A 115,343-nucleotide genomic window follows, 5' to 3' on the forward strand; every position below is an offset into this window, starting at 1 on the left:
ACAGAAACGGCAATATCCCCAAGGGGCACTACAAGTCGTTCTTCGAGGTAGTTTATTCTGACCAGATAGAGGACTCTGTACTACTTGATGTACTCTACGAAGATTGCCACTACCATCAGATAGAAGACAAGGAACTTGCACATCCATTCATCAAAACTGATGGTGGCGAGACCATTATACGCGTACCTTCAGTAGCCGACATCTTAGGTGATAAGTTGACAGCGTTTGCACCCAATACATGTGGTGTGCCATATTATAAAGGTACACATAACTCTACTATTAACGTTGCTAAACAGCTACATGACGTTGGCAGACTGTTTGATGCTGTCGAAGATATAACAACAACTGCAGAGACATTCAAGTCGATAGCGATCGTCGAGTTATCATCTTATCGCGATAAGGGGGATGACCTCAGTATTGTTTATGATGACATCAGGAATACCGCACTTGCTTTGGCAACGAGAGGGAAGATAGATCCCAACAATGATTTTGAGTTGTTGAAAGAAGGTGTAGACAAACTGAAAAGCCATATCTACGTAGGTAGGTATACCTTAGATATGGCTATATGTGATGCAGCAAAAGCTGCATATTTGGCTACTGTCATCCAATATGGTTTGGACAGAATTGATAAATATTCTGGCAACGTTGCCGACGTGAAAGATATGACCATAAACCCTGTGATTAGCAAGGAAGTGGCCAAAATTCGTCGTGGTAATCCTGAGGCGTTTTACTATTGGAGTAAAATCAGTCAGATCCTCGTCAGTGCATAAGATGTTTAGTTGATGATGATGGTCTGGGTGGTGTAGTCGGAGTAGACGATGATCTGTACTCCCTTGTCGGTGGGGTTGCAAGGGCGGCCTGAGAGGTTGTATCGGGCTATTTCGTATGCTTCGCCACTGGATGAAGTATCGGCTGAACGTACAGCCGAAGGCTCGCTATCGCCAAAGTAGATGCCTGTGAGCGAAGTACATCCAGCGAAGGCATTATCGCCGATGTAGCTGACAGTCTCGGGCATGTAGATCTCGCGGAGGTAGGCTGCTCCCTCAAAGGCACCACGGGCAATACGTCGGCAGTAGGGGTGGACGTTATAGGTGTCGTTGCGACTGCCTGCGGGGTAGCGGACGAGGATCCAGTCTTTAGTGCCCTCGTAGCCTACGGCGTAGAGTACGCCGTCGATGGTCTTGTATTTGGCCTCGCTCATATAGACGCCATTGATATAACCAGAAGGGAACTTGTCGACCTTCTCAATCTCTTGTGCCTGAACGGCTGCACCCATCATCAGGGCAAGGAGTAGGAATAATACTTTCTTTTGCATAGTCTTGAGAATTGATGTGATTCTGATAACAAAGATAGAAATCAGAATCAGAAAGGTTTGCTAAAATTATATGTATAACAGATAAATTCTGTATGATACTTGTTCTTATGACGATATTTGTGGTTAAATTATATAAAAAGGTTGTAGTGTTATAACCATTTTGAAAACTTTTTGTATCTTTGCAGCATAAAAACGTACCGAACTATAAAAATGAGTATATGAAGTATCTGAATAGTATTTGGCCTCGCTCATATAGACGCCATTGATATAACCAGAAGGGAACTTGTCGACCTTCTCAATCTCTTGTGCCTGAACGGCTGCACCCATCATCAGGGCAAGGAGTAGGAATAATACTTTCTTTTGCATAGTCTTGAGAATTGATGTGATTCTGATAACAAAGATAGAAATCAGAATCAGAAAGGTTTGCTAAAATTATATGTATAACAGATAAATTCTGTATGATACTTGTTCTTATGACGATATTTGTGGTTAAATTATATAAAAAGGTTGTAGTGTTATAACCATTTTGAAAACTTTTTGTATCTTTGCAGCATAAAAACGTACCGAACTATAAAAATGAGTATATGAAGTATCTGAATATTAAGAAAGCTTTGGCAGCATGGCAGGCTCTGCAGCCGCTGTCAGAAAAAGACAGGGGTAGGCTTAGCCGTCGCTTTACTGTAGACTTCAACTACAATAGCAACCACATCGAGGGAAATACACTGACCTATGGGCAGACGGAGATTCTGCTTTTGTTTGGCAAAGTGATAGGGGAGGCAGATGTGAGAGACGTGCAAGAAATGGCAGCCAGCAATGTGGGGCTCAAGATGATGACTGAGGAAGCATCTGTGAAGGATATGCCACTAACTCAGAACTTCATTCGTACACTACATAAGACGTTGCTAAGGGAAAACTATACTGTATATCGTAATCTCCCTGGCGGTCAGCAGACGAGTTATATGATCCATGCTGGTCAGTATAAGACGCGCCCAAATAGCGTAATAACACGATATGGTGACCGATTCGAATATGCCTCGCCTGAGGAGACTCCAGGACTGATGGCAGATCTGGTAGATTGGTACAATGCTGCAGAGCAAGAAGGTAAGCTTTCGCCTTTGGAGCTGGCCGCTTTGTTTCATTATAGATACATTCGTATCCACCCATTTGAGGATGGAAACGGGCGTATAGCCAGACTGATGGTAAACTTTATTCTGACTCGCCATGACTATCCAATGATTGTGGTACGCAGTCGTAAAAAGAGTGAATATCTTGAAGCCCTCCATCAGGCGGATATGGAAGTTGGACCAGTGCCAAGTGATGGTGCACATGCTGACATTAAGGACATCAGACCTTTTATGAAGTATTTTAATGAACTGGTAGCGACGGAGGTGTATAATGATGTACTATTTGTGAGTGAGAAAGACGAAAATGTATGGTGGTATGATGGTGAACGCATTGCGTTCAGAACACCTAACTATACAAGGATCCTGAATGCAATGCGTACAGAGCCAACACTGACTTTGGCAGATATGAAAGAACTGACTGGCATCAGCGTGACTGCGATACAGAAACTCCTTGACCAGTTGATTCAAAAGAGATATGTAGAACGTGGCGAGAAGGACGGCAGTTGGAGAGTGTTTGTAACGCAATGAGGCGTTAACTAAGCATACCATTTGTTGAATATCTCGCGGAGTTCCTGGGGGAGTTTGTTGTAGCAGGCCAGGGCGACGTCTTCGGGGACGGGCATGGTGGCGGCGGCGATGTTGCCGGCTATGCAGGCCATGGTGTCGGTGTCGCCACCCAGGGAGATGGCACGGATGACGGCGTCCATGAACGATTCTGCTTCGAGGAAGCAGATGATGGATTCGGGCACGCTCTTGTCGCAGGCGGTCTCGAAAGCATAGTCAGGACGTATCTCGTCGGTGGTTCGATGGAGATTGTAGCCGAAGGTTTGTTCGATGTAAGAACGGATATCGTCTTTTGACGAGCCTGTGCGATTGAGATAGATGGCTGCTGCTACGGCCTGGGCACCACGGATTCCCCCAGGAGAGTTGTGGGTTACTTCGGCAGTGGTCTTGGCCAGGGCCAGACACTCGTCGAGCGAGTGGGCATACCAGGCTACAGGAGCCACACGCATGGCGCTACCATTGCTACCGGCCCCATAAGGTGCACGATCGGAAGACTTAACCCACTCCTGGAATTTCCTACCGAAGGAGTATGTCTGATAACGGTTGGCAAAGTGACGGAAGAGGTCGATGAGCGAGTCTTTGGAGTGCTCTGGATCGTCCATGAGCCACTTGGCGATGGCGAGCGAGAGAATGGTGTCGTCGGTATAGGTCATGCTCTTCAGTACTTTCATGTCTTTCTTGCCGGCGAGCTTCTTTACTTTCTGCTTGTCTTTCTCGAGTTCGTATTTAGAGCCGAACACTTCGCCACAGATGCCACCGATGAGGCCGGTATGTGGGAGGTGTTCCGGGGCAGAACGTTCCACACGTTCGACGGTGATGCGACCATCGGCAGTCTGGGTGAAACGGAGGTATCCGCCCAGCCAGTTGATGTAGGCGCTATTGAGCAGACTGACATCGGCAGGCTCGCCATGCAGCCACTTGAGCCACTCGGCGTACCACTTGGCACCATCGCGGTCGAGCTCCTGTTTGCGATAATGAGGTGTGGCATAGCGATGTGTGAGGAAGTCGCTGATGATGTGGTTGGGATTGTTGAGGTAGCCGTTCTCGGGGGCGATAATCTTGGCTTGTTCTTTGGCGGCTTCAGGACTATCATCGAACTGGGCCATCAGTGCGGCAGCGTCGATACTACCAAAGCGTACACCAAGCACGTCGATGCCACTGCAGATGGTATTGAGGCTGAAACGATTGGTATAGGTGGGTGTTCCAGCACTGAGTGAGAGTGGACCATAAAGTGCGAAATCGTCCTGGAAACGTACGTGGTCACGGAAGACGCGTTTGTCGATTCCGCCCAGGTTGTTGGGATCGTTAGGATTGGAGTGACGGTATTTCTCGCCAAAGTCGCTGGTGAATATGCTCATTTTGTAGAGCAGGTCGATGCTACCTAGAGGTGTATCGATGTCGGTACGGATGATAACAACCGGCAGACGGCCTGGCAGGCGATTTAGCAGATTGCGACATACCGACTCCTCGCGTGGAGTAACCAACAGCACAAGAGCGCAGTCGGTCTGTGGATGATTGGGGCTGCTGATGAAATTGGAAAGTGCGAGGAATCGTCCGTGGCATTCGTCGCGGTAGTCGGAGATAACGCATGAGGCCAGTCCGGCTTCGGTCATGTTGCTCTCCATCTTGTGGGCTACAGGTTCGCCATACGAGCCGAACAGCACGGTGAATTGTGATATCTGGCTAAGATCGGGTGGGGCAATGGTTTCATCCGCGCAGCGGTAAACGTAATTATCGGCAGAATCGGTAGATAGTGCCAGCTTGTGCGAGAAATCGTCATCGCCAGTGAAGGCCTTGTATAATAAGGCGAAGTAGGCAAAGGTGCCGTTGACGCTGATGAATCCTTTGTCGCGTTCGAAGTGGTGGCGGATAACACTATTGGGATTGGATTGCAGCATGCGTTTTATGATGGCATTCTCATCGCGAGACATGGTGAGCGCGCAGCTATGTTCCGGGTTTACGCGGATCATGCGGTTGGCGATGTACACGGCATCCTGATTCTTCAGCGAGGTGCTGACGAGCAGGAGTTTTGAGTTACGCAAGGTCTGGTCGGAGAGTGAGTTGGCAAGGTACGGTGTTACAACACGTCCCAGACCGCAGTTAGCGCCGTAGAGAAGTGCGGCATACGAGGCTGATGAATGGGCACCACCATGCCCCATGGCGATAAGAGGGCGTTCTGGATTACTGAACAGGAACTGGCGCAGAGGTTCTGCATCGGCACGTTCGGCTTGTTCCAGATACGCGCGAGTGTTGGTGAGCAACGTACTCATGAGCGCTTTGCCGCCACGAGTCTTTGGTTGGAGTAGGTTTGTTTGTTTTGTTGTCATTCTGCTATGTGATTTGTGTTTCGCGGTTCAAATATCGGGAAAACAAATCACGATAGCCTAAAAAATATACGTATAAGAAAATTATTCAATTATTCATTTATTCACATGTACAGGAAGGTGCTGGAGGAACGCGAAGGCGTCGGCGGGGAGATGGTACTCCAACTTGCCGTTGTCGCGAAGTTCCATCAGGAGTCGGCCTAAGAGGTTGGGACCAACGTATTCGTTGCCTACAAGGTTGGTGCCCCAGGAGTCGGCATCAGCTTTCTTCTTTTCGTTGCGTTTGGTTTCGTCCTCGACAATGAACAGGCCTTTGCTTCGCTCCAGTTCTTTGCGGAATGCTTCACACTGCTCATATTTCGTCTGGAGACAGAACCGCATGGCATCGACTACCATTGCCCCCCAGTCGTTACGTAACCACTCGGGATGGGATTTGTAGATAGGCTTCATGTGCATTTTTATCGCCATACCTCGCTTTGCTGCATACTCGCTTTTGATTCCTTCTTCGCCGTTGGCATTGAACTTCATCAGATGAAAGAGACGTTCGGTACAGTCGATGGTCACGCCTTCAACGATGATTGGGGCATAAAAGAAATTGCCAAAGATTCCCCATTCTTCAGTAGTCTTGCGGATGCAGGCACACTTATCAGCAGGGTAGTGCTGAATATCACTGTATTGGGGATAGTATTGTTTGATTTGATTGTGCAGGCTCATATGCGTGATTATTTAATGCTGTCTAATGGAACCTCTTTCTCGGAGCCAGGAATCAGTTGGAAATGCTTGGGGTCAAGTTCAACCTTGTCGATACGGACGATACGGATCTTGTCGATGTTGAGAACGACACGGTTGGTGAGCCCGTCGGGCTTACTCTGGGCCTGGGGCCAGGCGAAATATTCTAAACCAATCTCGCTAAAGAATCGGGCTGCAGCTTTCTCGGCATCGATATCGGCCTTGTCGGTGAGCTGTTTTACGGTGCCAGTCTTGCCTGTAAGACGGTTGCCAACATATTTGCGGAAGAGTTTTCCTACTTTACGTGCTTCGTCGGGCACCTGTTCGCCAAGCGCCTTCTCGGTGCGTTCGATGATGGACGGGTGGACAGGACGGACAGAGAACAGGTGGTTATCATCTGTCATATCGGGTATCTCAAGGGTATACACGTAATAGTTCTTATTTTCAGGGCGCTTCTTGTTATAGGCATAGTGAGCTGCCGAGGTGTAAGCCTCGGTAACGTAGGTGCCAAAACCGAACTTAGCCTTGCCGTCGCCTTCGAGGGCGTGGGAGATGTCGAAATGATCGAAAAGCACTGATGTGCCATGGTAAAATGTCTGCATATGAAATCGTTATAGGTTATTATCTGATTGCAAAGATATACAATATTTGTTAACCAGCCAAACATTTATAGGTATAATTAGAGATAATAATGGCATGATTTTTGTATCTTTGTCGCTGTAATCTTATTAACTCTAAGTATGAATAATGACATTTTGACTTTGGTAAACTCTCTGAGAGAGGGTACTGCAGGGAAGACCTGCATGGGAACTGGTAACTACTCGTTCGACATTATCACGCGTCGTGAGTACCCTGAAGGATTTGTTCCTGGCAAGCGCAACAAGTTCGAGGAGAGAATCCTGACTATGGAGATTGGTAACACTTGTGGCAATGTGATGACCATGTTGCCTTACCTGGGTGTGAAGACCTACCCTGTGGCCAAACTGGATATGTCGCCTCAGGGCTACCGGATGAAACGCGACATGAAGGCCTATGGGGCTGATGTAAGATTCGTGAGCAACACACGCACGGGCGGTACTACTATCCTGAGATGTATGCACAAACTGGACGACCAGGGACAACCTGCGCTGAGTCATAAGGGTTCTACGGGTGGTAAGCCATGGACTGGCATGTCGGCACGCCCTTGCAGAAAGTACCTCTCGTCGAAGGGCGGTGAGGTAGAGGCACTCGTGGCATCGCTGGACTTCACCCCAGATGTGTTCTTCTTCGACATCGCGCAGGCTGGCCACAGAATACTGGCTGAGCAGTTGCGCGAGAAGGGTACTATGGTGTACTTTGAGGGTGACTCGGATGGTCACAAGCTGAAGGACGATAAGGCCAGAAAGGCAGCCAAGAGGGCTTTTCTGCGCTGTGTTGAGGCCAGCGATGTGGTGAAAATGTCGGCAGAGCTGGTTCAAGACCTGTCGTTCGCTGATGACTACCCCGACAAGCTCTTCATCCAGACTATGGGTGCTGAGGGCCTCCAGTTTAAGTTGGGTGGTGGTAAGTGGATCAAGCTGGATCCCATCATGAACCCTGACTATCAGGACTATGAGGGTGCAGGCGACTGGACCTCGTCGACCTTGATTGCTGCACTCTGCAGCAAGGGACTGCTGAAGGTGAAGGATATGACGGAGCAGACGGTGAAGGAGGTGCTGATGATGGCTCAGAAGATAGCTTCGTACAGTGTGGGATTCGTGGGCAGTAAAGGTATGATTCATGCGGATGAGACCTTCAAGCTGCTGGATGACACACTGGAGATGCCTCACTACACCAAGAAGCTGATGTATCTGCATGGTTCAGCCTCGGCTGGCTATAGTCGTACGTCGATGGGTATTCTGCAGTATCTGCCTAAGGATTGGCAGCTGCTGACACCCGACTGTCCGGTGGATGCGGAGGAGTGCCTGAAGATGCTGAAGGACCTGTGTGAGAAGGAGAAACCTGACCTGATTATAGGTAGTAGTCAGGGTGGCTACTATGCCCAGATGCTCAGAGGCTATAAGCGCATCTGTGTGAATCCTGCCCTCGACATGTCGAACGATGCCGATGTGAAGGTGGGTAGCCATCAGTTCGTGGTGAACCGCGAGGATGGGGTGCAGAAGTATGTGATTACGCCTGAGATTCAGGATGGCTATCGCCGTCTGGAGGCGCGCCAGTTCGAGGGCATCACCGATGCCGACCGCGAGTTGTGCTACGGTCTGTTTGGTGATAAGGATACCGACTACGGGCATTGCAAACCTGTGTTTGCTGAGCACTACAACCATATCTATACCTTCCCCGGAGGGCATAAGATGGAGTATGATGAGATAGAGAAGTACCTGATGCCGCTGGTTAAGAAACTAGTATAACAGCCTATGATAGAAGTAATTAAGAGTCCTACCCCTGTGGTAGAGAAGAAGCAATGGACCGCCTTTCTGGCTGGTCCGATGACTGGTGCACCATCTTGGCAGGCTCAGGCCCCCAAGGTGGCTGCCCAAGTGGGTATTGAGAACCTGACACTACTGAATCCCCGAAAGACAGATCGGTTTGTGACAGGTACTTATCAGGTGAACTGGGAGACGTTCGGACTGCGTATGTGCGACGTGATACTGTTCTGGATTCCGCCTCAGGCCAGAGCGATGAAGCCATGGCGATACTATGCCATCACCACGCGACTGGAGATGGCTGAGAACCTGGCGCGTGGGCATAAGGTGATTATCGGTATCGACCCAGAGTTCAAGAATGAGAATGGCGATGATATGGCTGGTATTCACCACTTGCGACGCATGGCTAAGTATTACGGTGTGAAAGAGATACACACGTCGCTGGAGGGATGTATGAAGGAGCTGAAGGCGTGGATGGAAAAGCCCCGTGTTGTTACGGAGCATCATATACCTGGACCGGCTTTCGGACCAATGGCAAAAATGAGCAGGATGGTGCAACCCGATACCTGCCGCAACGAAACGCTGATGGAACAATGGAACCAGCGGGTGATGCCTGACGATACGGTATATGTGGAAGGGGATTTCGGGGCGGAAGAATGGAAGCCATTCCTGAATGGTAACATAAAAATGAAGTAGGCCCGTAAGAGCCTACTTCATTTTTTTAGGTTTATCCTGCGTGGCGCAGGAGGATGTACGACATGTTACTCTTGCGGATCTTGTCGAGTCCGCGTTCACGTATCTGGCGTACTCGTTCGCGACTGAGTCCCATCGAACTGCCGATATCGTCGAGACCACGTTCGGGGCAGCCTATGCCGAAACTCTGTACAACAATCGCGCGCTCGCGTTCGCTCAGGACGGCACCCAATACCAGCATCACATCGCTACACATCGACTCGTAGTCGACTTTGCGGTCGGAGGCATATTCGGCAGTAGAGGCGATGGAATCTGCCATAGTTGTGGTATCGTCGTCGGAGATAGGCGCATCGATACTGGCAACATGAGCCTCGCTCTGAATGGCTTTCTCAATCTTTTCGATCTCGAGCGAGATAATCTCGCTGAGCTCCTCGGCCGACGGGTTGCGCTGATTCTTAAGCATGAATGCATTGGTGGCATTCTTGATCTTGTTGCTGATAGCAATCTGGCTTTGGGGACGGCGCACCATACCGCTATAATCGGCGATGGCTTGAAGGATACTCTGACGGATCCACCAGATGGCATAGGAGATGAACTTGAATCCGCGGGTCTCGTCGAACTTGTCGGCGGCAGTGATGAGGCCCACATTGCCTTCGCTGATAAGGTCGATAAGGGGAATGCCCTGATGCTGGTACTGTTTGGCTACGGATACAACGAAGCGTAGGTTGGCATTTACCAACTTCTCCTTGGCTTTGGCGCCCGTCCGGCCTCCCTTGCGGATGGTCTGGGCCAGTTCTACCTCTTGTTCGGGTGTGATCATGGGGATACGGCTGATGTCGGTGAGGTACTTGTTGAGTGATTCCTCGGTGCGTGTAGTAATACTCTTGCTAATCTTTATTTGTCTCATATGTATAAGTAATTTGGATGTTTGTGATAAATATAGTATATTTGCCACAGATATTTAATAAAAGTAATACGTATGAGTAAGTTGATATACAAAAACATCTATGATGAAGACGGCGCTATCATCTCGGATGATGGCAGAATACTGCTGAAGGCACCAGATGTGCCGCATTATCGCATCAGAGAAGGTGTGGAGGAAATAGATGAGAAAGCCTTTAAGGGTTGCAAACAGCTGAAAGAGGTGGACGTGCCATTTACGATTGAGACGTGGGAAGGTCGCCTGTCGAATGATGACTGTATGCGTTATGCCCCAAAGGGACTGAAACTGAAATGCTGGAGGTGGCCTTATCCAGAGAACTGCATCCGCAGCGAAGAACTGGAGAAGGAGATTGAAGAAGGCTGGGTAGACGACTTCGGTGCTGTATACAGCAAGGACAAAAAGCGCCTGCTGAAGAGTGCCAACATCAGGAACTATAAGGTAAGGGAGGGTACGGAGAGTATTGACCGTCTGGCTTTTCTGTATTGCGATAAGTTGCAGTGTATCTATTTCCCGGTATCGTGTAAAGAGGAAGAATTTGATGCCGTGCTGGGTGGTGACATCGGCGCTATCTGTTTCTGGGACAGACCTTATCTGCCTGACGACATGAACGACGATGAGTTTTGGTATGAGGAAGACGATGTGTATGTAGATGAATATAATGTGGTGTATACCAAAGACCGCAAACGACTGCTATATGCCAGGATGGGGTTCGACCAAAACGAATATGTGATTCCCGACGGAACGGTGACGATATGCTCGTGTGCCTTTGGTGTTTGTGAGCATTTTGTGCATGTCTCGGCACCCTCTAGTCTACGTGTGATAGGCGACGGCATCTTTGCTCGCGGTGGCGGAAGGATTGTTATCAGAAAATAAAAAAACACCCTGCTTCATGTTACTGAGGCAGGGTGTTTTGCTATTTAGAGGGCCGCGGCCTGATACTAGTACTGACGCAGGGCGGCAATCAACTCGCTGTTTTCGGTCTTGGTGCCGATGGTGATGCGCAGGCAGTTCTGACAGAGCTGCACGCGGTTGCGGTTGCGAACAATGATGCCCTGATCCACCAGATAGTTGTAGATACCGGTGGCATCGGTCATCTTGGCCAGGAAGAAGTTGGCATCCGTAGGATAAATTTTCTCGCAGATAGGGAGTATGCTGAAGGCCTGCATCACGCGGCCGCGCTCCTCCTTCAGAATCTTTACCCAACCATCTACTTCGAATGGGTCCTGCAATGCCTTGAGTGCCTGCTGCTGGGTGAGCAGGTTGACATTGTAGGGATACTTCACCTTATTAAAAATGTCGATGATGCCTTCTGATGCGAAAGCCATGCCCAGACGGATAGCGGCACAGCCCCATGCCTTCGACATGGTGTTGAGCACAATCAGGTTGGGGCGCGACCATTGACCATTAACCATTGCCCATTGACGGAACGACGTCTGCGATGAGAAATCGCTGTAAGCTTCATCGACAATCACCAGACCGTCGAAATTCTCAATCACCTTAACCACCTCTTCGGGTTTCAGACAGTTGCCTGTGGGGTTGTTAGGGGTGCACAGCCAGATAATCTTGGTATGGGCATCGGTGGCTGCCAACAGTGCGTCGGCAGTTACCTGGAAATGCTCGTCGAGCAATACGGTACGATACTCTACGTTGTTGATATCGGCGCACACCTTATACATACCATAGGTGGGCTCGATGGCCACCACATTATCCACGCCTGGCTCGCAGAAACAGCGATAGGGCAGGTCGATGGCCTCGTCGCTACCGTTGCCCAGAAAGATGCACTGGGCAGGCACGCCTTTTACCTTGGCGATGGCCTCCTTGAGCTCCAGCTGCAGTGGGTCGGGGTAGCGGTTGTAAGGCGCGTTGTATGGATTCTCGTTGGCATCGAGAAACACGCGTGCCTCGCGGCCAGCGTACTCATTCCTCGCAGAACTATATGGAGCTAAGTTCCATATATTTCTTCTCGTCAATCGTTCTAGATTAAACTTCTCTTTCATACAAATACTGAAATTTAATGTTTAATCTTTAATGTTTAATGTACGCATGCGTACGCGCATAGCGTTAGCGTGTGCCTCCAGCTGTTCGGCTTCGGCCATGAGTTCTACGGCGCGACCGATGCTGCGGATACCGTCCTCGGTAAGATGCTGGAAGGTAATCTTACGGCAGTAGCTGTCGAGGTTTACACCGCTGTAGGCAGTGGCATAACCGTGGGTGGGCAGGGTGTGATTGGTGCCGCTGGCATAGTCGCCTGCACTCTCACAGGCATACTCGCCCAGGAACACGCTACCTGCATTTACTACCTTATTGGCCACCTTGGCATAATCCTTTACCTGCAGAATGAGGTGCTCGGGAGCATAGGCATTCGAGAGGTCGATGGCCTCCTGAAGACTGCTTACCAGTACTAGACGGCTGTTGTCGAGTGCCTTGGCTGCCATCTCCTTACGGGGCAGCAAATCCAGCTGACGGTTAACCTCGGCCTGTACGTCGAGGATGACCTGCTCGGAGGTGGTGATGAGGAATACCTGCGAGTCGATACCATGCTCGGCCTGCGACAGCAAGTCGGCAGCTACAAACTCGATGTTGGCATGCTTATCGGCGATGACACATACCTCGGAAGGACCAGCGGGCATGTCGATAGCTACGTCGTGCAGACTAACCTGCTGCTTGGCGGCCATGACATACTGGTTGCCGGGACCGAAGATTTTATATACCTTGGGTACGCTCTGGGTACCATAGGCCATAGCGCCGATGGCCTGTACGCCACCTGCCTTGAATATCTTGCTTACACCTGCAATGCGGGCTGCCACCAGAATGGCGGGGTTTACCTTACCATCGCGACCTGGAGGGGTGCAGAGCACAATCTCCTCGCATCCTGCAATCTTAGCTGGTGTGGCCAGCATGAGTACGGTAGAGAAGAGTGGGGCGGTGCCGCCGGGAATGTAGAGTCCAACCTTCTGGATGGCTACACTCTTCTGCCAGCAAACCACGCCGGGCTGCGTCTCGATCTTCTTGCCCTTGAACTGCTGCGACTCGTGGAAGGTCTTGATATTGTAGTGGGCCACCTGGATGGCTGCTTTCAAATCGGCACTTACCAGCGCTTCGGCTTCGTTCATCTCCTCTTCGGATACAGCCAGTGTGGGCAGATCAACATGGTCGAACTTAAGCTCGTAGCCCTTTACGGCATCATCGCCGCGCTTCTTTACGTCGGCCAATACCGATGCTACGGTGTCGTTGAGCTGCGAAACATCCAAGTGCGGACGCTCTACAATCTTTGCCCACTCGCTTCTTTCGGGATTTCGAATTATTATCATAAAATCATCTTTTCAATGGGGGTAACCAGGATGCCCTGGGCGCCCATTTCCTTGAGTTTGCCAATAATCTCCCAGAACTGCTTCTGGTCGAGTACGGTGTGAACCGAGCACCACTCCTCATCGGCCAGAGGGATGATGGTGGGGCTCTTCAGGCCTGGCAGCACATTGATAATCTCCTGCAGGCGGGCCTTGGGGGCGTTCATACGTACATACTTCTTGTCCTCGGCATCCTTTACGGCCTTAAAGCGGAACAGCATCTGCTCGAGGATGGCTTTCTTTTCGTCGCTCATCTGCTTGTTGCCAATCAGCAGAGCCTCACTCTGCATTACAATCTCAACTTCGCGCAGATTATTGCTCACCAGGGTAGAGCCTGATGAAACGATATCAAAGATAGCATCGGCCAGACCAATGCCCGGGCTGATTTCTACGCTACCTGTGATGACATGGATTTCGGCATGGATATGATGCTGCTCAAGGAAATGTCGAAGGATTCCGGGGTAGCTGGTGGCAATCTTCTTGCCGTTGAACCACTCTACTCCCTTGTAGTCGATCTCTTTGGGAATGGCCAGCGAGAGGCGGCATTTTGAGAAGCCGAGACGTGAGATGATATCAGCATCTTCGCCACGCTCAACAAACTCGTTTTCGCCCACTACACCGATGTCAGCCACTCCACTGGCTACACTCTGTGGGATGTCATCATCGCGGAGGTAAAGAACCTCCAGCGGAAAGTTGGACGACTGCACCAGCAAGGTGCGTTTTGAGGCACTAACCTTGATGTCAGCCTCTGACAACAGGTTCATGGTGTCCTCAAACAGACGTCCTTTTGATTGTACTGCAATTCTTAACATATCGTTAAATCTAAAAAATATCGGGTGCAAAATTACAAATTTTTCGCGAAATAAGTGTCATTACTGACCAAAAAGTAGTACCTTTGCACCGTTTTTACTAACAAAATGGTGCAGATTGATGCGAAAATGGTATAAATATGTCGGTTTTGGGGCGGTTTTGCTATCGCTGGTGTCGTGTTTCGAAAAGAAGCACGAACCCATTGTGGCACCCTGGGGCGTGATAGATGATACCGTTTCGGTATCCGACGAGTTTGATCTGCATGATATCCAGACGAGTGGCGAGCTGATTATGGCCACGGTGAGCGGTCCGCATACCTACTACGAGTATCATGGTAAGAGTCTGGGCACGCAGTTCCTGATTTGTCAGCGTTTTGCCGATTCGCTGGGTGTGCGCCTGCGTGTAGAGGTGTGCCGCGACAGTATGGAGTTAGTAAAACGTTTTGCCGATGGCGAGGTGGACATTGTGGCCTGGCCTACACCGGGACATATCAGTGCCGATACGGCTAAGAACGACCTGGCTAAGGAGCTGCAGGGCTGGTATCGGCCGGAGCTGATAGCGGCTGTGCAGAAGGAGGAGAACGACCTGCTGACGGTGCGTAAGGTGCATCGCCGCATTTTCTCGCCCATGCTGGATGCCAAGGGCGGCATTATCTCGCATTACGACGGTTATTTTATGACGTATGCCCGCGACATACGCTGGGACTGGCGACTGCTGGCTGCCCAGTGTTATCAGGAGTCGACTTTCGACCCGCGTGCCGTATCTTTTGTGGGTGCTAAGGGACTGATGCAGATTATGCCTGGCACAGCCGACCATCTGGGTGTGCCACGCAGTCAGTTGTACGAGCCTGAGACGAACATACGTGCGGCGGTGAAATATATCGGACAGCTGCAGAACACGTTCTCGGATGTGCGCGATCAGTATGAGCGAACCAATTTTGTGCTGGCCAGTTATAATGGTGGTGCGCACCATATTCGTGATGCGATGAACCTGGCTAAGCGCGACGGCAGGAACCCACACCGCTGGAGCGAGGTGGCGCCTTATGTGCTGAAGCTGAGTCAGCCCCGCTATTATAACGACCCCATCGTAAAATATGGTTATATGCGTGGTTCGGAGACGGTGGATTACGTGCAGCGAATCCGTCAGCGCCATGCGGGCTATCAGGGTGTGAAATCGCCTCACATGGGATTCCACGGAGTAGGCAAGCCCCGCAAAGCCGAACAACGAAAAACAAAATATGATATTAAAAATTAGGCACGGATTACGCTGCTTAACACTGATTTTATTTTTGGCACGGATTAACACGGCTTTAATAAATTAAAGACACGGCTCTAGTTGCAATGCTAAAGCCGTGTCTTTTTTATAAAAAAAAGCCGTGTTAATCCGTGCCTAAAAAATATTATTTCTGTACGGGGATCTTATCTACGCGCTTCTGGTGGCGGCCACCTTCGAAGGTTGCGGTGAAGAACTCGTCCATAATCTTGCGAGCCATGTTATTGTCGATGAAACGGCCTGGCATTACCAGTACGTTGGCATCGTTGTGCTGACGGATGAGATGTGCAATCTCGGGAATCCAGCACAATCCGGCGCGCACCTGCTGGTGCTTGTTCAGGGTGATTGAGATACCCTCGCCACTGCCACAGATGGCAATACCGGGATAAACCTCGCCACTCTCGATACCCTCGGCCAGTGCGTGTCCAAAATCGGGATAGTCTACACTGGCATCGCTCCATGTACCATAGTCCTTAACGGGGTAACCCTTCTCCTCCAGGTACTGGAGCACAAACTGCTTTAAAGCGAAGCCTGCGTGATCGCAAGCAACTCCAACTGTCTTTACTTCCATAGTCTTAAAATTTAAGGCACGAATTACACGAATTTCACGAATTTTACTAGCAATGAGTAAAATAATTCGTGTTAATTCGCGAAATTCGTGCCAGATTATTAATTAAGCAAGCAATTTCTTAACCTGCTTGTAAACATTCTCGCCGGTGAAGCCGAGCTTCTCGTCGAGCACCTTGTAAGGAGCTGAGAAACCGAAGCTCTCCAGACCCCATACGGTACCGTCGGCACCTACCAGACCCTCGAGGTTAACGGGCAGACCAGCGGTGAGACCGAACTTCTTAACACCTGCGGGCAGTACGCTCTGCTGATACTCCTTGCTCTGGCTGCGGAACAATCCCTCAGAAGGAACGCTAACCACGCGAACCTTAACGCCATCCTCGCGGAGCAGCTTAGCACCAGCCTCGAGGGTAGAAACCTCGGAACCTGAAGCCAACAGGATTACATCGAACTTCTCATCGCTACCAGCTACAACGTAAGCACCCTTAGTGGCCTGGCTGTAGTCGTTGCCCTCAGGCAGCATGTCGATATTCTGACGAGAGAAGATAAGAGCTGTAGGAGTATCAACATTCTCCATAGCCATGCGCCAGCAAACGGTGGTCTCCTCGGCATCGGCAGGACGAACTACCAATACAGAGTTCTTACCGTGGTGGTTCTTCAGCTTCTCCATCAGACGGATCTGTGCCTCCTGCTCTACAGGCTCGTGGGTAGGACCATCCTCACCTACACGGAAGGCATCGTGAGTCCAGATGAACTTAACAGGCAGCTCCATCAGGGCAGCCATACGTACGGCGGGCTTCATGTAATCAGAGAATACAAAGAAGGTACCGCAAGCGGGGATAACACCACCGTGCAGAGCCATACCAATGCAGCAGCAAGCCATGGTGAGCTCGGCTACACCAGCCTCGAAGAAGGCACCGCTGAAGTCGCCACGAACCAGGTCGTGAGTCTTCTTCAAGAAACCGTCGGTCTTATCTGAGTTGCTCAGGTCGGCTGATGCACAAATCATGTTGGGAACCTGCTCAGCGAGAGCTGACAGTACAGTAGCGCTGGCACCACGTGTAGCAGCACCTGCCTTCTGCTCAACCTTGCTCCAGTCGATAACAGGAGCCTTGCCGCTGAACCACTCCTCGAGCTGCTTGGCCTGCTCGGGGTGACCCTTAGCCCACTCAGCCTTCTCGGCATAGCGCTCAGCTACAATCTTCTTCAGCTCCTCGGCACGCTTTGCGTACATCTCCTGAACCTCGGGGAAGATCTGGAATGGGTTCTCGGGATCGGCACCCAGGTTCTTCATGGTGTTGATGTAAGCATCGCCACCGAGAGGAGCACCGTGAGTAGCGCAGTTGCTCTCGTATGAGCTGTTGTCGGCCTTACGGGCACCCTTACCCATTACACAGTGACCGATGATGAGTGATGGGCGGTCCTTCTCGGCCTGAGCCTTCTTGATGGCCTCGCGAATCTGGTCAACATCGTTACCGTTAATCTTCTGTACAAACCAGCCCCATGCCTCGTACTTCTTGGCGGTATCCTCGCAGGTAACCACCTCGGTCTTGGTAGAGAGCTGAATATCGTTAGCGTCGTAGAACATGATGAGGTTGTCGAGTCCCAGGTTACCAGCGATACGACCAGCACCCTGTGAAATCTCCTCCTGTACACCACCGTCAGAGATGTAGGCGTAGATAGTCTGGTTCATGACGTTGCCCAGACGAGCCTTCAGGAACTTAGCGGCGATGGCAGCACCTACTGCGAAACAGTGACCCTGACCGAGAGGACCAGAGGTATTCTCGATGCCGCGCTCAATCTCGCGCTCGGGGTGACCTGGAGTTACTGAACCCCACTGGCGCAGGTTCTTCAGATCCTCGAGAGTGTACTTGCCGATCAAGGCGAGCTGGCTGTACAGCATTGGAGCCATGTGACCTGGATCGAGGAAGAAACGGTCGCGACCCTCCCATGCGGGATTCTCGGGATCGTAAACCAGGAACTCACTGTAAAGGGTGTTGATGAAATCAGCACCGCCCATAGCACCGCCGGGGTGACCCGACTTAGCCTTCTCAACCATCGAAGCAGCAAGGATACGGATATTATCCGCTGCCATGTTCATAACTTTGTTGTCGTTCATAATGAATAATTAATTGAAAAACGTTAAATTTGGGGGCAAAGATACAAAATTATTCCGAAACAAATCACGGTTTCGGAATAATTATTTGATTTGGAGCAAAAAATTATTGTAATTTTACACTTATTGCTTGAAAACTCCTATCTCAACCTTAGTTTTGTCAGTCAAGGATGGCATTCGGCAGGTAACGGTACGCGTTTCGCCTGGGGCCAGCGTCAGGTAGTTGTCGCTCCAGTAGGCGGGGCAAATCAGCTCGCCCTGGTTCTTGGCTGTTAAGCGAATCATAAATGCCACCTTGTCGGTAGGATTGCTTATTTGTACCTGGTAGCCATCGTTGGTGGGAGTGGTAGTCAGCTTCACGTCGGTGGTACACAGGCTGTCGAGCATGGCATACGAGGCGTACTTGGTGATAGGGGTGTGTACCCAGGTGGTCTTGTCCCAATCGTACGTATCCTTCTCGCTTACAATAAAATATTCGTTGGTGATGTCGTCGCCCAGCTTCAGCAGCAGGAAGGCGGCAGGGGCCTGGGCCATATCGATATCAAACACCTTGGTTACCATGCCGGGGGCTATCTCAATCTCCTGGCTGTCGTCGGTGCTCTTGTCGCCTCTCAGCAGTTGCATGCGGGCTGTGGCCTTGGCGGGGTGCAGCGTCTCGTTAACGGCATACACGGCCTTGGTGTAGTAGTCGTAAATCAGCTGCACAGGGGCGTTGGCTTTCTTTACACCGTAGTAGGCGGCATTGGGCTGTTTGTAGTAGTCGTACAACTGCCAGTAAATGCCTGGGCGTGAGCTGTTCAGCATCCACTGGATGATGCCTGTGGTGTGGGGCAATCTTACTCGGAAACTCTCGAACATTGCCTTGGTGCTCTCGTAGTTCAGCATGTCGGCACGGCGCAGGTACTCGTCGATATCCTTGGCCTCGCTAAAGCGGTTGCGAATCACCTCGTTCAGCTGTTTCAGCGAGTTCATGTCGCTGCCCGATGCAGTACACAGAATATTCCAGCGCTGGTCGATGGGGAAGAGGTTGGGGCCTAACATCTTCTGCAGCGACTCTTTCACAGGCAGTTGGGCGCCGATACCCGTCTCAGTATTGAATCCGAATGCGCCTCCAGGAGCATCTGGCAGATACCAGTAGCTGGGACCCACATACTCGTACGGACCGGCCATCTTGGTGCCTGAAGGACCAGATATCTCGCTCGTCTGGTCCTTGGCCGAAATCAGGTACTGGCGATCGTCCTCGGTGCTCAGGAACTGCTGATATTTTTTCTCCAGTTCGGGCTTGGGCAGCATGTCGCTACCTACAAACCAGCCGATGATGGATGGGTGATAGCGCAGCCACATCACCTGATCCTCGAACGAACGGGCTATCAGGTCGATATTCTCTGGGCTCAGTATGCCGCCGTACAGCTCGTCGCAGGGCGAGCCGATATAGTCCTCCCACTCCCAGTGGCAGCTCCAGCCCACCAGGATAAAGAGTCCCAGCTCGTCGCACAGGTCGTACAGGTTCTGCGAGGTACCCCAGAAACCCTCCAGGCGCACGGTATTCATATTCATGTCGCGCACATACTCCAGTTGCTGGCGATTACTCTCGGGTGTGTCGCGCAGGTAGATATCATCGGTCCAACCGGCACCACGCAGCAGCACGGGCTGTCCATTCAGCGAAAAGGCGCGATAACCCTCGTCGGTGAGGTAGCTTTTTATCTCGCGAATACCAAATCGCACATCTTCGAAATCCGAAATTTTGTGGTCCTCGGCAAACTCAATGTGCAAATCACACAGTTCGGGCTTGCCCATATTGTGGCACCACCACAATTTGGGCTTGTTGATATGTATTTCGGTAGGACTTACAAAGCGTTTCTTCTCGCCAGGAGCCAGACTTACGCGGTAGTTGAACTTCTGTCCGTCGGCAGTACCCTGCACGGTGCCTTCGACGGGCTTGTCCGACAGGTTGCGCAGTTCGGTGGCGATGGTGAGCCAGGCCTCGTTCAGCGTTTCGGTGTTTACACGCGAACGTACGGCTGAGTGCGACAGGGCCACATTGCCGCAGGTTTTTACACGCACCTCGCGGTAGATACCCATGTTCTCGTCGGCAGGGCGCGGATTCCAGTCGGCAAAACCGATGTTGGGTTCGCCGGGCTGTGCACGAAACACCTCAACCTCCAGCTTGTTCTGTTGGGCAATCTCGTTGGTTACATCATACTCAAACTGTCGGAACGCGCCGTACATCTCCTTGCTGTTGGCTATCTGCTTGCCGTTAAGCCATACGTTGGCGCGGTAGCTGATACCATCGAAGTTCAGCACCGCATGTTCGCCCTCGTTGAGTGGTTGCAGATCGAAAGTGGTGCGGTACTTCCAGCTTTTATCAAACTGTGTTTTGTTAATCCTGGCATAGTCGTCGGCAGTAAGTGCCTCGGGTTCTATGCCGTTGGCAGTGAGCGTACCCATCAGGGTGCCAGGCACTTGGGCTGGTATCCAACCATCGGGTGTTTCTACCTCCCAGTTCATATCCAATGTCTTATGCTCGGTACATGCAGCAGCCACAACCGCCAGCATCCCCGCCGCCAAAATAGTTTTAAGTTTCATATTTTAATGTTAATACTTCGTATTGAGCCTGCTCACGCTCGACAAAGCCCAAGCAAGCTTGGCTCTGTTCTCGCTTAATCGCAGCCTTTAATGTTAATGTTTAATGTTTAATGTTTAATGTAAAGCTGCGGCTCCCAGCATGGCAGCGTTTGGTAAGGTTGATGGCTGGATGCGGGTGGCAGCTACGTTCTCGGGGTAGGGGAAGGTGCTGAGCTGCTGGCGCATGGGCGCTTCGTAAAGTGCGAATGCGTTGGCTATGCCGCCACCGATGATGATGGCTTCGGGGGCATAGGTAAACAGCACCGCCTTCATCAGGTTGCCCACATGCGTGCCAAACTCCTGCCACACAGCCAGCGCCTCCTTGTCGCCAGCCAAAGCCAACTTGGCAAAGTTAGCACCTGTGTCGCCATGCAGCTTACTGAAGAATCGGCTACTGCAGTAAAACTCGTAGTCGGCATCCAGATAGGGCAGCGAACCTATCTCGCCAGCCCCCGTGTTCACGCCGTTATACAGTTTGCCATCGATGATGATACCTGCGCCAATGCCGGTACCTATCGTCAGGCCCACCATATTCTGCGTGCCCTTGCCCTCGCCATAGCGCCAGGCACCCAAGGCAAAGCAGTTGGCATCGTTGTTAACGGCTACGGGCACACTAAAGTCGTTTTCGAGAATCTCCTTCAGGTGTACCTCCTGCCACGAGGGGATATTGGCCACATTATATACGATGCCCTGCTGGCAATCTACCACCGAAGGCACACCCACACCAATGCCCGTTACCTCGGGGCGCATCAGCTGGGAAATCTGTCGCTTCAGTTGGGCAAGCACCACCTCCTCGGGCTCCTGTGCGGGGCAGGGCTCTATCACGGTATCAACCACCGTGGCGCCATCGGTCAGTCCAACACGCATGTTGGTACCGCCTAAATCAATCGCTATTTTCATCTTTATAGGTTACGTTTGCTTGTTTCAAAATGTTACGATAATAGGCCGAAACATCCTTCCAATGGTAGAAGGGGTAGCAGTCGGTCTGGATGGGGATGGATGTCTCGTTCTCGTTCATCAGGAATTTAACCAGGATATCATCCGAGCCCTGCTTGCGGAAGAAGATAAGCTGCACGTTACCTGCCATGGGGATGAGTCGGAACAGGGCAAATGTGTTATGCAGATTCTCCATATCCTGCGTGCCACCCAGAGCCTCTTTCATACCTAATATATATGAGAAAGGTAGCAGCACGCTGTCGTGACCGAAGCGCAGGCGCACCTGTTTCTTACCCGAAGCTATCATGAGGTCGGCCTCGTCGAGGAAGTTCTTCAGCAGCGGATAGATGGCGTAGTAGTTGGGGCGCGAACCAGGCATCAATCCCTCCCACAGGCACCAGCTGGCATTGTAAACATAAAAGCCGTCGATAAGTTCGTCGGTGGTAAACAGGTCGTTGAACGACAGATTCAACTCGGGCAGACAATGCATGTTCGAGGCGATGTTCCACAAGCCATCGGCCAGCTTGTAGCCATCCACAAATCCTTCCAGTTGTTTGGAATCCTTAAACAGCATCTGCATCTGGTAGCGTCCGTTCAGCTTTTCGTGGCGGAACTTGTCCAGCTTGTCGTACAGATGTCCGTCGATACCTTTCTTGGGGATGAAAATACTGTCGTTGGGTATCAGGTAGTACATATCGTGTTCGCTGGCATCCATTGTGATGCTGAGCTTTGGATTCATGCTCTTCAGTTCCTGACAGAAGTTGGCCATCGAGAGCATGCAGCGACGAACGGTTGATGAGTTGGCTTTTACCTCAACGGGCTGCATCAGTAGCTGTGGGTAGTTGGTAGCCAGTCGGTGGGCTATGCCCTGATGCTGTCGGGCACCCAGCTTAGTCAGGTCGCCATCGCGATGCCATGCATCGGCAGCAGCCAGTTTTATACGTTGCAGCACCTCTACGCCTTTGGGTGTAAGCCAGCCGCGCGCCTGGGCGGTATCCATCTTGCCAATCACGTATTTGTAGGCATTGTCGTCGGTCATATAACGGGCACCGTGACGGCCGTAATGACTCACGTAGAATGGTTCGTAACCTGCAGGTGCGGGTGTTACTGTTCCCTTGGGCAGAGGGTAATTACAATAGTTGCCGGTAGCCAACTCCATGTTAGCCAACAGTTCGGCCTTTGATGTCTGGGCCTGCATGGGCGCACAGAGCATCGTAGCTGTAAAAGCACAGATAAAGGTTTGTTTTAAATGATTCATAAACTGTTTTGAATAGTTGATTTGTGGCGCAAATATACATTATTTTTCTATAAGGTGGTGCATTTTTTTAGTTTTTTTTGTATCTTTGCCGCCACATTATATTAATAAGGTATAAAGATTATGAAGATAGCGATTGTACAACACGATATACCCAGTAGCAATTTTTTTAATAATATGGACCGTTTGGATCCGTTGTTAAATCAGCAGCCGGGTGCCGATATGTATGTGTTGCCAGAAACCTTTGCCACAGGTTTTATGGCCGAGGGCTATGTAGGTGGGGTGGGTGCTCCGGCTCACTTTATGTTGCAGTGGATGGCGTACCAGGCCATGCTGCATAATGCCGCCATAGTAGGTAGTGTGGCAAAAAAAGATACAGAGGGATTGCTGCGTAATCGCTTGATTTTTATGCATCCTGATGGCAAGTACGACTATTACGATAAGCGCCATTTGTTTACGTATGCTGGCGAAACAAAGGATTATGTGCCAGGCGATCGCCGTGTGGTAGTAGAGTGGGGTGGTGTGCGTTTCCTGCTGCAGGTGTGCTACGATTTGCGATTCCCGGTGTTTTCGCGTTCGCGTGGCGATTACGACGCCATCATCTATGTAGCCAACTGGCCCGAACAGCGTCAGGATGCCTGGCAAACGCTGCTGAAGGCACGTGCCATCGAGAATCAGTGCTATGTGATAGGCGTAAACCGTGTGGGTAGCGATGCTGCTTGTAAGTATATTGGTGGTTCGGTGGTGATTGATGCCTATGGCCGCACCATCGCCCAGTGTGCCGATGGTGAGGAGGGTATTGCTACCGTTGAACTCGACATGGAACAGCTGCAGCGTTTCCGTAAGAAGTTCCCTGTGCTGGACGATGCCGACGAGTTTAATGTTCTCTGATGCTTTTTGGTTCTACGTGTACCGATATGTGGGTTTCCTTGCCGTAGTGTTCGCGTAGGATATTCTCCACTTCTTCGCTTTTGTTGTGAGCCTCGCGCAAACTGATGTCGTCGTCCATCAGTATGTGCAGTTCTATGGCGTAATGATTGCCTATTCGGCGCGTGTGCAGATCGTGTGGCTCTGTAACGCCAGGTATCGATCCTGCCAGCTGCAGAATCTCGCTCTCAACCTCATCGGGCAGCGAATGCTCCATCAGGTCGCCAATGCCATTACGCAGCAGGTCTATCGCCACCTTAATAATAAATAGGCCCACGATGATACCTGCCATGGGATCGAGCACCGTCCATCGTTCACCTAAGAAGATGGCGCCACCAATGCCGATGGCTGTGCCTATACTCGACAGGGCATCGCTGCGGTGATGCCAGGCGTTGGCCTCTACTGCCTGCGAGTTCAGCTTGCGGGCCTGCACCATCGAGTAGTGGAACACCGCCTCCTTGAGTACAATCGAAAGAAGTGCAGCCCATAGCGCCAGCATGCCTGGTGCCTCTAAGGTGCCGCCCTGTGCCCAATGGATAATTTTGGTGAGTGCGCTGTACACAATACCTACGGCTACTATCAGTAGTGCCAACCCAATCAGTGTGGTGGCCAGCGTTTCGTATTTACCATGCCCGTACTCGTGCGATTTGTCGGTAGGTTTGCCGCTGATGCGCACAAACACCAGCACGATGATATCTGTGACAAAGTCGGACAGCGAGTGCACCGCATCGGCAATCATTGCCGCACTATGTCCCACAATGCCCGCCACAAACTTAAACAGCAGTAGCACCACATTTACCGCGCCACCCACCATTGTTACCTTATATATCTCTTTATTTCTTTTCATTGTAGTGCAAAAGTAGTAAATTGATAGCAAATAGCAAAAAAAACTGCGATTTATTTGTCAGATAGAAATAAAAACATTACTTTTGCAGCGCAAAATTAAATATTCGGGGTGCTGAGGCATGTGCCAAAGCTGAGAAAATACCCATAGAACCTGATACGGGTAATGCCGTCGGAGGAATGCAATATGAAAGTAAGGATTAACAACAAACAACACGAGACGCAAGCCAAAACTGTATCCGAGCTTGCCGCCCAATTGCAGTTGCCCGCCAAAGGTGTGGCAATAGCTATCGATAATGAGTTGAAACCGCGCACTACTTGGGATGACACCATCCTGCAAGAGGGCGCCACTATCACTATTATCAAAGCTGCATGCGGGGGGTAAGGGCTATGTTACAGTTTATATCTCACTACACTGATAAGTATAGCTATCTGGACAGCATCCGTCTTGCCTTGCAGGGTGGTTGCCGATGGATACAGCTGCGCATGAAGGACGCTACCGACGATGAGGTGCGCCCTGTTGCGATTGAGGCCCAGAAGCTATGTAAGCAGTATGGCGCTACGTTTATTATCGACGATCGCGTGGCATTAGTAAAGGAGTTGCAGGCCGATGGTGTGCATCTGGGTAAGAACGATATGCCCATTAGCGAGGCACGCCGCCAGTTAGGCCCCGATTATATCATAGGTGGAACAGCTAACACCATCTGGGATGTAAAAGCCCACTATGCGGCTGGTGCCGACTACATTGGCTGTGGCCCCTTCCGCTTTACTACCACCAAGCAGAAGTTGTCGCCGGTATTAGGACTGGATGGCTACCGACGGATTATTATCGAGATGCGTGCGGCGCATATCGACATACCCATTGTGGCTATCGGCGGTATTACCAAGGACGATATACCCGCCATACTGGCAACCGGCATCACCGGCATTGCCCTGAGTGGTACGGTGCTAAGGGCTGCGAACCCCATTGACGAAATGAAACACTTAACAAACATAGTTAATCATGAGTAAATTAGTAATTGCAGGACGGGAGTTTAACTCTCGTTTGTTTCTGGGCACAGGCAAGTTTAACAACAATGTGCTGATGGCCCAGGCTATCGAGGCTTCGGGATCGGAGATGGTTACCGTTGCCATGAAACGTGTGGAACTCGACGACAAGAACGACGATTTGCTGACACACATCACCCAGAACCCACGTATACAACTGCTACCCAATACCTCGGGTGTGCGTAATGCTGAAGAGGCGGTGTTTGCTGCCCAGATGGCCCGCGAGGCCTTTGGCACCAACTGGTTGAAGTTGGAGATACACCCCGACCCACGCTACTTGTTGCCCGACTCGGTTGAGACGCTGAAGGCCACCGAGCAGTTGGTAAAACTGGGCTTTGTGGTGCTGCCATACTGCCAGGCCGACCCTACGCTGTGTAAGCATCTGGAAGAGGCTGGTGCGGCTACGGTGATGCCACTGGCTGCCCCCATCGGTACCAACAAGGGTTTGAGAATGAAGGATTTTCTGCAGATTATCATCGACCAGGCCACGGTGCCTGTAGTGGTTGATGCCGGTATTGGTGCCCCCAGTCATGCTGCCGAGGCCATGGAGATGGGTGCCGACTGCGTGCTGGTGAATACCGCCATTGCCGTTGCAGGCGATCCCGTAAAAATGGCTGATGCCTTCCGTCAGGCTGTCATCGCCGGTCGCCAGGCCTTCGAGGCAGGCTTAGGAGCCATCGCCGATTGCGCCGAAGCTTCGAGCCCACTCACGGCGTTTTTAAATGTTTAATGTTTAATGTTTAATTTTTAATGATAAACGATCACAAGGCCTATGCTCAGAGAGAGAAGGCTTATATGCAAGGAAATTTGTATCCTGATGTAAAGGTGGGTATGACCAAGGTGAACCTGACACCAACGGTGACGAAGGATGCCGATGGCAAAACCCACGTAGAGAAGAACGAACCAGTGTATATCTACGATACCAGCGGTCCTTATACCGACCCCAACTATACGGTTGACCTGAAGAAGGGACTGCCACCCATGCGCCAGCAGTGGATTGCCGATCGTGCTCAGAAGGGGCAGGGCATCACCCAGATGGCGTGTGCCAAGGCAGGCATCATCACTCCCGAGATGGAGTATGTGGCCATTCGCGAAAACATGAACTGCCAGGCACTGGGTATCGAGAGTCATATCACTCCCGAATACGTACGCCAGGAGGTGGCACGCGGACGTGCCGTTATCCCCGCTAACATCCATCACCCCGAGAGCGAGCCGATGATTATCGGACGCAACTTTGCGGTGAAAATCAATACCAATATCGGTAATTCGGCCACGACATCGAGCATCGATGAAGAGGTGGATAAGGCCGTTTGGTCGTGTAAGTGGGGTGGCGACACGCTGATGGACCTCTCAACGGGTAACAACATTCACGAAACCCGCGAGTGGATTCTGCGTAACTGTCCTGTACCCGTAGGCACCGTGCCCATCTATCAGGCTTTGGAAAAGGTGGATGGCAAGGTGGAAGACCTCTCGTGGGAGGTGTATCGCGACACACTCATCGAACAGTGCGAGCAGGGTGTGGATTACTTTACCATCCATGCCGGCATCCGTCGCCACAACGTGCACCTGGCCGATAGCAGATTGTGCGGTATCGTGAGTCGTGGCGGTAGCATTATGAGCAAGTGGTGCCTGCTGCACGATAAGGAGAGCTTCCTGTATGAGCACTTTGATGATATCTGCGATATTGTGGCCAAATATGATGTGGCCCTGTCGCTGGGCGATGGTTTGCGCCCTGGCTGTACAGCCGATGCCAACGATGCCGCCCAGTTTGCCGAACTCGACACCATGGGCGAGCTGGTGGTACGTGCCTGGGAGAAGAATGTGCAGGCCTTTATCGAGGGTCCCGGTCATGTGCCCATGCATAAAATCAAGGAGAACATGGAGCGCCAGTTGGAGAAGTGCCACGAGGCACCATTCTACACCCTCGGACCTATTGTTACCGATATCGCTCCTGGCTACGATCATATTACCAGTGCCATCGGTGGTGCGCAGATAGCCTGGCTGGGAACTGCCATGCTCTGCTACGTAACCCCCAAGGAGCATCTGGCCCTGCCTAATAAGGATGATGTGCGCGCAGGTATCATTGCCTATAAGATAGCTGCCCATGCAGCCGACCTGGCAAAGGGACACCCCGGTGCCACCATCCGCGATAACGCCCTGTCGAAAGCCCGTTTCGAGTTCCGTTGGCGCGACCAGTTCCACCTGTCGTTGGATCCCGAACTGGCGCTGCAGTATTTCACCGAGGCAGGACATACCGATGGCGAGTACTGCACCATGTGCGGCCCTAACTTCTGCGCTGCCAAGCTCACGCACGATTTGAGGAAGATTAAACATTAAACATTAAACATTAAACATTAAACATTAAACTTTAATGGAACTAACGAGTGAACAATGTAGGCGTTATAACCGCCACTTGATACTGGAAGGTTTCGGACCTGAGGCACAAAGCAAACTGCTGCAGGCCAAGGTGCTGCTGGTGGGGGCAGGGGGCTTAGGCTCGCCTGTGGCCCTGTATCTGGCAGCAGCTGGTGTGGGCACCATCGGTGTGGTGGATGGCGATACCGTGAGTATAACCAACCTGCAGCGCCAGGTGCTGCACAGCACTCCCGATGTGGGGCGCCCCAAGGTGGATGTGGCCAAGGAGCGCATGCTGGCCATCAACCCCGATGTGCATGTGGAGACCTACGAATACTATCTGAGCGAGACCAATGCCATGGAGCTGATTAAGCCCTACGATTTTGTGATCGACGGTACCGACAACTTTGCCCCCAAGTATCTGGTAAACGATGCCTGCGTGATGCTTAACAAGGCCTTTACCATGGGTGGTATCAGCAAATATAGCGGACAGCTGATGACCCATGTGCCTGGTTCGGCCTGCTACCGTTGCCTGTTCCCCGAGCCCCCTGCCAAGCAGGATGTGGAGACCTGCGCCATGGTGGGCGTGTTAGGCTCGATAGCCGGCATGTTAGGTACCGTGCAGGCCACCGAGTGCTTGAAATACTTAGCTGGGGTGGGCCAGTTGCTCACCAACAGTATGCTTACCTTCGATGCCCTCAGCATGCAGTGGCAGCGCTTCGACTTTGGCAAGCGTGAAAGCTGCGAACTCTGTGGCACTCATCCTTCGATACACCAGTTGAAGGAGTATGCTTTCAAACCCTGTAAATCAAAATAAACGAAAAAATGTTTAGTGACGAACTTAAAAACATTAGTTGGCAGGAAACCACCGAGCGCATAGCCAGCATGACCGATGCCGATGTGCGCCGCGCCTTAGGCAAGAGTCGCTGCGATGTGAACGACTTTATGGCCCTGCTATCGCCTGCAGCCGAACCTTACTTAGAGCAGATGGCCCGACTCTCGCGTAAATACACCGAGGAGCGTTTCGGGCGCACCATGTCGATGTTTATCCCGCTGTATATCACCAACTCGTGTTCCAACTCGTGTGTGTACTGCGGCTTTCATCGCGAAAACCCTATGGCACGCACCATCCTGACACCCGAACAGATTGAGGACGAGTACCGTGCCATCAAGCAGTTGGCACCTTTCGAGAACATCCTGCTGGTAACCGGCGAGAATCCAGCCAAGGCGGGAGTGCCTTATCTGGCAAAAGCTATCGATATTGCCAAGCGCTACTTCTCGAACATCAAGATCGAGGTGATGCCGCTGAAGATGGAGGAATACCGCGAGCTGACCCACCACGGACTGAACGGTGTGATCTGCTTTCAGGAAACCTACAACCGCGAGCACTACCAGCTGTACCACCCACGCGGCATGAAGAGCCGTTTTGAATGGCGTTGCGACGGGTTCGACCGTATGGGGCAGGCTGGCGTACACTCTATCGGTATGGGTGTGCTTATCGGTCTGGAGAAAGAGTGGCGCACCGATGTGACGATGATGGCGCACCACCTGCGCTATCTGCAGAAGCACTACTGGCGCACCAAGTACAGCATTAACTTCCCCCGTATGCGCCCGGCCCAGAACGAGGGATTCCAGCCCAACTGTTTTATGACTGATCGCGAACTGGCACAAGCCACGTTTGCCATGCGTATCTTCGACCACGATGTCGACATCTCGTACAGCACCCGCGAACCCGCTTACATCCGCGACAACATGTGTACCTTAGGTGTAACCACCATGTCGGCCGAGAGCCATGTGAACCCTGGTGGCTACCACACCTATCCACAGGCTTTGGAGCAGTTTACGGTTAGCGATGAGCGTACGGCTAAGGTGATTAACACCCGATTGAAGGAACTGGGTCGCGAGCCCGTTTGGAAGGATTGGGATGCCTCGTTCGACATGTGTAAAAAGTGTGTATGATTATCGTAATTACACGCCCTGATTTCTTCGAGGGCGAAGCCGCTAAGATTGCCCAGCTGCTGCAAAGCGGCAGGGCCGATCTGGTACATATACGTAAACCTAGAGCCAGCCAGAGCGAGGTAGAGCAGCTATTATTTTCCATTCCCACAGAGCTCTACTCGCGTCTGGTATTACACGATCATCACTCGCTGGCCATCAAGTATGGCTTGCGAGGGGTGCATCTTAACAGTCGTAACCCCGAGCCGCCAGCAGGGTGGAGTGGGGCAGTAAGCATCTCGTGCCACACCCTGAGCGAGCTGTCGGAGTGCCGCCGAAAGCCTTATGCCTACATGAGTCTGAGTCCTATCTTCGACAGTATCTCAAAGCGCGGCTATCGTTCAGCATTTTCTGCCGACGATATTGCTGCAGCCCGCAGTCAGGGACTTATCGATGAACGGGTGATGGCACTGGGCGGCATTACATTCGATAAAATAACTGAAATTAAAGAAATGGGCTTTGGAGGAGCCATGATCCTCGGCGACGCATGGAGGTAGTATTATCAATAGCCGGTAGCGACCCATCGGCAGGTGCCGGCATTCAGCAGGACCTGAAAACCATTACAGCCCATGGTTGTTATGGGGCTACGGTGATTACATCTGTCACCGCACAAAACACGTTAGGTGTACAGGCAGCCATGCCTGTGCCACCCGAAGTGGTAGGCCAGCAGCTGCGGGCTGTACTTTCCGATCTGGAGCCTAAGGCCATCAAGATTGGTATGTTGCCTGATGCCGAGGTGGCTCAGGTGGTAGCCGACGAACTGCGCACCTATCTGGCTCAGCACCCCGTGCCGGTGGTTTACGATCCCGTGATGGTATCCACCAGCGGTTATCCGCTGATGGCATCCGAAGCCATACAGGTGGTGGTCAGCAAGCTGTTCCCGCTCTGCACACTCATCACGCCCAACCTGCCCGAAACTAACCGCCTGCTGCAACTCATCGAAAAGCCCGTCTCCTCGTCGTTTGTACAGGTGGCTGGCGAAACCCTGGCGCGGCATTTCGGTTGCGCTTTTCTGCTCAAGGGTGGGCATGCCGATAAGCCGCAGATGATAGATTTGCTGTTCGAACCCGATGGCAGCCTAAGCACGTTTGCCACCGAGCGTATTGCTACCAGCAATCTGCACGGTACAGGCTGCACGCTCTCGTCGGCCATTGCATCCAACTTAGCCTTAGGTCACCCGCTACCCGAGGCGGTGGGTAAAGCCAAGCAGTTTATTACCGAGGCTATCCGCAAGTCGGCAGCTATCCGTATCGGGCATGGTAACGGTCCGCTACAGATGCCGTAACTTTCAGAACATCAAAAAAGGACACCCTCCGTTACCGGATGGATGTCCTACTATCCCATGGATTAGAATTATATAAATCTCTCTTTTTACTTGTTCAGACCGCGGTTGTTGAGTGTGATGTTCAACAACATGAGGTACTTCTTCATCTGCTCGGCGTTCAGAACGCGTCTCATGCGCTTAACATCAGTGTTAATGGCGTCCTTAACCATAGCCTCGCGATCAGCATTACCATACTGTGCAGCATAAGTCATCTCAGTGCTGAACACGTGGTGAATGTTCTCAACGGCAGCCTTCTGCTCGTCGGCCAGCTTCAGAGCGTCAGAGAGCTTGTTGATATTGATATCCATCTTGTAAGCCTCTACGTTTGCTACAGCGTTAGTGTTCTCACCCTCGGCAAATGCGGTTGTCATACTCAGCATTGCAACTAATGTCAAAATCATCTTTTTCATCTTTTTACCCTTTCTTAATTTTACTCAGTCGGCCTTTCACGGTCGGCCTACTTTAAACATTTTTGTTATCCTTTGTTTCTTTTTGACGGTGCAAAGGTACGGCGACTTTTTGAATTAAACAAGCATTTATATTTAATTGTGTGCGAACACAGCGCTTTTATTGATACAAATCATGTTATTGATTCAGGTCAACGATAGATACAAAAAGTCCGCCTACGAATGCAGACGGACTCTCTGTTTGTTAATACTTAATACTTTATTTAGCAGTTGCAGATGGTCGTGCAGGCATAGGACCGAAGCTGAATGCGGGCAGCTTCGACTTCTCGGGCTGGCCTAAGAACGAAGCCTCGGCATCCTTCTCGTCCAACTTGAATACCATAAACTTGGTGCTCTTGGCGGTGCAAGGAGTCCAGGCACCACCCTTAGGACCGTTAGGATCGCTGTACTTTACAAAGTTGGTCCAGGCAGTAAGCATCTTCTCGCTCAGATCCCAGTCGCCCTTGGTCCAGGGGCGCCAGCAGTGCTTCAAGCTCTTGAATACAAACCACAGGTCGCTTGAGTGGAAAGCACCCTTCAGGCGCTGGGTTACTTCGGGATGACTGCCATCATCGGGCAATGGACGTGCAAACTGGTAGGCCCAAGCCTTACCGCCCTTCTGCTCGCGAACCTTACAGAACTCGGCAATGTTGGGTGCCATGTTACCCATATCATCCAGTGTAAAGCCAATCATATAAGGTACGTCGGCCAGTGTGCCCTGGCGGGTGGCATCGTCAAAGCTCTTCTCGCTTACGTAACCGTCGATCATAGGCATGAATGGCAGTCCGCGCATAAATGGGAAACCGCCAGCCTGCTGCTGTCCGTCGTTGTTCACCTGATAGTAGAGTGTAGGCAGTGCAAAGATGGTCTCGGTGCTGGCGGCGCGCATCTTCTTCAGGTCGGTCAGTCCTGCCCAGTCGAACACCTTCTTAGCGTTAGCCTCGGCCTCCTGTACGGTACCGCCACTGTAGCGGCCACCCATCATGTTACCGTTGGCATCGGGAATGCTCAGTCCCTGGGCACTCATAATCACAGCCTTGTGGAACAAGCCGCGGGCCAGGGGACTCTCGCACAGCGTACGTACGCTACCACCACCGGCGCTCTGTCCGAAGATAGTTACGTTATTGGGGTCGCCACCAAACTGGGCGATATTTTTCTTAATCCACTTCAGGGCCTCAATCTGGTCAAGGATGCCATAGTTGCCCGATACGTGGTTGGGGCTCTCGGCTGCCAGTGCAGGGTGGGTGAGGAATCCGAATACACCCAGACGGTAGTTGATGGATACCAGCACTACATCCTTGGCACCCCATTCCTGTCCGTCGAACTCAGGCTCCGAACCGAAACCTTCGCGATAGCCACCACCGTGAATCCACAGGGCTACGGGCAGCTTCTTGTTCACATCACCAGGGGCCTTGGTCCATACGTTCAGGTACAGGCAGTCCTCGCTAAAGGCAGCCTCCTTACCATAACCCCACTCGGTGTAGTAGCCACCGGTATACTGGATGGCCTGATAGCTGGGGCGACCGAAGGTATCACAAACCTTAACACCCTTCCAGGGAACGATGGGCTGTGGTGCTTTCCAACGGTTCTCCTTGATAGGAGGTGCAGCATAAGGAATGCCACGATACACAAAAACTTCGGGATGATCGTCGGCCAGGATGCCTTGCACCTTGCCACCTTCGATTGTTAGAACTGGGTTTTCTGCAGCACCTGCAGACGCTGCTACTAAGAGCAGGAGAGACATGAATAGTTTTCTCATAATTATTGGTTTTGTTGATAATAACTAATGGTTCCTATTTTATTCAGGTTTATTTATTGACGTAGCGTGCGACAAAAGGTTTAAATCGAAAGCAAAGTTTGGCGTGTTTTTTGTCGGCCTATGGCTATCAGCTTTTCCGATTTGTCGTAGTCGAACCCGCCGTAACGGGCCATCTGTATATCCACCAGCACATCGGGCTTAGTCAATTGGGCCATCAGCAGCGAGTTCTGACGTATCATCAGCGAGCTTACACGCGACAGCATGGTGTAATAGTTAAAGTCGAGGTGATCGGGTAGCAGGCGGTTCAGTATCTGTTGCGACAGCGAGTTGCTGCGTTTGCGCTTCTCGGTTATTTCCTGCTGTATCTCCCACTGCGCTTTGTAGTCGTGACCGCTCACGTCGATGCCTACCAGCAGGTCGCCCTCGTGGCGTTCCACACGGTTAAGGGGTATGGGGTTGGTAACACCACCATCTATTAGAATCATGCCGTCGCGGCGCACAGGCTCGTAAAAGGTAGGTAGCGAGATGGATGCGCGGATGGCTTCGAACAAACTGCCTTTGCGAAACACCACTTCCTTACCCGATATCCAGTCGGTAGCCACGGCGCAGTAGGGTATGGGCAACTCCTCAATCGGCACATCGGGCACAAACTCCATGATGGCCTCGATGATGCGGCTGCCTTTTACCAGGTGGTTCAGACTGAACGAGAAATCGGTCAGCTCGAGCATCTTTTTGCGGTCGATGGTTTTCATCCACTCTCTGAAGTCCTCCAGCTTGCCTGCCGCATACACACCGCCTATCAGCGCACCCATCGAGCAGCCTGCTATCGAGGTGATATGATAGCCCTCGTTAAGCAGTTCTTCGATGGCACCGATATGTGCCAGTCCGCGGGCACCACCACTCGATAGTACCAGAGCCACATCACGCTTTGTGCTTGTTGCTGTATCCTGTTTGTTCATTGCAATCATTCTAATTTCGCGACAAAAATACAAAAAATTAGGCACGAATTACACGAATTTGCGCGAATTTATTAATTTTTTCGTGTTAATTCGTGAAATTCGTGCCAAAACATTTATCTTTGCATCCTATATGACACAACAAAGTATCTTCCAGCGTCCTGTTTGGGCTGCCCTCATGGCCTTTACCGCTGCGTTTCTGTGGGGATGGGCTTACCCGTTTATCAAACTGGGCTTTGCCGAGTTCGAGATTACTGCCGACATGACGGGCAGTAAGATGCTGTTTGCCGGCATCCGCTTCTGTATCTCGGGACTCATCATCCTTTCGATAGCCCGTTTCACCCATCGCTCGTTCCAGTTCAACGAGGCCGCCAAACCAAACCTCATCGGTAGTGCTTTGTTTCTGTTGGGTTTCACCTTACTTAATACTACGCTGCATTACGCCGCCTTCTATATCGGCCTGTCGCATAGTCAGGGCAGTCGTGCCGCCATCCTCAATTCGCTCAGCGTGTTTACGCTGGTGCTGCTGGCCTGTATGTTCTTTAAGAGCGATAAACTTACCACCCGTAAAATCCTGGGTTGCACCATCGGCTTTGGTGGTATCCTGTCGCTCAACCTGGGGGGCGAGGGTAGTGGCCAGTTCACCCTGCTGGGCGATGGTATGATTATACTCAATGCCCTGTGCGGTGCCTTTGCGGGACTGATGACACGTGGCGTAAACAAGCGTGTAGATGTGTTTGTGGGAACCGGCTACAGTCTGGGCATCGGTGGTGCCCTGCTCATCATCCCCGGCTTGCTGCTGGGTGGCACGCTGCCCCATGTAACCCTGCTCGGACTGTTCTATCTGCTCATGCTCATCGGCATCTCAACCATCGGCTTTGCCCTCTACAACAAGCTGCTTACCTGCAATCCCGTTGGTAAGATAGCCATCTGGAATTCGCTCATCCCTGTGGTAGGTGCCGTTACCTCGTGCCTCTGTCTGGGCGAGCCCTTCCTGCCTAAGTACATCCTGGCCGCCACCCTCACCACGGCAGGTATATACATTATTAATAAAGGAAAAGTTTAAAATCGTACAATAACAAACAAAACTCATAACCTTATGCCTACAACTCAATATTTACTACTGTTTGCAGTCAACCTGGCGTTTATCCTCACCAACCTGTACGGATGGATTCTTAAGTGGTACTATCGCCCCAAAGCCTACAATGCGCATTTCCACGAGCTGTTTCCTGCCCAGCGGTCGGTAGGAGTGCTGTACCTGATGCAGATTATGGAGCTGCCCTACCTGTTGCAGGTGGGCGACGATGATGCACTGCTCTACGTGAATGCCTTTGCCGTGCTGTTTTTTTCGCTGCAGATGCTGGTGATGTGTCACGGCTATTTCTTTGCGGCACGAAATGCGGCCCGTGCCAGCGTGCTGGATCACAAATGGTACTGGCTGTTTATGCCGGCAGCCCTTGTGCTGGCCCCCCTGTTGCTACAGGCCCTGGGCATGGTGAAGCTGCCCGATGGTTATCGTCCTTTGGCGTTTGTGGCAGTCAGCGTGGTGTTTGCTGCCTATTTCGCCCTGTCGGTGCACATGGCACTCAAGATAGGACAGGCCGTGCGCCGTGCCAACGAGGACACCTATGCCGATAGCGATGATTTCCCCGTGCGTTTTGCCCAGTACGTCCAGTGGTTGCCCACATTTATCTGTGTGCTGATGGCTATCAACTTCTATGCTGATAATGCTATCGTGAAAGCCGTGCGCGACGTGTTTTTTACGGGTATGAACATCTGGTTCTGCATCTTTACGCTTAACCCTTGGCGACAGCCCTATGCCGACCGTACCGATGAAATCGTTAAGGCTGCAGCCGATGATATGGCTGAACCAGCACCTGTGGCAGGCACGTTCCGTTTAACCGACGAGCGCTTTATGCAGTTGAGCCGTAAGTTGGACGACCTGCTCACCAAGGAGCGTATCTTTACCGAGCAGCACATCACCAGCGACTTGCTGACGGCACGTCTGGGCACCAATGCCACCTATCTCTCCGAGGTGATACGCCGCAGCGGTTACCAGTCGTTCTACGATATGATTTGCCAGCATCGTGTGCGCCATGCCATCAGTTTGATTACTGCCAAGCCCGATGAGCGCCTGCTGGTGATAGCCGAAGAGTGTGGTTTCTCGTCGCCAGCATCGATGACCAAGGCCTTCAAGCAGTTAGGCAAGCAGTCGCCTTCGGCCTATCGCCAACAAGGGTAGGGGGCTTTCCTTTCGGCGTATTTCTTTCCTTTTAGCGTATTTCTGCTTTCCTCTCAGCATATTTTTGATGAGGGGAAAGGTGGTTTGCTGCCTGCGGGTGTATATTTGCAACCGCTAACAATAATGATATCTGTATGAGGGAATTAGAGATTCTGCTTTACGTACTTTTCGGTGTTACCGCCGTTATCGTATTTTACCTTTTATATAAGGTAAACAGTTTTTTCAATCCTAAAGATCGCCATGATTTAACCTCTAAAAAACGATAGATAATGAACAAGCAAAACATTCAGAAAACGCTGGTGCTGCTACCTACAAGTGCACTGCTGGCTGGTTGTTTGGATGCGACCGACAACCCTGCAAACAAAATCACGCCTACGCCTAATGCCGACGGCAAGTACAACATCATCTTTATCACTACCGACCAGGAAGCCTACATGGAGCAGTATCCTGCTGGTAGCGACTATGCCGCTCGCGAACGCCTGCGCCAGATGGGTACCACATTCGAGAAGCACTACGCCTGTGCCAATGTTTCCACATCAAGCCGCTCGGTTATCTACACCGGCCGCCACATCACCGAAACCTGTATGCTGGATAACACCAACTATGCCTTTGTAAACGATATGTCGCGCGACCTGCCTACCGTAGGCGATATGTTGCGCGATGCCGGCTACTATACCGCCTTTAAGGGTAAGTGGCACATTTCTGAAGATACCGAGTCGCTTGAGGAGTACGGCTTTAGCGACTGGACCGAAGGTGATATGTACGGTTCGGTTTGGGAGGGCTATAAAGAGGATGGCACCATTGCCGACCATGCCATCGACTGGCTGAAAAACAAAGGTAAGCAGCTGAACAACGACGGCCAGAGTTTCTTCCTGGCTGTAAACTTCCTGAACCCGCACGATATCATGTACTTTAACGAAACACCGGGCACGTACATCGCAGGCGAGGCTACACCTGCACCCGACGATCCTGTTTATAAAAAGAACTACAATGTGCCTGTTCCTGCATCGTGGAACGAGTCGTTCGACAAACCTGGTCGCCCTGCTGCACATAAGGAGTACAACAAGCAGTGGCAGGATTGGGTAGGTCCATCGCCAACCGACAGCACAGGGTGGCACACCTTCCGCGACTATTATTTTAACACTATCCAGGATGAAGACAACCACATGCTGGTGCTGCTCAAGTATCTCGAAAAAGCCGGACTGCTTAATAATTCCATCGTTATCTACACCAGCGATCATGGTGAGATGCAAGGCGAACACGGCTTGAAGGGTAAGGGTGGTAATATCTACGAGAACAACATCCATGTGCCCCTGATTATCTATCACCCCGAGATGAAGGGCGGTCGCCATTGTTACAACCTTACCTCGCATCTCGACCTGGCACCCACATTTGTTGATATTGCTACAGCTGGCAACGTGCAGCAGTTTAGTGCTATCACTCAGGAGCTCCACGGACACTCGCTTATGCCTGCTGTGAAGAATCCCGCTATCGACATCCGTAACAGCGAGGGTGCCCTGTTCTGTTTCGAGATGATATCCATGATTGATGGCGACTACGTGATGAATCCCAGCCTGAAGCCTGCCTATCGTGCCGATATGAACAAGCGCGGTTTTGTACGTGGCATCATCACCCCCGATTATAAGTTTGCCCGTTACTTTGCACCAGTTAAGTTCAACACACCAGCCGATTACGAAGCCTTGTGGGCCGACAACGATGTAGAGCTGCTGATGTGCGGTACCGACGAGACCGAGAACCTGGCATGGCCTAAGGATAATAACGCCAACCAGCAACTGGTAGAGCTGATGAACCAGAAACTGAACGCCCTGATACAGCGCGAGATTGGTACCGACGATGGTAGCGAAACCAAGAAAGGCTATAAGGGCGGTGTAGAAATGTACGATAAGAATAGGTATGACCAGTAGTGACGACTTGCGACACTATGCCATCGAGGTAAAGCCCATTGGTGCGGCTTGCAACCTGCGATGCCAGTACTGTTATTATTTAGCGAAGGGTGGTGGCCATGCCGCAGGCCCTTCGCTCATGACGGATGAGGTGCTCGAGAACTACATCCGTCAGGTGATTGATATCCACGGACGTTATGCCGAGATAGAGTTTGCCTGGCATGGTGGCGAGCCCACTATGTGCGGCATTCCCTTTTTTGAGCGGGCCATGGCGCTGCAACAGAAATACGGCGAGGGCCGCCAAATACTTAACACGCTGCAAACCAACGGTACGCTGCTTACCGACGAGTGGTGCCAGTTCTTCCGCAATCATCAGTTCCGTATCGGCATCAGCATCGATGGTCCCGAACATCTGCACAACATCTATCGCAAGGACGCACGGGGCGATGGTACCTTCAGTCGCACCATGCACGGTCTCGACCTGCTGCTGAAACACGGTGTCGACTTCAATACCCTTACCACCGTAAATGCCGCCAACGCCACACATGCTGCCGAGGTGTATCAGTTTTTACGAGGATTCAGCAACTACATGCAGTTTTTGCCAGTTGTCGAGAGCCTGCCGCTTAATGATAGCCATAAGAATGTGGCTTTGCCCCCAGGCATCTATAGACATCAGCCTCGCAACCTGGCCCCCTTCTCTGTGCAGCCCGAAGCCTACGGCAAGTTCCTATGTACCATTTTCGATGAGTGGAGCCGCCGTGATGTAGGTCGCAAGTATGTGCAGGTTATCGAGGCTGCCATTGGCAACCTTACCCACCGCCCAGCCGGTTTGTGTGTTCACGAATCCGTTTGCGGCCATTGTGGTGTGATTGAGAAGAATGGCGACCTGTACCGTTGCGACCGCTATGTGTTTCCCGAGTATCGCATTGGCAATATCCTGCAGGGTTCGCTCCACGATATGATGCAAACCAACCGCAAGTTTGGCGAGTATAAGCTCGACAGCCTGCCCTCCGCCTGTCTGCATTGCGATGTAGCCCATCTCTGTTTCGGTGGCTGCCCCAAGGATCGCCTGGTAGAGCGCATCACCCTTAACGGTCCCGAACGCCGCAACTACCTATGCCCCGGCTACAAAATGTTTTTCCGCTACATCTCGCAGAAAATCAAAACACTTTTTTTGCCCATTCATAAATCAATGTTTAAACGAGTTTAAAGAATTGGCAGCAAAGTTTATCATGGTTTAAAAACAATGCCATCCTGTCCACATATATACGACAAATTGGCACTGGGCACGTATATTGCAGTTTGGTATGTGAGCGCTGGAGCTAAAAAGCAAAGGTGCTCATAACATTGTTGAACTAAAAGTATAATTAGGAGGTATTGATTATGTTACCAGTAATGTTTAAAAACAGTTGGTTCCCAACAGTATTTGACGATTTCCTGAACACTGATTTTATGCCTCGTGCCAACAGTACAGCACCCGCAGTCAATGTCAAGGAGAGTGAGAAGGCCTACACCATGGAACTTGCAGCTCCAGGCATAAAGAAAGAATATTGCCGTGTAGCCATCAACGACGAGGGCAACCTCACCATCGCCATTGAAAACAAGGCTGAACACAAACATGAGGACAAGCATCATCACTATCTGCGCCGCGAGTTCAGCTACTCGAACTACGAGCAGAACTACATGCTGCCAGATGATGTGGTAAAGGAGAAGATTTCTGCTAAGGTTGAGGACGGCATCCTAACGATTACGATGCCAAAGACCGAACCTAAGGAGAAAGTTACGAAAGCTATCGAGGTTTCATAAAGTGATTACGTGGCATCTTAAACTATTGGGAGCAACATCCATCAGCGGTGTTGCTCTCTTTTTTTTCGTTGGCATCCACATGAGTTCCGCACACCGCTGAATATCCTTTCTGGCTTTGCGACACCACCTACACCGCAGGTGCCCGCTTTGTGTTTACACTCCCTTGGTGAACCACGAACTGGGGATGCTGGTGCGCTCAGTCATCCAGTTGGTTGACGGATCTACGGCAATCATCATTGGGGCCTCGCCGGTCTTGGGGAACGAGACGGTGTACATTCGGCCGTCTTTGCCGTTGGCTCGGAAGGTGATGTTGTTATTGTCGTAGTTATAACCGCTCACTTCGAACTCAGCCAGGGCTTTCGAGTAGTCGATGTTGCCCTGCGTGTTGTACATCGTAGCGGTGTCGTAATCCGACTCACTCTTTACCCACTTGGTGCTACCGATGGTTAACTCAAAGTCGATGGTGCCGCCCAGAGCACGGATGAATGCCTTGGTGGGAGCGGTGGTAGTGCTGATAACCTCGTCGCTGGTCTTAACACCATTCTCGGATGTTACCTTATGCGTATAGACGGTGTACTCCTCTACATCTACTACCACATCGTTAAAGTCGAAGTCGCCGATGGCACCCAGGTCTTCAATCATATAGCGCTTGGCGCGGCAGGTCTTCACTTCATACTGATTCTCGGTGATAACCTTTTCCTGAGGCACATCGGGATTACCCACAACAGCCAGCACCAGGTCGTTGTAATCATTATCGGTGCCAGCAATGGCATCCTCGATACCAATGTATTTAGCAATGTGATCGTCGGCCAGTTCGATATCGTCGAGCTCCAGTTCTACGTTTTCGGGCACATCAATATATACGGCGTGACCATTGGTGGTACCAACGGTTGGCAGTTGTTTGTTATTCTCGTTTCTCACATTATCCAGATAAATCTCGATTGGTGTGCCCACGGGAGCCTCAATCTTTACACCACGCATATTAACGGTCTTACCATCAGGTGTGGTCATGCCGTTAATGGTCTGGAAAAAGTTGTAGTCCTTACTGAAAATAATAACAGGATCTTCGTTGCCCACTTTTACCTTCAGGTCGTAGCGATTAAGACCACCACTGAGCAAGGGGAAGATATAGAACGAGCTGGATGGTGAAACTAATGCAACTTCGTTGCCCACCCAAATTTTCTTCTCGGGTAGCTCACTATTGATAGCGTAGAATAAGTCTGCATTCTTTTGGATGCCACTTTGAATAATATCATAGTTCCATACCGCATTGCCAAACGTAAAGTGCTTGAGCTTCAGTTTCGACACATCCCCCCAGTCGACTCCTTTTTCCAAAACTTCTACGTTGATAGTAGATACACCACGGGTTTTAGCGAGGTTTGGCTCGCCTGTAGTGAAATCCCACGACTGGCTGGGACTAATCTGGCCATACTTGGCTACAAAACTGTTGGTGTATGCCTCTTTTTGTGCTTCTTCGTAAGTGGGGATTGTATCCTTTGTGCATGAGGATAGAATAGATGCTAAACACAGACCTGCAGATAATACTAAAACGTTGGTTTTCATATTTACAATTTTTAAATTTTTCAGCAAAAGTACGAATAATATGTCTGTATAAACGAATTTATTAAGGAATTTTACCGAATTTGTTATATTTTAACCCGATGGTTCTTATGAAAAACAAAGTAGCCAGCGCATTGCGCTGGCTAGATTCGTAAGGAGGCTTGCTGAATAAAATCTGAATGTAAATACTACAAACTGCGTTCTTATAGTTAATAAGTACTAAATTAATGCGGTTGGAAGAGCAATGAACGGGAAAATTGCCTATATTTGTACCAACTAAAAATCACCAAAAAGGAATGCTTATGACAACTAAGAACGAAACAAAAAACGAAGAATTACAGATCGACGATAAGTTAGTCGAGACCAGTACACCGAAACAAATGCCATCTATATGGTACACTTAAAGAATAAGCGCGGCACCTGCAAAAAGGTGTCGCGCTTCTCTTTTTATTGTATGGTAAGTACGGCTTTCTTCAGATGTTTCAGACTGCTGTCGGGACCAATCATAATCTCAAAGTCGCCTGGTTCCAGCACATATTCCAACTGGCTGTTGTAGAATTTCAGCAGGTCGTCGGTAATCTCGAACTTCACTACCTTGCTTTCGCCCTTCTTCAGGTGAATGCGCTCAAAGCCCTTCAGCTCTTTTACGGGGCGGGTGATGCTGGCCACCACATCGTGGATGTACAGCTGCACAATCTCGTCGGCATCGTAGTTGCCGGTATTGGTAACCGTTACCTGTGCTGTGCGGCCGTTAAGCGTTACATCGCTATAAGCAAAGGTGGTATAGCTCAGACCGTAGCCGAAGGGGTAGAGTGGGTCGTTACGTACATCGAAGTAGTTGCTGCCGAACTTCTGGAACTCCTTGCGATCCTCGCCTACAGGGCGACCGGTGGGTAGATAGTTGTAGTAGAGTGGCTCCTGACCTGTGACCTGAGGCATAGAGGTGGTGAGCTTGCCGCTGGGCACCTTATCACCAAACAGTACGTCGCAGATAGCATCGCCTGCCTCGCTGCCACCAAACCATACCTGCAGGATGGCGGGCACATGGGCCTGCTCCCAGCTGAGCACGGTGGGGCGGCCTGCAAAGTTGAGTACCACTACGGGCTTGTCCAGTTGCAGCAGGGCCTGGAGCAGTTCGCGCTGCACATCAAACATCTCGAGTGTGGCGCGGCTGCTGCTCTCGCCACTCATCTCGGCACTCTCGCCCATAGCGCACACAATCACGTCGGCATCCTTGGCTATGGCCAGTGCCTCGCGCTTCAACAGTTCGCTATCCTTGAACGGGGTGGCGCGATAAAAACCACCATCCTTCTGCAGCGTAGAGTCGCTGGTAAAGTTGCAGCCCTGGGCATAGCTCACGGTGGCCTTACCTGCCAGCGCCTGCTCCATAGCCTCTTTCAGGGTGATGTACTTGCTGTTGTCGGCTGTAGGTGCCCAGGTGCCAGCCATGTTGGCACGGTTGTGGGCCATCGGACCGATAAGGGCTATCTTGCCTTGTTTCTTGAGTGGTAGCAGCTGGTCCTGGTTCTTAAGCAGCACAAAACTCTCGGCTGCCAGATTGCGGGCTGCCTGCTTGTGTTCGGTGGTATAGATGTCGGTGGCGCGGCGTTTCTTATCAAGGAAACGGTAGGGATTCTGGAACAGTCCTAACTTGTATTTCGCCTCCAGCACACGACGGCAGGCCTGGTCGATCTCGGCCATAGTGACCTTACCCTCCTTGAGCGACTGCTCTAAGGTACCGATGAATCCCTCGGCACACATATCCATATCGGTGCCTGCCTTCAGGGCCAGTGCCGATACCTGTGGGAGATTGCCCAGACCGTGTTTCATCATCTCGGCGATGGCGCCGTAGTCGGTAACTACAAAGCCATCCCACTGCCACTGCTTGCGCAGCACATCGTCGATAAGCCAGCGGTTGGCTGTGGCAGGGGTGTAATCTACGATATTAAACGATGTCATGAACGAGCCAGCCCCTGCCTTGGCGGCTGCCTGGTAGGGTGGGAAGAACTGGTTGTACATGCGTATGTGACTCATATCTACGGTGTTGTAGTCGCGACCGGCTTCGGCACCGCCGTACAGGGCGTAGTGCTTTACGCAGGCCATCATGTTCTCAGGACCATAGTTGCCCTGATAGCCGCGTACCAATGCCTCGGCAATGCGTGAGCCTAAGAACGGGTCCTCGCCATTACCCTCGGCAATACGGCCCCAGCGGGCATCGAGGGCGATATCCACCATGGGGCTGTAGGTCCAGCAGATGCCATCGGCTGTGGCTTCCTTGGCTGCGATGCGTGCAGCCTGCTCGATGGCAGCCAGGTCCCAACTGCACGACATGCCCAGGGGAATAGGAAAAATGGTTTCGTAGCCATGAATCACGTCCATACCCACCAGCAGGGGAATACCCAGACGGCTCTTCTTGACGGCGGCATCCTGTAGCTGACGGATGCCATCCACACCTTTCTGATTCAGGATGGTGCCCAGCTTGCCCTGGGCTATCAGTTGCATCAGCGGACTGTTCTTCAGTTCGCCTGTGGTTGCCGATGTGCCTGGCAGCAGGTTCATCTGTCCTAACTTCTCCTCGACGGTCATCCTGGCCATCAGCTGGCTGATAAAATCATTCATTTTGGTGTCCTGAGCCGTAACGTGCAGCCCAGAGAGGAGCAGCAGGGCTCCTACAAGTAGTCTTTTTAGTTTCATAAATGGGTTTTAATTAAAGATTTTGGGGCAAAGGTACAAAAAAGTTGGCAAAATGTATTACCTTTGCGGCGAATAATAAAAACAAATTAATAACGATGTACAACAAAATTAATCTAAAACTACGATTGATGGTGGTGCTGCTGTGTGCTGCTTTTGCCATCCAGGCTTTGTCGCAAACCGTTTTTACACATCCTTGGCAGGGTAAGCGTGTGGCTTACTTTGGCGACTCGATTACCGACCCGCGTAACAATGGTTCGAAAATAAAGTATTGGGGCTATCTGGCCGATTGGCTGGATATCAAGCCTTACGTATATGGGGTGAGCGGACGCCAGTGGAACGATATTCCACGACAGGCGGATAAGTGCTACGAGGAGCATGGCGACAGCATTGATGCCATTATGATTTTTATTGGTACCAACGATTATAATGCGGGTGTGCCCATAGGCGAGTGGTTTACACAGAAACCCGAGAAGGTGGTGGCTGGCATACACGAGCAGAAGCACCCCGTGGACCGTTTGCACCGCTATCCGGTGATGACCGACAGTACGTATCGCGGACGTATCAACATCGCATTAAATAAGGTAAAGCGCATGTATCCCACCAAGCAGATCATACTGCTGACACCTATCCACCGTGCGGGCTTTTATGCCAACGACAAGAACTGGCAGCCTACCGAGGATTATACCAACCAGTGTGGCGAGTATGTGGATGCCTACGTGCAGTCGGTAAAACAGGCTGGCGAGATTTGGGCGCTGCCTGTGATTGACTGGGGCGCTATGAGTGGTCTGTACCCGCTGATGGACGAGCACGCGCAGTACTTTAAGAGTGCCGAGAACGACCGCCTGCACCCCAATGATAAAGGGCACGAGCGCTTGGCCCGTACCCTTTACTATCAGTTGCTTACATTGCCTTGCACATTTTAAGTGCGAGGCAATTTTTTATTTCAGCGTTACCACAACAATCGACTTAGCTGGCACCTTCATGGTAAGAACGCCCTTCTTAATCTTAGCGTCCTTGTACTCCTTTGGAGCAACCACATTAGGATGATTAAAGTCGTTGTAGTCGGCTACATTCTTTGAGGTGAGGATGCGGCCGCTAACCTGCTTGGCGTTGAAACCAGCGAAGTTGAAATCTACGGTCTGATCCTTATCCAGACTTACGTTTGTGATGGCCAGAACGATGCTGCCATCCTTGGTCTTAGCTGCCGATGCAGAGAGCAGTGGGCAAGGACGTGTGGTGTTGTCGCTGGTCTTCTGCTTCTCCTTCCAGTACTCGGTGCTGCACTGCACAGTCTCGCTCTGCAGATCTACAGGCAGATAAGTAGCCTCCTGGAATGGGGTGTACATCTGGAATACGTGATAGGTTGGGGTGAGAACCATGTGGCCTGTGCCCTCCTGATCGGTCAGAATCATCGACTGCAGTACGTTAACCACCTGAGCGATGTTAGCCATCTTTACACGGTCGGTGTACTTATGGAACACATTCAGACTCAGAGCAGCTACGAAGGCATCGCGCAGGGCGTTCTGCTGGTACAGGTGGCCAGGGATAGTACCAGGCTCCTCGTCCCACCAGGTTCCCCACTCATCAACCAGCAGGCCGATGTTGTTCTGAGGATCCTTCTCGTCCATGATAGCCTTGTGCTTCTTAATCACCTCTTCGATCTCCAAGCACTTACCCAGTGCCCAGTAGTACTGATCGTTATCGAAGTTGATGGCCGAACCCTTAGGACCGTTCCAACCGGTGCAGGTGTAGTAGTGCAGAGAGATACCCTGCATGCGGGCACCAATCTTATCCATACAAACCTTGGTCCAGTTGTAATCATAGTCGCTGGCACCCGATGCAATACGATACAAACGGTTGCCACCCTGATCGCGCAGGTAGGTGTTGAACTTACGGAACTCGTCGCTGTAGTACTCAGGACTCATGTTTCCACCGCAGCCCCAAGCCTCGTTACCAATTCCGAAGTACTTTACCTTCCAAGCTTTTTCACGTCCGTTAGCACGGCGCAGACGGGCCATTGGGGTATCGCCATCGCTGGTCATATACTCAACCCACTGTGCCATCTCCTTAACGGTACCAGAACCTACGTTACCTGAGATGTAAGGCTCGCAACCCAGCATCTCGCACAGGTTCAGGAACTCGTGGGTACCAAACGAGTTGTCCTCGATGGTGCCACCCCAGTTGTTGTTACGCAAAGAGGGGCGCTCTGACTTTGGCCCGATACCGTCCATCCAGTGATAGTCGTCGGCAAAGCAACCGCCTGGCCAGCGCAGTACAGGAATCTGCAGAGCCTTCAGAGCCTCGAACACATCCTTACGATAACCGTTGATGTTAGGAATCTGAGAGTTCTCGCCAACCCAGAGGCCACCGTAGATACAGCTACCCAGGTGCTCGGAGAACTGACCGTAGATCTCCTTGTTGATCTTGGCTCCAGCCTGATCGGCATGAACCGTAGCTTTCACATTTTCAGCGGCTGATGCCGATGTGGCAAAAGCCAGTGCGATAGTCGCGGTAAAAATAAACTTTTTCATGTGGTTGATAAAAATTACTTGTTATCTACAGCGGCCTGTTCGATAGGCAGACAGCGCTTGTAGTTCTCGATATACTTCTCGAAACCAGCTACATCCTCGGCGGTAGGAGCTACAGAGGTACCGGTGTTACCGGCAAATACTACATCCTCGAGGTAGTCGGCCAGGTTCTTACCGTTCTTCTTAATCAGGTAAGCAGCCAGCAGGGCGATACCCCATGCACCACCTTCGCCAGCGGTCTCCATCACCGAGATAGGTGAGTTGAGGGCTGCAGCCAGCATGCGCTGACCTACAACGGGAGTCTTGAAGTAACCACCATGACCGGTGATACGATCTACCTTAATCTTCTCTTCCTTCAGCAGGATGTCGTTACCAATCTTCAGCACGCCGATAGCGCCATACAGGTGGGCACGCATAAAGTTAGCCAGGTTGAACTTGTCGCCAGCAGAGCGAACGAACATCGGACGACCCTCGGCCAGACCTGTTACAGGCTCGCCTGATACGTAGTTGTAAGCCATCAGACCACCGCAGTCGGTCTCGCCCTCAAGGGCCTTGTTAAACAGCTTGCCGTAAAGCTCGTTCATATCAACCTCAATACCCAACAGCTGCTGATACTCCTTGAACAAACCTACCCATGCGTTGATGTCGCTGGTGCAGTTGTTACAGTGTACCATTGCTACGAGGCTACCATCAGGTGTGGTTACCATATCAATCATCTCGTAAGGCTTAGAGAGTGGCTTCTCGAGCACAATCATTGAGAATGATGAGGTACCGGCTGAAACGTTACCTGTGCGCTGCTTAACGGCGTTGGTGGCAACCATACCTGTGCCTGCATCGCCCTCAGGAGGACATACGGGGCAGCCTGGCTTCAGGTGGCCTGACACGTCGAGCTTCATGGCACCCTCGGGGGTGAGGAAACCGGCATTCTCGCCTGCGTTCAATGACTTAGGCAGAATGTCGAGTAGCTTCCAAGAGTAGCCCTTTGGTGCGATGAGCTCGTCGAACTTGCGAACCATCTCGGCATCGTAGGTCTTGGTAGCGGGATCAACAGGAATCATACCCGAAGCATCGCCTACGCCCAGTACAAACTCGCCTGTTACCTGCCAGTGAACATAACCTGCCAGGGTGGTGAGGTACTTGATGTCGGCTACGTGCTCCTCGTTGTCGAGAATGCACTGATACAGGTGCGAGATGCTCCAACGCAGGGGGATGTTGTAGTTGAAGAGCTGTGAGAGCTCGGCAGCTGCCTTGCCTGTGTTAGTGTTACGCCAAGTGCGGAAAGGAACCAGAATCTGCTGGTCCTTGTTGAAGGCCATATAGCCGTGCATCATGGCGCTGAAGCCGATGGCGGCCAGGGCCTCGATCTCGCAGTCGTACTGCTTCTGTACGTCCTTGCGCAGTTCGGCATAGCAGTCCTGCAGACCGTACCATACAGCCTCGGTAGAGTAGGTCCACAGACCATCTACCAACTGGTTTTCCCACTCGTGTGAACCCTGCGCGATGGGCTCGTTGTCCTCGTCGATGAGGACGGCCTTTATGCGGGTTGAGCCAAACTCGATACCGAGAATGGCCTTACCTGCCTGAATAGTTTCTTTTGCTGTCATATTGATCATTTTTTGGCTAATTATTATTATCTCAGCGCTTTGTTCAGCATGAAGTATACCTCGTTGTTGCGGAGAGTCTGCTTGAAGTCGGCGATGTTGGTCTGCTTGTTGATGCGAACATACTCGATGCCCAGCATCTCGGCGAAATCCTCCCAGTACTCCTCGGTGATGTCGTAAGAGAAAGCGCTGTGGTGAGTACCACCTGCCAGAATCCAGGCTGCAGCACCAATCTCGAAGGTGGGCTGTGGAACCCAGAGAGCCGAAGCTACGGGCAGCTTTGGCATGGGCTGTGGCTCGATGCACTCTACCTCCTGAGAAATCAGGCGGAAACGGTTACCCAGGTCAACAACTGTAGCCTTGATACCAGCACCTGTCTTTGAGGTGAATACCAGACGGGCTGTCTGCTGCTTGCGGATACCGATGCCCAGGAAGTGAACCTCGAGTTTGGGCTTGTCGGTAGCAATCAGAGGACAAACCTCAAGCATGTGGCTCTGCAGACAAGAGCTCTTGTCGCCAGCGAAGTTCAGAGTGTAGTCCTCGAGGAATGAGCAACCTGTAGGCATGCCCTGCTGGATAACCCACAGTGTGCGATACAGGCAGGCTGTCTTCCAGTCGCCCTCGGCACCGAAACCGTAACCCTCCTGCATCAGGCGCTGTGAAGCCAGACCAGGAATCTGGTCGAATCCGCAGAAGTTTGGATCGTCGATGTTGGCATCGCCCAGGTCGTCGAAGTTGGTAGTGAAGGCTGTAGCGCCCTCGTCCTTCAGAACGCGGCGCAGGGCAATCTCGGCCTTGGCTGCATTCTTCACCTTTTCCCAGTAAACCTCCTCGCCACTCTCATCAATCTTGATGGTGTAGAGTTTCTTGTACTCCTCAACCAGTTCGTCGGCTTCCTTATCGGTTACCTTCTTGAAATACTCCATCAGCGAGCTTACGGGGTAGTAATCTACGTGGTAGCCCAGGCGCTGCTCGAACTCTACGCGGTCGCCATCGGTTACGGCTACGTTGTTCATGTTCATACCGAACATCAGGCAGCGCACGTTGTGAGCATCAGCCACACCTGCTGCCACGCGAGCCCAAACGGCAATCTGCTTCTGAGCCTTCTCGTCCTTCCAGTAGCCGCAAACCACCTTACGGGCTACACGCATGCGAGTGCAGATATGTCCGAACTCGATGTCGCCGTGAGCACTCTGGTTCAGGTTCATGAAGTCCATGTCGATCTCGTTCCAGGGGATTTCGGCATTATACTGTGTGTGGAAGTGGCAGAGGGGCTTCTGCAGCTGCTGCAGACCCTTGATCCACATCTTGGCTGGTGAGAAGGTGTGCATCCATGTGATGATACCCACGCACTTCTCGTCGTTGTTGGCAGCCAGCATCACCTGCTCTACTTCCTTTGAGCTGTTGGCTGTGCCTTTATATACAATCTTTACGGGGATGTTGCCTGAAGCGTTCAAACCCTCAACCATCTCCTTTGAGTGACTGTCAACTGCAACTACAGCGTCGCCTCCGTACAGAAGCTGTGCGCCAGTTACCCACCAAATTTCAAAATTCTCAAAACCTTTCATATTCTTAAGTTGTTATTAGTTAATAATGTATGATTCTTTTTAATGTTTCTGTCCCTTTTGGCCATAGTACGCGTTGGGGCCGTGTTTGCGCATGTAATGCTTCTCAACCAGCAGCGGATTCATGGTGAGGTTGGGATTAACCGAGAAGGCTACGAAAGCCATCTTGGCACACTGCTCCATCACCTTGGCATTGTAAACGGCATTGTCGGGTGAGGTTCCCCATGAGAATGGACCGTGGTTCTTAACCAGCACAGCGGGCGTGTGATCAGGGTTTATCTTACGGATGTTCAGAATCTCATCTACAATCACGTTACCAGTCTCCAACTCGTAGTTGCCCTTAACCTCTGCCTCGGTCATATCGCGGGTACAAGGGATATCCTTGTAGAAATAGTCGGCGTGAGTGGTGCCGATGTTAGGAATATCGCGACCTGCCTGAGCAAAAGCTGTGGCATAGGTAGAGTGGGTGTGAACCACGCCCTGGATGTTAGGGAATGCCTTATATAATACAAGGTGTGTAGGGGTATCCGACGAAGGGTTGAGATCACCCTCGACTACCTTACCACTCTCGAGATCAACAACAACCATGTCGCTGGCTTTCATTACATCGTAGTCAACACCAGAGGGCTTGATAACAACAAGTCCTTTTTCACGGTCGATACCTGAGACATTACCCCAGGTAAAGATTACCAGGTTCTGCTTTACAAGGTCGAGATTTGCCTTGAATACTTTTTCTTTCAGTTCTTCTAACATTGTTCTTACAGTTTGAAATTTGAATCTTCGTTATAAGCGCGCTTATTAAAACGATAGAGATAAGCGCCGCGTTTTGAACTTTTCTTGTCAATCAGTTCGGTCTTCTCAATGAAGTCCATCTCCTTGACACGCTTGCGGAAGTTGCGCTTGTCGAGCTCGGTGCCATAAACGGCCTCGTAGAGCGTCTGCAACTGGGTGAGCGTAAACAGATCGGGTAGCAGATTGAAGCCTACGGGTTCGTGCGACATTTTCTGCTGAACCAGCTTGCGAGCCTTGCTTACCATCTCGTTGTGGTCGGAATAAAGCTGTGGAATCTCCTCAACGTCGATCCACTCGGCTCCATGCTCCTGGCGCAGCTTGTCGTCGTAATCCATCACATTAATCAGGGCGTAGTACGAAATTGATACTACGCGCTCGCCTGGGTCGCGGTCCACCTTACCAAAGGCACCAATCTGGCGCATGTAGATGTTACGCAAGCCTGTCAGCTCAAAAAGTGTACGCGAAGCAGCTTCGTCCACACTTTCGGTGGCGCCAACGAAGCCTCCGTAGAGGCTCCATTCGCCACGTCCCGGGTCCATCTTGCGGCGACCGATCAATACCTTCAGCTTCTTTTCATCGAAACCGAAGATGATACAGTCGACCGACAACCAGACTTTTGAATGTTCGTTATAAAATGTCATTTGCTTATTACTATTTTACCAGAAATAGAAGTAGAACGATGCACACAGGCCGATAACAACGAGAGTTCCGATGATATCGAATGCACCCCAGCTCTCCTTGATTGACTGTTTGAAGTCGGAAGAGAAGGTGATGGCATCAATCTGCTCTTTCGAAGGTGCAGGTGTGAAGAAGCTTACAGCTACCATCAGCACGATGATGAACAGCAGCAGCCAGCACTCGAAAATGAGCCAGTTGGTCTGCCAGAACCATGTGGTGGCATCCCAGAAAGCACCATCCATGGCTGCCTTACCCGATTCGGTAACAACGTTGGTAACCAAACGAACCATACCAATCAGGAAACCGCCAATCAGTCCCCACTCACCAGCCTTTGGTGTAATCTTCTTCGAGAAGATACCCAGGGTGAATACTGCTACCATCGCAGGAGCAATGAGCGACTGGATATCCTGCAGATAAGAGTAGAGGTTACCCATGTTCATCATGATAGGCATCCAAGCCAGACCCAACAGCACTACAACAACGGTAGCGCAGCGACCTACAAATACGTAGTGAGCCTCGCTCATACCCTTCTTCATGGGCTTGTAGAAATCCTCGGTAAACAAGGTGGCGCAGCTGTTGAAGAATGCGGCCAGCGAAGCTACCAGTGCACATACGAAACCGATAGTTACGATACCCTTGATACCGGCAGGCAGAATGTTCTTAACCATCATGGCGAAAGCACCGTCAGTAGATTCGTGGTTCATGATATCCATCTCGATACCGCTACCACTCTTCAGCGAGAGGGCATAGGCAATCATACCAGGAATCAGGAACATAAAGCAAGGCAGAATCTTGAAGAAACCGGCTGCGATAGTTCCGCGGCGGGCACGCTTCATCACCTCCTTATTGTCCTCGCCAGGAACCTGACCAAGTACACGCTGAACGATGTGCTGGTCGGTACACCAGTACCAGAAACCAATGATCGAGGCACCCAGGAATACCACGTAGCCAGGGAACTGAGGATACATAGGATCGGCTGGGTCGGGGTGGAACATGTGAGTGGTTCCGAAACCATCGTGGGCTGCGTTACATACGCGCATCATCTCGCTCCATCCTGCGGTGATGCTGCCATCGCCCAGCATGTTCAGTCCGAGGAACAGAACCAGGAACGAACCAACAATCAGGATAGGAGTCTGGATGGTTGAAAGGGTCATCACACCCTTCATACCACCGAATACGGTGAACACGGCGGTGATGGCAATCAGACCAATGGCACCATACCAGAAAGGTATGCCCAGCAAGAACTTGAAGAAGATACCACCGGTGAAAGCGGTTACCGACACCTTAGTGAGCACGTAGGCCACCAGGGTGATGATACTGAGCCAAGAACCTGTGCGCTGAGTGTAGCGGAACTTCAGGAAGTCGGGCATCGTGATAATCTTACCCATCTTGTTGATGAGCAGCTGATAGAAAGGTACGAACAGCCAACCCAGAATCAGGATCATCCAACCCTGCATCTCCCAGTGAGCCATACCCACACCATCCTTTGCTCCTGTACCGGCCAGACCTACCAGGTGCTCTGAACCGATGTTGGCGGCAAAGATGGCCATACCAATTACATACCATGGCTCACCCTTACCAAAAAGGTAAGCCGAAGAATCCTCGCCCTGCTGGGCTTTCTTGTCTTTCCAGATGGCATACCATACGGCTGCCACCACTCCACATAGGCCGACGATGAGTACAACCCAGTCGAGCCAGATAAATTCATGTGAACTCCAATTCATGGAAATAAAATTTGATATTAGTTAATAATTAATAGAATTGTCAATTATCAATTGTCAATTGCCAACAGCTACAAGTTCTCACTTAATTGAGAACTTGTAAGCTGCATGACTGTAATACTTCTCGCCTGGGTTCAGGGTTGGCTGTACCCACTCAGGATGGTTAGGTGAGTCGGGATACTTCTGGCTCTCCAAGCAAACACTCACGTGCTTTGGATAGGTGATGCCATGCTTGCGGGCGATGTCCTTATCGGCACCTACACCCTGGAAGTTACCGCTGTAAACCTGTACACCTGGCTCGTTGGTAAACATCTCCATCAGGATACCTGTCTTGGGGCTGTAGAGGCTGGCGCAAACCTGTGTGTCGTCGCCCTTACCGTCCTTGAAGGTGTTCAGACAGTAGTTGTGGTCGTAACCTGTAGCGTTCTGAATCTGGTCGAACTGCGAGTTGATGCTGTCGCCCAGAGCGTGTGGCTGACGGAAGTCCATTGGAGTGCCCTCAACCGACTTGATCTCGCCTGTGGGGATATAAAGCTTGTCGCTGGGAGTAAAGTTATCAGCGTTTACATACAGTACCATGTCGTAAGCGGGCTGTGTAAAGTCGCCGCTCAGGTTGTAGTAGTTGTGGTTGGTCTGGTTAATGATAGTTGGCTTGTCGGTCTCAGCCTCCCAAGTCATATCCAGCACATTGTCGGCTGTAAGCTTGTAGGTGGTAACAGCCATTACCTTGCCGGGGAATCCGTTTTCGCCATCAGCAGCTACGATGGTGAGCTTCAGGATTGAGTCGCCAATCTGCTCTGCCTCGTAAACCTGGTGCATCCAACCGGTGTTGCCACCGCCGTGCAGCGAGTTAGGACCATCGTTGGTGCGCAGCTGTACGGTGTCGCCCTTCAGCAGGAACTGTCCGTTCTTGATGCGGTTAGCATAACGACCTACGCTTGAGCCGTAATCAGATGGGGTGTTGATGGTATCGGCATACTGAGCGATGTTGTCGAATCCGAGAACAACGTCGGTTGGCTTACCATCCTTGTCGGGAACTACCAGCGATACGATACGGGCACCGTAGTTAGTGATGCAAACCTCCATACCATTCTCGTTCTTCAGTGTGTAAAGCTTAACTGGCTTTGACTGAATAGTAGTGTCGAACTTGGCTGGGTTCAAACCCGATACCGTGAGCTGTGGAGCCTGCTGGCTTCCTGCACATGAGAGCATCAGTGCAGCTGCACCAACTCCCATCAATGTTGCTTTCAATGCTTTCATTGTTTTACTTGTTTTTAATTATTACGTTATTGTTAATGCTAATTTGGGTGTAAAATTACAATTATAATTTGAACTAACAAACAAAAATGCAAAAAAAATAAGGAGTAAGGTGTAAAAAACACACCTTACCCCCAATATTTAACCTTTATAAACACAAAAATGTGTTTTTTGTTGGTTTGGAGTTAGCAAATTCTGCGTGAACCGTCGCCGATTACTACATCGTAAACCTTTGGCTCGTGTCCGTACTTAGCGTTGAACTTTGCCTTAGCGTCGTCGATGAACTTCTTGTAGAGATCGTTGCGAACCAGGTTGATGGTGCAGCCACCAAAGCCGCCACCCATGATACGTGAACCGGTTACACCGTTCTCCTTAGCGATATCGTTCAAGAAGTCGAGCTCCTCGCAAGATACCTCATAATCCTTCGACAGACCAGCGTGAGTCTGATACATCAGCTCACCAACCTTCTCGTAGTCGCCCTCGTTCAGTGCGTCGCAAACTGCCAGTACGCGGTCCTTCTCACCGAGAACGAACTTAGCGCGCTTGTAGTCCTCTTCGCCTACCTCGGCACGAACCTCATCCAGCTGCTCCCATGTGCAGTCGCGCAGGGTCTCGAACTTACCCTCTGGGTGCTTAGCCTGAATGTGCTTTACTACGTTTTCGCAGCTGTTGCGGCGATCGTTGTAAGGCGAACCTGCCAGCTGGTGCTTAACTACTGAGTCGAGCAGTACCAGACGGTAGCCATCGGGCTTGAATGGGAAGTACTCAAACTCGCGGCTGCGGCAGTCGAGGCGCATCAGGCAACCAGCCTTACCGAATACTGAGGCAAACTGGTCCATGATACCACAGTTAACACCGCAGTAGTTGTGCTCGGTAGCCTGACCGGCCAGTACCATATCCCACTGCGAAACCTTGTTGTCGCCGAAGATATCGTTCAAACCACAGGCAAAGCAGCTCTCCATAGCGGCTGATGATGACATACCAGCACCAAGGGGAACGTCGCCGGCAAAAGCGATGTTGAAGCCCTTAACGGGAACACCCAGCTTCTTCATCTCCAGAGCGATACCATAGATGTAACGAGCCCAAGAGGCCTTAGGACCTGCAGGGTCAGAGAGCTTGAAGTCAACGCGGTCCTTCAGGTCGATAGCGTATGCCATCACAGTGTCGTCGGTACCATTAGCACGCATTTCGGCTACAATACCTTTATCGACAGCACCTGGGAACACGAAACCACCATTGTAGTCGGTGTGCTCACCAATCAGGTTAATACGTCCGGGAGATGCATATACGTTACCAGTCTTTCCATCAAAGTGCTTGATGAAGCGGCTTCTTACAAATTCAATGTCCATAAGCTTTAAAATTTAAAGGGTTAATATTAATCGACTTTGATGTCCTGATTCACGTTCTTGCAACCTACGAGTGCGTAGAACAGAATATAGGCCAACATAGCGATGACGAGCCAGTAGCTGAAGATAGGACCGGCTGACTTGGCGATAGCCTCCTGAAGGAGAGGCATCACACCACCACCAACAACCATTGTCATGAATATACCCGAGGCAGCCTCAGTGTACTTGCCTAGTCCCTCAACCGAGAGGTTGAAGATACCACCCCACATGATTGAGGTGCAGAGACCGCAAGCAGGAATCAGGAAGGCCTTGGCAGGTACGTCGTGACCGTTGAACGAGATAGTCACATCCTCGGGCATAAAGATGGCAATAACCAGCAGCAGGATAGCAACTGCGCTAACTGTTGACAGCTGCAGCTTGGTAGAAACCTTACCAGAGATAGCACTCGAGCAAGCACGACCAATCATCATGAGCAACCAGTAGGCAGCAGCCAGTGTACCACCGATGGCGGCTGCACCTTCGAAACCAAGATCGGTTACGTAGAAGTTCAGCTCCATAGGAATTCCAATCTCGATACCTACATAGAAGAAGATAGCGATAACACCCAGCACGCAGTGGCGGAAAGCCAGAGGGCTACGCTCGTACTTAGGAGCAACCTTGCCGAGGGTGGGCTCTGGAATTGTAACACGGCTGATGATCACAAAAGAGATGGCGAATACGGCAATACCGATAAACAGCAGAGGAGCCACGTCGCTCATGCTGGTGTCGGCTGTAACAGTACCTACCAGCCATCCTGCCAGCAGCGGGGTGAGTGTACCGGTCAGCGAGTTCAGTGTACCTCCCACCTGAATGAGCTGGTTACCCTTGTTGCCTCCACCTCCGAGAAGGTTCAGCATGGGGTTTACCACCGTGTTGAGCATACATACGCAGAAACCGCAGATGAATGCACCAAGCAGGTAGATAACCAGGTTGAGGGCTACAGGAATGCTATCGTATGTGAATACGTAAGTACCTGCGCCTACCAGGCTTGAGAGATACTGGAAACACAAACCAACGATACCCACGATCAGAGCAATCAGGGCTGTCTTTTTGTATCCGTATTTCGTAAGCATTTTACCTGCAGGTATTCCCATAAACAGGTAAGCCGCAAAGTTCATCAGGTTACCCCAAGCTTTGGCAAAAGGATACTCGAAACCCCAGATGTTGCCAAAGGGAGCGCCCATGTTAGTTACAAAGCTGATCATCGCGAAGATGAAGCACATAGTGACAATGGCAATCACCTTGCCATTCTTGTTTGTTTCAGTCATATTTGTCGTCTATTTATTTTAAATGTTGGATAATTTCTACTCTACCACTCCAAAGCGGTATACGGTCTTCTGCTTGTAGCGCTGTCCTGGATTCAGAACCACACTTGGGAAGTATGGACGGTTAGGTGAATCGGGGAAGTGCTGGGCCTCGAAGCAGACAGCTGAACGATGTGGGAAGGTGCAACCATTAGCGCCCTTATAGCCGCTCAGGAAGTTACCTGTGTAAAGCTGCAGGCCTGGCTCGGTGGTGTAAACCTCCATAGTACGGCCGCTCTTTGGGTCGGTAACCTTGGCAGCGAATGAGAGCTCGCCCTCTTCCTGCTTGTTCAGTACGTAGTTGTGGTCGAAACCGTGTCCGAACTTAATCTGCTCGTGATCGGCGTTGATGTCCTGTCCGAATGCCTTTGGCTTGCGGAAGTCGAATGGAGTGCCCTCAACCTTCAGGATCTCACCTGTTGGGATAGCAGTAGCGTCGGTAGGCAGATAGAAGTCGGCATTGATCTCGCAAATCTGATCGTCGATACTTGGTGTTGGATCGGCAGTACCAGCCAGTGAGAAGAAGGCGTGGTGTGTCAGATTAACGATTGTCTTCTTGTTGGTAGTAGCCAGGTACTCGATTACCAGTTCGTTGTTGTCGGTAAAGGTAAATTCTACTGTTACATCCAGCTCGCCTGTGAAACCTTCCTCACCATAAGAAGAGATACGGTGCAGAGCCAAAGAGCGAGGACCCATCTGACGGGCGTCCCAAACCTTAGCGTTGAAACCTACTGAACCGCCGTGCAGGTGGTTAGGTCCATCGTTAAGAGCCAGCTGGTACTCCTTGCCGTTCAGAATGAACTGGCCTTTGCAGATACGGTTACCCCAACGGCCGATCAGAGTCGACAGATAAGGCTCGTTTCCGCTGGTCAGCTGCTCGATGCTGTCGTGACCCTGGATAACGTTAGCTACTTTACCATCCTTGCCGGGAACCATAATAGCACAAATGGCACCGCCATAGTTTGAGATGGCAACTTCGAATCCTTTACGGTTTCTAAGAATATACAAGTCGGTTTTTTTACCGTTAATAGTGGCCTGGAAGTTCTCACGCTTCAAGCCGCACAGATTCACTGTCTCTGTAGTGTTCGCCATATGAATATGTTTATTAGTTAAAAATTAATTTTCTGCAAAGTAACAGAAAAAAAATCAAACTAACGAACGTTTCAGCGAAAAAAAAGTTTTTGCAGTCTTAAAAAAATCTAAATACAGTTCTTTAGCAGGTCAGCTACCACATAACTGCTACCTCCAACGAACACAAAGTCGTTATTCTCGGCTGCAGCTTTAGCTGCCTCGTAAGCCGATTTTACATCGGGATAGGCCTCGCCTTGCAGCTCCATAGTCTGGGCATAGAGCTTCAGAACGTTCTCCGAAACGGCACGTTTATTGTTCGCTTTTGTAAAATAATAGGTAGCATTCTTGGGCAGTAATGCCAACACACCCTGTATGTCTTTATCGTCAACCATACCGAATACAATGTGCATATGATTGCACTTTACCGACTTGAGCTGCTCGCTCAGATAAGTCCAACCTGGCACATTATGACCGGTATCGCAGATGGTGAGTGGGGCCTCGCTGATCTTCTGCCAACGTCCCTTCAGGCCTGTCAGGTTGCAAACATGCAGGAATCCCTGTCGCACCTCGCGGTTCATGCAGGGCTTATTAGTCTCGCATGGGCATGCGTGCATATAACCCAGAGCCTCCAGCTGCTGTACGGCGCAAAGAATGGTATTGGTGTTCTTTTCCTGATAGCTGCCACCCAGCTCGCCCTTGATAATGCCAAAGTCCTTGGTGTTGTACTCAAAGCCTGCAGCACTGTTCGAGGCCGAGATAATCTGGTTGTGCTCCTCGGCAAATACGATAGGGGCGTGGTTCTCAACGGCAACAGTCTCGAATACCATACGTGTTTCGGGTGTGGTCTCGCCAATAACTACGGGCACATCCTTCTTGATGATACCTGCTTTCTCCATGGCAATCTGTTCGAGCGAATTGCCCAGGAACTGCGTGTGGTCCATACCGATATTGGTAATTACGGATAGGGCAGGGGTGATGATGTTGGTGCAGTCTAATCGGCCGCCCAATCCAACCTCGATCACGGCGATATCCACCTTCATCTCAGCAAAATACTTAAAAGCCAGTGCAGTGGTAAGCTCGAAGAACGAGGGTTTGATGGGCTCGAAGAAACTCTTCTCCTTCTCCACAAAGTCGATCACGTATTCCTCGCTGATGGGTTGACCGTTTACGCGGATGCGCTCGCTGAAGTCAACCAGATGTGGCGATGTGTACAAACCTACGCGATAGCCACACATCTGTAAAATAGCAGAAAGCGTGTGAGCACACGACCCCTTTCCGTTAGTACCAGCCACATGAATAGTAACATACTTTTGATGTGGATGACCGAAATGTTTGTCGAGTGCATGACTGTTTTCCAGTCCTTCCTTATATCCGCCTGCTCCCTGACGCTCGAACATGGGTAGCTGACTGTAAAGGTATTCACACGTTTCCTGATAAGTCATAGCTTTATACCTTATTATATATTAATTAAAGTAATTCTTGAATTTCTGGAAGATCGAGTCGCGTGTCTGCTTGTCGCCCTTGAAATTGTCGCTGTCCTTGAACTGCTCAATGGCATGCTTCTCCTCCTTACTCAAGGTCTTAGGCACGTAAACGCTGATGTTAACCACCAGGTCGCCACGACCGCTACCATAGCCCTGAACCACGGGCAATCCCTTACCGCGCAGACGCAAGGTCTTACCAGGCTGGGTTCCATTCTCGAGTTTTACCTTGAGCTTGGTTCCCTCGATGGTAGGAATCTCAATCTCGCCTCCAAGTGCAGCTGTTGGGAAATCGAGCAACAGGTTGTAAATCAAATCGTTACCATCACGTATAAATGTCTCGTGTGGCTCCTCGGCGATAAACACCTGTATGTCGCCCGATGTACCGTTGTGCTTGCCGGCATTACCCTTGCCAGGCACGTTTACAACCATACCCTCGGCTACGCCAGCTGGGATGTTAATCTCTACAACCTCTTCGCCCTTCTCAACGCCTGTGCCGCCGCAGTGCTTACACTTGTTCTTAATTACCATGCCTTCGCCACCGCAAGTGGGGCAAACGCTCTGCTGCTGCATCATACCGAAGATGCTCTGGGTGGTATGAGTGATGTAACCCTGACCGTGACAGGTGGGGCACTGCTCCTTCTGACTGCCAGCCTCGGCACCAGTACCGCTACAATGTGGACAAGGGATATCCTTGCGAACCTTGAACTTCTTGGTAACACCAGTATTAATCTCCTCGAGTGTAAGTTTCACCTTCAGGCGCAGGTCGCTGCCGCGATGCTGCTGTGGGCGACGCTGTCCACCGCCAAAGCCACCAAAGCCGTGACCGCCGAAGATATCGCCGAACATCGAGAAGATATCGTCCATGTTCATATTGGTCTCGAAGCCACTGAAACCGCCGAATCCGCCGCCCATGTTAGGTCCGTCGAATCCGAACTGGTCGTACTGCTGACGTGTCTTTGGGTCGTGCAGCACATTGTATGCCTCGGCCGCCTCCTTAAATTTCTCCTCGGCTTCCTTGTCGCCAGGATTACGGTCGGGGTGGTACTTAATGGCTATCTTACGATACGCTTTCTTAATTTCGTCTTCTGTGGCGTCTTTTTGCACGCCCAGCACCTCGTAATAATCTCGTTTCTGTGCCATTTAATTGTCAATTATCAATTATCAATTGTCAATTTTCACTGTCCAACTGCCACTTTGGCGTGGCGGATTACTTTGTCGTTCAGTTTATATCCCTCCTGCAGGCAGTCGATAACCTTACCTTTCTTGTCGTCGCCCATACCAGGAACCATCGCTACGGCCTCGTGCAGGTCGGTGTCAAAGTCGGCATCCTTGGTCTCAATCTTGCTTACGCCCTGACCTTCGAGAGTCTTTACGAACTTGTTGTAAATCAGTTCCACACCCTCGCGCAGTACCTGTGGGTCGTCGGTCTTGGCGCCATTGGCAATGGCACGCTCCATATCATCGAGTACAGGCAGAATGGCCGAGATAACCTTCTCGCCACCGTTCAGAATCAGCTCGGCACGCTCTTTCAGTGTGCGCTTGCGGTAATTCTCAAATTCGGCAGCCTTGTAGAGCAACTGAGTCTTCAGCTCCTCTATTTCCTGCTGGGCTTTTGTCAGAGGGTCAACCTCTTCTTCTTCCTTAGCAGCCTCGTCGGCAGCAGCCTCCTGATTCTCGGTTGCCTCTGCTGTCTCTTTTTCAGTGTCTTCAACGGGAGCCTCGTTCAGGTTCTCCTCGTTTTCGATGTTGATATCTTTTTCTGTCATAATAGCGTTGTTTAAAGTTTCTGCTTGTCGTATTGCAAAAACCGTGCCTAATTATCAATTATCAATTATCAACTGTCAATTTTTACACGTACATCTTCTCCTTCTGAGCCTTGATGGTCTCGTCGTAGATGTATTCGTCGTAAGTTGTCAGCTTATCGATGGTGCCCTTTGGAGTGAGCTCGATAATGCGGTCGGCCACAGTGTTGATAAACTCATGGTCGTGCGATGCAAACAGAATGTTACCCTTAAAGTTAATCAGGTTGTTGTTAAAGGCCTGAATACTTTCCAGATCCAAGTGGTTGGTTGGGGTATCCAGAATCAGACAGTTGGCATTCTTCAGCTGCATACGAGCAATCATACAACGCATCTTCTCACCTCCTGACAGTACGTTTACATGCTTCAGTACGTCCTCTTCCTTAAACAGCATTCGTCCCAGGAACGACTTCATGGTTACCTCGTTACCTGGTCCCCACTGGCTCAGCCAGTCAACCAGATTCATTTCGCTCTGGAAGAACTCGGTGTTATCCAATGGCAGATAGGCGGTGGTGATGGTAACACCCCACTTGTAGGTACCTGCATCGGCCTGACGGTTACCGTTGATAATCTCGAACAAGGCGGTCATAGCCTTTGGATTGTGCGAGAGGAATACGGTCTTCTGCCCCTTCTCGATGGTGAAGTTCACGTTGTCGAACAGTACGGTACCGTCGCTGTCAACAGCCTTCAGTCCCTCTACCTCCAGAATCTGTGTTCCAGGCTCACGCTCCATCTGGAAGATGATACCTGGGTATTTACGTGTTGATGGTGTAATCTCTTCTACATTCAGCTTCTCCAGCATCTTCTTACGCGATGTGGTCTGCTTTGATTTTGCTACGTTGGCGCTGAATCGACGGATAAACTCCTCCAGTTGCTTCTTCTTCTCCTCAGCCTTCATCTTCTGGTTCTGAGCCTGGCGCAGAGCTAGCTGCGAACTCTCGTACCAGAACGAGTAGTTACCTGAGAACAGGGTTACCTTACCAAAGTCGATATCTACGGTCTGTGTAGAAACGGCATCCAGGAAGTGACGGTCGTGCGATACAACCAGCACGCACTGCTCCAGGTTGCTCAGGTATTCCTCCAGCCACTGAACGGTATCCAGGTCGAGGTCGTTGGTAGGCTCGTCGAGCAACAGGTTGTCGGGGTGTCCGAACAGAGCCTTTGCCAGCATCACACGTACCTTCTCGTTGTTCGAGATCTCGCTCATCTGCTTGTAGTGCTGACTCTCGGCAACGCCCAGGTTCTGCAGCAGCTGTGCAGCCTCGCTTTCGGCCTCCCAGCCATTCATCTCGGCAAAAGCCATCTCAAGGTCGGCGGCACGTACACCGTCTTCCTCGCTCATTTCGGGTTTTGCATACAGAGCCTCACGCTCTTTCATGTTTTCCCAAAGTGGCTGATGTCCCATCAGCACAGTGTTCATCACTGAAAACTCATCATACTTAAAGTGGTCCTGCTCCAGCACGCTCAGGCGCTCGCCTGGCTGCATCTCGATGGTACCCTTGTTGGCCTCGAGCTCGCCGCTGATGGCACGCAGAAGGGTTGACTTACCAGCACCGTTTGCGCCGATAATACCGTAAATGTTACCACTTGTAAACTTCAGGTTCACATCCTTGTAGAGAACCTTCTTTCCAAACTGGATTGCCAGATTTGTAACTGTAATCATCTTCTACTAATCTTCCTATTATATTATTTGGGCGGCAAAGTTATAAAAAAAATCTCGAAATACCAAGAAACAATAAAAAAATCGGTATTATTTGCGTTTTTATTTGGCTCTTTCAAAAATTCATAGTACTTTTGTGCCCAAGTTCGCGCCGCAGACGTCCCTGAGAGGACGGTTAGGTGTGGGCAACGATTTATTGGAACAGCGTCATACAACGCCTTGTTTTTGGTGACTCGAACGTAGGAAATTCGAATACCCATAATCAGAAACATCGCAGAGTTGATGCTACGGGTGTGGTATAACTATCCCCGTTAGTGTGCAGAGGTCTTATCAGCCTCGAGCACACTTTACGAGTGCATTATATACCTCGGCGTGAGCGTCATTCTGTCTGTCTATTATGGAGGTTTCCTACGACCTGAGTTACAGATGGGCAGAAAGAGTTCACGCTTTTTTTGTGTTTTGCTGATTCCTGATGCTTCTGGTTTTGTGCCAGATTTTATGAGTATGAAAAAAGACTCGTCAGTAATTGAAAACCGTGTCGAGACCCTAATTGCAAAAGAGGGGTCTTGCGGCGGAGCCATAAAGAAAAATACGGGTGTAATTCGTCGCCTTCGCAGCACTAAAGATGGTCGAGTTCGCCTCACGGTTACGGCAGCCAACGCTGAAAAACCTTTCGATCCTACCGCTTGGTATGTGGCTGAGGTGAAACGTTACTCAGAGCTGAAGTGCCGTGATATGCTCAATGCGCCAGGCAAGTTCGCCTTTCCAGTCGAGGCTTATGCTGCCACACAGGCCTTGTTGCTTCGAAGAATAGCTGCTACCGAAGAACTTAAAGCTGTAAAAGAAAAGTTGATTATACACGGCAAGGTTTTTATTCGTGTTGCCGACAAATCCCATCGTGTCGATTTGTTAAAGGGCTGTCCTTATCTCAAGTGTTTTGTTAAAGATGCCTCACTTAATCGTACGGTTAACGATTTTACCGATTTTGCCCGTGTACCCGATTTGCAGATTCAGCAGCTTCGTCAGCTATTATCATTGGCCGATGGACCTGTAGAGTATTGTGACGTGGTGCCTCAGCTACACGATAAGGTGAAAATTATCGGCGGACAACTGTCTAAGGGTAAGCTATTCAAGGATGTAAAAGGCGAGGTGACCATGACCTCAGGTCGTAAATACGCCACCGTCATTCTCGATGGCATCGGCTGTTTCAAGCTCCGCCTCCCCGCCAGCCATCTCGCCAAATATAAATAGTCATTTTTCTAAGTATGACTTACGACTACATAAAGCCTTTTCCCAAGTGTCATGCTGGCGATGCAATTACTGTCAGTTATAATGCCCCTTGCGACATTGCTCTTATTACCGAGCGCGACTATCAGTTGACTGTGAATCGTGATGACGACAGTTTCTTGTTGCGAGTCAGTGCTGATGAGATAGACGAGTGCCATGCGTCGCTTGTGGTTCCCTTCGATGGCGATTGGCGTATGGTGGTTTTCTTGTATGATGAGATGGGTGAGTGTCGCTTTGAGATAACCTATAAGTATCAGCCAGTAGATATTCTGCAGTACAATGCCACTCATACCGACAGTAAGATTGTTTGTAAACAAGTTGGCACCCCAGCTCCTTGCAGTCTTCAGGAGTGGAAACGTCAGACGGGTAATACCTTTAGTGGTAATTTGTCCTGTTGCTGTAGTTGCTTTCGAATGGTTCCACTAACAGAATTCGAGTGTGTCAAGGTTTCTGTTACCTCAGAAATGGGGGCTACAGCCTATTGTGCAACTCCCATCTGCCATCACTGCGCCACCAGTTCGGATTCCATCCATTTTCAGGTTCCAACTTCCAGCCTTTCTCCATGCAAATAAATAACCCCTAAAATACCGTCAATTAATTCAAAACCCTTAATGAATTAATTCATTTCCCCTTTTGAATTAATTCACCGCATTTCGAGGCCTAAAGATTTACGATGAAAAATCAAATTGATTTTGAGGCAAAACTAACTTGGTTATGATTGCTAATCAACTTGTTTTTCGATGAAAACCAATAAGGAAAATATCCCTATCCCTTACACCCCTCTTACTATAGCCCCACCTCTCTTTAGAGAGAGGGTGGGGACTATATAGAGAGGGGGTTAAGAAGGGATGAGGATATTGCTTCTGAAAGCCCGATGCTGAGAAAGATTCGCAGGTATGAAGTGATGTTGTCTTGTTGAATTTTGAATTTGTCATATCTTTTGGTTTCTAATTTTGTAATTTCGTTACTGTTTATATCAACCTCGCAAAGGTACAAATAAGTAATGAGCCAACAAAATATCTGTCCCCACGGGGACAGATTAAATATTATTTAACGAATACGTCAATAAAAAATAATTATACAATATGGCAAATCACATAGTGATAATGGCGGGCGGCGTTGGTAGTCGCTTTTGGCCTTTGAGTACACCAGAGCTGCCCAAGCAGTTTATTGATATACTTGGTTGTGGTCGCACCCTTATTCAATTAACGGTTGACCGATTCCAAGGCATCTGCCCTATGCAGAACTTCTGGGTGGTAACAAATGCCAAATACGTTGATATCGTTAAACAGCAACTGCCCGATATTCCTGCTGATCATATTTTGGCAGAGCCGGCAGCTCGTAATACCGCCCCTTGCATTGCGTGGGCTTGTTGGAGCATTAAACAGGTAGATCCTACTGCTAATGTGGTTGTAACCCCAGCCGATGCAGTGGTAATGAATCCTGAAGAGTTCCGACGTGTAATAACAAATGCTTTGACATTCACAGCCAAGAAGAATGCCATCGTAACTATCGGCATCAAGCCCTCACGTCCCGAAACAGGCTATGGCTATGTTGAAACTTCTGCGGCCGTTGACAACGAAATCTGTGTTGTGAATGCTTTTAAAGAAAAGCCAGACCATGATACAGCCGAGAAATATTTGCAGGCAGGCAATTATCTTTGGAATGCAGGAATTTTTGTATGGAATATCGAAACCATTACCAATTGTATTACCAAATATAAGCCTAACATTGCTGCCGACATGGAAGAAATTGCAACTACAGGCGATGTAGCAAACATATTTCCACAGTGCGAAAAGATCTCTATCGACTTTGCAGTAATGGAACCTGCTGCTGCCGATGGCTTGGTTTATACCCATCCTGCAGATTTCGGCTGGAGCGATTTGGGTAACTGGGCATCATTACACGACAAGTTACAGAAGGATGAGAATAACAACGCAGCCGTTGGCAATGTAAAACTCTACGAATGTAATAACTGTGTAGTACATGCCGAAGATGCCAAGAAAGTGGTGCTCCAAGGACTTGATGGCTATATCTTCAGCGAGAAGAATGGACAGATACTCCTTTGCAAACGTAGTGAGGAACAAAGAATCAGAGAGTTTTCTGCAGAATAAAATCGAATCCGGTAAAATATATAAGTTATGTCAAATGAGTGGAGCAAATAATTAATAAAATAAGTAGCAGAATGAAAGTAGTATTATTAGCTGGTGGCTTTGGCTCGCGTATTAGCGAGGAATCGGTATTTAAGCCCAAACCAATGATAGAGATTGGTGGTATGCCTATCTTATGGCATATCATGAAAGAGTATGCTTGGTATGGGCATAATGAGTTTATCATATGTGCTGGATATAAACAGGAATATATAAAGGAGTGGTTCGCTAACTATTTCTTGCATAACTCTGATGTGAGTTTTGACTTTCGAGAGGGTAAAAATGAGATGACCGTGCATCACAGTCATCTTGAGCCTTGGAAAGTGACTGTTGTTGATACAGGTTACAACACTATGACAGGTGGTCGTATCAAACGTGTGCAGGAATACGTTGGTAATGAAACCTTTATGATGACTTACGGTGATGGCGTTTGTGATGTGGATATCAATAAGCTCGTAGAGTTCCACAAGAGCCATCGCAAAAAAGCGACACTCACTGCCGTTAAAATGAAGCAGGACAAGGGAGTACTTGATATTACCAAGGACATGAACGTGCGTGCTTTCCGTGAGAAGAATTCTATGGATGGCGCACCTATCAACGCTGGTTATATGGTGTTGGAACCTTCTGTGTTTGATTACATTGACGGCGATTCACAGCCATTTGAGCGTGAACCGCTGGAGCGTCTTGCCAAGGAAGGCGAGTTGATGTCCTATATCCACGAAGGGTTCTGGCAGTGTATGGATAATATTCGGGAGAAGAACCTGCTTGAAGGCCTGCTTGCAAATGGTACAGCACCTTGGAAAAAGTGGGAAAGAGAAGTTCCTATTGATAAAGTAAATAAGTAAAAACGACATGGCAACATTACTGGAAGATTTCTATCGTGGAAAGCGAGTCTTTGTAACTGGCCACACGGGATTCAAGGGAAGTTGGTTGTGCAAGATGCTGGCAAATGCTGGTGCTATTGTAACTGGCTATTCCCTAGCGCCAAATACAAAACCTTCATTGTTTGAGATTGCAGAACTGGAGAAGGACATCCATTCTGTGATAGGTGATATCCGTGATTATGCGGTTCTGAAGAAGGCCTTTGATAAAGCACAGCCTGAGATAGTGCTGCATTTGGCTGCACAACCAATTGTACGTGAAAGCTACAAAGATCCTGCATACACCTACGAGACCAACGTGATGGGTACGGTAAACATCTTAGAGTGTGTTCGCAACAGCAATTGCGTAAAATCCTTCCTGAATGTTACTACTGATAAGGTATATCTGAACAAAGAATGGGAATGGGGTTATCGTGAGAATGAGGAACTGGATGGCTATGACCCATATAGCAATTCTAAGTCTTGTTCAGAATTGGTAACTCATAGCTACAAGCGAAGCTTCTTTACGGATAAGGATGGTAAAGCTATTATCCCCATCTCAACAGCCCGTGCTGGTAATGTGATTGGTGGCGGTGATTTCGCTAACGACCGTATCATACCTGACAGTGTGCGTGCTGCTCAGAAGGGTGAAGATATTTTGGTTCGTAATCCTTATTCTACACGTCCTTATCAGCATGTACTGGAACCATTGTATGCTTACCTGATGATTGCTGCCAAACAGTATGAAGACTGCAAGTATGCAGACTATTATAATGTGGGCCCTGATGATGTGGATTGCTTCCAGACAGGTGCTTTGGTTGAACTCTTTGTGTCTAAATGGGGTGAAGGCTTAAAGTGGACCAATAAGTATGATGGTGGCCCTCATGAGGCCAATTTCTTGAAACTTGATTGTTCCAAACTGAAATCCACCTTTGGTTGGACTCCTCGTTGGAACCTTGGTGAAGCAATGGATAAGATTGTGGAGTGGAGTAAATGTTGGCTGGCAGGTAGCGATGTTCGCGCCTGCATGGATAAGCAGATTGATGAATTCTTAAGTGGAATGAAATGATGAAGAACGTAATAGTAACTGGTGCCAATGGCTTTATTGGTAGCACGCTGGTCAACAACCTCCTGAAGAATGGAGTGAAGGTGGTAGCTATTGATATCTCATTTGCGGCACCCAGAATCCCTGATTGCGATAAGGTTGTGAAACTGGAAGTAGGTTTGGATGAAATAGAAAAACTGAAGAGTCTGATTCCTACTGGTGAGTATGATGCTATGTACCATCTTGCCTGGGCTGGTGTAAATGGCCCCAGTAAGGCAGACCCTACAGTACAGTTGAACAATATACAGTTGGGTATCAATTGTGCTCAACTATGTAAAGCCATTGGCGTTAAGAAATTGCTTTGTGCCGGTACTGTAGCTGAACAGGCTGTTCATAGCCTCCCCAATCTTTCTCAGACTAGTGGTGGTATGATGTATGGTGTTGCCAAGCATTGTGCACACCTGATGCTTGAAGACTATTGCAAGAATATTGGCTTGCAGTTTGTCTGGATGCAATTCTCTAATATCTATGGAGTTGGGAACAAGACCGGCAACTTAGTAAGCTATACCTTAGGAGAACTCCTAAAAGGTAACGAAGCCACTTTTGGCCCAGCAGCACAGCCATATGACTTCATCTATGTGGATGATTTACTAGAGGCTGTCTATCGCTTAGGAGCTTCCGAAACCAAACAGGCCTGCTATTATATTGGTTCTGGTTCTCCACGCATTCTGAAAGAGTATCTCTTGAAGATTGGTGAACTGGCAGTTATGCAGGACAAGGTTGGTATTGGTATCCGTCCTGATGATGGCATCAAGTATGATTTCACTATGTTTGACATCACGCCATTGAAGGAGGCTATAGGTGACTATGTGAGCACTCCATTTGAGGAAGGCATAAAGAAAACGATTAACTGGTTAAAAGAGCAATAATGATAACAAAATTCAATTTTGAAGAGTTAGACCTCAAAGGAGCATATAAGATTCAGCCGTTCTATGCAACGGATGAACGTGGTGGTTTTGTAAAGGACTATAATATTGATATGTTCAAAGCTAATGGCATTGAGCATGAGTTGAAAGAGGTGTTCTATACCATCTCTAAACGTGGAGTCATTCGTGCCATGCACTTCCAGTTGGTAAAGCAACAGGCAAAATTGGTGCGATGCGTCAGTGGTCATGTATACGATGTGATTGCAGACTTGCGCCCAGATTCGCCAACCTTTGGACAGTGGAGAGGTTTTCATTTGACTGGTGATAACCAGGTAGAACTGTACATACCTCAGTACTTTGGGCACGGTTATTTGGTAATTGAAGATTCTGTGGTTTCATATAAATGTGGTGAGGTATTCTATGGCGAAGGTGATAGTGGAATTATGTATAATGACCCTGACCTTGCCATTGAGTGGCCCATGGATTTAATTGGTGGTGAAGAGAAGCTGATTATTTCTGAAAAAGATAAAAATCTGATGAGCTTTAAAGATTACAATAATATAGTTAAATAGATTATTATGGTTAAACATCCAGTTTTATTCGAAACGTTCGCTCGTCCAGAATATGCCCGGCCAGTTTTTGAATCTATTAAACGTGCAAAACCACGAAAATTGTATTTTTATTCAAACAAAGCACGTTCAGATAGAGAAGATGAACTTAAAAAGAATGAGGAAATTAGATCATGGGTTTATGAGATAGATTGGGATTGTGAAGTACATACATGGTTTAGGGATGAGTATGTTGATGTTTATACTTCATTGATGGGATCTAAGAGATGGTTATTCTCTCATGAAGACACGATGATAACACTTGAAGAAGATTGTTTGCCATCTCAAGCTTTTTTTAAATATTGCGATTATTTTTTAGATTATTATAAAGACGAAAAGCGTATTGGCTTCATAACTGGCGACAATTACACAAAGGGATTTAATACCAAAGGGGTTGACCATTTTATAACTCGTTCGATACACCATTTTGGATGGGCAACGTGGAAAGATCGATGGGAATCTTATGATTTCGATTTGATCCCTGAAGACATAATATTCAATGAATATATAGAAAAATACTTTAGCAATGATCTAGTTTTAAGATTGTATTATAAGTATCTTTATATTGGTCTCATCCCTTTTATTAATAGGACAAAATGTTGGGATTACATGAAGGTTCTTAATCAATTTCGTGATGGTTCATTTGCAGTATCACCCATATATAATCTTGTTCAAAATGTAGGCTTAAACGGTATGCATACCCACAATGGTAAAGGACCTGAATTTGAATTTGGAAATAATGATGATAAAGGGAACTATCCATTTACATATAAGCCAATTCCTGTTTTGCCGAATGAAATGTATGATTATGCAGAATCGTTGTCAGAAGGTTTACGTAAAAAAGCACCTTTAGTAAAGAAAATCTTACGATTAGAAATAAAATATAGATATCCTATTATTTACAACCTACTGAAAAAGATACGAAACTTTTATAGATAATTTCATGGACTATTCTACCGGAAATAAAAAAATCGCTATAAATACGTTTGTCATATATGCGAGAATGATAATCGGCATCCTGATAGGATTACTGACCACTCGATATGTGCTTAAAGCCTTAGGCGTAAGTGATTATGGCTTATATAATGTCTTGGGAGGCATTGTGACTATGCTTAATATTGTTGGAATAGCAATGCATACTACAACGCGGCGTTATATAAACGTTGAAATGGGAAAACAAAAGGATGGTAATCTGAATAAAGTTTTTAATATTAGTATTGCAATTCATATATTACTTGCAGGTTTGTTGCTTCTTGTCGCTATGACAGTTGGCATTTGGTATATCTTTTCATATTTGCAAATAAATCCCAACAAACTATATGATGCGTTATTTGTTTTTATACTTTCTACCATTGTGGCAAGCATAAATCTAATTATGATTCCATTCCAGGGATTAATGACCGCATTAGAGAAATTTTTCCAAATGTCCATTTTCCAAATTGTTTCTGCACTACTTAAAATACCTTTAGTTGTGCTGTTATTAATGTATCAAGGTAATGTCCTTCGGTTCTACGCTATTGGGATGTGTGTCGTTACTACTATGTCTTTTCTTTTAATGGGTATATATTGTTTTGTTTATCATTATCCAATTGTTAGACCGCGAATATATAAAGATAAGATTTTGTTTAAAGAAATGCTTTCTTATAATAATTATACAACAATTGGTGCTGCGGCCTATCTTTCAAGAAGTCAAGGTAGTACGATTATTATAAATTATTTCTTTGGGACTATGGTTAATGGAGCTTTTGCTATTGCCAATCAAATAGAGAATTTTGTTATTCAATTTGTTAACAACCTTAATACTGCTGCAACACCTCAGATTACCCAATATTATTCTTCAAATGATAAAAATCGTGCTTTTGCCCTTGTTGAAAAAGTTTCAAAGTATAGCATTTATGTGATGTTACTTATTGTCTTTCCTGTCTGGATAGAATTGGAATTTTTATTAAAATTATGGTTGGGAACTATACCAGACCAAACACTTGTATTATGTCAGTGGACACTATTGAGTATATTTATAAGATCGATTGCAGCAGGTATAGATCCAATAATTCAAGCGACAGGTCAAATCAAGTGGTATCAATTATCTGCTAGCTCATTGTTACTGATAGGATTACCAATATCTTTCTGCCTCTTTGCAATAGGCTTCAGACCCTATGCTATAATTCTTGCATTTATTCTGACAGATGTTGTTTATAAAGCAGTTCAATTCTATTTCCTGGCTAAACTTACAACATATAGAATAAGTTCTTTTGTAAAAAATGTCTACAACCCATCACTAAGAATCGTTTTAGTTTTATCTCTTTATTGTTGTGTGTATAATATGTTGCTTACTAAAGCTGATTTCGTTATTCATGTCGTCGGGCTTATTTTGACAGTTCTGTTTACTATTGCTACTTTATATGTTTTGGGGTTGACGAGAAATGAGCAGTTTGCATTATGTTCGAGATTAAAAAAGAAATTTTAAATGAGAATTCTGTATGACCATCAGGCTTTCCAGTATCAGAAATATGGAGGTGTTTCAAATTGTTTTGTTAAGTTAATAGAAAACCTTCCACCAGATATAGATTACGAGATAGCAATTTGTGAGACTGATAATGAACATTTGAGAAATTCTAATTTAGTTGATGTACCAAAAGAGAGGCTTTCCTTTAGAAACTTTATCTCTCATAATAGCTTTAAGGGGAAGTCTCGTTTGTATAATACGATTACATCTATTCTCCCGTTTTTTACAACTTCAGGAAGAAATTTGAAGAAAAGCATTGAGTTGCTAAACAAACAGGATTTCGATGTATTTCATCCAACATATTTTGATGGGTATTTTTTACCTTACCTTAAGAATAAGCCGTTTGTTTTGACAGTACATGATATGATTCCTGAACTCATGTTCAAGAAAGTGGATTTACAAGCTAGAATGAAACCTATATTATGTGATAAAGCGGCTCATATTATTGCTGTTTCAGAGAAAACCAAGAAGGACCTAGTCGACATTCTAAATGTACCACAACAGAAGATTTCTGTTATATATCATGGCGCTCCTGATAAGGAAAACAGTCTTCTTTCCACGCCTATTATGGAAGGAAAATACATTTTATATGTAGGCATGAGGCATTTATATAAGAATTTTATTCCTATGGTAAAGTCTTTGGTTCCTATTTTACATCGCCGACCAGATATTAGTATAGTCTGTACAGGGCCAGATTTTACAGATGAGGAGAATAGATTATTTAAAACTCTTCGTGTTGAAAGAAATATGATACACATGAGAGCATCTGACGAAGAACTTGTCAATTTATATAGATTCGCCCTTTGTTTCATATATCCATCTGAGTATGAAGGATTTGGAATTCCAATATTAGAAGCATATAAGGCCAAATGTCCAGTATTGCTAAATCATGCAAGTTGTTTCCCTGAAATCGCTGGTGATGCTGCTGTTTATTTCCATTTGGATAATATACAATCTGACTTGAATCAGGTAATGGAACAATTTCTTAATTTTTCAGTAAGAGAACGGTTAGATTTACTGGCTAGGCAAAACGAAAGGTTAAAAAGGTATTCTTGGGAGAAATCAGCCAGGAAGTTGGCAGAGATATACCGTAATTTATAAAAATCACAAGCTTTTATTTACGCTATGAATATAGGTGTAGTTTTTATATATTTGGTTACCTTTTCACTAATGTTCTATTTTACGCCAGTTCTATATCACGTAAATGCCAGTGTGCTTAATGCTTTTATGGAATTGTCAACAATAGGATTATGCATCTTTAGGACAAAAGAAATATTTAATAATAAAATATTGCTACCTGTCTTTATTTATATGTTTGCATTGTTCTTAGGAGCTTTTGTCCTTTTCCCTAAAAGTGTAAGTTATTATTTCGGCTTTGCGTCCCCTATGCTGTTATGCCTTTCTATAAAAAATGAAGATTACCGGTATTTAAAACCATTGTTTGTACTAATTGTTGCTTTATTAATATCAAATGTATTAATTGCGTATTATGAAAGATTTTCAATGACTCATTTATTCGAGGTTAATGCCAAGGTAAATAAAATGGACCTTTTGTCTGAGATCTATGATGATGTGAATGATGAAAATCATTATAGGGCTATGGCTCTTTTTGGGCACCCTCTAACGAATTCTAATATTTTAATGTTCTTATCTTTTGCAGTTTACTTCTCTAAAATAATGCCATCAATCCTGAATAAAATTTTTCTATTTGTGTCTCTCTTGTCAATATTTTATGCTTTTCAATCAAGAGGTGCTGCAATTATATCTGTGTTATTATTAATTATAGTGTTTTGGCGGGACTTGATGAAACAGAATAATATACTGAAAGTTTTGGAATTGTTTATCATCGGTCTAATTATATTTTATATTTTTGAAAATATTGAAGAAATTGCTCCAAGATTTATTGCAAATGGTGCTGACGATGAGTCATCGATGTATCGAATATGGACGTTAAATTTCTACCTATCTTTGCCGTTTACAGATAAACTATTGGGAGGGGTAGAGAATCCTTTCGGTGAGAATGGCATAATAATGATACTTGGTGAGTATGGAATGATTGTTGGTGGCATATTTGTTCTGTCTGCACTAATTATCTGGTGGAAAGTTCTTAAGGGACTTCCAGTAATAGAAAAATTAGTTTTATATGTTGGTTTTGTCTTACTCGCAAGTATGAACAATAATTTGTATTATATGATGGTTCCTGCTATGTATATGATAACAGTTTTGTTTATTAGTAGAGCCAGCCTGTATAGAAACTTAAGTAAAAAATGAATAAAACAATTTCAATTATTACGGTTGTCTTTAATGATAAAGATGGTTTAGAAAGAACCATTAATTCTGTTCTTACTCAATCTTATTCTTCATTAGAATATATCATTATTGATGGGGGAAGTACGGATGGTACATTAAATGTCATAAAAGAAAAACAAGATAAAATCAGTAAGTGGATTAGCGAACCTGATAAAGGTATTTATGATGCTATGAATAAAGGAATAAAGATGGCATCAAGTGAGTGGCTTTGTTTTATGAATGCAGGTGATATATTCACTAATGAATGTGTAATAGAAAAAGTTTTTAGTGGAGACATCCCCAAAAGCATAGATTTCCTGTATTCAGATATATATGTCCTTAACAAGAAAAAGGAAAGGATTGTTAGAAAAATGGACTTCCATACAGGAAGCCTCATTCATCAATGTATTATCTATAAAAGGAAGCTTCATGATGTACATGGATTATATGTTGTGACTCCAAAGATTATCATTTCTGATTTTATTTTCTTTGCTCAGATCCCGGAAGAAAGTGTTATGAAAATCACTCCAATTATTGCAGTTTTTGAAGGCGGTGGAATTTCTCAACAAGGTAACTGGGCCCAGCAGCAAGCATATTGTTTGGATGTCGTTTTCAGAAGGAGGACTTTCTGGGGTATGGTTACTGCTTACACATGGAAACGACTAAAGGCCTTAATGCCGAGCGAAAAAAAAGATTTTATAAAGAGACATCTGGGTTTGGATTATAAAGGAAATGACATCAACAGTTCTAATCATTGACATCTGTGGTACATTGTATCAATCTAATACGACGTTCGACTTTATTAAATATCACTTTGGTACAAAACGTCGATATAAGATTATTGGTTTGCTTAGAAAAAATCGCGTTATATGCAAACTTAATCATATTTTCTTTAAGCTGACTGGCTGTGATATAATGCGCATGGAGCTGATACAACTTCTATGTGGATATTCCAAGAATGAATTATCAAAGAAGGTATCCGAGTTTTATGAGAAATTTTTATTGCCAAGAAAAAACTTGGATTGCTTTGGGGTTATTGATCGTTATCGTAATAAAGGTGCACAATTGATATTAGTTTCGGCAACATTAGACATTATTGCTGAGGAAGTGTCGAGAATGGAGAATGTCCCGATTTGGGCTGCATCTGAACTTCTTTTTAAAGAAGGATGTTGTAGCGGAAAATTAGGCTGTGACTTATTAAAGGGGAAATTAGAAAAAACGTTAGAGCTAACAGGCGGAATTTCATTTGATGTTATTACAGATAATTATGGTGATGCTGACATTATTAGAGCTTCGAAACATGCCTATTTGGTACAATACGACAATAAACGAGACAAATGGGCTCGATATTTAAATCAAAACACATTAATGAAATGCGAATATATCCGTATCTGACATTCTTTATTCCTGGTTACTATACTTTAAGGACACGACATTCTTCGACAAAAGGTGTCGTTAGGTTTATATTGACTTATTTCTTGCCCATATTCCTATTCTTAGTATGGAGAGAATACTCAATAGTAAATTTGTTGTTAGGTTTTCTGTTGGTTTATGTTTTATATGAGGTTGGATATATTGAGAACGATTGCGAGACGATAAAGAAGGAATCGAATCCTACGCTCCGTTTAAAATCCACAGAATATCAATTATATGAGAAGCATCGTATCAGTATTTATACAGGAAAGATTGTCGCTGCAGTATTAATTGCAGCCCTTTTGTATGTGCGTAGAGTGAATTTGCTGATATGTTTATTTTCATTCATATTAATTCCTTCTTATCTCGTTTACAACAGAATTAGATGCAAATGGAATTTAGTACTCCATGCCTGGTTGATGTTTGTAAGGTATTATGCACCAATTCTGATCTCGTTGGGTGTTTTTTTTAGCAAGGATGCCATTGCTATTCTATTCGTATATCCAGTCAGAGTTATGATAGAGTTAAGTGTAAAGGGTAAGTTTGGGGGATATGAAAATATAATCGTTAAGCGTTTCCTACTTCACGAATACTCGAATTTTCAGCAATACAGATTCAGATATTATAGCTTTACAACACTTTTTATGCTATTGTTGTTATGGATGAAAATAATTGATATGCCAATATTCTTTATATACTTTTATTATCTTATGTTTACCATCTTTTCAATGAGACTCCCGAATTGAGATGACGCAACATAGAGGAAATAGTCCCTTATACAACAAATATTAATTTAGATAGTTACGCATAATGGAACCAATTATTATTGCAGGACCTTGTGTTATAGAATCCAGTGATTGTCTTGACGAGGTCGCAAAGGAAATAGTCCGTATCAACAGAAAGTACGGTATAAACATAATTTTCAAGTCTTCTTTTGATAAGGCAAATAGAACTAGTATTAGTTCTTATCGTGGGCCTGGTATGGAAAAAGGTCTTATTATGTTGAATGATATTCGCGAGAAGTATGGCCTGAAGCTCCTCACAGATATTCATGAGTCATATCAAGCTGCTCCAGCTGGAGAAGTTGTAGATGTGTTGCAGATACCAGCCTTCTTATGTCGACAAACAGATTTGCTAGTTGCTGCAGCCAACACAGGAAAAGTGGTAAATATTAAGAAAGCCCAGTTCTTGAGTGGTATGGATATGGAATATCCCGTACAGAAAGTACGCGAGAGTGGTAACGATAGAGTTTGGCTCACTGAGCGTGGTAATATGTATGGATACAATAACCTCGCGGTGGATTTCCGTAATATTGCCGATATGAAGAAGTTTACTGATACTGTTATCATGGATTGCACTCACTCTGTGCAACGACCAGGTGCTGCTGGCGGAAAAACTGGAGGCAATAGAGAGTTTGTGCCAGCTATGGCTCTGGCAGCAAAAGCTTTTGGTGCTACAGGTTTCTTTTTCGAAATTCATCCTGACCCAGATAACGCATTGAGCGATGGTCCCAACATGGTGGCATTAAAGGATTTTGAATCTATTGTAAAATCGTTGATAGATTAAATATTTTATGATTGACGCAAATAAATATGCCATCAAGTGTTTTCAGGATGAGGCACAGGCGATATTAGATTTAATACCGCTCTTGACGGATGATTTCTCCAAAGCGGTTAACCTTATATATAATTGTAAAGGACGCTTTGTTATTACGGGAGTTGGAAAGTCTGGCCATATCGGCGCCAAAATCGCCGCTACGTTGGCAAGTACAGGTACACCTTCGTTTTTCGTAAATCCATTGGACGCATTCCACGGTGATTTGGGTATGTTTACGTCCGATGATGTAGTATTGGCAATCAGTAATTCTGGCAACACAGATGAACTACTAAGATTCATTCCGCTACTGTTAGAAAGAAACATTCCAATTATCGGAATGTCTGGAAATCCGGAATCATTGTTAGCACAATACTCAACTTGTCATTTGAATATTAAAGTAAAACGTGAAGCAGATCCATTGAACCTCGCTCCGACTTCTTCAACAACAGCTACGTTGGCAATGGGCGATGCTTTGGCATGTGCATTGATTGAAATACGTCATTTTCGCCCTGAGGATTTTGCACAGTTTCATCCTGGTGGAAGTCTCGGCAAACGGTTGTTGACAAAAGTGAAGAATGCTATGGTTTCAACAAATCTGCCTATAGTAACTCTTGATCAGAAGATTTCGGAGACCATTATTGAAATCAGTAAGACCAAACAAGGAATTGCTGTTGCCGTTGACAATGGTAAGATCGCCGGTGTTGTGACTGATGGTGATGTTCGTCGTGCTATGCAGAGCAAACAGGATATATTTTTTGAGCTGACTGTTAAAGAAGTTATGTCATGTAATCCCAAGGTGGTCAGTGAGAATGCGAAATTATCTGATGCAGAGAAGATGATGCGTCAGTATAATATTCATTCATTAGTGGTTGTCAATGATACCCAAGAATTTGTTGGCATTATCGACGCATTTAGTTGTATGTAAAAGTCAATACAAATATGAAAACTGTAGCATTTGTTCCCATTCGTTTGAATAGTAAACGTGTGGTAGGTAAGAATTTGAAAATGTTGGGTGATAAACCCTTGATGTGTTATGTACTTGAAACTCTTGCAAAGGCAAAAGGAGTAGATGAAGTATACTGCTATTGCAGTAATGAGGATGTTATCAAATACCTCCCTGAAGGTGTTAAATTCTTAAAACGCCCAGAGTTCTTAGATAGGGATGAAACTTTGGGCAAGGAAATATACGAGGAGTTTACTAAGACTGTGGATGCTGATGTCTATATCCTTGCCCATACCACGTCTCCCTTCATGAAGGTTGAAACCTTTGAGAATGCCCTCGACAAAATAGAAAAAGATGATTATGATTCAGCCTTTTCTGCAGAGAAGATTCAAACTTTTGCTTGGTACAAGGGTAAAACATTGAACTATGATTTGAAGGAAATCCCACGTACCCAGACCATAGAACCTGTATATGTTGAGACTAGCGCGTTCTTTATGTTCAAACGTGATGTATGGAAAGTACACAAGCAACGCATAGGTTTTAAGCCATATATGGCCCTTGTTGATAAGATTGAAGGAGTTGATATAGACTGGCCTGAGGATTTTGAATTCGCTGAAAAGATTCTGGAAACATATAAGGCAAAGTGATGAAACATCTCTTTTTCATACATTCTCATACGCTTTTCCTTACATCTATTGGTGTAGTTGATTATTTAAATCTTCCTCATAAAGATGTTTTGTTTGTATATTCACGAAATTACAAGACCACTATCCCGACAGATATTGAAAGTGTTGACATTAGCAACCAAATGGAAGATACTTTTTACATAATGCTTAGCTGGTCGAGACGTAATTTTTTTTACAACAAAAAAATAAGAGATGATTTAGTTTCTTTTTTTGATGATTTTGTACAAGAACACACTTCTGGCAGAGCATATAGGCTTTATATTCCACATTTGCAGCACCATGCTTTCCAAATAATGGCGACTAATCCGCGTTGTGATGAGATTTTTTTTATACAAGAGGGAGGGAGGGCTATGATACCTTTACAAACGGGCAAGATATCCTTCCTGAATGCAGTGTATAACAAATTGATACTGCATAATGACTCGAGGGTATGGAAGTGTTCTAATTGGTTTCCTAACGAGCACACCCCCTATTCACGACCGGTAAAGGCTTTTGCCTTTGATAAAGACTACTTCTGCGATGCGCCAGAGCAGACAATCTTGGTAAAATGGCCTCATATTCCTATCAGTGTTAGCATAGACGAACAGCGTCCGTTTTTTCTTCTTGAAGGCGCTGTTGAATTGGGACAAGTTGAGGGAAATCTATACAATAATGCCGTAAAGGTCTTAATAAATGAATTTGCAGAATCAAAAAATTATATAAAATTTCATCCTGCTCAAAAGGCCGAAGCGAGACATTTGATTCTTAATATGTTTAAAGAAAAAAAATGTGAGGTAGAAGAACTTCCTATGGATATTCCTTTCGAATTGATTGTTGTCAACTTTCACAACCTTAAACTATATGGATTTGGTACGTCTTTGTTATTTTATGGAAAGTCTTTTGGGCATCATGTTGTGTCTCGCGAAAACTTATTAATGAAATCTAAAAGATACAGGATATATAGTAAAGGATTGGCAAAATTATAAGGATATGAAAAGAATCGTGTTGATATGTTGTGTTTGGGGGTTCCTAAATTCGTGTATGGCAAAGAAAGAAAAAACACAAACTTTATTTGATAGTATCGAAAAACTATCCAATTCTTACGGCATATGTAGTCATATAACTAGAGATGGCGTGTTATTTGACTTTGACACGAGAAACAATGAAAAGAAATTGATGGTTGACCTTGGCATAGATTATGTTCGTACGGATCTTGATTGGTATGTATGTCAACCTAAAGAAAATGATGCTTTTAACTATACACAGCATAAAGAGGCTTTGGATGTCATAGGAGATGATTTGAAAATATTGGGAATTTTAACACCATTTACTCCTCGACGCACTTTAAATCAATGGGAGATATACGTAAAAGCAACTACTCGTAAGTTTAAAGATAGGGTTAATTGTTGGGAAATTGTAAATGAAGCAGATTTGGTTAAATATAGAATAAAAGATTTTACTCCAGAGGAATATGTAAAAATGCTGAAAAGTGCCTATTCTATTGTTAAGAACAATTATCCCCAAAAAGATGTTGTATACAGTGGGCTTTGTGATGTAAATTGCGGATTCTTTGAACGGACTATAGAATTAGGGGCTTCTCGTTATTTTGACATAATGAATATTCATAATTACGCTAATAAAGACAGAGAGCCAGAAAGGTTGATTCCCTATTTTAAGAAATTAAATGATTATTTTATAAGGTATAAGATAAATAAAAAGGTTTGGCTAACAGAAACTGGCTGTACAACAATGAAAGGTTGGGCATCCGAGATGACTCAAAGTATTAGATTACCTCGTATATTTATTATCTCTTTTGCATGTGGAATTGAAAAAGTATTTTGGTATAAAACACGTTCAAATGAAATTAACAAAAATGATAAGGAATGTTTTTTTGGTTTAGTGCATAAAGATTATACTCCCAAACCTGCGTATTATTCATACAAAACACTTATTAAAATATGCCCAAACAGATCTACAAGGCCGAAGTTGGAAAAAAATGGGAATGTTTATTCTGCAACATGGAAAAGGCCTGATGGAAAAAATGTGTGGGCTTTGTGGACTTCGAAATCGGAGGAGGTAGTAAAACTTAATATAAAAGGTAAGTACAAAATATATAACTTAAATGGGGATGAGCAATCTTATAACAGCTGTGATTATACGATTACTCCATCCATAATATATATTGTCGGTGCCAAGAATGTTGACATCGTGAACTAATCGTGATTATTTATGAAAATTTTACAAATAGCAAAGAGTTTAAAATGAAGAAAATACTCTTTATTGGTGGTGCCGGTTTTATTGGCTCGAACCTGATTAAAGGTTTGCCGAATGACAAATATGAAATTCATGTCTGTGAGCCAGCGGTTGAATATACAAAGCGGCTTAACGGTCTGCCTGTGAGATTACATATTACTTCAATAAACGACATTAAAGATTTGGCTAGGATCATTGAGGAATATGAGATTGACGTCGTGGTTCATTTGGTATCAACCTTAATTCCTGGCAGTACATACGAGAGTTATAAGGAAGAGTATAAGAACATGATTTTTCCTTCGATTGAATTGATGGAGATTTGTGCCGAAAGAGAGGTTAAATTTGTATATTTTTCGTCTGGTGGAACAATATATGGCAATCGTAACGATGTACTTCCCTTTGTAGAGCAGGATCCAATGGCTCCAATTTCATATTATGGATGGTCGAAACAGATGATGGAGAACAGCATTCTCTTTATGCATCGTACAAAGGGTTTAGATTATTTGATAGTTAGACCGTCAAATCCATACGGCCATGGTCAAAACTTATTTGGGAAGCAAGGATTGGTGGCTGTGGCAATAGGAAAAATCCTAAAAGGTGAGCCTGTTGAGGTTTGGGGAGATGGTTCTGCTGTAAGAGACTATATATATATAGATGACCTTGCCAAAGTGTTTTTACAGTTAATTGAGAAGGATGTAAAGAATACCACTTTAAATATTGGGGCTGGTCGCGGCTATTCGGTCAACGATGTCTTGGCTTTCCTAAAAATAGTGTCAGGAAAGGACTTTAAAATTGAATACAAAAACCCACGTCCAGTTGATGTCTCTAATATGGTACTTGATATAACAAATTTAAGAAAATATGTAGACATATCTTATACGCCTTTTATGGAAGGAATAAAGGTGTTTTACAACGAATCAAAAGACAAAACGATATGAAACCAATAAAAATAGCGATTAGTGTAAATAAATGTGATTCTGGCGGTCAAAAGAGTCTAGTTATGGCTTATTTGAGGAACTTTGACCCCGAAAGGATAAAGTTTGATCTTATTGTAGATGCAGACTCTAACAGTATTCCTTACAAGGAGGTGGAAGAGCTGGGTGGTGGATTGTATGTGATACCACCTTATCAGAAGATATTAGCCCACATGAAAGTACTCAGAAAGTTGTTTAAAGAGAACAAATATGACGTGCTTTATGCTGCAAATAATACGATGAATTTATTTCCATTAGCAGTAGCATATTATAGTGGTATAAAGGTAAGAGTGAGTGAGAGTTTGACAATGGCTTCACCATTGGAAAAGAAGAAAACTGCCATGAAAACTGTTTTGAAGAAGTTCTCTCATCTTTTCTGTAACTACTTTATGGCAAATGGTAAGGATTGTGGAATATATCAATTTGGAAAGAAAGCCTATGATGAAGGAAAAATATCTATCTTCTTAACCCCTGTGGATGCAACAGCCAACACTTTTGATGCGGAGTTGAGAAATGTGACTCGTATGAAGTTCGGATGGGAAGATAAAGTAGTATTTGGCTTTATAGGTAGGTTCGCAGCACAGAAGAATCCATTGTTCTTAATTGAAATATTTCGTGAGATTTGTGAACTTCAGGAGAATTCTCATTTTGTCATTATTGGAGCTGGGGCTTTAGAGCAAAGAATGCTCGAAAAGATTGAAAAATACGGTTTCAAAGAAAAAGTTAGCTGGTTAGGAAGACGTGAAGACATCAAACAGTTCTATAATGCGTTTGATGCATTCTTGCTTCCTAGTATATACGAAGGCCTGCCTGTAGTTGGTATAGAATCACAAGCATCTGGCTTACCTGTTTTTTTCTCGGATGCAGTTACTCGTGAAGCATGTGTTGCAGAATTAGGCCATTTTATTAGCCTTAAGAAGACTGCAAGAGAATGGGCAGAGATTGTCGTTGGAGAGACAAAAAAGGCAATGTCAATACGTCATGGACGTGAGCAAGATTTGAAAGATGCGGGTTTTGATGCCGTATCTGAAACCGCGCGACTTACTGAATATTTTGAAAATGCTGTAGAAGAACAAAAAAGATAACGATATGAATTACATTATAACTGGTGGTACCGGATTTATCGGTACCCATCTAACTAATCTTTTAAACGAAGTACATCCTGAGGCAAAAGTGTGGAATCTGGATATAGTAAAACCGGGAACTCCAAACCCTGTGGTGAAAAATTATAAGCCTGCGGTTAGGGATGGCGAGCAGCTGGGATCAACTTATATAGAGTGTGATATCAGAAAACCAATAGGCGAACTGCCTTTTACACCGACTGCAGAGGATGTGATATTTAACTTTGCAGCTGTGCATCGTACACCTGGGCACGAGGATATTGAGTATTTTGAAACTAATATCCGTGGAGCAGAGAACATGTGTGCTTTTGCAGAGAAGTATGGTATTAAGAATATGGTGTTTACATCGAGCATTGCACCCTATGGCGCCTCGGAACAGCTGAAGACAGAGAATACACTGCCTACACCTAATACACCTTATGGTATATCGAAACTGGTAGCAGAGAAGATTCACATGGCATGGCAGAAAGGTGGTGAAGGTAGAAAACTAACCATCGTTCGTCCTGGTGTAGTATTCGGTCGTGGTGAAAACGGAAACTTCTCTCGACTGTATTGGGGCATCCGTAAGCATACATTTGCTTATCCTGGTCGTAAGGATACCATCAAGGCTTGTGTATATGTAAAAGAGTTGGTGCGTTTTATTCTATGGAATGTAGAGGAGCGTAAGACTGCGTTTGACATCTATAACTGCACCTTTGAGCCTGCATATACCATCGAGCAGATAGTAAAGGCGATGAAGAAGGTGACAGGCCTGTCGCAATCAGTGCCATATATTCCCAATAGTATCATCATGCCGATGGCGGCATGTGCAAAGATGGTAGGTAGCCCGATGGGCATCTGCCCCGCAAGAGTAAAGAAACTGCAGATATCAACCAACATCTGTGGCAAGAAGATGGTATCATCCGGCTACAAATTCAAATGGACTTTTGAAGAGGCGTTAGCTGATTGGTATGCAGATAACATGCAGCGGTGTCTAGAATAAGTGGCATTTGGAATGGTTAGAGTGTAACGAGTGTAGTGAGTTTTTGCAACTTTCTCTATATAAATATATTCACCTCGAACCAAATGTATTTCCTTAGTGAAAGTTTCATTTTCTCATTACACTCGTTACACTAATGGGAGGGCGAAGATGGCTCAAATCAATTAATTAATTGAAATTAAAGCAATTTTTGATAATAAAACTACTTTCGTATCAGAAAAATGATTATCTTTGCGGCGGAATCTTGAAATGAAGTTTTGTAATGGGTAATAACAAGAATACAAAAGAGACGTTGATAACTACGAACGAGGGTATTAGACTTGTTCGTAGAGAGCGTGTTGTGAGGATGCCTAATGGCAAACTTCGCCATCCTGTGGATTACTATGATGCAACTCCAGGTGCGGTGGAGGTTACCCCAGAAGAGCGCGAGCGAATTAGGATTCCAGTCTATCAGATCTTGATATAGTAGGCTATGGCAATGACTGATGGATATCCGTTTATCTTCCAGATGAACGATAAAACTGAGCATGATGATTTATTGGAATATACGCTTCAGTATAGATTTAAATCTACAAGGTCAAATCATACATATATAGTTCGCGTTGAGCGATACAGAGATCATTCTTATTGCCTAAAGTTCTTTGATAAGGCTAATATGCTGAGCGAGAATAAATTCAGCTTGCGAACAGGTACATTTGAACCTCGAACCATTTTCTATACGTTGTTTAACATCATGTTAGATGTGTTGAAAAAGGATCCTAATGCTTCGTTCTTTTTCATAGGAGCAGAAGATGAGAAAGATGAACCAGGGGTTGCGACGAGGCGTTTTAAGGTATATGTGAAGTTTGTTCTGTCGACAATTGGTGATAATGTATTTAAGCATTATCGTGTGAATGATCTTTCGCTTTATATATTGGCAAATAAGGCATATGTAAAAAATATGGAGGCTTATGTTAACATGGTTATTGAGAATGTTGCAGAAGCCATGAGACATTAGTAATGAGAAACTAAACCCGGATTGGGGCGTAAAAATTGTGGAGTGCGAGGCTTTGGGGCTTGGCACTCCTAATAGTTTTTGAGGATTTTTTTATGGCTAGGAAACCGAGAGTGAGGGCACGTTCGGGGGTGTATCATGTGCTGATGCAGGGTGTTAGGCACCGTGACATCTACATAGATGATGAGGACTACCGGACGTTTGTGGAGATACTGGAGAGGTTGCAAACGGCAAAGGATGGCGAGGAACGGTACTTTACGGTGTATGCGTACTGCCTGCTACCTGACCACTTTCACCTGATGCTGAAAGAGGAGACCGACACGGTGAGTGTGACGATGGGACGCATAGCGGCGGCCTATGCACACTACTTTAATGATAAATACGACCGCGACGGTGCCATATACAGGGCCAGGTTTGCAAGCGAACCTGTGGAGAACGAGGAGCGATGGAACACGGTGCTGAGACATATCAGTCAGGCACCAGAACGTATGAAGGTGTGGGATGCCGAACACTATCCGTATAGCAGTTGGCATGAGTATGCCGGGGAGGAGAGTGAACTGCCGCGCATTTGCGAGATTCCTGCCAACTATCAGCAAATGAGCCGAGAGGATATGGTGCGGATGCTATCGACGCCAGTACCCAGACAAGCGGCATGTATAGGTCCGCTGACAGATGAGATGCGACGACCTAAGGACGACCAGGTGTTGGCGATACTCTACGACATGACTAAAACCACCAGTATGATAGAGTTTTTAGGGCTTACAAGGGCGGAACAACTGAAGACATTAGCGGATTTAAGAAAGAAAGGGGCATCGATACGACAACTTGAGAAACTAACGGGTATAGGTAGGGGAGTGATACAGAATCTATAAAAGGAAAATCCCAGTCCAGAAAATTTGGACTGGGATTTTTTTTGTTTCTACAACATTCCCTTCGTTGAAGGGAGTTCGTAGTGATAAATGTCGCGGCGTATAGCCATTTTCAGAGCTCTTGCCAATGCTTTAAAGATACCTTCAATCTTGTGGTGCTCGTTCTGGCCTTCGGCCTTGATGTTCAGATTCATCTTCGATGCGTCGCTCAGACTCTTGAAGAAGTGCAGGAACATCTCGGTAGGCATCTCGCCAATCTTTTCACGATGGAATTCGGCATCCCAAACCAGCCAGGGGCGACCGCCGAAATCCAGACAGGCTGAGCACAGGCAGTCGTCCATCGGCAAGCAGTAACCATAGCGCTCAATACCACGCTTATCGCCCAGAGCCTGCAGGATACATTCGCCTAAGGCGATGGCAGTATCCTCGATGGTGTGGTGCTCGTCAACCTCCAAGTCACCCTTGGTGTGGATGGTCAGGTCTATCATGCCATGCTTGCCAATCTGCTCCAGCATGTGGTCGAAGAATCCCAGACCAGTGCTGATGTCGCACTTACCCGATCCGTCGAGGTTCACTTTCACCCAGATATCGGTTTCTTTGGTAGTGCGTTTCACCTCGGCTATGCGTTCGCCGGCAAACAGTAGTTCAGCTATCTTGTTCCATGTGATACCCTCGTCGCTCAGAATCAGCGATTTGCAGCCGATGTTCTGGGCAAATTGTCGGTCGGTTTCGCGATCGCCAATCACGTACGAGTTGGAGATGTCGTAGTCTGGATTGTTAATATATTTTTCTACCAATCCGATATTGGGCTTGCGGGTTGGTGCGTTGTCTTCAGGGAAGTGAGGGTCAATCAGAATCTCGTCGAAGGTAATGCCTTCGCCCTCGAGTGTTTGCAGAATAAAGTTGTGTACGGGCCAGAATGTGTCTTCGGGGAAACTCTCTGTTCCTAAGCCATCCTGGTTACTAACCATTACAAACTCAAAGTCCAGTTTCTCGCGGATAAAGGCCAGGTTGCGTATCATTCCTTTTACAAATTTCAGCTTTTCAAAGCTGTCGATCTGCTCATCGGCAGGCTCCTCAATCAGCGTTCCGTCGCGGTCGATAAATAAAATCTTTTTCATATTGTTTTTTTGTTGAATTCTTCTTTCTCTTTGTCCTGCATGTACATCGAAATCTTAACCAGATACATGGGCAGCACCATCGTCAGCCATACGTAAGCTTGGATAAAGCCTGCTATGGCGAATACCGCGATGCTCAGCCATTTCACGTTCTCGGGCATACCCGATGGGTCGCCGTAAAGCATGCCTACCTGCGACTGCCAGTTGGCAGTAATCAGTATCACCGTAGGCAGGGTGGTTAATAGTGCCAGAGCGGCTACGATAACCAGACATACTATGCTTACTAACAGCAGCTTGCCTACGTGTGCCAGCCACGAGCCGTAGCGCAGGGTTACCGGGGGTAGCATCTGCAACTTCTTCAGGCGCCATTTGGCTGCAGCCAGCCAGAGGCCTACGGCTACTATAGCCAGTATCGAGGCGGGTAAGAGTAGGGTAGGTGAAATCAGTACAGGCAAAGCCTGAGCCACAGCCGCCAGGAGTGCAAAGCCGATGGCCAGCCACCAGGTGGCACGGAATATCTTTCTAAAGTTAGCACTGTACAACTGGTAGCCGTCGCGAATGCAAGCCTGACTGCTACGCACCTTCATTTCTATCTCTTTTTTCTCTGTATCCATTGCAAATATCATTTTTTCGCGTGCAAAGATAACGTTTTTTGGCACGAATTACACGAATTAACACGAAAAAATAAATAAATTCGCGAAAATTCGTGTAATTCGTGCCTATTTTTTAGTATCTTTGCAGCAAATTTTTTAATAATGAAGTTATTAAGATGGGGTTTTATAGGCTGTGGCGAAGTGACCGAGAAGAAGAGCGGTCCCGCTTTCAGCGAGGTTGAAGGCTCGAGCGTGGTAGCTGTGATGAGTCGCACCGAGAAGCATGCTCGTACTTATGCTGTTCAGCATGGTATTGCCAAATGGTATACCGATGCGCAGGAGATGATTGATGATCCTGATGTGAATGCCATTTATGTGGCCACACCGCCCTCCAGTCATGCCACTTATGCCATTATGGCCATGAAGGCCGGCAAGCCTGTTTATGTTGAGAAACCGCTGGCTGCCAGTTATGAGGATTGTGCCCGTATCAACCGCATCAGCGAGCAGACCGGCGTGCCCTGTTTTGTAGCTTACTACCGCAGATATCTGCCTTATTTCCAGAAGGTAAAAGAGATTGTCGAAGGTGGAAGAATTGGTAAGATACTGAATGTGCAGATACGCTATACAGAACCCCCACGTCAGGCCGATTTGGAGGCGATTGCCAATCACGAGCCGTTGCCTTGGCGCTTGCAACCGGATATTGCAGGTGGTGGCTATTTTTACGATATGGCGCCCCATCAGCTTGATATCCTGCAGGATTTGTTTGGCGTGATTCTCGAAGCGCGAGGCATCTGCAGTAATCGTGGCGGACTGTACAAGGCCGAGGATTCGGTGAGTGCTTGTTTCCAGTTCGAGAATGGTTTGCCGGGTAGCGGTTCGTGGTGTTATGTGGCCCACGAGTCGGCTCGCGAGGATTGTATCGAGATTATCGGAACCGAGGGTCAGGTAAGCTTCTCGGTATTCGATTATACCCCCATCCGTTTGCAAACCAATCAGGGCGAAGAGCGCATCACGGTGCCCAATCCGCCTTACGTGCAATATCCGCTTATTAAGAATATGATTGAGCATTTGCAAGGGCTTGGCGTTTGCGAGTGTACCAGCGTGTCGGCCACGCCTGTTAACTGGGTGATGGACCGTATTCTGGGCAAATTCTGATTGTTTTTTTGTGATATGAAGAAGGGACTGATGGTGTTGTTATGGATGATGGTGGGGCTGAGCGCTTTGGCTGCTGGGCCCGACACGCTATCTGTAGATACTGTTGGTACAAAGAATGAATTAGGCTTGATACGTCGAACTGTACGCGAGTTCGACCGCCTGAACGATGAATATATCGAGCCCCAGCACTACGAGTTTACGGTGATGGGACAGATTACCCGCACTTACGAGAGCTTTATTTTGAGTAGTAACGGTCAGCAGATTAAGCTGTCGCCCGACGGACTTACCAAAATCGGTCCTTACTTTGGCTGGCGTTGGTTCTTCCTGGGCTACACGTTCGATATCAAGAATATCGGCTTTAGTCAGAGTGGCTTGCGTAAGGAGTTCGACCTGAGTATCTACTCGTCGCAGGTGGGTGTCGATATCTTCTATCGCCGTACTGGCAACGATTATAAAATCCGTGATGTGCGTCTGGGCTATGGCTTCAATGGCGACTTGTTCGAGGGACTGCCTTTCGATGGTGTGAATGTGGGTATTACAGGTGCCAGTGCCTATTACATCTTTAATCACGGACGCTTCTCTTATCCGGCAGCCTTCAGTCAGAGTACCTGTCAGAAGATTAGCTGCGGTTCGTGGATGGCGGGTATCGGCTTTACCAGGAACACGCTCGATATGGACTACGATAAACTGCAGACCACACTCAAGTCGCGCATGGATCGTAGTCAGGAACTGAAACTGGATTCAGGCTTGATGTTCAAGGATATCAAGTACAGCGACTTCATGATATCGGGTGGCTACGCCTATAACTGGGTGTTTGCCAAAAACTGGCTGTTCTGTGCCAGCGCCCAGCTTGCCCTCTGCTATAAGTCGAGCTATGGTGAGATAGCCGACGAGAAGAAGGGCTTCAGCTTTGATAAGGTGAATATGGATGGTATCGGCCGATTTGGTATGGTTTACAATAATACCCGCTGGTATGCCGGTTGGAGTGCTATCCTGCGCACCAACAACTATCGCACCTCGCGATTCACAGCCAATAATATCTTTGGCTCGTTCAATGCCTATATAGGCTATAATTTTTTGTTGAAAAAGAAATATCGTAAAGCATGAAACGTATCATATATATCATCATAGGTATTACCGCCTGCCTCACATCTTATGCCGCAGGTTTTGGCAGCGTAAAGGCACTGCCTCAGGATAGCGCCACTATCTGCCGCTTGCTGGCCGAGGCCAAGAAGCAGCCCGCATCTACCTGTATGCCGCTGTTTTTTGCCCAGAAGTTTGTGGGCATTCCCTATGTGGCTCATACCCTCGAAGGCGATAAGCAGGAGCGCTTGGTGGTAAACACCCGTCAGCTGGATTGCACCACACTGGTAGAAACCGTTACAGCCCTTACCCTCTGTGCCCAGCGCAAGGATTACTCGTGGCTGGCCTATCAGCAGGCGTTGGTGGGTTTGCGCTATCGTGGTGGCGTGATTAATGGCTATCCCAGCAGGTTGCATTACTTTACCGAGTGGATTACCGATAATACCAAGGCGGGTGTGGTAAGCGAGGTGCAGGCCCCCAATCCGCCCTTTACTGCTGTACAAACCGTTAAGGTGAACTACATGAGCACCCATCCCAAGAGCTATCAGGCCCTGAAGGAGCATCCTGAGTATGTAAGCGCTATTGCCAAGCAGGAGCGCCAGGTGTCGGGTGCCAAGTACCGCTATATCCCCAAAAAGCTGGTGGGGAAGAGTCAGATGCTGCGTAAGGCTATCAAGGATGGCGATATTATTGCCATCACCTGTAATAAGGCCGGACTTGATATCGCCCACTTGGGTTTTGCCGTATGGCGTGCCGACGGACTGCATCTGCTAAATGCCTCGCAGTTGCATCACAAGGTGGTGTTAGAGCCCATGACGCTCTATCAGTATCTTAAGAAACATTCCTCGCATACTGGAATCAGAATTATCAGAATAACAAAATAAAATAGTAACTTAACCAAAGGAGAGTAAAAGATGGAATTACCCGATTTTATGAGTTATGCGAACAAGTTTTCGCAGACAGAATTTGCCGAGAAGATTGCGCGTATTGCTAAGCGCGCTGGTGCCAAACTGGTTTATGCGGCACTGATACTTTATTACACCCTGCAGAGCGACAAGGTGAGCAAGGCCGACAAGGCTATCATCATTGGTGCTCTGGGTTACATGATCAGTCCGCTCGACGTGATTCCCGATGCCATCCCCATTGCCGGACTTACCGACGACTTGGCCGTGCTGCTGTACGTGCTGAAGAAGGTTTGGACAGGTATCGACCCCGAGATTGTTGAGCAGGCCAAGAGTAAGCTTAGCCGCTGGTTCGACGAGGAAGAAATCGAAGAGATTGGCGATATTCTCGCACCTGAAGATTAAGCATCAGGGCACAAAAAAATCCTCAGCGTTTGCTGAGGATTTTTCAGAGGTGCCTGGCGGATTCGAACCGCCGTAGACGGTTTTGCAGACCGTTGACTAAGCCACTCATCCAAGGCACCAGGTAAAAAGAATGACTGACATTTTCTCAAATGCGGGTGCAAAGGTACTGAGATTTTCTGAGACTACCAAATTTTTTAGCTACTTTTTCGTGCAGCAACTGCTTTTTTTCTGTTTCTTGCACTGTTTTGCGTGTTCTTTCAGCTCTTTTAGCTGGCATCCGTCGCAACCTTCGCACGGATCATTGGCTTTTTGCAGCCGCTGGTAAACCCACCACGCGGCATAGGCAATCGCGCAAGCTAAGATGAAATAAACAACAATCTGCTGCATAATGTTCAATGATCAAAGTTTTGTAAGTTTACGTAGCAAAACTTTGTTGATTACCTGAATGCGGTGCCCTTGTCGCTCAATGTCCTCGCGTACATTATTTATATTATTAAAGAAGTCGCTAAAGGCATTCAGTACAGCATTAGGCTGTCCGGCATCCTCTTCAGCCTCAGGATTAATCAGTATCTTAATACCCTGTGGTTCAATGTGCACATCTATCTCGGCATCCGTCATAATCGGGTCGCCATCGTAGTGTATGGCACCTGGCTGCTTACGGGAGATATGCAGCGTTTTGGTGCGGAAAGTCTTAATCTTCGAGTTGTTATGCATGGTTTTCATAAACAGGTCGGCGGCAATCTGTGGTGCGTCGAGTGCTGTAAATGGCTCCATGATAATCACGTCCATCTCGCCATCCTTCATGGTGGCGCCTGGGGCAATGTAAGCATTATTACCATACTGCGAGGCGTTGGCGCAGGCAATCAGGAATGCCTTGTACTTCTTGGCGCCCGTATCGTCGCTCACCTCGTAGGTCTCGGGTTTGTATTTCAGTCCCTCTTTCAGCACGTTCTCTACGTAGGTGATGGGACCGCGCTTGCCTGCTTCGGCAAACTTCAGTGATATAAAGGCGTCGAAACCCATGCCGCAAGTGCAGAAGAAGGGCATGCCGTTAATTACACCATAATCAAACGAATCAATCTTACAACTGTTAATCATGCCGATGGCTTTCTTGATGTCCATGGGCACACATAGATGACGGGCCAGGCCGTTGCCGCTGCCGCAGGGCACAATGCCCAGTGCGGTATTGGTGTGTACCAGCGATCGTGCCACCTCATTTACGGTGCCGTCGCCACCCACAGCCACTACTATGTCAACGCCTTCTTCGGCCTTCTGTTTTGCTATCTCAGCAGCGTGTCCTCGGTATTCAGTAAAGCATATTTCGGTGTCGAACAGATCCTTGTCGATAATCTGTCCTATCAAGGCAGGAACCTCGGCCTTCGAAGTGGTTCCCGATTTAGGGTTCAAAATAAATGTAATTTTTCTCTTTTTCGTCATAATTATGGTGCAAATTTACGAAATTTGGGCGAAAAAATACCCCTAAAGACAAGAAAAATAGCAAAAACTAACTATTTCTTAGTAAAAACTTGCACGTTTTACCGAAAAATGTGTATCTTTGCACCCTGAAATTTAGAAAATAATAGACTATACCTATATCGGAATGGGACAGTTACAAGAAAGATTCAAGCATTATCGTGAGCCACAGAAGTTTATGGAGGCTGACGTATATCCCTATTTCCGCGAGATTGAAGGAAAGCAGGGAACGGAAGTTGAGATGGGTGGCCACAAGGTGCTGATGTTCGGCTCTAATGCCTATACAGGCTTGACTGGCGACCAGCGTATTATTGATGCAGCTAAGGCAGCACTCGACAAGTATGGCTCTGGTTGTGCCGGAAGCCGATTCCTTAATGGTACACTTGATCTGCATGTTAAGCTCGAAAAGGAAATCTCAAAGTTTATTGGTAAGGACGATTGTCTGTGCCTGTCAACAGGTTTCTCAGTAAACCAGGGTGTTATCCCTGCTCTGCTGGGTAAGGACGATTACGTTATCTGCGATGATCGCGACCACGCATCTATCGTTGATGGACGTCGTTTGGCTTTCGCCCGTCAGTTGCACTACAAGCACAACGATATGGCCGACTTGGAGCGCGTGCTTCAGAAGCTGCCTCAGGAGGCTGTTAAGCTGATTGTGGTTGATGGCGTGTTCTCTATGGAGGGCGACCTGGCTAACCTGCCTGCTATCGTTGAGCTCAAGCACAAGTACAACTGCTCTATCATGGTTGACGAGGCTCATGGTATCGGCGTTTTCGGTAAGCAGGGACGTGGTGTTTGCGACCACTTCGGACTTACTGACGAGGTTGACCTGATCATGGGTACATTCTCTAAGAGTTTGGCTTCTATCGGTGGTTTCATCGCTTCTGATTGGGATACCATCAACTATCTGCGTCACACTTGCCGCACTTATATCTTCTCGGCATCTAACACACCTGCTGCTACAGCTGCAGCTCTCGAGGCTCTGCACATCATCCAGCAGGAACCCGAGCGCATCCAGGCTCTGTGGGATGTTACAAACTATGCCCTGAAGCGTTTCCGCGAGGAAGGATTCGAGATTGGTGAGACCGAGAGTCCTATTATTCCTCTTTACGTGCGCGATGTTAATAAGACATTCCTGGTAACCGCTCTGGCTTTCAAGGCTGGTGTGTTTATCAACCCCGTAATTCCTCCTGCATGTGCACCTCAGGATACACTGGTGCGCTACGCTCTGATGGCAACTCACACTAAGGAACAGGTCGACCGTTCGGTAGTTGCTCTGAAGAAGATTTTCGTAGAGCAGGGCATTATCAAATAATTGAGAATTGAAAATTGAAATTCGATAATTAGCCTCCCAAATTGGGAGGCTTTTTTGTGTTTTGGGGGATGAAAACGGCTTATTTGTTAAAATACGTAAATAAATACCACTTTTTGGCTTTGATATTTTTGTATTCCAAATTTTCTTCGTACCTTTGCACCCGCAAAACAAAAAATGACCGAGGTGTAGCGCAGTTGGTAGCGTTCCTGGTTTGGGACCAGGCTGTCGCAGGTTCGAGTCCTGTCACCTCGACCAAAACAAAAAAATGTGTTTGTCCGCTAGCTATTTGTAGCTAGCGGATTTTTTTTGTTTATGTCCCGACCAATTCTCGAATAACTATAAAAAAATGAGTATGAAGAAGATCTTTTTGTTGGCATTCATGGCTGTTGGATTAACTGTCAGTGCCCAGAGTGAGTATCAGATCACCGTTCAGAGCAAAAAGCCGTCGGGCATCATCGATGAGATGCTTTACGGACAGCTTTTTGAGCACATCTACTTCAGTGCCAACAATGGCGTGTGGCAGGAGTTGATACAGGAGCGTTCGTTCGAACCTGAGCAGTATCCCGGCATCCATCCGCGCGATGGCTACTTTGATGGTTGGTTTATGGACGATCATCAGGTGCTGCACTCGCCAACCCGCTACGAGCAGCCGCTTAGGATTGACAGCATCAACACCAACGATTTTGATCTTACGATGGATGTTAACTGGAGAGCCTATAAGCTGGCCCGTCGCAGTTGGAGTGGCGGACTGATGGATATCCGCTTTGCCTTCCGCAACAAGGCCGATGGTACACCTTATTATCTACGCATACACGATCCTTATTACGAGAGCAGGATGTTCACTCCCGCCCAAACACAGGCTCAGATCCAGGCTGCCAAAGAGGCCGAAGCCCGTGCAGCCCTCCAGCAGCAGGCCGCTACAGCCGATTTCTCTATCTGCCGCATGGAAGAACGCGAGGTGCCAGGCTGGGGCGGTCGTACCCGTCGTATCAACACGCTCGTACCATTGGTGTCGGTCCCTGCCACCAAGGAGCAGGTTAACGAGAGTCAGCAGTGGCACAAGCTGCGTATCGAGAGTCGTGGTAGCCGGGTTAGCGTGTTTTGGGACGACCAACAGGTGCTGACCTACGATGGCTTAGAGGTAGCCGATAGACACTTTGTTACCTTCTGGGTTAACTATACCGAGGCCACCTATCGTAACATCCAGCTTACCGCTACCGATGGCAAGGTGTTGTTCCAAGGCATCCCTGGCGATGTGCAGATACCCGCCGTTGCCCAGCAATGGACCGCCTTTGGCGATGGTGGACAGTACCGATTGGTGAAGGACGATGCCATCAACATGCGCTATTCGCAGCTGATTACTTCCACCAAAGGCCAGGCAGGTATCTTCCAGGGCCCTCAGAATATTGTTAAGGGCGAGAAATACGTAGGCTCTATCTATGCTAAGGGCAAGGGCGAGCTCATCGTAGGCCTGCGCGATACCAATGGCAGGTTTGTGGCCCGCCAATCGCTGGGTAAGGTAGGTAAAAGCTGGCAGAAGTACGCCTTTACCTTAGAGCCCGAATCCAACTGCGACGGCGATTTCGCCATCGTGGTTAACAATGGTAGCGTACAGGTTGATATGGCCACCATGACCACCCAGAGTGGTATCAACCTGGGTGGATTCCGTCCCGACATCCTGCAGGCCGTTAAGGAGCTTCATCCCACCTGTCTGCGCTGGCCTGGTGGCGGTTATGTGGCCCAGTACGACTGGCAGTGGGGTATCGGTCCGCAGGAGAACCGTCAGCGTTGGGACCACTGGATGTGGATGGATTACGATCAGAACTGCTTTGGTACCGACGAGTTTATCCGTTTCTGTCGCGAGGTTAACTCCGAGCCGGTTATCGTGGTAAGCGTTAAGTTCGAGCGCCCCGCCAGCGAGTACAATCAGATACTGCAGGATGCCGTTAACTGGTTGCGTTACTGCAATGCCCCTGCTACTGATGAGTGGGGTGCCAAGCGTGCTGCCAACGGTCACCCCGAGCCTTACAACGTGAAGTACTGGGAGATTGATAATGAGATGTGGGAGATGGGTATCGAGCGCTACGAGCAGTGTGTACGCGATTTCAGCACCGCCATGCGTAAGGTCGATCCCAGCATCAAGATTATCGCCTGTGGTGGTTTCCGCGAGGACGAGCAGTTCATCCAGCGTAGCGGTCAGTATTTCGATTACCTCAGTCTGCATCATTACGAGCAGCAGGGTGGCTATGCCAGCGGTCCCGTTCGTCTCGGTCAGCAGTACGACAACTACGCCAAGATGATTGCCAACGGTCCTAACCCCAACATCAAACTCTTTATCTCCGAGTGGAACCTCAACAGTATCGACTGGCGTACAGGCCTCTTTGCAGGCGGTTTCCTCAATATGTGCGAGGCGCGCGATGTAGTGGCCATGGGTGCTGCAGCCCTGTTTATCCGCCGTACTGATGCCCCCGACTGGAACAACGCCTTTATCAATTTCGACTATAAGGATCTGTTCAAGGCTCCCAACTGTCAGGTTACCGAGCTTTGGTACAACCACTTCTCAAAGTACCGCTTGGCCTATAGCGGCGAAACGGGCGATGTAAGTGTAAGCACCACGCTCTCCGAGAATGGCGCCGATGTCATCGTCAAGGTGGTTAATCCTACCGATTCTGCCGCCACCCTGCGTATCAAGGGCGATTGGGATGGGGTAGAGCGTGCACCGTTCGAGTATTATGCCCCCGGCTCGCTTACTGTAGCCAACAGTATGCAGAACAAGCATGCCGTAGCCCTCAAGCAGGCCCAGGCTCAGGTTGAAGGCACCGATGTAGTGCTGGCCGTACCCGCTTTGTCGGCTGGTGTGCTCGTCATCCACAAAAAATAAGTAGGTAACTTTCGCTGGTTTTTCAGAAATAAGTAGTATCTTTGCACCCGGATTTAACAAAAGCATAATAAAAATGGAAAAAGAGATTTACCTGGCTGGAGGTTGCTTCTGGGGTACAGAGCACTTCTTTAAGCAGATAGAAGGTGTGATCGAAACCGAAGTGGGCTTTGCCAACGGTCACACCGAGAACCCAACCTATAAGGAGGTTTATACCGATACCACAGGCCACGCCGAAACCGTTCGTATCAAGTACAACGATGCGGTAGTTGGTCTCGAGTTCCTGTTGCAGATGTTCTTCAAGGCCATCGATCCTACCAGTCTGAACAAGCAGGGCCACGACGAGGGCACCCGCTATCGTACAGGCATCTACTATCAGGATGCCAATGATCTGCCTGTCATCGAGAAGGTTTATGCCGAGCAGCAGGCCCAGTACGCTGAGCCATTGGCTGTAGAAAAACTGCCTTTGCAGAAGTTCTATTCGGCCGAGGAGTATCATCAGGACTACCTGGATAAGAATCCCGATGGCTACTGCCACCTGCCCCTCGAGCTCTTTAAGTTTGCCAAGCAGGCCAAGGATAAGAGCAAGCAGCAGTAATACATGCAAGTAAAGCTTACATATAGGTTTACAAGCCGATTATCCATGCGCATCGCCAAAAATGGCGATGTGCATGTTTCTGCACCTATCGGACTGCCCAAAAAGACCGTCGAGAAGTTCATTGCCGAGCATCTCGACTGGATTGAGCAGGCCCGTAAGCGCACCCTTCAGCGTCAGCAGCAGCGCGCCGCCTTCTACGGTCAGCTGCCACTTAAAACCCGCAAGGATAGGGTAGAGGCTGTTGCTCGTCTGAAAACTATCATCGAGCCCATGGTAGAGCGCTATTCCCGGCAGATGGGTGTCACCCCATCCGCCATCACCTACAAGGCCATGATATCCCGTTGGGGCATGTGTAACATCAAGACCCATGCCATCTGTTTCTCTATCTACACCCTGTTGCTCCCCGAGTGGTGTATCGAGCATGTGGTCGCTCACGAGCTCTGCCATTTGTTAGAGCCCACCCACAACGCCCGTTTCCACGTCCTCATGGATCAGTATTTCCCCCGTTGGCGCGCCGCCCGCAAGCAAACCCGCCTTATACAATCTTGATACAATGACAGGCACAACTGCTGATGGCCGAGTCTGTAAATTCTTGATTATCAGATATGTTTGAATTTGATGTTGTTTGATAATGGAAATAATCCATTATACAAACAGCTATATGACTAGGGTATATTCCCAGTTTGATATACCTTTGCACCAGCAAAAGCTTAAAATACTGAATATTATCTATAATTTTACAACAATAATGGTTAAACTAAAAAGTTTTTTAGTCTTATTCGCCTGCGTTCTAGGAATGCAAGCGTTAGCAAAATCAGGAACTCTCAGGTTTGAGGATTTCCTGCTGAGAGATACCTCCCATGTTATTCATGGAACGCTCGACAATGGTTTTCAGTATTACATCGTTAAAGAGGTACATCAGCCTTTTCAGATGAGTCTGCTGCAGAAGACTGGGTTTCATGATGATGGCGAAACCCCAGAGATATCACATCTCCTGGAGCATATGTTGGCCACCGCTAATCGACCGATTGCTACAGGAGATACCTTAATACAATATCTGAAAAAGCTTGGCAAGGAATACGGCTCAGGGTTCAACGCTTTCACAGGGGCCAATTTTATGAAATTCGACTTATATCAACTAAAGAGTGAACTGGCCTATGCCGATTCGTGTATGGAGATATTATCTGAGATTGCCGAGGGTTCTAAGATCTGTTCCGAGGATCTGGAAAGGCAGAGGACAAGGATGATCAACGAGGTAGCTAACCGAAAATACGTTTTGAATGCACGACAGACAGATGCTAACTTGGGTGTTTTCAGATTTGGATATGATCCTGCCGAATGGCGTGAAGTTCAATTAAACAGTGCCAAGAAGATTACACTGTCGCAACTTGAGGCATTCTATCGTAAATGGTACCATCCTCAGAATCAGTGCCTGCTGGTTACTGGTAATGTTCCCGACGGTATTGAGAAGATCATAAAGCGTAAATTCGGCAGCCACCCACGTGTGCCTGCCCCATCGCCCACCATCTTAGATTTCACTGATAAGAATATGCTTATCGAGAGATGGGGAAGTACAGCATGTTCGTTGACGCTGAATTTTGCGCTGCCTATTCTGACACAGGCAGAAAAGACGAGTCCTAACTTCTTCAGAGATTACTTTGCTTTGAAACAAATCAATCACGCCCTCAATGAAAAGATAAGGGAGCGAAAATTTGCAAGCAACTTCGTTACTCGTTATCAAGTTGCAGAGCGCTTGATGTTGACTGCAACCTTTACGTGCGACCTCAATGAAGAACTACCTGGCGGTGGCTTGCAGGCTTTTGTGGATAGTGTGGCAGCTTTGGTAAACGATGTCAGAAGTAATGGCGTTAAGATAAAAATGCCAAAGGATACGCTCAAGAAAGGCGAGGTGGCACTGCGCTGCGCTCAGATTATGAAAAGACTGCAGGAGGGCAATGGCGAAGGCAATACTATCGATAGAGTTTTACAGCCCGATGTATGTTTCATTTATTCCTTACCGTTATATAAGCAGGAGAATTCTGATGCCTACTGGACGTTCATGCTCAGCGGCAAGGATATCTCTGATTACTGCAAGAATTTTATCAATAAGTCAAAAATCACGATAGAATGCGTGCTTCCGTATGACTATCCTGAAAAAGAAATAACTGAAAAACTGAATGCCTTTCTGAGGCACTAATATTGATATAGTAATGAAAACAAAACTATTATTTTTTATGATTGCTTGTGCTTTCACCATCCAAGCATCGGCACAGTCAGGGGATGTTAAGTACGAGGACTTTATCACAGATCCTTTGAACATTACTCCAGGTGTACTCGACAATGGCTTCCGCTATTATTTATGCAATAACTTTTTTCCTGATAGCAAGCTGGAAATGCGACTTATCCAGAAATCTGGAACTGGCGACGACGAGGGCACACCTGGCATATCGCTATTATTAAGAAGAATGCTTTGCTCTGAAAACCTTATTGCGGGTACATGCGGTGTGCTTAAGGATAAACTCGATGAACTGCAACTGCAACGATTTACCCAATTCCGTGCCGTTAATGGTCTTGTTCCCGATATCTCTACCTACAGTTCGGAGATTGATAACGGGTGTACAGAGTATAATCTGTTTCGTTTAAAGAATGAGCGAGCCTACGCAGCGTCGTGTGTTGGACTTTTGGCTGAGATAGCAGGTCATGCACGATTCTCGGCTTCGGAGTTGGAACGTCAGAAAGAGTTTCTGGTGAATGAAATCACTAACAGTAGATACGATCTTGCAAAAAAACATGACAACTACCAGAAGGCTACATTCGTGGATGGATGTTCGCTCGATGAACTGCTGGATAAGCAAATTAATAGCATCCGCAGCATTACGCTCCAGCAGCTCGAAGCCTACTACCAGCGCTGGTATGTGCCACAGAATCAGTGCCTGTATGTGTATGGCAAAGCGCCCAGCAATATCGCTGATATCATCAAGCAGAAATTCGGCAGCCGCCCCAGTATGCCTGCTCCCGAAAAAAGCGTGAACGAGCTGAGCAACCAGAAGTTGTTGATGACTAAACGAGAAGGTCCTATATTTTCTATTCAATTCTATTTCATAAAACCTTGTGTGGCGCTATCCAGCTCAGAGGATCTTGACTATCTCAGAAAAGCAGCGGTATATACCCGCATTGGCGAGATGCTTGGTTCTTCGCTTCATGCACAGGTAGTGACATCGATCGATGAAAGTGCCCCATTTTTTAGACGCCCCGTTTATGCATTACACTTTGTGAAAAATTTAGACCTATATGCCGACGATCAGCAGCTCAGTGATTTCATAGATGATGTTACCAAAAAGTTGGATGATGTCATACGTAACGGTTTCCAGGAGCATATCGCCCCATTACCAATTGAAAAGCAAAAGGAACTCCAGCGGCAGGAATTAAACAATATTCATCACAGTTTTGTTGTGGATACCCATTCCAGTATCAAGGCCAACTTCTTGTATTCCAAACCTCTTTTTAAGGACGTTCCACCATACAATTATTTCAAGTATGAAGTGAGCGAACAGGATATTCAGAACTGCAGCAAAGAGCTCTTCAATAATTACGATTTGCGAATTGTGTGTACAACACCGTATGGCTTTACCGATGCCGGCATCAAGGCCAAGCTCGAAGCTTTCTTGTCAGATAAATAGGTATTAGCGCAGGGCAGGGACGATGATTCTCCGTGAGTGGAGAGTTATCGCCCTGCCGATATAAGCTAAAAACCGATTTTGGCTTTGGGGCGCGGAATCTCGATGGGCACGATGTCATCTGCTGTTAACTGGCGCCATTCCTGCTTGTCATCTGGCTTCTGCATCACACATCTTGTGGCGTGCTGTATGTAGATGCGTTCCAGTTGGTTGGCCACAAAACGGGCGTTACCCCAAGTCTGAGGGTCGCGTACCTGATACGCCTGTGCCATCATGGTGCGATACTTCTCCCAGGCTCCATCAGTAAACTGATACTCGTAGTCCTTAATCCTGCTTTTGGTTATTTCTAGCAGCTCGTTCACACTGAAGTCCTGAAACTCGAACTTGTTTGGGAATCGCGACTGCAGACCAGGGTTCATGTCGAGCAGTTTCAGCATCTGGTCCTTGTAGCCGCATAGCACGATGGCGATATCGCGCTGCGTTTCGTCGGCCAGAATGTTCATCAGCAGTTGTATCACCAGCTTGCCCGGGTCGTTCTCGTTCTTGCCGTTCAGTAGATAAGCCTCGTCAATCATCAGTACGCCACCCATCGCCTTTTCTATCACCTGTCGCAGCGATCGTTCCTCGTCGCCCCATAGCGTGCCGATAAAGGTGCCGCGATCGCACACCACTACATGTCCTTTCGATAAGGCCCCCGTGTAATGCAGCAGCGAACCGAATATTTTGCAAACGGTGGTTTTACCTGTACCTGGACGACCTAAGAAGATGCTGTGCAGCGATACCTCGTGCTGCTTGCTGTTGGGAAACATCTCCTGCATCACCCTGTTGTAACTGGTTAGTGCCACCAACTCATCCATGCGGTGCTTAATGTCTTCGCAACCCACCAACTTGTCCAGTTCCTCGCGCGGATTCTCGATGGGATCCAGTATTTTGATATCAACACTTAGGCCCATATTCTGGTCTATCGTCTCGCTCTTGGTCGTAGGCGTTGCTGGTTCCTCTGGCTCATGCGCTTCAGACTCTTCTTCATCAGCATCCTCTTCATCCTCTGTGGTATTGTCTCTTATTGACAGTCCCATGATGCCATCAGGTTCTTCGTTCAAGTGATCATTCGCAAGGTCGAAGAGCATCTGTTCGAACTCATCGTAGTCTTCATCTGCTGTTTCGACCTTTGGCTCCGGCTTAGCATCAATACTTTCGTCGGTCACAATATCGAAATATACCTTGCCAGCAAGATCGTCGTCATCATTCACCCCAGCCCTACGAAGTTTCAGGTTGCTGCAGTTGCTGATCACCTTGATGTCGTTCTTTTCCCAGTCATCCTCCAGTTCGTAAGCGTTGTTGATGGCATCCTCTGTCAGCAGAATGCCGTAAACTTTCAGACTGGCTTGAGATTTTCTAAGCCGACTCTTCATGATTTCCATCGTCTCCTTTAGCTTCCACACAGTACTTTCGCGAGGTTCGCATCCAGGTTCATAAATCATCATGTCTATGTTCTGCGTTTCCTCGTAATATTGCTTTTGGCGGTGCTTGTTGCTGTCCACGCATACCACCACCATGTTCATCGAGTCGGCATAAATATAAATATCGCAGTTGTATAAGTATGGGGCAAAGCCCTTAATCCTATTAGAGTAGACGGCATAGTTAACCGCCATAGCGTTCATATGTTTCCAGATAGTAAGATTTGTCTGGTATCTAAAGTCGTTAATCAGTCTGTTCAAGTTTCTCATAAAAACATCTTCATTGCATCGTACATATATATATAATAGGTATACCCCGTGTGTGATAGGGGCGCAAGAGTCATCGGGCCAAATGCTTTTACGCACCTGCCCCTTAGTATTATAGAGGTTTCTTTTCAGATTTCTCTATCACATCGTTCAAACAATTGTAGCAAAATGTCAAAGAACGCGCAAGCCGAGCGCAATGCGAAAGCTCGCTTTCAGCTTTTCCGAGTGACAACACACAATCCACCTGTCGATTCTCAGATTCGGTTTTACCCTCGTCTTAGAACCGCTCGGCACATGATTGCATCGATTGTCATTCTGTTCATTTTGCTTTTAAAATTTTGTTTGTTTTGTGATAGAATTATGTTTATCGGCGGCAAATGTAGATAATTTCCCCGAAACTTCCAAATTTTTTCACGAAAATCGGTCGAAAAAAGAGTTTTAATAGATGGTCAAGTACAACATAAACAAAATCGAGGGTGTGCCTGTTGTTTAGCACGCCCTCTGATTCTTACTTACAAGCCCATGCAGCTCGTGGCGCCTAGGGCGGTTACTATCGCTGTGGCGATACTCGCTATCATTTTAAATTAAAGGGTTTGTTATAATCTTTCCTTTTCCTTAAAACCTCTTCCTTAGTCGTGCTTGAGCGGGTGTAGCCATCTAAAATTTTCTGGTAGGCCTACTAAAAATTTTTCTATGGCTTAAGCGCTCTTTTTGTTGCCTTTCAACAACATTGCAAAGGTACAAAAAATATTTGAATTGTGCAAATATTTTGGTAGTTATTTTAGTCCATAAAACTACTTTTTCTATCTGATGATGGTTTTGCGCTTTTGCACTTTTGCACTTTTGCAAACTTGACATTAAGGTATTGGATATTTTAGTAAAATATCTCTATTATTATATAATATATATATTATATAATAATAGGCTTAGTATTATAGATTTCTAAAAACCTTTAAGTCAAGTTTGCAAAACCGCAAAACTGCAAAAGTTTTATTCCGCTTCTGGGATATCACTCCACTTGGTAGTGTAGCTTGGACTGCTATCTGCCATAGAGTTTTGCGGCGAGGGCGCCGCTGATGTTGTGCCATACGCTGAAGATGGCACCGGGGATGGTGGCCAGGGGGTAGGCGGCAAAATGGAGTACGGCTAAGGATGAGGCCAAACCGCTGTTTTGCATGCCTACCTCGATGCTGAGGGCCACACGCTTGGGATGGGGTAGGCGCAGCAGGCGGCCGATGGCATAGCCTACACTGAGGCCTAACAGATTGTGCAATACGACGGCTGCTACCACAATGGCGCCTCCTAACAGCAGGCGACTGGCGTTATGGCTGACGATGATGCCTACTACCAGGGCGATAACCACCGACGAGAGGGCTGGCAGATAGGGGGTGACGCTGCGGGTGGCACGGGGCATGAAACGCTGGCACAACAGGCCTGCCACGATAGGGGCTATGACCACATATATAATACTGGTGAGCATGCCGATGGTATCTACATTGACCATGGTGCCTGCCATGAGCCATACCAGCAACGGGGTTAGCACAGGCGCCAGGAGGGTGGAGCAGGCGGTCATGCCTACCGAGAGGGCCAGATCGCCCTTGGCCAGATAGGTGATGACATTGGAGGCGGTGCCGCCAGGACAGCAGCCCACGAGGATAACGCCTAAAGCCAACTCGTTAGGGAGCTGCAATGCCCACGAAATAAGGAATGCCAACAGCGGCATAACGGTGAACTGGGCCAGGCAGCCTAACAGGATGTCCTTGGGGCGACTGAGCACGATACGGAAGTCGGCTGGCGATAGGGTAAGACCCATGCCGAACATGATGACACCTAACATGGGATTGATGGTGTAGGTGCTCATCCAGTTAAGACTTTGGGGCACCAGCAGTGCTACTGCTGCCACCACCAATACCAATGCGCCCATCCAACGGGCTATGAAGTTACAAATGCGTTTCATGGCTGCAAAGGTACAACAATTTTAGCAGAGTGTACAACTTTCTTGTTAAAATCTATTAAAACACGCTTGTTTTCCAATTAAAATATGTACTTTTGCCCTTGAAATAATAGGTAAAAAAATATTTGTAAGTAAGATGAATAATCATTCAGTTGTAGGCGCAAAAATCAAGGGCCTTAGAGAAACCAAGAATCTCAGCATCGACGTGATTGCTGAGCGCAGCGGACTTACCGTAGAGCAGATAGAGAGTATTGAGAATGATGTGAACCTGCCATCGCTGGGTCCACTGATTAAGATTGCTCGTGCTTTAGGTGTTCGCCTAGGTACCTTTATGGATGATAACGATGCCCTTGGACCTATTGTTTGTCGCGCCGAAGATCGTGAGAAGGATAGCAGCATCAGCTTTAGCAACGGCGCTACTGATGCACGTAAGCACATGGAGTATCACCCATTGGCACAGCAGAAGGCTGGTCGCCACATGGAGCCATTCGTAATTGACATTAACCCCGAGGAGAACCCCAACTTCCAGTTGAGCGACCACGAGGGTGAGGAGTTTATCTACGTGATGCAGGGTGAAGTAGAGATTGTGTATGGTAAAGAGACCTACACCCTGAAAGAGGGCGACAGCATTTTCTACGACTCGATTGTAAAGCACCACGTACACGGTGCCCCTGGCAAGAGTGCAAAGATTCTGGCAGTAGTTTACATACCATTTTAATACATTAAACATTAAACATTAAACATTAAGGATTAAGATGAGTGATGTAAAATACGATATGGCGGGCAGACCGCTGCCTGATAGAACTTATCCAGCCGAGACTGGCTCGGAGGGATACAAGCTGTGGGAAAGAACTCTGGGCGAATGGCTGGAGTACTGGGCTGAGACTACTCCTGATAAGGAATACATAGTATATTCGGATAGAGACCTGCGCTTTACATGGAGCAAGTTTAACGAGCGTGTGGATAATCTGGCCAAGGGCCTGATATCTATCGGCGTTAAGAAGGGCTCGAATGTGGGTATCTGGGCTACCAATGTGCCCGACTGGCTAACCTTCCTGTATGCTACAGCTAAGATTGGTGCAGTGCTGGTAACGGTGAACACCAACTACAAGCAGAACGAGCTGGAGTATCTGTGTAAGGACTCGGATATGGAAGTGCTTTGCATTACCGATGGTACATGGGATTGTAACTATGTGGATATGACCTACACCATGCTGCCAGAGTTGAAGACTTGCGAGCGCGGACATCTGAACAGCGAGCGATTCCCTTACCTGAAGAACGTAGTATATATAGGTATGGAGAAGTATCGCGGTATGTATAACACCGCCGAGCTGCTGCTGTTGGGTCAGAATATCGATGATGAGACACTGAACACGATGAAGAAGCAGGTGAGCTGCTACGATGTGTGCAACATGCAGTACACCAGCGGTACCACAGGTTTCCCCAAGGGTGTGATGCTGACTCACTACGGCATTTCGAACGATGGTTACTTTACCGGCGAGAATATGGGCTTTACACAGGATGATAAGTTGTGTGTATGCGTGCCCTTGTTCCACTGCTTTGGTGTGGTGCTGGCCACGATGAACTGCTTGACTCACGGCTGTACCGAGGTGATGGTTGAGAAATTCGACCCACTGGTAGTGCTGGCCTCGATACACAAAGAGCGTTGTACCGCCGTTTACGGTGTGCCTACGATGTTCATAGCCGAGCTGAACCACCCGATGTTCGACATGTTCGACCTGAGCTGTCTGCGTACAGGTATCATGGCCGGATCGCTCTGTCCTATCGAGCTGATGAAGCAGGTAAGCGAAAAAATGTATATGACCATTACCAGCGTGTACGGACTGACCGAGAGCTCGCCTGGTATGACGCAGACCTGCCTGAACGACACTTTTGAGCAGCGTTGTACTACTGTGGGACGCGACTTCCCATTTGTAGATGTGAAGGTGCTCGACCCAGAGACCGGCGAGGAATGCCCCGTTGGCGTACAGGGTGAGATGTGCTGTAAGGGCTTTAACGTGATGAAGGGTTACTATAAGAATCCACAGGCTACGGCCGAGGTGATCGACAAGAACGGCTATCTGCACTCGGGCGACCTGGGTGTGAAAGATGAGCAGGGCTTCTATAAGATTACCGGACGTATCAAGGATATGATTATTCGTGGTGGTGAGAATATCTACCCACGCGAGATTGAGGAGTTCCTGTATCACATGCCTGGCATTCGCGATGTACAGGTGGCTGCTGTGCCATCTAAGAAATATGGCGAGGCCGTGGGTGCCTTTATCATCCTGGAAGAGGGTGTGGAGATGACGCCCGAGGATGTGCAGCTGTTCTGCCGAGGCAAGATAGCCCGATACAAAATTCCGAAGTACGTGTTCTTTATCAAGGAATTCCCGCTCACGGGATCAGGTAAGATCCAGAAATTCAAACTAAAGGAGATGAGCCTGAAACTATGTGAGGAACAAGGAATTGAGGTGGTCTAGACCACAATTGAGAATTGAAAATTGACAATTGATAATAAGAACCAATGACTAGAAGATACGCGATAATACTACTAACAGTGCTGCTGTCGATTTTGACTGCAGGGGCTGTTAATGTGTCACCGCGTATCTTCCGTAATTATACCGCAGCTAACGGTTTGGCCGATAACGGTGCCCAAACCATTCTTTGCACCAAGACTGGCCGACTGGTGATTACCACCGCAGGTCAGATTAACTTCTACGACGGCGCCTCGTTCTCGTATATCGACCCGCTGGATGAGAACATCTACGCCCTGTCGGATTATCGTGGTAATTACCATCTGTACTTCGACAAGTATCACCACATCTGGCTGAAGAACACGGGTAGCGTTACTTGTGTAGAGCTGATTACCGAACGCTTTGTGCCGAGCATTGAGGATGTGTTTGCCGAGTTTGGTGTGAAAGAGCGCGTAATGGACTTGTTTGTGGACCGTACGGGTGTGGTTTGGCTGCTGACGGCCAACGGTTTGTATTCGGTTGAAACCAAGCAGTACATCAAGACGCGTGCGGGCTTGAACCTGCAGGACCTGGAGGTGTATAAGGACAAGTTTCTGATGCTGTTCTACGAGAACGGACTGATGGAGATGTACGATATTACCAAGGGCAAGCGTGTGGCCGAGAACCGGCCCTATAACGACGATATGGCCCGCCACTATGCGGCTTCGTCGCTGGTAATGATGGACAGCACCAAGGTGTACCAGATACGTAACGGTGCCAAGGAGGCCATACTGATGCAGTACGACGTGCCACGCAAGGAGTGGACCGAACTGCTGCGCACACCTTACCACCTGAACAGTTTGGTGAAGCACGACTCGCTATTGTATGTGCCTTGCGAATACGGTTATTGGACAGTACACGAGAGCAGCTACGAGACTACCCATTTCGAGGCACTGAGTATTGTGTCCGGGCAGCCGCTCGAAACCGATATCAACGTGATTGCCTTCGACCGCCAGGGTGGTATGTGGGCCGGTACCGAGAGTCGCGGCATTCTTTACTCGATGCCTTACAAACAGCCATTCCATGCATATCCTTGGGGCACCCCGATAGCTAACCAGCTGGGCTCTATGATGAGTAACGTAAACCAGTGGCCAAAATTCCGCGACCGCACTGTGAACTGCGTGTTTAAGGATTCGCGAGGCTGGACGTGGGTGGGCACATCGCAGGGCTTGCAGGTGTATCGCCGCGAAAGCGACCTGTTGCCACAGGTTTACACCACCAAGGATGGCTTGTACAACAATATTGTACACTCGGTAGTAGAAGACCGCGACCACCACATCTGGGTGGCTACCAGCTACGGTATATCGGTAGTGCTGTTTGACGAGGATGGCAAGGTACACTTTATCAACAGCTACAACGAGTACGACCATGTGCCTAACGAGGTGTTTGTGAATGGTAAGGCCATGCTGCTGCCCGACGGGCAGATAGCCATGCAGTCGCTCGACCATGTGGTGCTGTTTGATCCTACCAAGATGTCGACACTCGACAACAGTTATCCGTTTAAGATTTATCCTAAGCTGATAAAGCTGATGGTTAACGGTATAGATGTGAACCCTACTACCGAGATTGACGGAAAACGCATACTGGATCGTGCCCTGAGTCGTGTCTGGGGCCTGGATCTGAATTACAATCAGAACTCGTTGACGCTGGTGTTCTCGGCTTTGAACTACTTCCGTCCGCAACAGACGTTCTATCGCGTGCGTGTGCTGGGGCTCGACGAGGAGTGGCGCATACTGTCGCCATTCAGTTCGGATATGGTTGACAAGGATGGCCTGCTGCACCTGCCGCTGATAGCGCTGCGCCCAGGACACTACACCATACAGGTACAAGCTTCGTTAGCACCCGATGTATGGGATACCAAACCTTACGAGTGGACCATCGACGTGAACGAGCCTTGGTGGCGTTCGGTAGGTATGTTCGGACTGTTGGCCTTTGTGCTGGTAGTGATGGCGGGTATTAACCTGTTCTACTATATGAAGAATGCCAACCTGCGTGCTATGCGTAACAGCGAGGAGATTGGCCTGATTAACCGTATCTACGCTTTTGTGGACCGTTGTAACACCAGCGCCGAGGTACTGGAGCCAGTGGTTGAGGAATACACTTCGGCACAGCCCGACCCGCAGGTAGAACTGGATGAAGACTTCCTGAAGATATATAAGAAGATTGCCCATGTGGTAGAGTTTGAGCGCAAGAAGAAAAAGATGACCATGCGCCGACTGAGCAATGCCGCCGGCATGGATGCCAAGACGTTCTATCAGGTGATTACCACCAATATATTCAAGAGTCCGCGACCACTGATTAAGCAGGCCCGACTGCAGCAGGCCGAGCGCATGCTGCGTAACACCAAGGAGCCGCTTGAGGTGATAGCTGATAAGTGCGGATTTATTTCGGTAAACTTCCTGATATCGCAGTTCTTCCAGGTTCACCACGTTACTCCCGACCAGTATCGCAGAAAGCGCTAAGGCGCCAAGTGCGGTCGGTAGTGCCCTTGTAATAAACTAAAGCTTGATATTGATTTTCGGTTTGGTAATAGTTGCCCTCGCTGGCTAACTGTTGCCCATCGGCTGTGGTGTACTGGTAGTTGTAATAGCCTTGCTTCTGTAGGATGCTGGCTGTGTACAGCTCGTTTACGGGGTCGTAATACAGCATGTAGTCGTCGGCACCTGTAGCAGTAGTCCAGCGGCCGCTGATGTAGATAGGTCCCTGGCGTGGTACACGCAGGCGGTAGTTTACCCACACATACTGGCCAGTGGTGCTTACCTCGTGGTAGTCGCTGTTGCGGATACAGAAGGCGCCGTTGGCATCCTCGTCGTACAGGTAGTTGGGGCGGGGGGCATCTACAAAGGTGTAGGCCTGATAGTTCTCGCCATCCCAGGTAATGTGGTCGATACCCATGGTGGGATGACTCACATCCAGCACCTCGAACTTACGATACTCGTTGCCCGCATCGAAGATGAGCTCGCGGTTGTGGCTCCACTCCAGACCGTTGCGGGTGGTGATGTTGGGCTTTATGCCCTGGCGCATATTGCGCTGCTGGTGGTTCTGCATCACTACGGCGTAAATCTGCGTATCGGGGTTGGTAACGGGCAGGCTGCCATAGTCGAGCGCCATCGTTACCTGCTGGTGACTCACACGGGTGTCGATATCGGTGTTAGGGGTGCTGCTCAGGCTCAGGCGCATACTCTGCTCGGTAACCATAAACTCGGTTACCAATACCTCGCGGTTGTCGTCGTCCTCGTCCAGAATATACAGGCGGTAGTTGCCACTCATCAGCAGCTGGCAGCGGTCGTTGGGCAGCTGCAGCTGGTAGTGGGTGTAGGGTACGATGGTGTTTATGGAGTGTGCGTAATCCTCGATGGGGTTGCCGTTGAAGCCTGAAAGCCAGTCGCTCTCGAACAGCTCTTCGCTTGGTGTCCAGTCGGCCTCGCAATGCTCCAGGCGATACACGTAGCGATGGTAGTTGTGCGAGAGTTCGTCGAACTCTACCGTCAGTACATCGTCGCTATGCAGGCGCATCACGGGGGCATTCAGCCAGTTCTGGTTCACCATCGTAACCAGCGTCTTGATGTTGGGCTGGTTAATGCGGTTCTCGGCTTGTGCGGCTAATGGCAGCAGCCACAGCAGGGCTAACAGGCAGCGGGCAATCATCGGCGGCGCTCAGTAATTATACCGTGACGATAGGCGTAAAGCAGCTCCTTCAGGTCGGCAATCTGCGCGCGCAGCTCTTCGCCCTTATCGGTATCGGCCACCAGCATGCGATGGGCCGACATCTCGATAATCTGTGTGGTAGATTTAATATCTATTTCGCGTGCTATAGCATCGCGGGCCGAGGTGAACGGCTCGTGCTGAACCAGTTGGAAACCGCGCGAGTGATATACCAGGGTGTAGCCGGCAATACCAGTCTCCTTGTGATAGGCCTCGGAGAAACCACCATCAATCACCATGAGCTTGCCGCCTGCCTTGATAGGATTCTCGCCGCTACCGGCATGTACGGGCACGTGACCGTTGATAATATGGCGGTTGGTGCCTTTTACGCCGAAGGCATCCAGTATGCGGTCGCAAACCTCCTCGCTGTCACGCAGCTTAAAGTAATTGCCTTTCTCCTCCTTATAGGTGTCTTTATCTACCAGGAAATAGCGCTCGAAGGTGGCCATCTTCGACTTACAGAACAGGGGCGACTCCTTACCGCACCACAGGTACAGGAAGTAATCGCGGGCGTAATCCTTATCATCCGAATCGTTCTGGAAGGCCTCGCGGATCATCATGCCGATATTGTGCATCAGCTCCTTGCCCGAGTATTTCCTGCCTGGATAGATCTCTATCTCCTTGAGCGAACCATCGTCGTTGAGCGGGATGGCGGCGTGGAACAGCAGGTTGCTGTTGCTGATGGTGTACATGCAGCCGTGCGACAGCAGTGTGTTGATATGCTTGTGCAGCTTTTCGCTGATGCGGAACGAGTGGTGCAGCTTCTGCATCAGGTCGGCCTCCTCGGCGGTGAGCTTGTTAGGATGCAGGGGATCAACGGTGGGGAAGTTACAGCTCTTCATCTCGTAATCCTTACCATCGATGTTGCAGGTGCCCTTTTCGTAGTTTACCATACTGAGCATACAACGGTCGGTCATCTGCCACTCGGGGCGGCGGGTAAATATCTCGGCCTCGGTCTTAAACTGCAGCACGGCGATGGCCTTGTGCATCTTGGCGGTGAGCTGCTTGGTCTTCTCGTCCATCGTGTTGCCTGGCAGCAGCTTGGGCTGGAACTCCAGACAGGGGTCGTTGCCATACACGTCGAGTGCAAAGGTGGCCAGGGGTACCAGGTTAATACCGTACTCCTCGATGGTAGTCAGGTTGGCATAACGCAGGCACAGGCGCAGCACGTTGCAGATACAGGCATCGTTACCAGCCGAAGCACCCATCCACAGCACATCGTGATTGCCCCACTGGATGTCCCACGAGTGGTATTGGCGCAGGGTGTCCATGATGATGTGGGCACCAGGACCACGATCGTAGATGTCGCCAAGAATATGCAGCTGGTCGATGGCCAGGCGCTGGATCACATTACAGATGGCGCAGATAAAATCATCAGCACGACCTGTAGAGATGATGGTGTTTACAATCACGCTCACGTAGGCGGCCTTATCGTTGTCGCTCAGACTCTCGTGTAGTAGCTCCTCGATGATGTAGGCAAAATCCTGTGGCAGCGATTTGCGCACCTTCGAGCGGGTGTACTTGCTGCTCACGTCGCGGCACACTTTTACCAGTTGGTGGATGGTAATGCGGTACCAGTCCTCTATATCTTTTTCCTGAGCCTTAATCAGCTCCAGTTTCTCTTCGGGGTAGTATATCAGGGTGCACAACTCTTTCTTCTCGCTCTCACGGATATCGTTGCCAAACAGCTCGTTTACCTTACGCTTGATGTTACCCGAGGCATTCTTCAGGATATGGCGGAAAGCCTCGCTCTCGCCGTGAATATCGGCCAGAAAGTGCTCGGTGCCCTTAGGCAGCGCCATGATAGCCTCGAGGTTGATAATCTCGGTTGAGGCGTCGGCAACCGTGGGGAACGATTGTGCTAACAGTTGCAAGTAGTGCAGATCAGTTTCATTGCCGGTAAGATGTTTCATATCTTAAGATGGTTTTTCAGATTGTTACGTAATACGTCGGTCTGTTTATCGTCGAGCGGGTCGATGGGCATGTAACCCTCGTCTAATAATACCTGCTCGCTCAGAACCTGAATCAATCGGGCTGCACGCTTGGTAAGATTGGCGTCTTCGAGTGCTTCGGCCAGCTGGTCGTCGTTCACGTTGTCGCGATACAGCTCGCGTGTCAGCTCCATCATGTTCAACAGAGTAGGGGCTTTGAGCACCTGACGGATGATGCGCATCAGGTAATCGGTCTCGTCGCCCTGATAATCGCCTATCAGCTCCTTGATGGGCTGGGGGCGATGGAATTTCTTGGGGAAATAGGCCGCAATCCTCGCTACGTCGAGTAGTGGCGATGTGTAGTCGAGTATGCGGATACCGTAGTCGGTATAGTTGCTGATGTTCTCATGCTCGGCATATATCAGCAGTCGTCGCCAGTCAATCAGGCGGGCATCCACCTCCTTGGCCTCTTGCTCCACCCAGCGCTTATCGCCCATGATACCTGCCTTGATAATCACCTTGAGGGCACGACGGGTGAGGTCGTCCATCAGTTCGAGGGTGTTCGAGTCGAGTATCTTCTGATAGATGGCAAATGTTTGGGCAGCCATCTCGGCAGGACTGATGGTGTTGGTGGTAACGGCATTGTGAACCTCTTCTACACGTGGGTTCCACCCCAGCTCCATAAAGCTCTGTCGCTCCATTTTGCCCAGGGTAATCACTGCATAGGCCCCCTCGATAAACTCGCGCTGTACCAGCGTCATAGCGGCACGCTGCTGGGCGGGCAGCATCTGCAAGGCAAAGGGCTGCAGCTGTCCGTGAGGTGTTACTACGGTACGGATATTAAGCTTACGGGCGCAACGCATGGCCTTGGTGTGCAGCATCTGGTTGGCGCCATGAATGTGGATGATATCGGCCTGGGCGTCGCGAGCCTGCTGGTAGAAGGATTTGCTGTTATCGGCCACTACCACGGTGGCACTCTGTCGTAATCCCTCTACCAACAGCTGTACATGACGTTGTATCAGCTCGTTATTCTTTGGGTAGATATGTAATATATTCATATCTGCAGAACTGGTTTTTCCAGAAAATGCGCCAACGCAAAGCCTGACGCTG

General features: G+C 48.0%; 103 protein-coding genes, 2 tRNA genes and 1 riboswitch (2 of these 106 only partly in view). Of the genes, 58 read left to right on the plus strand and 47 right to left on the minus strand.

Going from position 1 to position 115,343, the window contains the following annotated elements:
- Positions 1-770, plus strand: the 3' portion of a protein-coding gene (locus PRU_RS01900) for a nucleotidyl transferase AbiEii/AbiGii toxin family protein (RefSeq protein ID WP_041385542.1). 304 nt of this gene lie to the left of the window's left edge; only the last 770 of its 1,074 coding nucleotides appear in the window; its start codon lies off the left edge, out of view; it ends in the stop codon at positions 768-770.
- A 5-nt stretch (positions 771-775) separates the two neighbouring features.
- On the opposite strand, the gene PRU_RS01905 is transcribed toward PRU_RS01900, so the two are convergent.
- Complete coding sequence (locus PRU_RS01905) at positions 776-1,315, minus strand: leucine-rich repeat protein (RefSeq protein ID WP_074683990.1); 540 nt, start codon at positions 1,313-1,315, stop codon at positions 776-778.
- Between the two features lie 123 nt (positions 1,316-1,438).
- Positions 1,439-1,681, minus strand: a complete 243-nt coding sequence (locus tag PRU_RS01910) for a hypothetical protein (protein ID WP_041385544.1) — start codon at positions 1,679-1,681, stop codon at positions 1,439-1,441.
- Between the two features lie 218 nt (positions 1,682-1,899).
- On the opposite strand from PRU_RS01910, the gene PRU_RS01915 reads away from it, so the two are divergent.
- Positions 1,900-2,967, plus strand: a complete 1,068-nt coding sequence (locus PRU_RS01915) for a Fic family protein (protein ID WP_013064417.1) — start codon at positions 1,900-1,902, stop codon at positions 2,965-2,967.
- An 8-nt stretch (positions 2,968-2,975) separates the two neighbouring features.
- On the opposite strand, the gene PRU_RS16230 is transcribed toward PRU_RS01915, so the two are convergent.
- The 3 genes from PRU_RS16230 to PRU_RS01930 form a co-directional block, all read right to left on the minus strand.
- Positions 2,976-5,330: an ADP-ribosylglycohydrolase family protein gene (locus PRU_RS16230; protein WP_013063668.1), complete on the minus strand. Its 2,355-nt coding sequence runs from the start codon at positions 5,328-5,330 to the stop codon at positions 2,976-2,978.
- 93 nt (positions 5,331-5,423) lie between these two features.
- On the minus strand, positions 5,424-6,041 hold the full coding sequence (locus tag PRU_RS01925) for an NADAR family protein (protein WP_013063190.1): 618 nt from the start codon (positions 6,039-6,041) through the stop codon (positions 5,424-5,426).
- A gap of 8 nt (positions 6,042-6,049) precedes the next feature.
- Positions 6,050-6,658, minus strand: a complete 609-nt coding sequence (locus PRU_RS01930) for a hypothetical protein (protein ID WP_041385545.1) — start codon at positions 6,656-6,658, stop codon at positions 6,050-6,052.
- A 138-nt stretch (positions 6,659-6,796) separates the two neighbouring features.
- Here PRU_RS01930 and PRU_RS15165 point away from each other — a divergent pair, with 138 nt between their 5' ends.
- Positions 6,797-8,443 (plus strand): YqiA/YcfP family alpha/beta fold hydrolase, encoded by a 1,647-nt coding sequence (locus PRU_RS15165; RefSeq protein WP_013065487.1) that lies wholly within the window; start codon positions 6,797-6,799, stop codon positions 8,441-8,443.
- Between the two features lie 6 nt (positions 8,444-8,449).
- Positions 8,450-9,154: a nucleoside 2-deoxyribosyltransferase domain-containing protein gene (locus PRU_RS01940; RefSeq protein ID WP_013064760.1), complete on the plus strand. Its 705-nt coding sequence runs from the start codon at positions 8,450-8,452 to the stop codon at positions 9,152-9,154.
- Between the two features lie 31 nt (positions 9,155-9,185).
- Here PRU_RS01940 and PRU_RS01945 read toward each other — a convergent pair whose 3' ends face one another.
- Positions 9,186-10,058, minus strand: coding sequence for a sigma-70 family RNA polymerase sigma factor (locus PRU_RS01945; protein ID WP_013065501.1), 873 nt, complete (start codon positions 10,056-10,058; stop codon positions 9,186-9,188).
- Positions 10,059-10,130: 72 nt separating this feature from the next.
- Here PRU_RS01945 and PRU_RS01950 point away from each other — a divergent pair, with 72 nt between their 5' ends.
- Positions 10,131-10,967: a leucine-rich repeat protein gene (locus PRU_RS01950; RefSeq protein ID WP_041385546.1), complete on the plus strand. Its 837-nt coding sequence runs from the start codon at positions 10,131-10,133 to the stop codon at positions 10,965-10,967.
- Between the two features lie 65 nt (positions 10,968-11,032).
- Here the strand turns inward: PRU_RS01950 and hisC are convergent, their stop codons facing one another.
- Genes hisC through hisG form a run of 3 tightly spaced genes read right to left on the minus strand, consistent with a single transcriptional unit; the run spans position 11,033 to position 14,253 of the window.
- Entirely contained in the window at positions 11,033-12,091 is a 1,059-nt protein-coding gene (gene hisC / locus PRU_RS01955; RefSeq protein ID WP_013065015.1) for a histidinol-phosphate transaminase, read from the minus strand.
- A gap of 21 nt (positions 12,092-12,112) precedes the next feature.
- Positions 12,113-13,405 carry a histidinol dehydrogenase gene (gene hisD, locus PRU_RS01960; RefSeq protein ID WP_013065602.1) on the minus strand — a complete coding sequence of 431 codons (1,293 nt, stop codon included), beginning with the start codon at positions 13,403-13,405 and terminating at the stop codon, positions 12,113-12,115.
- Entirely contained in the window at positions 13,402-14,253 is an 852-nt protein-coding gene (hisG, locus tag PRU_RS01965; protein WP_033151401.1) for an ATP phosphoribosyltransferase, read from the minus strand. Before hisG ends, hisD begins: the two co-directional genes overlap by 4 nt.
- Positions 14,254-14,422: 169 nt before the next feature.
- Between hisG and PRU_RS16410 the strand changes: the two genes are divergently transcribed.
- The gene (locus PRU_RS16410; RefSeq protein ID WP_276525059.1) at positions 14,423-15,505 is read left to right on the plus strand and encodes an MltF family protein; all 1,083 of its coding nucleotides are present in this window, start codon (positions 14,423-14,425) and stop codon (positions 15,503-15,505) included.
- A gap of 145 nt (positions 15,506-15,650) precedes the next feature.
- Here the strand turns inward: PRU_RS16410 and rpiB are convergent, their stop codons facing one another.
- The 5 genes from rpiB to PRU_RS01995 all read right to left on the minus strand — a co-directional run bounded on the left by rpiB (position 15,651) and on the right by PRU_RS01995 (position 23,025).
- Positions 15,651-16,094 carry a ribose 5-phosphate isomerase B gene (gene rpiB / locus PRU_RS01975; protein ID WP_013064281.1) on the minus strand — a complete coding sequence of 148 codons (444 nt, stop codon included), beginning with the start codon at positions 16,092-16,094 and terminating at the stop codon, positions 15,651-15,653.
- A 102-nt stretch (positions 16,095-16,196) separates the two neighbouring features.
- Positions 16,197-18,209 (minus strand): transketolase family protein, encoded by a 2,013-nt coding sequence (locus PRU_RS01980; protein WP_041385547.1) that lies wholly within the window; start codon positions 18,207-18,209, stop codon positions 16,197-16,199.
- 120 nt (positions 18,210-18,329) lie between these two features.
- Positions 18,330-20,792: a glycoside hydrolase family 2 protein gene (locus PRU_RS01985; RefSeq protein ID WP_013065108.1), complete on the minus strand. Its 2,463-nt coding sequence runs from the start codon at positions 20,790-20,792 to the stop codon at positions 18,330-18,332.
- A 114-nt stretch (positions 20,793-20,906) separates the two neighbouring features.
- Positions 20,907-21,731, minus strand: a complete 825-nt coding sequence (locus PRU_RS01990) for an ROK family protein (RefSeq protein WP_013063626.1) — start codon at positions 21,729-21,731, stop codon at positions 20,907-20,909.
- Positions 21,715-23,025, minus strand: a complete 1,311-nt coding sequence (locus PRU_RS01995) for a histidine-type phosphatase (RefSeq protein ID WP_013065394.1) — start codon at positions 23,023-23,025, stop codon at positions 21,715-21,717. The genes PRU_RS01990 and PRU_RS01995 overlap by 17 nt, the downstream gene beginning before the upstream one ends.
- 120 nt (positions 23,026-23,145) lie before the next feature.
- Here PRU_RS01995 and PRU_RS02000 point away from each other — a divergent pair, with 120 nt between their 5' ends.
- Complete coding sequence (locus PRU_RS02000) at positions 23,146-23,913, plus strand: nitrilase-related carbon-nitrogen hydrolase (RefSeq protein ID WP_013064056.1); 768 nt, start codon at positions 23,146-23,148, stop codon at positions 23,911-23,913.
- Here the strand turns inward: PRU_RS02000 and PRU_RS02005 are convergent.
- Positions 23,900-24,796 (minus strand): cation diffusion facilitator family transporter, encoded by an 897-nt coding sequence (locus PRU_RS02005; protein WP_013064060.1) that lies wholly within the window; start codon positions 24,794-24,796, stop codon positions 23,900-23,902. The two genes, PRU_RS02000 and PRU_RS02005, sit on opposite strands and share 14 nt — an antisense overlap.
- A gap of 94 nt (positions 24,797-24,890) precedes the next feature.
- A riboswitch (TPP riboswitch) is annotated at positions 24,891-24,993 on the plus strand.
- Here PRU_RS02005 and thiS point away from each other — a divergent pair.
- The 8 genes from thiS (at position 24,980) to thiD (ending at position 31,474) form a co-directional block, all read left to right on the plus strand.
- On the plus strand, positions 24,980-25,177 hold the full coding sequence (gene thiS / locus PRU_RS02010) for a sulfur carrier protein ThiS (protein ID WP_013063548.1): 198 nt from the start codon (positions 24,980-24,982) through the stop codon (positions 25,175-25,177). Its footprint overlaps the riboswitch before it by 14 nt.
- A gap of 5 nt (positions 25,178-25,182) precedes the next feature.
- A complete protein-coding gene (locus PRU_RS02015) occupies positions 25,183-25,803 on the plus strand; it encodes a thiamine phosphate synthase (protein WP_139294819.1) in 621 nt (206 codons plus the stop codon).
- Positions 25,796-26,569: a thiazole synthase gene (locus tag PRU_RS02020; RefSeq protein WP_013064977.1), complete on the plus strand. Its 774-nt coding sequence runs from the start codon at positions 25,796-25,798 to the stop codon at positions 26,567-26,569. Before PRU_RS02015 ends, PRU_RS02020 begins: the two co-directional genes overlap by 8 nt.
- A 20-nt stretch (positions 26,570-26,589) precedes the next feature.
- Entirely contained in the window at positions 26,590-28,176 is a 1,587-nt protein-coding gene (thiC, locus tag PRU_RS02025; protein WP_013064194.1) for a phosphomethylpyrimidine synthase ThiC, read from the plus strand.
- Positions 28,177-28,210: 34 nt separating this feature from the next.
- A complete protein-coding gene (locus tag PRU_RS02030; protein ID WP_013063894.1) occupies positions 28,211-29,011 on the plus strand; it encodes a HesA/MoeB/ThiF family protein in 801 nt (266 codons plus the stop codon).
- A gap of 8 nt (positions 29,012-29,019) precedes the next feature.
- Positions 29,020-30,153, plus strand: coding sequence for a 2-iminoacetate synthase ThiH (gene thiH / locus PRU_RS02035; protein ID WP_013065566.1), 1,134 nt, complete (start codon positions 29,020-29,022; stop codon positions 30,151-30,153).
- A complete protein-coding gene (locus PRU_RS02040; protein WP_013064998.1) occupies positions 30,150-30,686 on the plus strand; it encodes a thiamine phosphate synthase in 537 nt (178 codons plus the stop codon). Before thiH ends, PRU_RS02040 begins: the two co-directional genes overlap by 4 nt.
- Positions 30,677-31,474 (plus strand): bifunctional hydroxymethylpyrimidine kinase/phosphomethylpyrimidine kinase, encoded by a 798-nt coding sequence (thiD, locus tag PRU_RS02045; RefSeq protein WP_013065002.1) that lies wholly within the window; start codon positions 30,677-30,679, stop codon positions 31,472-31,474. The genes PRU_RS02040 and thiD overlap by 10 nt, the downstream gene beginning before the upstream one ends.
- 86 nt (positions 31,475-31,560) lie before the next feature.
- Here thiD and PRU_RS02050 read toward each other — a convergent pair whose 3' ends face one another.
- The 3 genes from PRU_RS02050 to PRU_RS02060 form a co-directional block, all read right to left on the minus strand.
- Entirely contained in the window at positions 31,561-31,923 is a 363-nt protein-coding gene (locus tag PRU_RS02050; RefSeq protein ID WP_013065539.1) for a hypothetical protein, read from the minus strand.
- 256 nt (positions 31,924-32,179) lie between these two features.
- Positions 32,180-33,718, minus strand: a complete 1,539-nt coding sequence (locus PRU_RS02055; protein WP_013065164.1) for a carboxylesterase/lipase family protein — start codon at positions 33,716-33,718, stop codon at positions 32,180-32,182.
- Positions 33,719-33,798: 80 nt separating this feature from the next.
- Entirely contained in the window at positions 33,799-34,677 is an 879-nt protein-coding gene (locus tag PRU_RS02060; RefSeq protein WP_041386534.1) for a patatin-like phospholipase family protein, read from the minus strand.
- A 130-nt stretch (positions 34,678-34,807) separates the two neighbouring features.
- On the opposite strand from PRU_RS02060, the gene PRU_RS02065 reads away from it, so the two are divergent.
- The 5 genes from PRU_RS02065 (at position 34,808) to PRU_RS02085 (ending at position 40,626) form a co-directional block, all read left to right on the plus strand.
- On the plus strand, positions 34,808-35,740 hold the full coding sequence (locus PRU_RS02065; protein ID WP_041385549.1) for a DMT family transporter: 933 nt from the start codon (positions 34,808-34,810) through the stop codon (positions 35,738-35,740).
- Positions 35,741-35,773: 33 nt separating this feature from the next.
- Positions 35,774-36,916, plus strand: a complete 1,143-nt coding sequence (locus tag PRU_RS02070) for an AraC family transcriptional regulator (RefSeq protein ID WP_041385550.1) — start codon at positions 35,774-35,776, stop codon at positions 36,914-36,916.
- Between the two features lie 269 nt (positions 36,917-37,185).
- Positions 37,186-38,841: a sulfatase-like hydrolase/transferase gene (locus tag PRU_RS02075; RefSeq protein WP_013065443.1), complete on the plus strand. Its 1,656-nt coding sequence runs from the start codon at positions 37,186-37,188 to the stop codon at positions 38,839-38,841.
- Entirely contained in the window at positions 38,831-40,030 is a 1,200-nt protein-coding gene (locus PRU_RS02080; RefSeq protein WP_013063279.1) for an anaerobic sulfatase maturase, read from the plus strand. The genes PRU_RS02075 and PRU_RS02080 overlap by 11 nt, the downstream gene beginning before the upstream one ends.
- Before the next feature lie 185 nt (positions 40,031-40,215).
- On the plus strand, positions 40,216-40,626 hold the full coding sequence (locus tag PRU_RS02085) for an Hsp20/alpha crystallin family protein (RefSeq protein ID WP_224083011.1): 411 nt from the start codon (positions 40,216-40,218) through the stop codon (positions 40,624-40,626).
- A 153-nt stretch (positions 40,627-40,779) separates the two neighbouring features.
- Here the strand turns inward: PRU_RS02085 and PRU_RS02090 are convergent, their stop codons facing one another.
- Together PRU_RS02090 and bglX are read right to left on the minus strand one after the other, a co-directional pair.
- Positions 40,780-42,189, minus strand: coding sequence for a hypothetical protein (locus PRU_RS02090; protein ID WP_041385551.1), 1,410 nt, complete (start codon positions 42,187-42,189; stop codon positions 40,780-40,782).
- Positions 42,190-42,633: 444 nt separating this feature from the next.
- Positions 42,634-44,880: a beta-glucosidase BglX gene (gene bglX, locus PRU_RS02095; RefSeq protein ID WP_013064472.1), complete on the minus strand. Its 2,247-nt coding sequence runs from the start codon at positions 44,878-44,880 to the stop codon at positions 42,634-42,636.
- Between the two features lie 95 nt (positions 44,881-44,975).
- Here bglX and PRU_RS02100 point away from each other — a divergent pair, with 95 nt between their 5' ends.
- Positions 44,976-45,803, plus strand: coding sequence for an SGNH/GDSL hydrolase family protein (locus PRU_RS02100; protein WP_041385552.1), 828 nt, complete (start codon positions 44,976-44,978; stop codon positions 45,801-45,803).
- A gap of 15 nt (positions 45,804-45,818) precedes the next feature.
- Here the strand turns inward: PRU_RS02100 and PRU_RS02105 are convergent, their stop codons facing one another.
- The 14 genes from PRU_RS02105 to PRU_RS02170 all read right to left on the minus strand — a co-directional run bounded on the left by PRU_RS02105 (position 45,819) and on the right by PRU_RS02170 (position 63,728).
- On the minus strand, positions 45,819-47,411 hold the full coding sequence (locus PRU_RS02105) for an alpha-N-arabinofuranosidase (RefSeq protein WP_013063521.1): 1,593 nt from the start codon (positions 47,409-47,411) through the stop codon (positions 45,819-45,821).
- A 14-nt stretch (positions 47,412-47,425) separates the two neighbouring features.
- Positions 47,426-49,021 carry a xylulokinase gene (locus PRU_RS02110; RefSeq protein ID WP_013064303.1) on the minus strand — a complete coding sequence of 532 codons (1,596 nt, stop codon included), beginning with the start codon at positions 49,019-49,021 and terminating at the stop codon, positions 47,426-47,428.
- A 17-nt stretch (positions 49,022-49,038) separates the two neighbouring features.
- Positions 49,039-50,577: an L-arabinose isomerase gene (araA, locus tag PRU_RS02115; protein WP_013064727.1), complete on the minus strand. Its 1,539-nt coding sequence runs from the start codon at positions 50,575-50,577 to the stop codon at positions 49,039-49,041.
- Positions 50,578-50,616: 39 nt separating this feature from the next.
- The gene (locus PRU_RS02120; RefSeq protein ID WP_013065512.1) at positions 50,617-51,327 is read right to left on the minus strand and encodes an L-ribulose-5-phosphate 4-epimerase; all 711 of its coding nucleotides are present in this window, start codon (positions 51,325-51,327) and stop codon (positions 50,617-50,619) included.
- Positions 51,328-51,332: 5 nt separating this feature from the next.
- Positions 51,333-52,007: an NUDIX hydrolase gene (locus tag PRU_RS02125; RefSeq protein WP_013064006.1), complete on the minus strand. Its 675-nt coding sequence runs from the start codon at positions 52,005-52,007 to the stop codon at positions 51,333-51,335.
- Between the two features lie 15 nt (positions 52,008-52,022).
- Positions 52,023-53,768, minus strand: a complete 1,746-nt coding sequence (locus PRU_RS02130) for a sodium:solute symporter (protein WP_013064465.1) — start codon at positions 53,766-53,768, stop codon at positions 52,023-52,025.
- A 78-nt stretch (positions 53,769-53,846) separates the two neighbouring features.
- Positions 53,847-55,025: an aldose epimerase family protein gene (locus PRU_RS02135; protein WP_033151381.1), complete on the minus strand. Its 1,179-nt coding sequence runs from the start codon at positions 55,023-55,025 to the stop codon at positions 53,847-53,849.
- Between the two features lie 182 nt (positions 55,026-55,207).
- Positions 55,208-56,371 (minus strand): galactokinase, encoded by a 1,164-nt coding sequence (galK, locus tag PRU_RS02140; protein ID WP_013064299.1) that lies wholly within the window; start codon positions 56,369-56,371, stop codon positions 55,208-55,210.
- 26 nt (positions 56,372-56,397) lie between these two features.
- Positions 56,398-57,675, minus strand: a complete 1,278-nt coding sequence (locus PRU_RS02145) for an MFS transporter (protein WP_013065622.1) — start codon at positions 57,673-57,675, stop codon at positions 56,398-56,400.
- A 36-nt stretch (positions 57,676-57,711) separates the two neighbouring features.
- On the minus strand, positions 57,712-58,803 hold the full coding sequence (locus tag PRU_RS02150) for an aldose epimerase family protein (RefSeq protein WP_013065033.1): 1,092 nt from the start codon (positions 58,801-58,803) through the stop codon (positions 57,712-57,714).
- Positions 58,804-58,910: 107 nt separating this feature from the next.
- A complete protein-coding gene (locus PRU_RS02155) occupies positions 58,911-60,224 on the minus strand; it encodes a bifunctional folylpolyglutamate synthase/dihydrofolate synthase (RefSeq protein ID WP_013065013.1) in 1,314 nt (437 codons plus the stop codon).
- Between the two features lie 21 nt (positions 60,225-60,245).
- Positions 60,246-61,406, minus strand: coding sequence for a molecular chaperone DnaJ (gene dnaJ, locus PRU_RS02160; protein WP_013064070.1), 1,161 nt, complete (start codon positions 61,404-61,406; stop codon positions 60,246-60,248).
- 35 nt (positions 61,407-61,441) lie between these two features.
- Positions 61,442-62,032, minus strand: a complete 591-nt coding sequence (locus PRU_RS02165) for a nucleotide exchange factor GrpE (RefSeq protein WP_013065271.1) — start codon at positions 62,030-62,032, stop codon at positions 61,442-61,444.
- A gap of 82 nt (positions 62,033-62,114) precedes the next feature.
- The gene (locus tag PRU_RS02170; RefSeq protein ID WP_013064500.1) at positions 62,115-63,728 is read right to left on the minus strand and encodes an ABC-F family ATP-binding cassette domain-containing protein; all 1,614 of its coding nucleotides are present in this window, start codon (positions 63,726-63,728) and stop codon (positions 62,115-62,117) included.
- A 690-nt stretch (positions 63,729-64,418) separates the two neighbouring features.
- Here PRU_RS02170 and PRU_RS02175 point away from each other — a divergent pair.
- The 23 genes from PRU_RS02175 (at position 64,419) to PRU_RS02295 (ending at position 87,206) form a co-directional block, all read left to right on the plus strand.
- Positions 64,419-64,976, plus strand: coding sequence for a hypothetical protein (locus PRU_RS02175; protein ID WP_143040155.1), 558 nt, complete (start codon positions 64,419-64,421; stop codon positions 64,974-64,976).
- A gap of 14 nt (positions 64,977-64,990) precedes the next feature.
- The gene (locus tag PRU_RS15765) at positions 64,991-65,584 is read left to right on the plus strand and encodes a hypothetical protein (protein WP_143040154.1); all 594 of its coding nucleotides are present in this window, start codon (positions 64,991-64,993) and stop codon (positions 65,582-65,584) included.
- A gap of 513 nt (positions 65,585-66,097) precedes the next feature.
- Positions 66,098-67,126 (plus strand): mannose-1-phosphate guanylyltransferase, encoded by a 1,029-nt coding sequence (locus PRU_RS02185; protein WP_013065723.1) that lies wholly within the window; start codon positions 66,098-66,100, stop codon positions 67,124-67,126.
- A gap of 71 nt (positions 67,127-67,197) precedes the next feature.
- Positions 67,198-68,007, plus strand: a complete 810-nt coding sequence (gene rfbF, locus PRU_RS02190; protein ID WP_013063614.1) for a glucose-1-phosphate cytidylyltransferase — start codon at positions 67,198-67,200, stop codon at positions 68,005-68,007.
- 7 nt (positions 68,008-68,014) lie between these two features.
- Complete coding sequence (gene rfbG / locus PRU_RS02195; protein ID WP_013064370.1) at positions 68,015-69,091, plus strand: CDP-glucose 4,6-dehydratase; 1,077 nt, start codon at positions 68,015-68,017, stop codon at positions 69,089-69,091.
- On the plus strand, positions 69,091-69,996 hold the full coding sequence (locus tag PRU_RS02200; protein WP_013064573.1) for an NAD-dependent epimerase/dehydratase family protein: 906 nt from the start codon (positions 69,091-69,093) through the stop codon (positions 69,994-69,996). The genes rfbG and PRU_RS02200 overlap by 1 nt, the downstream gene beginning before the upstream one ends.
- Positions 69,996-70,565, plus strand: coding sequence for a dTDP-4-dehydrorhamnose 3,5-epimerase (rfbC, locus tag PRU_RS02205; RefSeq protein ID WP_013065203.1), 570 nt, complete (start codon positions 69,996-69,998; stop codon positions 70,563-70,565). The genes PRU_RS02200 and rfbC overlap by 1 nt, the downstream gene beginning before the upstream one ends.
- A gap of 6 nt (positions 70,566-70,571) precedes the next feature.
- On the plus strand, positions 70,572-71,540 hold the full coding sequence (locus PRU_RS02210) for a PRP40 family protein (RefSeq protein WP_013065418.1): 969 nt from the start codon (positions 70,572-70,574) through the stop codon (positions 71,538-71,540).
- A gap of 4 nt (positions 71,541-71,544) precedes the next feature.
- Positions 71,545-73,068: an oligosaccharide flippase family protein gene (locus PRU_RS02215; protein WP_013063975.1), complete on the plus strand. Its 1,524-nt coding sequence runs from the start codon at positions 71,545-71,547 to the stop codon at positions 73,066-73,068.
- Positions 73,069-74,208 (plus strand): glycosyltransferase family 4 protein, encoded by a 1,140-nt coding sequence (locus tag PRU_RS02220; RefSeq protein ID WP_013064337.1) that lies wholly within the window; start codon positions 73,069-73,071, stop codon positions 74,206-74,208.
- Positions 74,209-74,232: 24 nt separating this feature from the next.
- Complete coding sequence (locus PRU_RS02225; protein WP_013064801.1) at positions 74,233-75,378, plus strand: hypothetical protein; 1,146 nt, start codon at positions 74,233-74,235, stop codon at positions 75,376-75,378.
- The gene (locus PRU_RS02230; RefSeq protein ID WP_013065088.1) at positions 75,375-76,154 is read left to right on the plus strand and encodes a glycosyltransferase family 2 protein; all 780 of its coding nucleotides are present in this window, start codon (positions 75,375-75,377) and stop codon (positions 76,152-76,154) included. Before PRU_RS02225 ends, PRU_RS02230 begins: the two co-directional genes overlap by 4 nt.
- Positions 76,129-76,791 carry a haloacid dehalogenase-like hydrolase gene (locus PRU_RS02235; protein WP_013063606.1) on the plus strand — a complete coding sequence of 221 codons (663 nt, stop codon included), beginning with the start codon at positions 76,129-76,131 and terminating at the stop codon, positions 76,789-76,791. The genes PRU_RS02230 and PRU_RS02235 overlap by 26 nt, the downstream gene beginning before the upstream one ends.
- A gap of 828 nt (positions 76,792-77,619) precedes the next feature.
- A complete protein-coding gene (kdsA, locus tag PRU_RS02245; RefSeq protein ID WP_013064935.1) occupies positions 77,620-78,375 on the plus strand; it encodes a 3-deoxy-8-phosphooctulonate synthase in 756 nt (251 codons plus the stop codon).
- 7 nt (positions 78,376-78,382) lie between these two features.
- The gene (locus PRU_RS02250; RefSeq protein ID WP_013064732.1) at positions 78,383-79,330 is read left to right on the plus strand and encodes a KpsF/GutQ family sugar-phosphate isomerase; all 948 of its coding nucleotides are present in this window, start codon (positions 78,383-78,385) and stop codon (positions 79,328-79,330) included.
- 14 nt (positions 79,331-79,344) lie between these two features.
- Positions 79,345-79,995: an acylneuraminate cytidylyltransferase family protein gene (locus PRU_RS02255; protein ID WP_041386544.1), complete on the plus strand. Its 651-nt coding sequence runs from the start codon at positions 79,345-79,347 to the stop codon at positions 79,993-79,995.
- A complete protein-coding gene (locus PRU_RS02260; RefSeq protein ID WP_013064250.1) occupies positions 79,995-80,999 on the plus strand; it encodes a polysialyltransferase family glycosyltransferase in 1,005 nt (334 codons plus the stop codon). Before PRU_RS02255 ends, PRU_RS02260 begins: the two co-directional genes overlap by 1 nt.
- Before the next feature lie 55 nt (positions 81,000-81,054).
- A complete protein-coding gene (locus PRU_RS02265; protein ID WP_143040153.1) occupies positions 81,055-82,230 on the plus strand; it encodes a hypothetical protein in 1,176 nt (391 codons plus the stop codon).
- 44 nt (positions 82,231-82,274) lie between these two features.
- Positions 82,275-83,204 carry an NAD-dependent epimerase/dehydratase family protein gene (locus PRU_RS02270; protein WP_013063943.1) on the plus strand — a complete coding sequence of 310 codons (930 nt, stop codon included), beginning with the start codon at positions 82,275-82,277 and terminating at the stop codon, positions 83,202-83,204.
- On the plus strand, positions 83,201-84,325 hold the full coding sequence (locus PRU_RS02275; protein ID WP_013064620.1) for a glycosyltransferase: 1,125 nt from the start codon (positions 83,201-83,203) through the stop codon (positions 84,323-84,325). Before PRU_RS02270 ends, PRU_RS02275 begins: the two co-directional genes overlap by 4 nt.
- Before the next feature lie 4 nt (positions 84,326-84,329).
- A complete protein-coding gene (locus tag PRU_RS02280; RefSeq protein WP_013063455.1) occupies positions 84,330-85,343 on the plus strand; it encodes an NAD-dependent epimerase/dehydratase family protein in 1,014 nt (337 codons plus the stop codon).
- Between the two features lie 469 nt (positions 85,344-85,812).
- On the plus strand, positions 85,813-86,337 hold the full coding sequence (locus PRU_RS02290) for a hypothetical protein (protein WP_013065370.1): 525 nt from the start codon (positions 85,813-85,815) through the stop codon (positions 86,335-86,337).
- Between the two features lie 92 nt (positions 86,338-86,429).
- Complete coding sequence (locus PRU_RS02295; protein ID WP_013063263.1) at positions 86,430-87,206, plus strand: transposase; 777 nt, start codon at positions 86,430-86,432, stop codon at positions 87,204-87,206.
- A gap of 47 nt (positions 87,207-87,253) precedes the next feature.
- Here the strand turns inward: PRU_RS02295 and hisB are convergent, their stop codons facing one another.
- Together hisB and PRU_RS02305 are read right to left on the minus strand one after the other, a co-directional pair.
- Positions 87,254-88,324, minus strand: coding sequence for a bifunctional histidinol-phosphatase/imidazoleglycerol-phosphate dehydratase HisB (gene hisB, locus PRU_RS02300; protein ID WP_013064462.1), 1,071 nt, complete (start codon positions 88,322-88,324; stop codon positions 87,254-87,256).
- Complete coding sequence (locus PRU_RS02305) at positions 88,321-88,935, minus strand: hypothetical protein (RefSeq protein WP_041385557.1); 615 nt, start codon at positions 88,933-88,935, stop codon at positions 88,321-88,323. Before PRU_RS02305 ends, hisB begins: the two co-directional genes overlap by 4 nt.
- A gap of 141 nt (positions 88,936-89,076) precedes the next feature.
- Between PRU_RS02305 and PRU_RS02310 the strand changes: the two genes are divergently transcribed.
- Genes PRU_RS02310 through PRU_RS02325 form a run of 4 tightly spaced genes read left to right on the plus strand, consistent with a single transcriptional unit; the run spans position 89,077 to position 92,459 of the window.
- Positions 89,077-90,069 (plus strand): Gfo/Idh/MocA family protein, encoded by a 993-nt coding sequence (locus tag PRU_RS02310; protein WP_013064251.1) that lies wholly within the window; start codon positions 89,077-89,079, stop codon positions 90,067-90,069.
- A gap of 15 nt (positions 90,070-90,084) precedes the next feature.
- On the plus strand, positions 90,085-91,176 hold the full coding sequence (locus tag PRU_RS02315) for a DUF4421 domain-containing protein (RefSeq protein WP_041385558.1): 1,092 nt from the start codon (positions 90,085-90,087) through the stop codon (positions 91,174-91,176).
- Positions 91,173-92,036: an N-acetylmuramoyl-L-alanine amidase-like domain-containing protein gene (locus PRU_RS02320; RefSeq protein WP_013064834.1), complete on the plus strand. Its 864-nt coding sequence runs from the start codon at positions 91,173-91,175 to the stop codon at positions 92,034-92,036. Before PRU_RS02315 ends, PRU_RS02320 begins: the two co-directional genes overlap by 4 nt.
- 30 nt (positions 92,037-92,066) lie before the next feature.
- Positions 92,067-92,459, plus strand: a complete 393-nt coding sequence (locus tag PRU_RS02325) for a YkvA family protein (RefSeq protein ID WP_013064268.1) — start codon at positions 92,067-92,069, stop codon at positions 92,457-92,459.
- Positions 92,460-92,506: 47 nt separating this feature from the next.
- Here PRU_RS02325 and PRU_RS02330 read toward each other — a convergent pair.
- The 3 genes from PRU_RS02330 to PRU_RS02340 all read right to left on the minus strand — a co-directional run bounded on the left by PRU_RS02330 (position 92,507) and on the right by PRU_RS02340 (position 93,896).
- Positions 92,507-92,578 (minus strand) — tRNA-Cys (locus tag PRU_RS02330).
- 79 nt (positions 92,579-92,657) lie between these two features.
- The gene (locus PRU_RS02335) at positions 92,658-92,846 is read right to left on the minus strand and encodes a hypothetical protein (protein ID WP_049769060.1); all 189 of its coding nucleotides are present in this window, start codon (positions 92,844-92,846) and stop codon (positions 92,658-92,660) included.
- A 12-nt stretch (positions 92,847-92,858) separates the two neighbouring features.
- Positions 92,859-93,896, minus strand: coding sequence for a diacylglycerol/lipid kinase family protein (locus PRU_RS02340; protein ID WP_013063587.1), 1,038 nt, complete (start codon positions 93,894-93,896; stop codon positions 92,859-92,861).
- 163 nt (positions 93,897-94,059) lie between these two features.
- Between PRU_RS02340 and spt the strand changes: the two genes are divergently transcribed.
- From spt to PRU_RS15170, 5 genes are all read left to right on the plus strand, one after another.
- Entirely contained in the window at positions 94,060-95,247 is a 1,188-nt protein-coding gene (gene spt / locus PRU_RS02345) for a serine palmitoyltransferase (RefSeq protein WP_013065412.1), read from the plus strand.
- A gap of 179 nt (positions 95,248-95,426) precedes the next feature.
- Positions 95,427-95,502: transfer RNA gene (locus tag PRU_RS02350), tRNA-Pro, on the plus strand.
- A 97-nt stretch (positions 95,503-95,599) separates the two neighbouring features.
- Positions 95,600-98,128 (plus strand): alpha-L-arabinofuranosidase, encoded by a 2,529-nt coding sequence (locus PRU_RS02355; protein ID WP_143040152.1) that lies wholly within the window; start codon positions 95,600-95,602, stop codon positions 98,126-98,128.
- 73 nt (positions 98,129-98,201) lie between these two features.
- Positions 98,202-98,723 (plus strand): peptide-methionine (S)-S-oxide reductase MsrA, encoded by a 522-nt coding sequence (gene msrA / locus PRU_RS02360; RefSeq protein ID WP_013065614.1) that lies wholly within the window; start codon positions 98,202-98,204, stop codon positions 98,721-98,723.
- A gap of 45 nt (positions 98,724-98,768) precedes the next feature.
- Positions 98,769-99,272, plus strand: coding sequence for a M48 family metallopeptidase (locus PRU_RS15170; protein ID WP_049769061.1), 504 nt, complete (start codon positions 98,769-98,771; stop codon positions 99,270-99,272).
- 265 nt (positions 99,273-99,537) lie between these two features.
- Here PRU_RS15170 and PRU_RS15960 read toward each other — a convergent pair whose 3' ends face one another.
- Positions 99,538-99,684 (minus strand): hypothetical protein, encoded by a 147-nt coding sequence (locus PRU_RS15960; RefSeq protein WP_187288017.1) that lies wholly within the window; start codon positions 99,682-99,684, stop codon positions 99,538-99,540.
- Here PRU_RS15960 and PRU_RS02370 point away from each other — a divergent pair.
- A complete protein-coding gene (locus tag PRU_RS02370; RefSeq protein ID WP_187288015.1) occupies positions 99,655-100,920 on the plus strand; it encodes a M16 family metallopeptidase in 1,266 nt (421 codons plus the stop codon). The genes PRU_RS15960 and PRU_RS02370 overlap by 30 nt on opposite strands.
- 13 nt (positions 100,921-100,933) lie before the next feature.
- Positions 100,934-102,403: an insulinase family protein gene (locus PRU_RS02375; protein WP_080517159.1), complete on the plus strand. Its 1,470-nt coding sequence runs from the start codon at positions 100,934-100,936 to the stop codon at positions 102,401-102,403.
- Between the two features lie 65 nt (positions 102,404-102,468).
- Here PRU_RS02375 and PRU_RS02380 read toward each other — a convergent pair whose 3' ends face one another.
- The 3 genes from PRU_RS02380 to PRU_RS02385 form a co-directional block, all read right to left on the minus strand.
- Positions 102,469-104,130, minus strand: coding sequence for an AAA family ATPase (locus tag PRU_RS02380; RefSeq protein ID WP_041385561.1), 1,662 nt, complete (start codon positions 104,128-104,130; stop codon positions 102,469-102,471).
- Positions 104,131-104,639: 509 nt separating this feature from the next.
- A complete protein-coding gene (locus PRU_RS15965; protein ID WP_177168193.1) occupies positions 104,640-104,705 on the minus strand; it encodes a smalltalk protein in 66 nt (21 codons plus the stop codon).
- Positions 104,706-105,166: 461 nt separating this feature from the next.
- A complete protein-coding gene (locus tag PRU_RS02385) occupies positions 105,167-106,084 on the minus strand; it encodes a bile acid:sodium symporter family protein (RefSeq protein ID WP_013063813.1) in 918 nt (305 codons plus the stop codon).
- Positions 106,085-106,217: 133 nt separating this feature from the next.
- Here PRU_RS02385 and PRU_RS02390 point away from each other — a divergent pair, with 133 nt between their 5' ends.
- From PRU_RS02390 to PRU_RS02400, 3 genes are read left to right on the plus strand one after another with little or no spacing between them, the layout of a single operon-like run.
- On the plus strand, positions 106,218-106,799 hold the full coding sequence (locus tag PRU_RS02390; protein ID WP_013063601.1) for a helix-turn-helix domain-containing protein: 582 nt from the start codon (positions 106,218-106,220) through the stop codon (positions 106,797-106,799).
- Between the two features lie 58 nt (positions 106,800-106,857).
- Complete coding sequence (locus tag PRU_RS02395) at positions 106,858-108,564, plus strand: AMP-binding protein (protein ID WP_013065557.1); 1,707 nt, start codon at positions 106,858-106,860, stop codon at positions 108,562-108,564.
- 44 nt (positions 108,565-108,608) lie between these two features.
- Positions 108,609-111,059: a two-component regulator propeller domain-containing protein gene (locus PRU_RS02400; RefSeq protein ID WP_013064840.1), complete on the plus strand. Its 2,451-nt coding sequence runs from the start codon at positions 108,609-108,611 to the stop codon at positions 111,057-111,059.
- Here the strand turns inward: PRU_RS02400 and PRU_RS02405 are convergent.
- The 4 genes in view from PRU_RS02405 to PRU_RS02420 are tightly spaced (each overlapping or abutting the next) and all read right to left on the minus strand, a layout consistent with a single transcriptional unit that may run on beyond the window.
- Positions 111,028-112,245, minus strand: coding sequence for a type IX secretion system plug protein (locus tag PRU_RS02405; protein ID WP_013064862.1), 1,218 nt, complete (start codon positions 112,243-112,245; stop codon positions 111,028-111,030). The two genes, PRU_RS02400 and PRU_RS02405, sit on opposite strands and share 32 nt — an antisense overlap.
- The gene (locus PRU_RS02410) at positions 112,242-114,215 is read right to left on the minus strand and encodes a fructose-1,6-bisphosphatase (RefSeq protein WP_013064252.1); all 1,974 of its coding nucleotides are present in this window, start codon (positions 114,213-114,215) and stop codon (positions 112,242-112,244) included. The genes PRU_RS02405 and PRU_RS02410 overlap by 4 nt, the downstream gene beginning before the upstream one ends.
- Complete coding sequence (locus PRU_RS02415; RefSeq protein WP_041385563.1) at positions 114,212-115,291, minus strand: glycosyltransferase; 1,080 nt, start codon at positions 115,289-115,291, stop codon at positions 114,212-114,214. The genes PRU_RS02410 and PRU_RS02415 overlap by 4 nt, the downstream gene beginning before the upstream one ends.
- Positions 115,260-115,343, minus strand: partial view of a glycosyltransferase family 2 protein gene (locus PRU_RS02420; protein WP_013064473.1) — the final stretch only. 585 nt of this gene lie beyond the right edge of the window; only the last 84 of its 669 coding nucleotides appear in the window; its start codon lies off the right edge, out of view; the stop codon is at positions 115,260-115,262. The genes PRU_RS02415 and PRU_RS02420 overlap by 32 nt, the downstream gene beginning before the upstream one ends.

Source organism: Xylanibacter ruminicola 23 (assembly GCF_000025925.1).
Classification (GTDB): Bacteria; Bacteroidota; Bacteroidia; order Bacteroidales; family Bacteroidaceae; genus Prevotella; species Prevotella ruminicola.

Excerpts from the sequence above, each read along its gene's own strand:
- rpiB (WP_013064281.1), bottom strand. The coding sequence starts at position 16,094 with ATGGAAGTAAAGACAGTTGGAGTTGCTTGCGATCACGCAGGCTTCGCT.
- PRU_RS15170 (WP_049769061.1), top strand. The coding sequence starts at position 98,769 with ATGCGCATCGCCAAAAATGGCGATGTGCATGTTTCTGCACCTATCGGA.
- PRU_RS02370 (WP_187288015.1), top strand. The coding sequence starts at position 99,655 with ATGAGTCTGCTGCAGAAGACTGGGTTTCATGATGATGGCGAAACCCCA.
- PRU_RS02150 (WP_013065033.1), bottom strand. The coding sequence starts at position 58,803 with ATGGCGAACACTACAGAGACAGTGAATCTGTGCGGCTTGAAGCGTGAG.
- PRU_RS02305 (WP_041385557.1), bottom strand. The coding sequence starts at position 88,935 with ATGGATACAGAGAAAAAAGAGATAGAAATGAAGGTGCGTAGCAGTCAG.
- PRU_RS02400 (WP_013064840.1), top strand. The coding sequence starts at position 108,609 with ATGACTAGAAGATACGCGATAATACTACTAACAGTGCTGCTGTCGATT.
- hisB (WP_013064462.1), bottom strand. The coding sequence starts at position 88,324 with ATGAAAAAGATTTTATTTATCGACCGCGACGGAACGCTGATTGAGGAG.
- PRU_RS02260 (WP_013064250.1), top strand. The coding sequence starts at position 79,995 with ATGAAACATCTCTTTTTCATACATTCTCATACGCTTTTCCTTACATCT.
- PRU_RS02380 (WP_041385561.1), bottom strand. The coding sequence starts at position 104,130 with ATGAGAAACTTGAACAGACTGATTAACGACTTTAGATACCAGACAAAT.
- PRU_RS01995 (WP_013065394.1), bottom strand. The coding sequence starts at position 23,025 with ATGAATCATTTAAAACAAACCTTTATCTGTGCTTTTACAGCTACGATG.
- PRU_RS02110 (WP_013064303.1), bottom strand. The coding sequence starts at position 49,021 with ATGATCAATATGACAGCAAAAGAAACTATTCAGGCAGGTAAGGCCATT.
- PRU_RS01985 (WP_013065108.1), bottom strand. The coding sequence starts at position 20,792 with ATGAAACTTAAAACTATTTTGGCGGCGGGGATGCTGGCGGTTGTGGCT.
- PRU_RS02170 (WP_013064500.1), bottom strand. The coding sequence starts at position 63,728 with ATGATTACAGTTACAAATCTGGCAATCCAGTTTGGAAAGAAGGTTCTC.
- PRU_RS02135 (WP_033151381.1), bottom strand. The coding sequence starts at position 55,025 with ATGAAAGCATTGAAAGCAACATTGATGGGAGTTGGTGCAGCTGCACTG.
- PRU_RS02390 (WP_013063601.1), top strand. The coding sequence starts at position 106,218 with ATGAATAATCATTCAGTTGTAGGCGCAAAAATCAAGGGCCTTAGAGAA.
- PRU_RS02020 (WP_013064977.1), top strand. The coding sequence starts at position 25,796 with ATGAGTAAATTAGTAATTGCAGGACGGGAGTTTAACTCTCGTTTGTTT.
- PRU_RS02075 (WP_013065443.1), top strand. The coding sequence starts at position 37,186 with ATGAACAAGCAAAACATTCAGAAAACGCTGGTGCTGCTACCTACAAGT.
- PRU_RS02130 (WP_013064465.1), bottom strand. The coding sequence starts at position 53,768 with ATGAATTGGAGTTCACATGAATTTATCTGGCTCGACTGGGTTGTACTC.
- PRU_RS02005 (WP_013064060.1), bottom strand. The coding sequence starts at position 24,796 with ATGAAAAGAAATAAAGAGATATATAAGGTAACAATGGTGGGTGGCGCG.
- PRU_RS02355 (WP_143040152.1), top strand. The coding sequence starts at position 95,600 with ATGAAGAAGATCTTTTTGTTGGCATTCATGGCTGTTGGATTAACTGTC.
- rfbG (WP_013064370.1), top strand. The coding sequence starts at position 68,015 with ATGGCAACATTACTGGAAGATTTCTATCGTGGAAAGCGAGTCTTTGTA.
- rfbF (WP_013063614.1), top strand. The coding sequence starts at position 67,198 with ATGAAAGTAGTATTATTAGCTGGTGGCTTTGGCTCGCGTATTAGCGAG.
- PRU_RS02210 (WP_013065418.1), top strand. The coding sequence starts at position 70,572 with ATGGTTAAACATCCAGTTTTATTCGAAACGTTCGCTCGTCCAGAATAT.
- PRU_RS01910 (WP_041385544.1), bottom strand. The coding sequence starts at position 1,681 with ATGCAAAAGAAAGTATTATTCCTACTCCTTGCCCTGATGATGGGTGCA.
- PRU_RS02410 (WP_013064252.1), bottom strand. The coding sequence starts at position 114,215 with ATGAAACATCTTACCGGCAATGAAACTGATCTGCACTACTTGCAACTG.
- PRU_RS02265 (WP_143040153.1), top strand. The coding sequence starts at position 81,055 with ATGGCAAAGAAAGAAAAAACACAAACTTTATTTGATAGTATCGAAAAA.
- PRU_RS01945 (WP_013065501.1), bottom strand. The coding sequence starts at position 10,058 with ATGAGACAAATAAAGATTAGCAAGAGTATTACTACACGCACCGAGGAA.
- PRU_RS02395 (WP_013065557.1), top strand. The coding sequence starts at position 106,858 with ATGGCGGGCAGACCGCTGCCTGATAGAACTTATCCAGCCGAGACTGGC.
- thiC (WP_013064194.1), top strand. The coding sequence starts at position 26,590 with ATGATAAACGATCACAAGGCCTATGCTCAGAGAGAGAAGGCTTATATG.
- kdsA (WP_013064935.1), top strand. The coding sequence starts at position 77,620 with ATGGAACCAATTATTATTGCAGGACCTTGTGTTATAGAATCCAGTGAT.
- PRU_RS02090 (WP_041385551.1), bottom strand. The coding sequence starts at position 42,189 with ATGAAAACCAACGTTTTAGTATTATCTGCAGGTCTGTGTTTAGCATCT.
- PRU_RS02055 (WP_013065164.1), bottom strand. The coding sequence starts at position 33,718 with ATGAGAAAACTATTCATGTCTCTCCTGCTCTTAGTAGCAGCGTCTGCA.
- PRU_RS02290 (WP_013065370.1), top strand. The coding sequence starts at position 85,813 with ATGGCAATGACTGATGGATATCCGTTTATCTTCCAGATGAACGATAAA.
- PRU_RS02040 (WP_013064998.1), top strand. The coding sequence starts at position 30,150 with ATGATTATCGTAATTACACGCCCTGATTTCTTCGAGGGCGAAGCCGCT.
- PRU_RS01915 (WP_013064417.1), top strand. The coding sequence starts at position 1,900 with ATGAAGTATCTGAATATTAAGAAAGCTTTGGCAGCATGGCAGGCTCTG.
- PRU_RS02385 (WP_013063813.1), bottom strand. The coding sequence starts at position 106,084 with ATGAAACGCATTTGTAACTTCATAGCCCGTTGGATGGGCGCATTGGTA.
- thiD (WP_013065002.1), top strand. The coding sequence starts at position 30,677 with ATGGAGGTAGTATTATCAATAGCCGGTAGCGACCCATCGGCAGGTGCC.
- PRU_RS01925 (WP_013063190.1), bottom strand. The coding sequence starts at position 6,041 with ATGAGCCTGCACAATCAAATCAAACAATACTATCCCCAATACAGTGAT.
- PRU_RS01905 (WP_074683990.1), bottom strand. The coding sequence starts at position 1,315 with ATGCAAAAGAAAGTATTATTCCTACTCCTTGCCCTGATGATGGGTGCA.
- PRU_RS01940 (WP_013064760.1), top strand. The coding sequence starts at position 8,450 with ATGATAGAAGTAATTAAGAGTCCTACCCCTGTGGTAGAGAAGAAGCAA.
- PRU_RS02080 (WP_013063279.1), top strand. The coding sequence starts at position 38,831 with ATGACCAGTAGTGACGACTTGCGACACTATGCCATCGAGGTAAAGCCC.
- araA (WP_013064727.1), bottom strand. The coding sequence starts at position 50,577 with ATGAAAGGTTTTGAGAATTTTGAAATTTGGTGGGTAACTGGCGCACAG.
- PRU_RS02165 (WP_013065271.1), bottom strand. The coding sequence starts at position 62,032 with ATGACAGAAAAAGATATCAACATCGAAAACGAGGAGAACCTGAACGAG.
- PRU_RS02255 (WP_041386544.1), top strand. The coding sequence starts at position 79,345 with ATGAAAACTGTAGCATTTGTTCCCATTCGTTTGAATAGTAAACGTGTG.
- PRU_RS02125 (WP_013064006.1), bottom strand. The coding sequence starts at position 52,007 with ATGACATTTTATAACGAACATTCAAAAGTCTGGTTGTCGGTCGACTGT.
- PRU_RS02105 (WP_013063521.1), bottom strand. The coding sequence starts at position 47,411 with ATGAAAAAGTTTATTTTTACCGCGACTATCGCACTGGCTTTTGCCACA.
- PRU_RS02100 (WP_041385552.1), top strand. The coding sequence starts at position 44,976 with ATGTACAACAAAATTAATCTAAAACTACGATTGATGGTGGTGCTGCTG.
- PRU_RS02200 (WP_013064573.1), top strand. The coding sequence starts at position 69,091 with ATGAAGAACGTAATAGTAACTGGTGCCAATGGCTTTATTGGTAGCACG.
- PRU_RS15165 (WP_013065487.1), top strand. The coding sequence starts at position 6,797 with ATGAATAATGACATTTTGACTTTGGTAAACTCTCTGAGAGAGGGTACT.
- PRU_RS02315 (WP_041385558.1), top strand. The coding sequence starts at position 90,085 with ATGAAGAAGGGACTGATGGTGTTGTTATGGATGATGGTGGGGCTGAGC.
- hisC (WP_013065015.1), bottom strand. The coding sequence starts at position 12,091 with ATGAAAGAGAAGTTTAATCTAGAACGATTGACGAGAAGAAATATATGG.
- PRU_RS02280 (WP_013063455.1), top strand. The coding sequence starts at position 84,330 with ATGAATTACATTATAACTGGTGGTACCGGATTTATCGGTACCCATCTA.
- PRU_RS02155 (WP_013065013.1), bottom strand. The coding sequence starts at position 60,224 with ATGACTTATCAGGAAACGTGTGAATACCTTTACAGTCAGCTACCCATG.
- PRU_RS02000 (WP_013064056.1), top strand. The coding sequence starts at position 23,146 with ATGAAGATAGCGATTGTACAACACGATATACCCAGTAGCAATTTTTTT.
- PRU_RS02235 (WP_013063606.1), top strand. The coding sequence starts at position 76,129 with ATGACATCAACAGTTCTAATCATTGACATCTGTGGTACATTGTATCAA.
- PRU_RS02335 (WP_049769060.1), bottom strand. The coding sequence starts at position 92,846 with ATGCAGCAGATTGTTGTTTATTTCATCTTAGCTTGCGCGATTGCCTAT.
- PRU_RS15765 (WP_143040154.1), top strand. The coding sequence starts at position 64,991 with ATGACTTACGACTACATAAAGCCTTTTCCCAAGTGTCATGCTGGCGAT.
- PRU_RS01980 (WP_041385547.1), bottom strand. The coding sequence starts at position 18,209 with ATGAACGACAACAAAGTTATGAACATGGCAGCGGATAATATCCGTATC.
- msrA (WP_013065614.1), top strand. The coding sequence starts at position 98,202 with ATGGAAAAAGAGATTTACCTGGCTGGAGGTTGCTTCTGGGGTACAGAG.
- galK (WP_013064299.1), bottom strand. The coding sequence starts at position 56,371 with ATGGACATTGAATTTGTAAGAAGCCGCTTCATCAAGCACTTTGATGGA.
- rfbC (WP_013065203.1), top strand. The coding sequence starts at position 69,996 with ATGATAACAAAATTCAATTTTGAAGAGTTAGACCTCAAAGGAGCATAT.
- PRU_RS16230 (WP_013063668.1), bottom strand. The coding sequence starts at position 5,330 with ATGACAACAAAACAAACAAACCTACTCCAACCAAAGACTCGTGGCGGC.
- PRU_RS02215 (WP_013063975.1), top strand. The coding sequence starts at position 71,545 with ATGGACTATTCTACCGGAAATAAAAAAATCGCTATAAATACGTTTGTC.
- PRU_RS02310 (WP_013064251.1), top strand. The coding sequence starts at position 89,077 with ATGAAGTTATTAAGATGGGGTTTTATAGGCTGTGGCGAAGTGACCGAG.
- PRU_RS02320 (WP_013064834.1), top strand. The coding sequence starts at position 91,173 with ATGAAACGTATCATATATATCATCATAGGTATTACCGCCTGCCTCACA.
- thiS (WP_013063548.1), top strand. The coding sequence starts at position 24,980 with ATGAAAGTAAGGATTAACAACAAACAACACGAGACGCAAGCCAAAACT.
- PRU_RS02325 (WP_013064268.1), top strand. The coding sequence starts at position 92,067 with ATGGAATTACCCGATTTTATGAGTTATGCGAACAAGTTTTCGCAGACA.
- spt (WP_013065412.1), top strand. The coding sequence starts at position 94,060 with ATGGGACAGTTACAAGAAAGATTCAAGCATTATCGTGAGCCACAGAAG.
- hisD (WP_013065602.1), bottom strand. The coding sequence starts at position 13,405 with ATGATAATAATTCGAAATCCCGAAAGAAGCGAGTGGGCAAAGATTGTA.
- PRU_RS02120 (WP_013065512.1), bottom strand. The coding sequence starts at position 51,327 with ATGTTAGAAGAACTGAAAGAAAAAGTATTCAAGGCAAATCTCGACCTT.
- PRU_RS02085 (WP_224083011.1), top strand. The coding sequence starts at position 40,216 with ATGTTTAAAAACAGTTGGTTCCCAACAGTATTTGACGATTTCCTGAAC.
- PRU_RS02060 (WP_041386534.1), bottom strand. The coding sequence starts at position 34,677 with ATGAACAAACAGGATACAGCAACAAGCACAAAGCGTGATGTGGCTCTG.
- PRU_RS02030 (WP_013063894.1), top strand. The coding sequence starts at position 28,211 with ATGGAACTAACGAGTGAACAATGTAGGCGTTATAACCGCCACTTGATA.
- PRU_RS02340 (WP_013063587.1), bottom strand. The coding sequence starts at position 93,896 with ATGACGAAAAAGAGAAAAATTACATTTATTTTGAACCCTAAATCGGGA.
- PRU_RS02405 (WP_013064862.1), bottom strand. The coding sequence starts at position 112,245 with ATGATTGCCCGCTGCCTGTTAGCCCTGCTGTGGCTGCTGCCATTAGCC.
- PRU_RS02015 (WP_139294819.1), top strand. The coding sequence starts at position 25,183 with ATGTTACAGTTTATATCTCACTACACTGATAAGTATAGCTATCTGGAC.
- PRU_RS02185 (WP_013065723.1), top strand. The coding sequence starts at position 66,098 with ATGGCAAATCACATAGTGATAATGGCGGGCGGCGTTGGTAGTCGCTTT.
- PRU_RS01930 (WP_041385545.1), bottom strand. The coding sequence starts at position 6,658 with ATGCAGACATTTTACCATGGCACATCAGTGCTTTTCGATCATTTCGAC.
- PRU_RS02230 (WP_013065088.1), top strand. The coding sequence starts at position 75,375 with ATGAATAAAACAATTTCAATTATTACGGTTGTCTTTAATGATAAAGAT.
- PRU_RS02375 (WP_080517159.1), top strand. The coding sequence starts at position 100,934 with ATGAAAACAAAACTATTATTTTTTATGATTGCTTGTGCTTTCACCATC.
- PRU_RS02145 (WP_013065622.1), bottom strand. The coding sequence starts at position 57,675 with ATGACTGAAACAAACAAGAATGGCAAGGTGATTGCCATTGTCACTATG.
- PRU_RS02220 (WP_013064337.1), top strand. The coding sequence starts at position 73,069 with ATGAGAATTCTGTATGACCATCAGGCTTTCCAGTATCAGAAATATGGA.
- dnaJ (WP_013064070.1), bottom strand. The coding sequence starts at position 61,406 with ATGGCACAGAAACGAGATTATTACGAGGTGCTGGGCGTGCAAAAAGAC.
- PRU_RS01990 (WP_013063626.1), bottom strand. The coding sequence starts at position 21,731 with ATGAAAATAGCGATTGATTTAGGCGGTACCAACATGCGTGTTGGACTG.
- bglX (WP_013064472.1), bottom strand. The coding sequence starts at position 44,880 with ATGAAACTAAAAAGACTACTTGTAGGAGCCCTGCTGCTCCTCTCTGGG.
- PRU_RS15960 (WP_187288017.1), bottom strand. The coding sequence starts at position 99,684 with ATGAAACCCAGTCTTCTGCAGCAGACTCATCTGAAAAGGCTGATGTAC.
- PRU_RS02065 (WP_041385549.1), top strand. The coding sequence starts at position 34,808 with ATGACACAACAAAGTATCTTCCAGCGTCCTGTTTGGGCTGCCCTCATG.
- PRU_RS02225 (WP_013064801.1), top strand. The coding sequence starts at position 74,233 with ATGAATATAGGTGTAGTTTTTATATATTTGGTTACCTTTTCACTAATG.
- PRU_RS02415 (WP_041385563.1), bottom strand. The coding sequence starts at position 115,291 with ATGAATATATTACATATCTACCCAAAGAATAACGAGCTGATACAACGT.
- PRU_RS02070 (WP_041385550.1), top strand. The coding sequence starts at position 35,774 with ATGCCTACAACTCAATATTTACTACTGTTTGCAGTCAACCTGGCGTTT.
- PRU_RS02295 (WP_013063263.1), top strand. The coding sequence starts at position 86,430 with ATGGCTAGGAAACCGAGAGTGAGGGCACGTTCGGGGGTGTATCATGTG.
- PRU_RS02270 (WP_013063943.1), top strand. The coding sequence starts at position 82,275 with ATGAAGAAAATACTCTTTATTGGTGGTGCCGGTTTTATTGGCTCGAAC.
- hisG (WP_033151401.1), bottom strand. The coding sequence starts at position 14,253 with ATGTTAAGAATTGCAGTACAATCAAAAGGACGTCTGTTTGAGGACACC.
- thiH (WP_013065566.1), top strand. The coding sequence starts at position 29,020 with ATGTTTAGTGACGAACTTAAAAACATTAGTTGGCAGGAAACCACCGAG.
- PRU_RS02250 (WP_013064732.1), top strand. The coding sequence starts at position 78,383 with ATGATTGACGCAAATAAATATGCCATCAAGTGTTTTCAGGATGAGGCA.
- PRU_RS01950 (WP_041385546.1), top strand. The coding sequence starts at position 10,131 with ATGAGTAAGTTGATATACAAAAACATCTATGATGAAGACGGCGCTATC.
- PRU_RS02275 (WP_013064620.1), top strand. The coding sequence starts at position 83,201 with ATGAAACCAATAAAAATAGCGATTAGTGTAAATAAATGTGATTCTGGC.
- PRU_RS02050 (WP_013065539.1), bottom strand. The coding sequence starts at position 31,923 with ATGAAAAAGATGATTTTGACATTAGTTGCAATGCTGAGTATGACAACC.